The organism is Pseudomonas sp. GW821-FHT01E05, assembly GCF_059422425.1.
Genome location: NZ_JBWKWW010000006.1, coordinates 1 through 87,210, shown reverse-complemented (window position 1 = coordinate 87,210; position 87,210 = coordinate 1). Strand labels below are relative to the sequence as shown.

Below are 87,210 nucleotides of genomic sequence, written 5' to 3'. Positions count from 1 at the left end.
GACGCTCCGCGTCCGCTTTGGCAGTGACGCGGAGCGTCACGGACTGCATTCCCACGCGGGAGCGTGGGAACGATCAAATGCCCGGGATTGGACCCTGACCACTTGCGAAACGCTTTTGGATCGTTCCCACGCTCTGCGTGGGAATGCCTCACTGGACGCTCCGCGTCCGCTTTGGCAGTGACGCGGAGCGTCACGGGCTGCATTCCCACGCGGGAGCGTGGGAACGATCAAGGTCTAAGGCCAAGTGCTGCGTCCTACCCCGCCTCGTTCAAAATCAAACTCCGGTAATGCCCGGGATTGGACCCTGACCACTTGCGAAACGCTTTGTAGAACGAGCTGGCATCGGCAAATCCCAGCCGCGTGGCGATTTCGGCGAAGCTGATCTGCGGTTCGGCCAGCCAGAGTATCGCCAGCTCCTTGCGCACGCTGTCCTTGAGTCCTTGATAGGTCTGGCCCTCTTCGGCCAGACGGCGGCGCAAGGTTGAAGCCGACATGCACAGACGTTGCGCCAGGCTATCGGTTTCCGGCCAGTGTTCGGCGGGCAAGTGCCGCAGATCGTTCTTGATCCGGCTGGCCAGGCTTTCCGGGTCGCGATACTTGACCAGGATATTGGCTGGTGCATGGGCCAGAAAACGCTTGAGTTCATCGCTGCTGCGCTTGATTGGCAGATCGAGGCAATCCGCCGAAAAAATCATCCGGGTCCGCGGTCGGTCAAAACGCAGGTTCTCGGAAAACATCACCTTATAGTCGTCGCAAAAGTCTGGCTCCGGGCAACGCAGCTCAATGGCGAGAATCGGAATGCGCCGCCCGGCCAGCCAGCAGGCAACGCCGTGGACAATCATCCAGTAGGTGAAATAGGTAAATGCTCGCCGCGGTTCCTTATCGTCTTCGAGCAGGACGATTTCCGCCAGGCTCTGCTGATGAACAAGCTGTGCCGGCAAGCGTTCGAGCATCAAGGAAAGAAACTCCAGCCCCGACGCCAGGCTCGTCGCAAGCGTCGGTTGCGCCATGCTGGAACGACACAGAAACGCCAGGCTACCGGACCTCAGCTGGCGCGGATCCATACCAAAGAACTCATCGTCCAGGCGCCGGGCCAACAAGCGCCACAGCCGTGCATAGGCGGTGGCCGGTACGCGGGCGTCAGCGACCTCCAGCAGCATCGGATCGATCCCGACCTTGTGCAATACCTCATGCGTGGCGGTACCGGGCGCGCAACTCTGCAGCAGCGCTTCGCGCACGAGCTGGATGGAAATGGTGTCTTTTTCCGACATTGACGATTGCACTGCCCTGCGCAAATGAATGGGGCGGCCATCTTAACGTAGGCGCTGGCGCAGCCTGCGATCTTTTCGGCGCACCACAGAACCTTCTTTCGTTCAGCATCCGTTCAGGTAAATACCAATCAACCACATTTAGCAATGAGTATCATTATGTTACAAATTAGCCCCCATTAATCATTCTCAACACGGTGCTGAATGCTGGTTCCTTTTTTGATCATGCTGCGCGAAGGCATTGAAGCGGCGTTAATCGTTGGCATCATCGCCAGTTACCTCAAGCAAACCGGTCGTGATCAGTGGATGCCCGCCATGTGGATCGGTGTGTTCCTCGCCGCAGCACTGGCTTTTCTGGTCGGTGGCGGGCTGGAACTGGTCAGTGCCGAATTCCCGCAAAAACAGCAGGAACTCTTCGAAGGCGTGGTCGGCCTGATGGCCGTGGCCATTCTGAGTTCCATGGTCTTCTGGATGCGTAAGGTCGCACGCTCGATCAAGCATTCCCTTCACGCCTCCCTCGATCAGGCGCTGACCGGTTCCAGGCATCAGATCACGGCGCTGATCGTCATGGTGTTTTTCGCCGTCGCCCGGGAAGGCCTGGAAACGGTGTTTTTCCTGCTTGCAGTGTTCCAGCAAAGCGAAGGTCCGGCCGCACCGATCGGCGCCCTGCTCGGCTTGATCCTGTCGATTGTCGTGGGCTTTTTGATCTACACCGGCAGCATGCGACTGAACCTCGGGGCGTTCTTCCGATGGACCGGACTGTTCATACTGGTGGTCGCCGCCGGGATCCTCGCCAGTTCGGTGCGTGCCCTGCATGAAGCGGGCCTGTGGAATCACCTGCAAACCGTGCTCTTCGATTTCAGCGCAACCTTGCCAATGGATGGCCCGCTGGGCTCGGTGCTGGCCGGCATGTTCGGTTACCAGGACGCACCAACCATCAGCACCTTGGGTGTCTACCTGATTTATCTGGTGGTGACACTGGTGCTGTTCTTCGTTCCGGCGGCGCCCCGACCTGCGCCAGGCCAACCCTCTTCCGTTTCCGCTCAGTAAGGGCCTCCATGTCAAACCAAGCCTCTGCACAGGCCTCGCCACCCCGCGCCTTGCGCTGGGCAGTGGCCGGTTCAGTGATCGTGATGATCGCCGCCGGTGGGCTGTTCTATTACGCGTCGAAAATGGCCGCCGCCAAGCGCCAGTCCAGCCACGACGAAATCACCGTCACCATCGCTCCCCACAGCTGCGAGCCGAATGTCCTGACCCTGCCTGCCGGACACGCCAGTTTTCGTATTCTCAATCGCTCGGATCGTGCCGTGGAATGGGAAATCCTCGACGGCGTGCTGGTGGTCGAAGAACGCGAAAACATCGCCCCGGGTCTGAGCCAGGTGATCAACGCCAATTTGCGGCCAGGCGATTACGCGATCACCTGTGGCCTGCTGAGCAACCCGCGCGGCACGCTGCACGTGACCCCGACCGCCGAGTCCGAAGCCAGCGCCAAGGCGCGTCCATCGATGGTGGCGTTTATCGGCCCGCTGTCGGAGTTCCGGGTTTACTTGAGCCGCCAAAGCAGCGCATTGATCACCGCCGTCACAGCCCTTGAACAAGCGATAGCAGCCGGTGACCTGAGTCAGGCTCAAGCGCTGTATGTGCCGGCCAGCGCCGCTTACCAGCGCATTGCACCGGCCGCTCAGCGCCTGGCCGAGCTCGATCGGGCGATCAACGCTCGCGCTGACTACTTCGAGAAACGCGAGCAAGACACCGGCTTCGTCGGCTTGCACCGCATCGAATACGCACTGTTCCAACAACGCTCTGTCGATAACCTCATGCCCGTTGCCCAGCGCTTGCTCAGCGATGTCACCCGGCTCAAGCAACAGCTGATGGCGCAATCGCTGCCACCTGAGCAACTGGTGAATATCGTTACCCGGAGCATGCGCAGCATTGCCGAGGTGCGCGGCAGCAGCGGTGAAGAAGAACGCTACAGCCATAGCGACCTCAACGGTTTCGCCGCCAACCTGGAAGCGACGCGCAAAGTCGTCGACCTGTTGCGGCCGTTGCTGGCCAAGTCCGCCGCCGGGCTGCTGACACAGATCGACAGCGCCACCACCGCACTCGATGCCCAGTTCAATGATTTGCGCATGACAAACGGTTACAGCACCTACGACAGCGTCGGTGCCGATCAGCGCGTGCGACTTGCCAACAAGGCCAAGGCTCTGGCCGATGTACTCGATGGAATCGATCCCGCCCTTGGCCTTTCCGGCCTGTAGTAGAAGACCAACACACATGAACGACTCAAATCATTTCTCCGCCCAGCGTCGCCGCGTTTTGCTCGGCATGGGCGCCGCTGGCGTGGCGTTGGCCGGCAGCACGTTGAGCTGCCCGGCCATGGCCGCCAGCCCGGCGCAAGTCACCGAAGCACCGAGCAGTGAGAAAACTCACGATCGGCACGATTTTCATGGCAAACATCAGACCGGCATCGTCACCCCGCGCCCATCTTGCGGCATGCTGGTGTCCTTCGATGTGCTCGCCAGCGACCGCAAGGACCTGGAGCGCTTGTTCCGCACCCTCAACGAACGCATTGCATTCCTGATGAGCGGCGGTCCGGTGTCGCAGGTCGACCCGAAGCTGCCGCCAGTAGACTCCGGAATCCTCGGGCCAGTGGTCACCCCGGACAACCTGACCATCACCGTGTCGGTCGGCGAATCGCTGTTCGACGAGCGTTTCGGCCTGAGCGGGGCCAAACCCAAGCGCCTGATCCGCATGGTCGGTTTCCCCAACGACGCCCTTGATCCCGATAGCTGCCACGGCGACTTGAGCCTGCAGTTCTGCGCCAACACTGCCGACACTAATATCCACGCCCTGCGCGACATCGTGAAAAACCTCCCGGACCTGCTGCTGGTGCGCTGGAAACAGGAAGGCAGCGTGCCGCCACAAGCCCCTGTACGCCCCGGTGAACCTGCGCAAAGTGCGCGCAACTTCCTCGGTTTCCGTGACGGCTCGGCCAACCCCGATTCCAACGACAGCAAGAGCATGGACCAGATCGTCTGGGTCCAGCCCGGCAGCGATGAACCGGCCTGGGCGGCCAACGGTAGCTATCAGGCGGTGCGGATCATCCGCAACTTCGTCGAGCGTTGGGACCGCACGCCGCTGCAAGAGCAGGAAAGCATCATCGGCCGGGTCAAAACCAGCGGTGCACCGATGGATGGCCAGAAGGAAACCCAGGTCCCGGATTACGCCAAAGACCCCCACGGCAAACTGACCAAAATGGATGCGCACATCCGCCTGGCCAACCCGCGCACCGCAGCGACTCAGGCCAGCCTGATCCTGCGCCGGCCCTTCAACTACTCCAACGGCGTGAGCAAGAACGGTCAGTTGAACATGGGTTTGTTGTTCATCTGCTACCAGGCCGACCTGGAGAAAGGCTTTATCACCGTGCAGACCCGGCTCAATGGCGAGCCCCTGGAGGAATACCTCAAGCCGGTGGGCGGCGGTTATTTCTTCACGCTGCCTGGCGTGACCGGCGACAAAGACTTCATCGGTCGTTCGCTGCTTGACGCAACACACCCCAAAACCACGGCTTAACCCCTAAACACAATAACCTTCTCGGAAAAGTCCCATGAAAAAGACGCCTCTTGCTTTGTTGCTGACCCTTGGCCTGCTCCACACTCCTCTCTCGGCTTTCGCTGCAACCGCGCCGCTGGAGCTGGTAGGACCGATCTCGGATTACAAAATCTATGTCACTGAACAGCTCGACGAAATGGCCAGCCACACCCAGCAGTTCACCGACGCGCTGAAAAAAGGCGACCTGGCCACCGCCAAAAAGCTCTACGCGCCGACCCGGGTTTACTACGAGTCGATCGAGCCGATTGCCGCACTGTTCAATGACCTCGATGCGTCCATCGATTCGCGTGTCAACGACCACGAAAAAGGCGTCAAGGCCGAGGACTTCACCGGTTTTCACCGTATTGAATACTCGCTGTTCTCCGAGAACAGCACCCAAGGTCTCGGTGAACTGGCCGACGGCCTGAACAAAGACGTCAAAGAACTGCAGACCCGCGTGGCCGGCCTGACCTTCCCGCCAGAGAAAGTGGTGGGTGGTGCCGCCTCGCTGCTCGAAGAAGTCGCTGCGACCAAGATCGCCGGCGAAGAGGACCGTTACAGCCACACCGACCTGTATGACTTCCAGGGCAACATCGATGGTGCGAAGAAAATCGTCGAGCTGTTCCGTCCGCAGCTGGAGAAACAGGACAAAGCCTTCATCGCCAAAGTCGACAAAAACTTCGCCAGCGTGAACACGATTCTGGCCAAGTACAAAACGGCTGATGGTGGTTTCGAGACTTACGACAAGGTCAAGGAAAACGACCGCAAAGCGCTGGTCGGGCCGGTTAACACCCTGGCAGAAGATCTGTCGACGTTGCGTGGCAAGCTGGGGCTCAATTAAGAGCAATTGCTTCAGCGTCGCCTGAACCGACGCCTCGCGGGCAAGCCTCGCTCCTACAGGTGTTGTGCGTTTCCTGTTCATGGATCGTTCCCACGCTCCCGCGTGGGAATGCAGCCCGTGACGCTGCGCGTCACATCCAGAGCGATTGCTACGCGGCCACGGAGGAGTTCCCACGCATAGCGTGGGAACGATCAGTTGCCCCCCCTGCGTATATCTCCCTATTCATGCGCTAATAATGTTGATCGCCTGTTGGCCTGCCGCCAGACAAAGGGTTCCCGGCCAAGCCTTACAGAATGCGGTAGAGCAAGCGCTCGATCCGCACCCGACTGACCCGACGCAAAAACTTTCCGACCGCTGGCGGGTAGTCCGGCAGGGTATCAAGCTGCTGAAAGTGTTCGATGCGACTGGTGTTGCGAAAAATCTCCGCCAGTTCAGTCTGACGCGGCTCCATCAGCTCGTTTTTCGGGTCATCGATCAGCAAGGCGTTTTCCAGATCCAGGCGGAACGCTCGCGGGTTGAGATTGTTGCCGGTCAGCAAGGTGTAACGCTGATCGATCCACATGCCCTTGAGGTGGTAGGTGTTGTCGCCGTCGCGCCATAGATGCAGGTTCAACTGACCGCTGTCGATCACCGGCTGATGGCGTTTGGCGAAACGTCGCAGGCTGATTTCGTAGAGATACGGCAGCGCCGCAATCACCTTGAACGGCTCACTCGGCGGAATGTAGAAGTCGTTGGCGGTCTTGTCGCCAACGATGATGTCGATTTTCACCCCGCGTGCCAGCGCCCGGTTGATTTCTCGGGTCACGGCCAGCGGCAGGTTGAAATACGGCGTACAGATCGTCAGTTGCCGGTGAGCGTTGGCGATCAACTCACAGATCACCCGGCTCAAGGGGTTGTTCTTGCCGACCCCGAGCAGCGGGCTGACCGACAAACCGCCCTTGTTGACGCTACCGAAAGTGGTGTCGTAAGCGGCGTGCTTCAGACGGCTGCGCAGATCACCAATGTCATTGCGCAGGCTGCGGGTACTCGGCAGATTCGGCAGGTCCAGGCGGTGAACCGCTCTGGAGGCGATCAGGCCGTGCTCGATCAGGTGCTGCATGGAGTTGGCCAACGCGCCACACTGCAGCAAGTGGTAACGATCAAAACGGTACTTGTCGAACTTGTGCAGGTAGACGTTATTCAGACTGGCGCCACTGTAGATCACACAGTCATCGATCACGAAGCCCTTGAGGTGCAACACACCGAACAGCTCGCGGGTCTGCACAGGCACACCGTACACCGGCACTTGGCTGGCATGAGCGCGGGTCTGGGCCTGATACCAGGCCGAATTGCCCGGCTGCTTGCCAGCACCGATCAAACCGCGCTGAGCGCGTAACCAGTCGACCACAACCACCACCTCAAGCGTGGGCCGAGCGGTTTTGGCAGCGTGCAAGGCATCGAGGATTTCCTGGCCGGCTTCATCCTGCTGCAGGTACAGCGCCACGATATAAATGCGCTGCGTAGCCTGGGCGATTTTCTCCAGCAGACAGCGGCGAAACTCTGCGGCGCCAGAGAGGATGGTGACGGCATCTGCAGTCAGCGGAAAACTGCGCAGTTTTGGCAGCAGGGAGCGTTTGAAAAGCGACGGCATAAGGCTCGCAAGAGGTCGAATCCAAAGAGCGGATGAGCTTACACCATTTGATCGTTCCCACGCTCTGCGTGGGAATGCCTCATTGGACGCTCCGCGTCCGCCGTTAATGTGACGCAGAGCGTCAAAGGCTGCATTCCCACGCGGGAGCGTGGGAACGATCATCGCTGATAAAATAACCTATTGACCAAGAAGAACGATCGCTCTTCTACTTTGATCGTTCCCACGCTCTGCGTGGGAATGCCTCATTGGACGCTCCGCGTCCGCCGTTAATGTGACGCAGAGCGTCAAAGGCTGCATTCCCGCGCGGGAGCGTGGGAACGATCATCGCTGATAAAATAACCTATTGACCAAGAAGAACGATCGTTCTACTGTTGGCCGCATGAACGAAATCACTAGTAACGAAACGCGCGACATCATTCTGGATGTCACCGAAAAGCTGATCTACAAAAGTGGCATTGCTGCCACCGGCATGGATCTTCTGGTGAAAACCGCCGGTGTCTCCAGAAAGAGCATTTATCGCTACTTTGCGAACAAGGACGAGCTCACCGTCGCCGCCTTGCAGCGCCGTGATGAACGCTGGATGCACTGGTTCCGGACCGAGGTCGACAAGGCCCCGACCCCGGAGGCGCGCCTGCTCAATGTGTTCACCGTACTCAAGGGCTGGTTTGCCAGCGAAGGCTTTCGCGGCTGCGCGTTCATCAACACCAGCGGCGAAACCGGCGACCCGCAGAACCCGGTGCGCCTGGTGGCCAGAGAACATAAACAGAAGCTGCTCGACTACCTGTGCAAGCTCTGTAGAGAACATGGCGTGCAAGACCCGCAGGAGCAGGCCAGACAGCTGCTTATCCTGATCGATGGCGCCATTACCGTTGCTCTTGTCATGGGCGATCAGAGTGCCGCCGATAATGCGCAATGCATGGCGCGAAAGTTATTGGACCTGTGATTGTTTTAAACAAGACAGCACCTGCTTGAACTTTATCTTTCTCTGGAGACTTTAAATGTCATCTAACGCTGAAGTTCGTCCGCCACTTCCACCTTTCACTCGTGAGTCGGCCATCGAAAAGATTCGCCTGGCCGAAGACGGCTGGAACTCCCGAGATCCACAACGGGTGTCCCTGGCGTATACCCTGGACACTAAATGGCGTAACCGCGCCGAGTTCGCCAGCAACCGTGAAGAAGCCAAAGGCTTCCTGACCCGCAAATGGGCCAGGGAGCTCGACTACAGGCTGATCAAGGAGCTCTGGGCCTTTACCGATAACCGCATTGCCGTGCGTTACGCCTATGAATGGCACGACGACTCCGGCAACTGGTATCGCTCCTATGGCAATGAAAACTGGGAGTTCGACGAACACGGGCTGATGTCCAACCGGCACGCCTGCATCAACGACATGCCGATCAAGGAAAGCGACCGCAAGTTCCACTGGCCACTGGGGCGTCGCCCGGATGAGCATCCGGGGTTGTCTGATTTGGGGCTGTAAGCAGCCACTTCCTGTGGCTTACCTGCCCCCTTGTAGGAGCGAGCTTGCTCGCGATGGACGTTAACGATAACGCGTGCTTTCTGAATGAACGCGTCGCCCTTGAGTCCATCGCGAGCAATCGAGCGTCGACCGGCTGCTCCTACATGGTCCGCGCACGACCTGTGAGTGCGGACTTTGCCCGCGAATGCTCTACGACGGTCGCTGGAAGTGAAACATAGGGGTAAGATACCGGCCTTTCGCGCAGCCTCTTCTGCGCCCCGCCGAATAAGTCGATCCCATGCCTTTCGAACTCAGCGTAGACCTCGTCACCCTCGCCATCCTTGTCCTTGTTGCCTTCATCGCCGGTTTTATCGATGCCATCGCCGGCGGTGGCGGCTTGCTCACCACCCCGGCTTTGCTCACTGCCGGTTTGCCGCCGCACCTGGTGCTGGGCACCAACAAGCTCAGTTCCACCTTCGGCTCGGCCACCGCCAGTTTCACGTTCTACCGGCGCAAACTGTTCCACCCGCGCCAGTGGATGCACGCGGTTGTCGGAACGTTGGTGGGGGCCTTGACTGGCGCAATTGTTGCGCACTACATGCCGGCCGAGTGGCTGAACAAGATGCTGCCGGTGATCGTCTTCGCCTGTGGTGTGTACCTGCTGTTTGGCGGCACGCCGAAAGCGCCGCTGGACGGCGACGCGCCGATCAAAAAGAAGTGGCAGTCGACCCAAGGCTTCGGCCTGGGTTTCTACGACGGCGTGGCCGGCCCCGGCACTGGTGCGTTCTGGACTGTCAGCAGCCTGCTGCTGTACCCCATCGACCTGGTCAAAGCCAGTGGCGTGGCGCGCAGCATGAACTTCGTCAGCAACATCGCGGCGCTGTCAGTTTTCCTGTTTTCCGGTCAGGTGGACTGGATCATCGGCCTGAGCATGGGCATCTCGGTAATGGTTGGGGCGTTCTTCGGCGCGCGCACCGCCATCAGCGGCGGTGCGAAGTTCATTCGCCCGGTGTTCATCACCGTGGTGCTGGGCTTGACCGTGCGCCTAGCCTGGCAACACTGGTTCAGCATGGCCTAAACGGCGCGCCACGTAGAGATCGATAAGGTAGCGGGCAATCGAGCGTGACGCCGGCAACGGCGGCAGCGCGTGAATGTTGAACCACTGCGCATCTTCGATCTCGTCTTCCTGCGGCACGATTTCACCGCCGGCGTACTCGGCATGGAAACCGAGCATCATCGAGTGCGGGAACGGCCAGCACTGGCTACCGACGTACTGGATGTTCTTGACCTCGATCTGCACCTCTTCGCGCACTTCACGAATCAGGCAATCCTCGGCCGACTCCCCAGGCTCGGCGAACCCGGCCAGAGTGCTGTAGACCCCGGGGACAAAGCGTGGCGAGCGGGCCAGCAACACCTCATCGCCGCGGGTGATCAGCACGATCATGCTCGGTGAAATCCGCGGGTAATGCCGCAGGTCGCATGGCTCGCAGTACATCGCCCGCTCGCGTGGAAGTTGCTGCATCGCCTGACCGCAGTTGCCACAAAAGCGATGTTCGCGTGCCCAGGTGCCAATTTGCGCGGCATAACCCAGCACTTTGTAGACGGTGTGATCCCCCTCGAGCATGAACGCCCGCAGACCTTGCCAGCGGCAACCCGGCACCTCGGAGGCGCTTTTGAGCTCCAGCAGGTAAACCGGTTCGCCGTCCAGATGGCCAATGCCATGTTCTGCCAGAATCGACAGCTCCTGACGTTTCAGCCATTCGCGCGGGAACAGCGCGCCGTTGTCATCGAACAAAAACCCGTCGCTGCTGCGGGCCACGGCCCAGCCGCCGGGAACGTCGGTATCGAGTACTGCGGTGGTCCAGCGTAAAGTCATTTTTTATCAATCCAGAAATTCGGGTTTCTGCTTGCTCATTTGCGCGGCCATGGCCAAGCGTAGATCAGCGGATTGCAGCATGGCGGCGTTCCAGGTCGCGATGTACTCCAGTCCGTCGTTGATGCTGTGATCGCGCATGTAACTGATCATCTCTTTGGTCCCGGCAATCGCAATCGGCGACTTGGCGGCAATTTCCCGGGCGATGCCCATCACGCCGTCGAGCAGGCTGACCGCATCAGGGTAGCTGCGGTTGACCAGGCCAATGCTACGCGCTTCTTCGGCACCGATGGTACGTCCCGTGTAAGCCAGCTCACGAAGCATGCCGTCACCAATGATTCGCGGCAACCGTTGCAAAGTGCCAACATCGGCAGCCATGCCCATGTCGATTTCCTTGATCGAGAACTGCGCGTCTTCGGCAGCGTAACGCATATCGCAAGCCGCGATCAGATCGATGGCACCGCCCAGGCAATAGCCCTGAATCGCTGCCAGCACCGGTTTGCGGCAGTTGTCGACGGCATTGAAAGAGGCTTGCAGTTGCAGGATCTTGCGCCGCAGCAGTCGCGCGTTACGGCCGACGTCCTTGCCCAGTTCGTTGGCCACCGAAGCCAGCATCATCAGGTCGATACCGGACGAAAAGTGCTTGCCCGCGCCGCTGAGCACCACCACCCGGACTTCATCAGTGTCATCGATCCACTGGAAAATCTCGATGATCTCGGTCCAGAACAGCGCATTCATCGAGTTGATCTTTTCCGGACGATTTATCTGCACATGGGCGATGTTGTCCGCCAGTTCGACGCGAAAGGCTTGGTATTCGGACATGACAGTAATCCTTACCGGGGCTGGAAAATGAGGGCCAGACTATAACAAGCCATCGCGGTTGGCAGTAAGGCAGCGCATCGGCCAAATGCGGGACTCTCGGGCCTGTATGGCCCCCTGTAGCAGCAGGCTTCGCCAGCTGCTACGGGGATATGCACCGATATTCAGGCAGGCATGAATAATTAACCACCGTCAGGTGTTCTCTCTGTAGGTTCTTCAATACCTGTATCCCACCGATCGGAGCATCGCTGATGAACACCCGCCCCGCTATTTTCACCACCCCGCTGCTGCTCGCCGGTTGTCTGGCAGCGGCGTTATCCAGCTCCCTGGTAATGGCCCATGGCGATGAATCCGCCCCGGCCAAACCCAACTGCCCGAAAGGCAAGGTCTGGGACACTCGCAGCAAAGGTTGTGTGGACCAGCAAAGTAGCCTGACCCCGGATGCAGACCGCACCGATTATGCGTTCCGTCTGGCCAGGGACGGTCGCTATGAAGAAGCCCTCGCCCTGCTCGACACCCTCAAACAGCCGAACACCGCCAAAGCCCTGAACTACCGCGGCTACGCCACGCGCAAACTGGGGCGTACCGACGAAGGCATTGGCTACTATTTGCAATCGGTCAAACTCGATCCGCACTATGCGCAAGTGCGTGAATACCTCGGCGAGGCCTATGTGATCAAAGGCCGGCTGGATCTGGCGCAAGAGCAGTTGCAGAGCATCAAGTCGATTTGCAGCACCACCTGCGAGGAATACAAGGACCTGGCCGAAGCCATCGCCGACTCGTCGAAAACCTGAAAAACCTTCCAACAACAATAACGGAGGCCGCTATCGCCGGCGATCAGACAATACGAGCAGAGCTGGGCCAGCATCTGGCGCGTTTATGGCGTTATGGCCTGGTGTTGTCTCGGCAACGGCACGTGGCTGAAGACCTGGTGCAGGCCACCTGTTTGCGGGCGCTGGAACGTGCCGGGCAGTTTGTGCCGGGCACGCGCATGGATCGTTGGTTGCTGAGCATCCTGCATTCGATCTGGCTCAACGAGGTCCGCGCGCTGCGGGTGCGCCAGGGTCTGGGGTTCGTCGAAGCGGACAGCGTCTTGTCGTTCGATGGTGAACACGCAGCGCAGACCCACGTGCTGGCCGCACAAGTGATCAAACGCGTCGATGCCTTGCCTGAGGCGCAGCGCGAAACGGTGTTTCTGGCCTATGTCGAGGGTCTGTCTTACCGGGAAGTCGCCGAGGTCCTCGCGGTCCCCATCGGCACCGTCATGAGCCGTCTGGCTGCCGCTCGTTTGAAGCTGGCCGAGCATCCGCCCCTGCACTCAGTGCCCACCACCTCGACAGGAGAACGGCGATGACTGACCAGCGCTCGCAACAAGGACCATCGGATGAACTGCTGGTGGCCTACCTCGACGGTCAGCTGAGTGCCGAGGACCGGGACCGGGTCGATTTTGCACTGTCTAATGACGAAACCCTGGAACAGCGTCTTGAGTGGCTGTCGCGCAGTGATCTGCCCTTCCAGAGCGTCTATGCGGATTTACTCGATCAGGCGCCCCGGGACCGGCTGGCCGCAATACTCAACATCTTGCCGTCGCCGGCGACCAGCGCTGCGTTGAGCCGACGCCATTTCATCGCGGTTGCGGCAGGTTTTCTGGTTGCAGGCATCGCGGCCGATCGGCTGTTTCTCGGATCCACGCCCAAGGTTGAAACCAACTGGCGTGGATTGGTGGCTGACTACATGGCTCTCTACACCCCGCAAACCCTGGACAACCTCCCCGACGACGAAGCGTCTCAACGCGCACAGTTAAAAACCATCGACCAGCGCCTGGGACTGGCACTGGAACCGGCACAACTGGTGCTACCGCGACCTGTACTCAAACGCGCGCAGTTACTCCAATACGATGGTGTGCCGATTGCCCAGATCACATACCTGGACCCGATCCACGGTCCGTTGGCGCTGTGCATCACCCGCTCAAAAAACGCCACTCGCCCTCCCGCGCAAGAGCAACGGCGCGGGATGAATATCGTCTACTGGTCCGAAACCGATCACGCCTACATGGTCATCGGCCATAACCCGACAGCGGAGCTTGAGGCCATGGCGCAGCTATTTAGAAGCCGATTCAGCGCTTGATCACAGTTGGCACTATGCTTGGCATCTTACTTCCAGGGAGGATCCCGGCATGACAACCACCACGGTTCAATGGAAATCACTCGGTACACCCCGCAATCGCAGCGTGCTGTTGGTCATCGACGTGCAGAACGACTTTATTCCCGGCGGCCAACTGGCGGTGCCCGAAGGGGATGTGATTGTTGCGCTGATCAATCGCATTGCCAGCCACTTCAAACAAGTGGTCATCGCTCAGGACTGGCACCCGGCCGGACATGCCTCGTTCGCCTCCAGCCACCCGGGGTGCAAGCCTTACGACAGTGTTCAGCTGCCTTACGGTGCGCAAACGCTCTGGCCTGATCACTGCCTGCAAGCCAGCCACGGTGCAGAGCTTCACGCCGACTTGAATCTGCCCCACGCGCAACTGATCATCCGCAAAGGCTGCAACCCTGACATCGACAGCTATTCGGCCTTTGTCGAAGCCGATCGCACAACCACCACCGGACTGGCCGGTTATCTGAAAGCGCGCGGGATCGACACGGTCTATATGGTCGGACTGGCGCTGGATTTTTGTGTGATGTATTCGGCACTCGATGCGCGAGCGGCCGGGTTCAACGCCTTTGTAGTGGTGGATGCCTGCAGAGCGATTGACAGGGACGGCTCACTGGCCGCTGCCACGCAACGGATGCAAACGGCGGGCGTGCGGTTGATCACCGCAAACGATGTGGAGAGTGCGACGGCGTTTTTGTGAGAGATCCTGGGGTCAAGGTTTTGATCGTTCCCACGCGCAGCAAAGGAATGCCGCCCTGGACGCAGAGCGTCCCTGGATGCGTTACCACGCGGAGCGTGGGAACGATCAGTAACCCGGCACTGGATTAAGGTTGTTCACTCCAGCACCGGCAACCACAACCTGAATCGCGCCCCGCCCAGCGGTGAAGTCTCGGCCGTTAGGGTGCCGCCCTGGGCTTCCAGCGCCCGGCGGCTGATGGCCAGGCCCAGGCCAAAGCCTCCGGTGGCGCGGTCGCGGCTGCGGTCCAGTCGATAGAAGGGTTCAAAGATCCGTTCGCGCTCGCCGTCGGGAATGCCGATGCCGTCGTCGTCGACCCAGATTTTGCAGCCTTTGGGGCACACCTCAACCCCCACCTGAATTCGCCGCTCGCAATAGCGCATGGCATTGCGCAACAAATTCTGGATCGCCCGAGCGGTCAACCGCGGGTCGAGGGTAAAGCGCTCAAGCATGCCATGCAGCAGGACATCGATCACGATGTCCGGGGACTCCTGCTCCTCATCGACGCTACCCAGAATGCTGTCGATGAATTCATCGAGGGACACCTCCACCTGTTCAGGCACCTGCGCCGGATTTTGCAGGCGGCTGTAGGACAGCAGCTCCAGCACCAGCTCATCCAGCTCGCGGATATGCGCTACCAACCCCTGCAAGCGCTCGCGGCTGGCCGCCGGTAAGTCGTCGGAAAGCGCCAGCGCCAGGCCAAAGTCGAGCCGGGTCAGCGGCGTGCGCAGTTCATGGGACACAGCGTTGAGCAGATCGCGTTGCTGGTTGAGCAGGTTTTCAATATCACCGGCCATGGTGTCGAACACATTGGCCAGGCTACCGATATTGGAGCTGGCCAGGATTTGCGTGCGCTCGCTCAAATGGCCCTTGCCGAAGCGCTCGGCGGTGCCACTCAAACGTTCCAGATCACGCCAGTGCGCACGTAGCCAGAACAGCAGGCAGGCCAGCAACGCTGCGACGATCAGCACGTTCATGCTCCAGTACAGCAAGTTGACGTCCAATGGGTCCGGCGGAACGATCAGCTTGACCACCCTCTGCTCATCCAGTGGCGCTACGGTCAACGTGCGCCAGCCCCAATCGCCCAGACGGACCACTTTCTCGCCACGCTGCAAACGCTCGGTTTCGTAGGCGCTGAAGTCCGGGTCGTCGTTGCGCACCAACGCCACCTGCAACGGCCGGAACTGCTGATCCATTTCGGTTGCCAACGCCTGCCATTGCTCGGCCGGCACTGCGTGAAACTGTTTGACGATCAGGTTTTGCAGACCGCGGGACTGGTCCAGGTTGTAGTTCACAAAGCGCTCATGGAAAACCTTGATCACCAGGTCCGGGATCAGGTAAATCGCCGCGCTGAAGGTGACGATGGTGATCAGGTACAACCGAATCAGCGTTCTCAGCATCGGCTCAGCATTCCCACTCGGAACGACTGAACAAGTAACCCTTGCCCCACACCGTTTTGATTTTGCGTGCTTCACCGGCGTGATCGTCGAACTTGCGCCGCAGCTTGGAGATGGCCACGTCCACCGAGCGGTCGGTGCCGTTGAACTCGATGCCACGCAGGCGTTGCAGGATCTGATCGCGGCTCAGGACTTCACCGGCATGCCGGGCCAGCACCACCAGCAGGTTGTACTCGCCGCTGGACAGCTCCACCAATTGCTCACGCCAGGTCACGCTGCGTTCCGACAAATCGATGCACAGGTTGCCCATCAAAATACGGTCGCTGGCCGTTTGCGGCTCGCTGAGACTGCTGCGCCGCAGCAAGGTCCGCACCCGCGCCAGCAGCACACGCGGCTCGCAGGGCTTGGTGACGTAATCGTCGGCACCCATTTCCAGGCCCAGCACCTGATCGTGGCTGTCGTCGCGGGCGGTCAGCATCAGAATCGGTAACGTCGTCGAATCGGCCCGCAGCAAGCGGCAGACTTGCAGCCCGTCGAGCCCCGGCAGCATCAGGTCGAGGATCACCAGATCCGGTGGATTGACTCGCGCACGCTCACGCACCTGATCGCCGCGGCTGATCACACTGACCTGATAGCCATTGCGTTCCAGGTAGCTGGCGATCAGTTCGCAGAGCGTGGTGTCGTCTTCGACCAGGAGGATGTTGGGCATGGGTGTTTCCAGAAAGTGCTGTGGTGACTGTTAGTCCGTCTTCGCGGGCAAGCCTCGCTCCTACAGGAACGGTGCAAAACCGTAGGAGCGAGGCTTGCCCGCGATCGACCGCGAAGCGGTCGCAAAGGATATACGCCCTGGCGCACCCGCGAGCAAAACCTTCACACAATTTCACAGAGCACCTACAAAGCTTCACCGCTACCCCCGACGACTCCCCGTAGCATGCCTGAGTCATTATTGGGGTATTCACATGTCAAAGAACCTGTTTGCAAAGCTTGGCCTGATTGCATTGGCATTGACGCTGAGCGCTTGTGACAAGTCCTCCACCGCCGAAGAACAGCCACCGCTGGCCACGGTCCGGATCGAAACCCTCCAGGCGCAGCCACTGTCTATCAGCAGCGAACTGAGCGGACGGATCGCCGCGCCGCGGATTGCCGAAGTGCGGGCACGGGTGGCCGGCGTCGTGCTGCAACGCACGTTCCGTGAAGGTTCCGACGTCAAGCAAGGCGACGTGCTGTTTCGCATCGACCCGGCGCCGTTCAAGGCCGACCTCGACAGCGCCCTGGCCAGCCTGCGCAAGGCCGAGGCCAATGCGTTCCAGGCACGCTTGCAGGAGCAGCGTTACAGCCAGCTGGTCGAAGGCAACGCCATCAGCGGCCAGGATTATGACAACGCCCGAGCCAGCGTCCGGCAGACGGCTGCCGATGTAGCGGCCAATCAGGCCGCGGTACAACGGGCCAGACTGAACCTGGGCTACGCCACGGTCACCGCGCCGATTTCCGGGCGCATTGGCCGGGCACTGGTCACTGAGGGCGCACTGGTCGGGCAGAACGAAACCACACCACTGGCGCTGATCCAGCAACTGGACCCGATCCACGCCGATCTGACCCAGTCGACCCGTGAGCTGAACGACCTGCGCCGCGCCTTCCGCGCCGGGCAGTTGCAACAGGTCGGGCAGGATCAGGCCCGCGCCACCTTGATTCAGGACGACGGCAGCCTTTACCCGCTGCCGGGCAAATTGCTGTTTGCCGACATCAGCGTCAACCCGGGCACCGGCCAGATCATCCTGCGCAGCGAGTTCCCCAATCCGGACCTCGATCTGCTGCCGGGCAGCTTCATCCGCGTACGTCTGGAGCAAGCGGTCAACCCACAAGGCATCAGCGTGCCGCAACGGGCCATCCTGCGTGACAGCGCCGGTATCGCTCAGGTGCTGCTGGTGGACGCCGAGCAGCGGGTCAGTCAGCAACCGGTGCAGCTTGGTCAGGAGCAGAAGGATCGCTGGATTGTCACCAACGGCCTGAAACCGGGCGACCGCATTGTCATCGAAGGCCTGCAACATGCTCGCCCCGGCGAGAAAGTGCAGATCGACGACACCCCGCTTCCACTCGCCCAGGTTTCTGGCCAGTAGCTAGCAACAGCCCCCAGGACGCACCTCCCATGCCGCAATTCTTTATCGACCGCCCGATATTCGCCTGGGTGGTCGCGTTGTTTATCCTGCTGGCCGGCGCCCTGGCCATTCCGCAATTGCCAGTGGCGCAGTACCCCAACGTCGCGCCGCCGAAAGTCGAAATCCACGCCACCTACCCCGGCGCATCGGCGCAAACGGTGGACGAAAGCGTGGTCAGCCTGATCGAGCAGGAGCTCAACGGCGCTGACCACTTGCTGTACTTCGAGTCCCAGAGCAGCCTCGGCAGCGCCACCATCACCGCGACTTTTCAGCCCGGCACCAACCCGGAGATGGCCCAGGTCGACGTGCAAAACCGCCTTAAAGCGGTGGAGCCGCGCCTGCCACAATCGGTCACCCAGCAGGGCTTGCAGGTCGAAAAAGTTTCGGCCGGCTTCCTGCTGTTGATCACCCTGACCTCCAGTGACGGCAAGCTCGACAATGTGGCGCTCAGCGACTATCTGGCGCGCAACGTGATGAACGAGATCCGCCGCCTGGATGGCGTCGGTAAAGCGCAGCTGTATGGTGCCGAGCGGGCCATGCGAATCTGGATCAATCCACAGCAGCTGATTGGCTTCAACCTGACCCCGGCCGATGTCAGCGCCGCGATTGCCGCGCAGAACGCCCAGGTCTCGGCCGGAAGCATCGGTGACTTGCCGACCCGTTCGACTCAGGAAATCACCGCGACGGTGCTGGTCAAAGGCCAGTTGTCGACGCCCGAAGAGTTCGCCGACATCGTGCTGCGGGCCAATCCCGACGGTTCGACCGTGCGTATCGGCGACGTTGCCCGGGTCGAGGTCGGCAGCCAGGAATACCAATTCTCCACCCGCCTGAACGGCAAGCCGTCGACCGCTGTCAGCGTGCAGCTGTCGCCGGGTGTCAACGCCTTGAGCACCGCGACGCTGGTGCGGGCGAAGATGGACGAACTGGCACGGTATTTCCCGCTCGGTGTGGAGTACAAGATCCCCTATGACACGTCCCCGTTCGTCAAAGTCTCGATCACCAAAGTGATCTACACCTTGGGCGAAGCGATGTTGCTGGTATTTGCGGTGATGTTTGTGTTCCTGCAAAACATCCGCTACACGTTGATCCCGACGCTGGTGGTGCCGGTGGCGCTGATGGGTACCTTTGCGACCATGCTGGCGCTGGGTTTCTCGATCAACGTGCTGACCATGTTCGGCATGGTACTGGCCATCGGCATCCTGGTGGACGACGCCATCGTGGTGGTAGAGAACGTCGAGCGAATCATGGCCACCGAGGGCCTGTCGCCCAAAGAGGCAACGCGCAAGGCGATGAAGCAGATCACCGGCGCAATCATCGGCATCACCCTGGTGTTGGTGGCGGTATTTATCCCAATGGCGTTCATGCAGGGCTCGGTAGGGGTGATCTACCAACAGTTCTCACTGTCGATGGCCACCTCGATTCTGTTCTCGGCGTTCCTCGCCCTGACCTTGACCCCGGCGTTGTGCGCCACGTTGCTCAAGCCGATCGCCAAGGGTGAACATCACGCCAGGGGCGGGTTCTTCGGTGGGTTCAACCGACGCTTCGAGCAACTGAGCGACGGCTATCAACGCACGGTGGTCTACGCGCTCAAACGTAGCGGTCGTTATCTGTTGATCTACGGCGTGCTGTTGATCGGCCTGGGGCTGTGTTTCAGTCGCCTGCCCTCCTCGTTCCTGCCGGTGGAAGACCAGGGTTACACCATCACCGACATCCAGTTGCCACCCGGAGCGAGCAAGAACCGCACGGTGCAGGTGGTGGAGCAGATCGAAGCGCACAACGCCACCGAGCCCGGAGTGGGCGACAGCACGGTGATCCTCGGTTTCAGCTTCTCCGGCAGCGGGCAGAACGCAGCGCTGGCCTTCACCACGCTCAAAGACTGGTCAGAGCGTGGCAGCGACGACTCGGCCGCCTCAATCGCTGACCGGGCCAACATCGCCCTCAGCCAGGTCAAGGACGCGGTGGCTTACGCGGTGCTGCCGCCGCCCGTGGACGGTCTCGGTACCTCCAGCGGTTTCGAGTTCCGTCTGCAAGACCGTGGTGGCGTCGGCCATGCCGCGCTGATGCAAGCGCGTACCGAACTGCTGGCTGCGGCCGAGAAAAGCCCGATTTTGGCCAACGTCCGGGAAAGCGCCTTGGCTGAAGCGCCGCAAGTGCAACTGGAAGTCGACCGCAAGCAGGCCAACGCCTTGGGTATCTCCTTTGCCGATATTGGCAATGTGCTGTCCACCGCAGTGGGCTCGGCTTACATCAATGACTTCCCCAATCAGGGCCGGATGCAACGAGTGGTGGTGCAAGCTGAAGGTGATCAACGCAGTCAGGTGGCGGACTTGCTGAACATCCACGTGCGTAACAACGCCGAAAAAATGGTGCCGTTGTCGGCCTTCGTCCAGGCCAACTGGACTCAGGGCCCGGCGCAGTTGACGCGCTACAACGGTTATCCGGCCATCAGCATTTCCGGGGAGCCGGCACCGGGTCACAGCACCGGTGAGGCCATGGCAGAAATCCAGCGGCTGGTGGCGCAACTGCCCGCGGGCCTGGGCCAGGAATGGACCGGATTGTCGTTGCAGGAGCGCCTTTCCGGCGCCCAGGCACCGATCCTGCTCGGACTGTCGTTGCTGATTGTGTTCCTGTGCCTGGCGGCGCTGTACGAGAGTTGGTCGATTCCCACCTCGGTGTTGCTGGTGGTGCCTTTGGGAGTGCTCGGTGCGGTGCTGGCGGTGACTGTGCGTGGAATGCCCAACGACGTGTTCTTCAAAGTCGGGCTGATCACCATCATCGGTCTGTCGGCGAAGAACGCGATCCTGATCATCGAGTTCGCCAAGAGCCTGTATGACGAAGGCCACGACCTGATCGATGCCACGGTACAAGCCGCACGCCTGCGTCTGCGCCCCATCGTCATGACTTCGCTGGCGTTCATCCTTGGCGTGGTGCCGCTGGCTATTGCTACAGGCGCAAGTTCCGCCAGCCAGCAAGCCATCGGCACCGGAGTCATCGGCGGGATGATCACCGCGACCCTGGCGGTGGTGTTCGTGCCAGTGTTTTTTGTGGTGGTGATGAAGCTTGTGAAGAAGCGGCATAAGGCGGATTGAGCCGCTTTTTGTAGCAGCTGGCGAAGCCTGCGTTCGAGCGCGCAGCGGTCGCAAATCGGTGATCGGGGTCTTTCAGGAGGATCTCGGTCGCACCTTTTACGACTGCTTCGCCCGAGCGCGGACCGAGCCGAACGCAGCCTTCGGCAGCTGCTACAGGGTTCTCTATTCAGCCACATGCTAAGGTTCGTCAAAGCCCCGCCGCAGAGAACAACCATGCCGCACCTGGTCCGCACCCATCCTCGTTTGACCGCCGCTGCCCTGCTGGGTGTGGTGGTCAGCATTCTGGCTCCCGCCGATTCGGTTATCAGCAAAACCCTCTTTGGCTGGAACGCCGGGGTCTGGACTTACCTGGCGCTGATGTTCTGGCTCACCGTGCGTTCACGGGCCGATGACGTGAAACGGATCGCCGAGGTCGAAGACGAAAATGCCGGGCTGGTGCTGTTGCTGGTGTGCATCGCAGCGATTGCCAGCCTCGCGGCTATTACCTTCGAACTGGCCGGCAGCAAAGACCTGGACACCACCCACAAACTCTTGCGCTACGGCTTCACCGGGTTGACGGTGATCGGCTCATGGCTGCTGATCGGGGTCATTTTCAGCGTGCATTACGCCCGGCTTTATTACACCTGGGGCGGCAAGGAACCGGCCCTGCGCTTTGCCGAGGGCCTGGTGAACCCCAACTACTGGGACTTCCTGTATTTCTCCTTCACCATCGGCGTCGCGGTGCAAACCTCGGACGTCGGGATCGCTACGCGGGGGCTGCGCAAGATTGTCCTGGCGCAGTCGCTGATCGGCTTTTTGTTCAACACCGCGATATTGGGTTTCTCGATCAATATTGCGGCGGGGTTGTTTGGGTGAAAGAGCGCCTGCAGTTCTTCGATCACGGAACTGCAGGAAGACGCCCCCGGAAAGTCAGCTTTTGATTTCAACGACTATTGAAGCCGGCTCGGAAGTATTCCCGAAAGCATCCAAAGCACAGACCTCAAATGAGTATGAACCGGGGAACAAATCGACGGCGGTGTAGTGGGCAAGCGGTGTGCTGTCGAAATATTCGTGATTATTGTAGATGACATAGCCACACATACGGACGTCGTCCGTTGACTGCTCCCAGGCCAGTGTCACTGAACTGGATGTTGAGGCAGTTTTACGCAAGTTTTCCGGGACACTGGGCGGCGTGACGTCCTTGGGCTCATAGACAAGAGTGGCCGGTTCGGACAACTGCCCATAGATGTCAAAAGCCCGCACTGCGATTGAGTATTCAACGTCGGGGATCAGATTATCCAACACTAGATTACGGCCAAATAAAATAATCACATCTTTATAGTACTCGTCATTGATCATGATTCTTGCGCCCGTCGCGATGGACTCTTCCTCCACAAATGACCATTGCAGTTCGGCATCAGTAGATGTCAGGGCAGTGATACTTGCGCTTGGAGTCGAGGGTGGAGGCTTAGGCGCCTGCCCTGTGGTTTTGAACACAGCCCTTTCGCTGAAAGCAGAGACGTTTCCATCCTTGTCCCGTGCGCGCACATGGACATAGTAGTAGGCACCGCTTTGCAACCCATTGATAGTGTAATGAGTATTCGGGTAAAAAAATAAACCAGGAAGACTATTCAAGAAAACTTTATAACCAGTCACCCCTACATTATCGCTCGACGGCTCCCAGGTCAGTCTCGCCGAAGTGTCTGTGATATCGCTGACAATGGGGGCGCCGGGTTTACTCGGAGGTACATCGTCAGTCAGCGTCCTCTCCAGTTCGGTCGTTTTTGAGATGGAATCATCAAGTCGAGCATAAACCGCAAAATTGAAGCGATGTGGGGCAGGACCAGGCGATAGATCGGCCAGCTTGAAGTTGTAACCTACACGGCCTCGGCCAGTGGTGAACACTTTGCCATTGATGGATACCACATGAGTCGGATACTTCCCGAAACTCGGATCCCAGGCCAGCCTGCAGAACCCGTTGAGATGGCTGAACCTCAGGTTTGTCGGCGCACGCAACAAGGTGTTGAACCTGAGAGAGGCGGCGCTCGACATGATGCCAGAGGTATTAACTGCACGAACTTTAACGTGAAAGTCAGTATGATCTTGCAGGTGCCCAAAATTGAAATGGAGTTGGTCGACCTCCCCGACGAGGGATCCATTGAGATAAACTCTGTAACGGACGCCGTTGCTGGTTGATGCAGTCCAACTCAGCGATGCACTATCGGGCGTCAGCGTTGTGAGCCTGAGCGCTTTCGGTTTGGTCGGGGGGGTTAAATCGTGGGTTACGACAGTGATCGACTGCGAGAGCGCAGGAGGCATACCCGCAGTTCTGCGCGGCTGAACCTTAAACGGATATGCAACTTCAGGTATCAAGTTCCTGGCAATGTGTTCACGCGCAGTGGTTTGAACAGTTTCCCTACCCGGACAGGTGATTTCGTAATCACTCAGACCCGACGAATCGCTGGGAGCATCCCATGTTAGCCAGGCCTCGGAAGAACTTCTCCCCGGGTTGCGTAGATTGCGTGGTTGTGTCGAGTCTGGATCGAATGTAACCGTGGCCAGTAACGGTGCCGATTCACCATTCGCGTCAACTGCAGTCGAGTACTGAAGATAGAACTTCGCTTCGTCGTCCGGATTCATTTGCTACTCCACAGTGAATGGCGCTCCTGGCGAGGAGTCACGTACAGGGTAATTACAGGCCATTGATACTTTCGACGCCACTAACAGATCTGCTAGTTGCGTTCCGGGGTGTTCTATGCCGGTCTCCTGGTTCTAGACCGTGGGTTCCGTCCATCGGCTAACTGCACGGGTAATCAGTGTCGCCACAGTGCAAAATCCTGTCGCCGCAGAGCGCTTTGGCGCCTGACGTGCTGCGTAAGGTGATGGCACGGTGCATAAAGATGCCGAACCCACAATAAACGACCTGCCGAGCGAGACTTCTCACATGAAAAGACTGTTCAACCGTTGTCTGTTGATTCTCTCCGGCACCGCACTGCTCAGCGCCAGCGTCATGGCCAGCGAAGCGGCCTCTTGCAAAACCGTGCGCATGGGCGTGGTCAACTGGACGGACGTGATCGCCACCAGTGGGATGGCCGACGTACTGCTCACCGGTCTTGGCTACGACAGCAAGCAGACCAGCGCCGTGCAGCAAATCGTCTTCGCCGGTATTCGTGACAAGCGGCTGGACATCTTCCTCGGTTACTGGAAACCGGCGATGGATCAGAACATCGCACCCTTTGTCGCCGCCAATCAGCTCAAGGTCATGGACAAACCCAGCCTGGCCGATGCCCAAGCCACCTTGGCAGTGCCTGAGTACGTTGCGGCTGCGGGGCTTAAAACCTTCGCCGATATCGCCAAATTCAAAGATCAGCTAGGCGGCAAGATCTACGGCATCGAGCCCGGCAGTGGCGCCAATACCACCATCAAGACGATGATCGAAACCAATCACTTTGGCCTCGGTGGCTTCAAACTGATCGAGTCCGGTGAAGCCGGGATGCTTGCCGCCGTCCAGCGTGCAGTGAATCGCAAGGAATTCGTGGTGTTCGTCGGCTGGACTCCGCATCCGATGAACATCAACATGAAGATGACCTATCTGACCGGCAGCGAGGACGTCTATGGCCCCAACGAAGGCGCCGCGACGGTCTCCACCGTGACCGCACCGGACTACGCCCGGCGTTGCCCGAACGTCAACCGGCTGCTGGAAAACCTGACCTTTACCGCCGCGCAGGAAAGCCAGTTGATGGTGCCGATCATGGCCCGCAAGGCGCCTCAAGATGTGGCCAAGCAATGGCTGCGCGAGCACCCGGAGGATCTGCAACGCTGGCTGGCGGGTGTGACCAGTGTGGATGGCAAGGATGGCGTCGCTACCGTACAGGCCAGTCTGAAACCTTGATGCCCAACTGAGTGCCGTATGACCGATTACCCGCTCTCTCCCGAACTTCTTGAGTTCGTCGAGAAAACCTTGAGTTTCAATAGCCTGGATAGCAGTTTTAAAGGCCTACGTGAAGCTTATAGCCGCATGTGCCGGGCGTTCACCCCGCCCCGGCCGGCGGGGTTGGCCGTGACGGAATTGCGTTTGAATGACGTACCGGTGCGCGCTTACTGCCCGACCACTGCGATGCCGGCCGGCGGCTGGCCGTGCATCGTCTACGTGCACGGCGGCGGCTGGGTCGTCGGTGACCTGGACTCCCACGACTTCATCACTGCCGAACTGGCGGCCCGACTTCAGGTGCTGGTGCTGGCGGTGGATTATCGGCTGGCTCCAGAACATCCGTTCCCGGCAGCCTTTAACGATTGTCTGGCGGTGTGGCGAGCGCTGGACAGTGATGGTTGCCCGTTTCAACTGGACCTTGAACGGCGCGTTGTGGTTGGAGACAGCGCCGGTGGCAATCTCGTTGCCGCGTTGTGCCTGGCGTTACGAGACGCCCATGAGCCGTTACCTGCTGCGCAGGTGCTGATCTATCCAGGGCTGGGCGGCGATGCGAGTTTGCCGTCACGCAGTGAATGCGCCGATGCGCCGTTACTCAGCACCAACGATCTGGATTGCTATCACGCGCTGTATTTACCGAGTCCAACGCAGCGTTCGCCCTATGCCATGCCGTTACTGGCAAACGACTTCAGCCGTCTGCCACCAGCGTTTATCGCAGTGGCGCAGTTCGATCCATTACGCGATGACGGCGTATGTTTCAGTGATCGGCTGAACGCGGCCAACACGCCCGCCTTGCTTTATCAAGGTCAGGGGCTGGTCCATGGCTGCTTGCGGGCGCGTGGTCTTGCCGTTGAAGTTGATGAGCTTTACGAGGCACTGTTCGAGTATTTACGCGGGTTTCCTGGAACCCATTGTGGCGGGGAGGCTTTGTTGTAACAGCCGGTCGACGCTCGATTGGTCCGGGCGGCGTTCCGACGATGGACTCAAGGGCGGCGCGTTTATTCAGAAAACTCGCGTCATCGTTAACGTCCATATCGCGAGCAATCGAGCGTCGACCGGCTGCTCCTACAAAAAGCTGCGTTCGCTTAACGGAACAGCATTGTGCTCCTACAGGGCATTGGGGCTTGCCCCCTCGCCACCGCCACAATTTTTTCATTCCTTTCCTTCCCCCTCTTGACGACCGATCAGGTTCTGGTGTCTTCTGAAACCGGTTTCAGCGAAGTCTCATGACCGCTGCTTCCCAATAATTCCAATAAGAAGGTCGTCCACCGTGAACAGTTTTTCCGCCGCCCAACGCAGCCGCGTTACCATGCTCGATGTCGCCGAACGCGCCAGGGTCTCCAAGGCCAGCGTGTCGCGCTTTATCGGCGAAGACCGCGCCTTGCTCTCCGATGCCATTGCCTTGCGCATCGAACAGGCGATCAGCGAGCTGGGTTATCGCCCGAACCAGATGGCCCGAGGACTGAAACGCGGGCGCACCCGCCTGATCGGCATGCTGGTGGCCGATATCCGTAACCCTTATTCGATTGCCGTGATGCATGGCGTGGAAACCGCCTGCCGTCAGCACGGCTACAGCCTTGTGGTGTGCAACACCGACCGCGATGACGAGCAGGAACGTCAGCATTTGGCGGCGTTGCGCTCCTACAACATCGAAGGCCTGATCGTGAACACCCTCGGCCATCACCTGGATCAATTACGCGAACTGCACGATGAAATGCCCATGGTGCTGGTGGATCGCAAGGTCGACCAGTTGCACAGCGATCTGGTCGGCCTGAATAACCCCGCCGCGGTCCACACCGCCCTCACGCACCTTGAACAACAAGGTTATCGCGATGTGTTGATGGTCAGCGAACCCTATGACGGCACCAGCTCGCGGATCGAACGGGTCAGCAGCTTCACCGCCGAGATCGCACAGCGCCCGGCCCTGCTCGGCAGGGTTGTCGAGACCGGTGCCGAGCTGACCGCACGCCTGCAAGCCTTTCTCGCCACGCCCGGCCCCGGCCCGAAAGCCCTGTTCTGCGCCAACGGCATTGCCGCGCTGGCCAGTACCCGCGCGCTGCGTGAGCTGGGTTGCGGACTGTTCGAGGATGTGGGTTTGATCGCCCTGGATGATCTGGACTGGTACCCGCTGGTGGGCAGCGGAATCACCGCCCTCGCCCAGCCCACCGAAGCCATCGGCGCCAGTGCATTTGATTGTTTGCTCAAGCGATTGCGCGGGGATGACGGGCCCGTACGGACGCTGGATTATCCGGCGCAGTTGATTGTTCGGGGCTCGACGCGAGGGGTTTGCTGACTGACAGGCCTCTTCGCGAGCAATCGAGCGTCGACCGGCTGCTCCTACAGGTTCAGCGCTGTCCTTGTAGGAGCGAGCTTGCTCGCGAAGAGGCCCTCACAGACAACACAAATATCCGATCAGCATCATTCAAATTTTTTTGAACCTTTTTTTGCACAAAAAATGAAACCGGTTTCAGAGGTCAATAACCATGAATCAATCACCCGTTTCCATCAGCCTTTCCAGCTACGGCGCCGAGCTGGTTCGGCAACGCGGGCAACTGGCATTCGTCGAGTTGCTGGCCAGCGCCGGAGCCAGGCGCATCGAGTGGCGTGAAGAACTGCTCACCGCCGAAGACCCGCGCGAACTGACCCGAGCCATCGAACAACAGGGACTTGAGGCGGTGTTTTCTTCGCCGCTGGAACTCTGGGTGGCCGGGCAGTCGCAACCCAACCCACTACTGGCCGCGACCCTGAAACGGGCACAGTCCTTCGGCGCACGATGGCTGAAAGTGTCCTTGGGTTACTTCACCGACAACAACGACCTGCACAGCCTTGCGTCCTGCCTGGCACAGCATCCGGTCCAGTTGCTGGTGGAAAACGATCAGACCTTACAGGGCGGACGCATCGAGCCGTTCCAACGGTTCTTCGCCCAGGTCGAGCAACACAAACTGCCGGTGCAGATGACCTTCGACATCGGCAACTGGCAATGGCAGGACCAATCAGCCGCCACCGCCGCACGCTTGCTGGGCCGCCATGTGAGTTACGTACATTGCAAGGCTGTTACGCGCAGAGCCGACAGCAAGTTAGTGGCAATACCGCCCGGCCCCGGCGACCTGCATCTATGGGAGCAACTGCTGCAGCACATGACCCAAGGCGTAACCCGGGCGGCGGAATACCCGTTGCAAGCCGATGACTTGCTGCAATTGACCACCGAGCATGTCGCTGTCCTGGCCCGACTGGGTCAATCACGGCTGGAGAGCGCCCATGTCTGAGATCGATATTCTGTCGTTCGGCGAAACCATGGCCATGTTCGTCGCCGAGCAAACCGGTGATCTGGCGCAGGTCGGGCACTTTCACAAACGTATCGCCGGGGCTGACAGCAACGTCGCCATCGGCCTGTCGCGGCTGGGTTTCAACGTGGCCTGGCTGAGCCGGGTCGGCGCCGATTCCCTGGGGCGTTTTGTGGTCGATACCTTGCAATCTGAAGGCTTGGACTGCACCCATGTCGAAGTCGATCCGCTGCACCCGACCGGTTTTCAACTCAAATCCCGCGAAGACGACGGCCGTGATCCGCAAGTGGAGTACTTCCGCCGGGGCTCGGCCGCCAGTCATCTGTCGATCGAGGCGATCCGCCCGCAGCTGCTGCAAGCGCGTCACCTGCATGCGACCGGTATTCCGCCGGCGTTGTCGGCCACGGCCCGCGAACTGTCTCGCGAGCTGATGAGGCAAATGCGTGCGGCCGGGCGCAGCGTTTCCTTCGATCCCAACTTGCGGCCGGCCTTGTGGGCCAGCGAACAACAAATGATCACTGAAATAAACAAGCTGGCCGCCCTCGCCCATTGGGTATTGCCGGGTTTGAGTGAAGGCCGCTTGCTCACTGGCTTCGAAGACCCGGCCGACATTGCCGCGTTCTATCTGGACCACGGCGCCGAAGCGGTGGCGATAAAACTCGGCGCTCACGGCGCTTACTACCGTACCCATCAGGATCAGGGTTTTGTCGAGGCCGTGCCGGTTGAAAACGTCGTCGATACCGTCGGTGCCGGTGATGGTTTTGCAGTGGGCTTGATCAGTGCGCTGCTGGAGAACTACAGCGTCAGCAATGCGGTGCAACGCGCCAACTGGATTGGCAGTCGTGCGGTGCAGAGCCGCGGGGATATGGAGGGATTGCCGACACGTGCCGAGTTATCAATTGCCCTTGATCGTTCCCACGCTCTGCGTGGGAACGATCTCTGATTCACCGTTTACCCGTTACCTGCTGCGACAAAAACAACAAGCTCAGGAGCACCATCATGCAAACGTCCAAACTCGCCACCCGCCGCTGGTGGTACATCATGCCCATTGTGTTCATCACCTATAGCCTGGCGTATCTGGACCGGGCCAATTACGGCTTTGCCGCGGCCTCCGGGATGGCCGCCGACCTGATGATCACGCCGGGACTGTCGTCGTTGCTCGGCGCACTGTTTTTCCTCGGATACTTTTTCTTCCAGATACCGGGGGCGATCTACGCGCAAAAGCACAGTGTGAAGAAGCTGATTTTCGTCAGTCTGATTCTCTGGGGCGCCCTGGCGACACTGACCGGGATCGTCTCCAACGCTTACATGCTGATCGCCATCCGCTTCTTGCTCGGGGTGGTCGAAGCGGCGGTGATGCCCGCGATGCTGGTTTATCTCTGCCACTGGTTCACCCGCGCCGAACGCTCGCGAGCCAACACCTTTCTGATCCTCGGCAACCCGGTGACCATGCTCTGGATGTCAGTGGTGTCCGGCTATCTTGTACAGCACTTCAGCTGGCGCTGGATGTTCATCATCGAAGGCCTGCCGGCAGTGCTCTGGGCCTTTATCTGGTGGCGTCTGGCCGATGATCGTCCGGCCCAGGCCAAGTGGCTCAGCGATACCGAAAAGCAGGACCTGCACAGTGCGCTGGCCGCCGAACAGGTCGGGATCAAAGCGGTGAAAAACTACGCCGAGGCCTTCCGTTCGCCGAAGGTGATGATCCTCGCGCTGCAGTTTTTCTGCTGGAGCATTGGCGTCTATGGTTTCGTGCTGTGGCTGCCGTCGATTCTCAAGCACGCGGCACAGATGGACATGATCGAGGCCGGCTGGCTGTCGGCACTGCCTTATCTGGCCGCGGTGATTGCGATGCTCGTGGTGTCGTGGGGCTCGGACAAAATTCAACGGCGCAAGCGCTTCGTCTGGCCGCCGCTGCTGATCGCCTCCGTGGCGTTCTATGGCTCCTACGCCCTGGGCGCCGAACATTTCTGGTGGTCATACACCTTATTGGTAATCGCCGGGGCCTGCATGTACGCGCCTTATGGACCGTTTTTCGCCATCGTCCCGGAAATCCTCCCGGCCAACGTTGCCGGTGGCGCCATGGCCTTGATCAACAGCATGGGCGCCCTTGGTTCTTTCGGCGGCTCTTATCTGGTCGGTTACCTGAACAGCTCCACCGGTTCGCCCGGTGCTTCCTATCTGTTGATGAGCGGCGCGTTGCTGCTGTCGGTAGTGCTGACGATTTTCCTCAAACCGGGAGCCAGTGACCGGGCGCAGCCCAAGGTCTCGCCAAGACGTCCTCTGGCCGCACACTCCTGAATTGAACTGAAGGTGAACACGATGAAAAAGCACGTCGTCCTCTACAAGAAACTCTCGCCAGAACTGATGGCCCGTTTGCATGAACAGGCACAGGTAACCCTGATCGACAATCTGGACAGCGACGGTTTGATGCGTCTGCGCGATGCCTTGCCCAGTGCCCAGGGTTTACTCGGAGCCAGCCTGCGTCTCGATGCCGACTTGCTCGATCTGGCGCCACAGCTGGAAGCCGTCGCCAGCGTCTCGGTAGGCGTCGACAACTACGACATCGACTACCTGACACGGCGCAACATTCTGCTCAGCAACACCCCGGATGTGTTGACCGAAACCACCGCCGATACAGGCTTCGCCTTGATCCTGGCAACGGCCCGGCGAGTGGTCGAGCTGGCCAGTCTGGTCCGCTCCGGGCAATGGAATCAAAACATCGGGCCGATGCATTTTGGCAGCGACGTACATGGCAAAACCCTTGGCATCATCGGCATGGGGCGAATCGGCGAGGCGCTGGCTCAACGTGGGCATTTCGGCTTCGGCATGCCGGTCATTTATCACAGTCATTCACCGAAACCGGCAGTGGAGAAGCGCTTCAATGCGCAGTACCGCAGCCTTGCGCAGTTATTGCAGCAAGCTGATTTCATTTGCCTGACCTTGCCACTGACGGCCGAAACCGAAGGTCTGATCGGCGCTGAGCAGTTTGCGCTGATGCGCCCGGAAAGCATCTTCATCAACATTTCCCGGGGCAAGGTGGTCAATGAAGCCGCGCTGATCGAGGCGCTGCAACAGCGGCAGATCCGCGCGGCCGGGCTGGATGTGTTCGAACGCGAACCACTGGGACACGACTCACCGCTGTTACAGCTGAACAACGTGGTGGCGACGCCGCACATTGGCTCCGCCACCCATGAAACCCGCGAGGCCATGGCCCGTTGCGCGGTGGACAATCTGCTGGCGGCACTCGCCGGCGAGCGGCCGGCGAATCTGGTGAATGGATCGGTGTGGGAGAAGCGATTGAAGGTGGTCTGACCAATATGATCGTTCCCACGCTCCCGCGTGGGAATGCAGCCCGTGACGCTGCGCGTCACAAGAGCGGACGCGGAGCGTCCAGTGAGGCATTCCCACGCGGAGCGTGGGAACGATCTGAATCAAGCCGACGGCCGCTGTTCCAGTAAGTCCGCCGCACACCGCACGATCCACCGATACACCGTATCCCCCCAGCAGGCGCTCTGACATCAGGTGTTAAGCGATCCGTAGCAGCTGGCGAAGCCTGCGTTCGGCCGCGTAGCGGTCGTAAATCCTGCTTGCACGGTTAATCTGAAAAACCGCAGTGCCTGATCTTACGACTGCTGCGTCCGAACGCGGCCCGAGCCGAACGCAGCCTTCGGCAGCTGCTACGGGTGCCCGCACGATGATCATGCCGACGGCCGCTGTTCCTGCAAATCCGCCACACACCGCACGATCCGCCGACACGCCTCGGCCAGGCGCCGCTGATCCACCACCAGGCCAATCCGGATATGCCCCGCCGCGCTGGGGCCGAACGCCTCGCCGGCGAGCACCGAGACGCCATATCCCTCCAGCAGGCGCTCGGCAAATACCTGGGCGCCAAGCCCTGTTTCACGAACATCGACCATCACAAACATACCCCCGTCGGGCGTCACGGCAGTGATACCCGGGCAATCGGCCAGGCGTGCACAGACCAGATCCCGACGCCGGCGATACTCGTCACGCATCTGCGCAAGCTCCGGCAAATCGGCATCAAGGGCGACTTCAGCCGCCTTCTGAACGAAATCCGGCAGCCCGAACAGCATGCACAGCGACAGATGGATCAGGTGTTCCGTCAGAGGCTTTGGGCCGATCACCCAGCCGACCCGCCAGCCGCTCATGGCGTGGGATTTGGACAGACTGTTAAGGGTCGCCGTGCGCTCGGCCATGCCCGGCAGGCTCGCCGGGCTGATGTGCTCGCCTTCATACAACAGGTCGCTGTAGACCTCGTCGCTGATCAGCCACAAATCGTGCTCAATGCACAGCCGCGCCAGTGCCTGCCAGATTGGCAGCGACAGGCTTGCTCCCGATGGGTTGTTCGGACTGTTGAGCAACATCGCCCGGGTCCTGGGCGTGATCAGCGCCGCGACGTCCGCCGGATCAACGCGAAAGCCATTCTCCGGACGCACCGCCACCGGAACCACCTTGGCCCCGCAGGCGCCGAATACACCTTCGTAGGTCACATACATCGGTTCGGCGACGATTACCTCGTCGCCCGGATCCAGCAGGCATTGCGCGACCGAGTACACCGCACATTGCGCTCCCGGCAATACCACGACGTGATCGGCCTCAATCGCCTGGCCACTGCGCCGGACATGGCGCCGGGCGATGCTGTTGCGCAGCGAGCGGTTGCCACGCACCTCCGAGTAATGGGTATCGCCGGCCAACAGGCTGTCGATGGCGGCCTGGACTATCGGTTTGGGGGTGTCGAAGTCCGGGTCGCCGACCGATAACAGCAACACATCGGCGCCCTGCTCCAGCAATTCAAGTGCTCGGTAGTGAATCTGCCAGGCCGCTGCTCCGTCGCCGGCAATACGTTGGGTCAAGGCTGAATAGCGCATGTCTCTCTCCTGTTGCGCGAACTCCAGCCTAAACCCTAACTTAAATCACAAACCGCGCCACCATTGCATTCAAATCCACCGCCAGTCGCGACAGCTCATGGCTGGCGGCGCTGGTCTGGTTGGCACCGGCAGAGGACTGGCTGGCCAGGTCACGGATGTTTACCAGGTTGCGGTCCACTTCCCGCGAAACTTGCGCCTGTTCTTCCGAGGCGCTGGCGATCACCAGGTTGCGTTCGTTGATCAGGTGGATCGACTGGGTGATCTGCTCCAGGGCAACGCCGGCAGCGCGGGCCATCTCCAGGGTACTTTGAGTGCGTTGATTGCTTTGCTGCATGGACTCGACCGCCTGGCCAGTACCGTTCTGGATGCCAGCGACCATTTTTTCGATTTCCTGGGTCGATTGCGCCGTGCGATGGGCCAGCGCGCGAACTTCATCAGCCACCACCGCGAAACCACGACCGGCTTCACCGGCACGAGCGGCTTCAATAGCAGCGTTGAGCGCCAGCAAGTTGGTCTGCTCGGCAATCGCCCGGATCACGTCCAGTACCTTGCCGATGTCACGGCCCTGCACGGCCAGGCCTTCAATCATCGCCGAGGTGGTTTGCACATCCTGAGTCATGGTCTGGATCGCACCGACGGTTTCCACCACCCGGTCACGACCTTCGCGGGCTGCCTGGGTCGACTGGTTGGACGCCTCGGAGGTGGAGACCGCATTGCGCGCCACTTCCTCCACGGCGGCGGTCATTTCGTTGACGGCAGTCGCTGCTTGTTCGATTTCGTTATTTTGCTGTTGCAGGCCGTGGGACGCTTCCTCGGTGACCGCGCTGAGCTCTTCAGCGGCCGATCCGAGTTGCGTCGCCGAGCCGGCAATCTGCTCGATGGTCTTGCGCAGATTGGCCTGCATGGTGGACAAGGCACTGAGCAGGCGCGCCGGTTCGTCGTTACCATCGACGATGATCGGTTTGGTCAGGTTGCCGCCGGCAATGATTTCGGCGGCTTCGACCGCCTTGTTCAACGGCGTGACAATGCTGCGGGTGAGCAACCAGGCCAACAACACGGTAATCAGCGCCGCGACCACTGAAACACCGATGATCCCGTGCTTGGCAGTGTCATATTGGTCACCGGCCTCGGTATTGGCTCTTGTGGCATCGGCTCTGTTGATTGCAATGAGTTTGTTGAGCTGCTCGCCCATCTGGTCGGTGCCGTCCTTGATTCGGGTATTGATCAAGGTGCGCATCTCATCGACTTTGTTCTGGCGCGAGAACTCCATCATCTGGTTCTGCGCTTGCAGATAACTGTCCAGGGTCACTGTAAAGCTCTTATACAGCGCCGCTTCTTCGCCTCCCGCGGGCAATGCCGCGTAGCTCGATTGTGCCTGCCTGACCTTGTCCATCAGTATGACGATACGTGTTTCAGCTTCCTGCAGACCGGCCGCCTCACGGTTGACCAGCACCCGGAACGACAAAATGCGCAGACGCAATACGTTTTCCGTGATGCTCCCCAGGTAACTCACGCTGGGCAGCTGGTTGCTTTCCATGTCAACCGATGCCTGGCGGATGATCGTCATGCGACTCACCGCGAACACGCCCAAAACGACAACAAGCAACGCAATGAAGGCAAAACCGAGGAAGGCTCGAGGCGCGATATTCATATTTCGTAGGGACATAGGATGGCTCTCGGAAGATGTAGGGCTGCGAGCATCCTTGCGCTAGAGACTGCCAGGCACGGGACCGTGCTTCACCGGACAGTTGGGCGCCACTCTTGGGGTGTTTTGTGTGGACCTGTCACCGATATCGGCAGGGTTTGAGGTTTTATGCGGCCGGCCCTGAAATATTCCTCAAAAAGCGACGAGCGGTGCAGGCGAAGGAATCCTGACTCCGTAGCAGGCGCTTCGTCGCGCCTACGCGGTGAATATGCCTACTTGAATCAATGTCAGTGGATGACAGAAACGCCTTTGACCTCTGAATTAAAGTGCCGCACCTGTTAGTTCTTACAGGTTCCAAGGTCGTTGAATCCGTTTATAACTAGCCCGAGCCCACAGCACCGAAACAGGTGTCTGTAAGCCGGTCGCGCGAACCACGCCCGTTTGAAGTAGGAAGGATCCGTTGCGCCCACATCATAGATGGATAAATGGGAGAGTCTTTCATGCAGCGTTCGAACCCGATCACCGCCCGGTCCTCCGTTACCCAGTCCCCTCTTCACGCAGTGGGAACCGAGCACCTGGAAGGCATAACACTCACCAAAAGAGAAAAAGAAGTCCTGCAATGGAGTGCCAGAGGCAAATCTTCCTGGGAAATCGGCCAGATCTTCTGCTGCAGCGAAGCCGGCGTGAATTACCACTTCTGCAACATTCGCCGCAAATTCGGCGTGAATTCGCGTTGGACCGCAGTGGTCAAGGCGCTGGAACAAGGCTTGATCCATTTGCCTTGAACCCTGCCCACACCCCAGATGTCAATCCCTCGGCAATGCCGGCGACGATGCCCTCGTATCGCGCCGGCATTGCAACCCAAGGCCCCAGCGCATCATTCTCGCGTTCCCAAGGGGCTTGCATTAATGGGCTAATCTGAAACGTCATTTTGGCCATGTATCGCTGATCGCGATGACCATGTTGCGCAACCCTTCTCTTCTGCAAGCCTTGCTCAACAGTGGCCTGTGCCCAAACGCAGCCCGTTGAGCGAACTGAAACAGGCGGTACAGACCGTGGCCAAGGGGCGTCGCTATCTCAGCCCTTCTTTTGCAGAGATTCTCGAAGCCCAGACCTTGCCCCGCACAAGCACTGACGCGCCGCGAGTGAGTCTTTCCGAACGGGAAATGGAAGTGGTGCGCCTGTTCGTCCAGGGCCTGTCCGGCCGGCAGATCGCCGCGCAACTGAACCGCAGCGAAAAAACCATCAGCCGACAAAAACGCACTGCCATGGACAAGTTGGGACTTGGCCATGATAGTGCGTTGGTGGAGTTTGCGCGGGTGAGTGGGTTGAAATATTGAAGCCCTAAGGAAACTCTGAAAAAGACTTCCAGATTTGGTGAAATTTGACCGGTCGCCTGCGACGCAAGATTGAATACGCCAAGGCGCAGGTCAGGGCCAAGGCCGAACATCCTTTTCGGATGATCAAGCGTCAGTTTGGTTATACGAAAGTTAAAAAACATCGCTCAGCAAACCACACCATTTGCTCTGTCGAACCTGTGGATGATGCGAAAACAGCTGCTGGTTGCGGGTGAGGTACGCGTGGAATGCGGGCAAAACTCTTGAAATGCGCCATTCAAGGGGGAAACAACGAATTAAGAACAGGCAAGGTCTGACTTTCGGTCAGGCCAGCCTTTTTTGAACCTCAAACAAAGAGGACATCAAAAATCGCTGGCTTCTTCAGACCTTCCCTATGGGTAGCCAATTTCTGTGATCTTTTGCGTGGGCGAGAAGCCTTTCAATGACAGTCTTACTCGCAGCCACATTGTTGGCGTTGTTACACGCCTAATTTACCCCTTATCTTGCTAATCTCCTGTTCCAAACTAAGTATCTCATCCATATGTTCATATGCAAGTTTCCCCTTTGGCATACGGCTAAGTTCCCTCTCCTTTTTACCCAGCTGGCGCTTAAGAGCCTCTTCCATCTCCTGCGTGAGAGGTTGACGGGTGCTGGCCTTTTCTTGAGGTTGGTTATTTCGAGCTCGAGTTTCTGGATACGACTTTGTTCTCACTTCAACTTGTCTTGGATGTTTAACAACCGGTTTTTTTGTAGGCAATACCCCCCCCACAGAACCAGGGCGAGATTTCTCCGTGAACATATCATAATCTATATCACTCAGTGATCCGGTGGAACTTCGTTTATTGTGCGACGCAGAAAAGGAATAGATAGTTGCATTGACTTGTTCATTGGGCGCCGTGACTGGTGCGGCCAAATTTGCTGCTTTACTTGATGTCCTTAAGCCAAGAAATTTTCGGGTAGCTTTAAACATCCCCCAGATCGACCAATGCCCATTCGGATCGCTCCGATTCACCGGATCCCCCAGGCAATACGCATACGCATTCACCCCACCCTCCCCAAACGGGCTCCAACTGTCCGGGCTGTGAAACCGCATCAACACCGGATTGAACGCCCGATAGCCTTTACCCAGCAAATACCAACCGGTTTGCGCTTCGCTGGGTTCACCGTTGTAGCCCAATTGCGTGCTCACCGGTTCCGCGTTGCGATGGCCATACGCCGTGTAAGCGATGTCATTGGCCGAACCGTTGCTGACTTCACACAGCACGCTGTTCTTGTCATCACTGGCCAGCAACAGGGACTTTGGGCCAGCACCTGCCTGGTGCTCGGCGAGCACAACTTCGTCGCCCCGCATAAAGGTGCTGCTGTTGGCGCCCTTGATTTGGTTGGCCAATTTATCGCCCTGGTAAAAGCGCTGTTCCTGTCCGCTGCCGTCACTCATACCGGCCAGTGTGTCCAGCGGATCGTAGCTGTAGCTGCCCGGCGTCCCACCCGACGAGCCGCTGACGCCGGTCAACCGGCCAAGGGCGTCGTATTCGAGCGTGCGGCTTTCTTCGTCGCGGATCAGGTGGCCATCCTCGTTGTAGTCCAGCAGGATTTCTGCCGGGTAATCCGCATGGGTGTTGACCACCTTTCGCAGTTGCACCGGATCAACCGTGTCGTAGGTGTAGGTCGCACGGTTGGTGCCACCGGCAAACGTGGTGAGCACCAGGCGCAGGTTGTCCAGTTCGCTGAACGAGAACACCTGGCGGGTGATGGCTTTGTTGTAGGGATCAACGGGCGGCTGGGTGCCAGCGCAGTCGTAATTGGTCAACCGGCCGCGCGGGTCGTAACCATAGCTTTCGTCACGTAATACAACGCTGCCCTCCTTCAAGGTCCGCCGTGTCAGACCATCGACATCGTTGTACACCTGAGTCAGTTGTTGCCTGACCCCATTGAGGTCGAATTCGCGCAGGGTTTCCCGATCGAACTCATCGTATTGCAGCGTGATAGTCACCCTTTGTCCACCGGCACTGTCGCGGGTGTTGATGGTGGCCGTGCGGCCCAGGGAGTCGTAGGTGAATGTCGAGATGGTCGTGCCCAGTTGCGTCTGCTCCAGCCGCCCCTGAGGGTCATAGCGATAACTCTGCTCCTGGCGCAGCACATCGGTGTAACCCAGCAGACGACCCAGGCGACTGTAGCGATAGTCCATGGTGTATTCACCACCCTCGACCACTCGCCGCTCGCGTTTCTGTTCACCGGTGCTGTAGTACTCACGGGTGAGGTGTATGCCCTGTTCCTGACAAGAAAGCAGCCGTGCGTTTTTCTGGTCGTAATCGTAGGTGGCCTCGTCGAACTCCCCCTTGGCTTCAATGCGAGGCAGGCGCCGCCGTACAGGCTCGTTGCCCAGCTGTGGTTGATAGTCGTATTCGATGACCTCTGCGCCGGGCGTGGTCACCGTGTCGGGTTCGGTTTGTCCCGGTTTATAGGTGAACACCTGCTCGCGCCCGCCCGTGGTCGAGTGGGTCATACGGTCCAGGCCATCGAACATTTGCGTCCCAAGGACGATGTTGTTGACGCTGATCGAAACCGGAAGATCCTCACGACTGTGCGCGGCGTAGCTGCGTCGAACCACGGCGGTATCCGGCAGCGTGTTTGTGATCATCCGGTCGAAGGCGTCATAGCCATAGAGCGTCTCGCGCTTCACATCGCCGAAACCGACGATCTCTTTGACGGTACGTCCAAGCCCGTCATAAAAGTACTCATGCAGGCTGACGCGCTGTTCGCTCAGGTCAAGCCGTTCGGTACGGGTCGGCTTCTCGAACAGGTTGATCCAGGTCTCGGTGACGCCGGTGACCTTCGGAGTGGGCAGGACGCCTTCACGCCAACTGCGCTGGATCGGGCCTCGCGACGCGGTCGTTCCGATCGGGTCGGTTTCCTCGAACGTCTTGACGCCGTCCGGGCCGGTGACACAGCGTTGCACGCCCCAGTCGTCGTACTCGTATTGCGTGGTCAAGGCCAATGCTTGTTCTTCCAGCCAGTCGTACTCGACCTCTTTGCGCAGATGGCCAAATTCGTCGTAAGTCGCCTCGTAGGTCTGGCGCAGCTCATTGGCGCGCGCACGGTTATCGGCGTTTTCCCGCTCTTCGTAAACAGCCCGATTGAGCCCGTCGAACTTCGTGCAGGTTTTCACGTCCTTGACATCAAACAGCAACTGTTCGGCCTGTTCGTCAGTATTCGCGCAAAGAACATATTCATAGCGACGAGAGGCGGCGTAATCCGTGCCAGGCGCGACGGTTTCGCGAACCACCCGCCGCAGCGCGTCGTAGGTATATCGGATTTCCACATTGTTGTCGTCACGGTTGAGCAGTGGCTCGCCGTTGAGCAGCGAATGCTGAAGGGTGATGATTTTTTGTACGTTTTTCCCGTTTTGTTCGTGGTCAAAACCGGTCACAGTCTCGACCGTCTGCAGCACACTTTCCCGGAAGTCGGGGCTGTCGAGCTTGCTGTAGCGATAGTCGGTCGTCGTGGATTTTCCGCTCAGGGTCGCCGTCTGGCGCGTGACACGGCCATGCAGAAACGCATCACTCGGAGCATTGCTGTGTTCGAACAGCGTACGCTCCAGCTCGGTTGCGATGCTGGTTTGTACCTGCACCAGGGTTTGGCTCTCGACCGTGATCCAGTTTTCCAGCGGGCTGCCGGCCAGCGGCGGTAAGGCCTTGTAGCGATAGCGGGTACGCAATGTCGGGGCGTTGCCGGCAGGCGACGCCGGAGTCACGGTCTGCTCCTTGAGGTGGCGCACAAAGCCCTCGGGGTCGGCCGGACAGCCATCGGCGCCCGCGGCGGGATACCAGGCGCTGGTTTCGACCACGCCGTTGGCCTGAGTCTGCTCCAGCAGGTTGCCGTGGTTGTCGTAGGTGCTGCTGACGGCTTCACTGCGCCGCTGGGTCGGATTATCGAGCAACGACCAGGTGGTTTTGACTTCTTTGGGCAACTGGCAGTACCGGGGCTGCTGGTCGAACGCGACGTTCGGCGTCAGGTAATACGTAGTTTCGACCGTCTCGACCTTGTTGTTCCGGGTGGTCGTTTCGGTGGTCAACAGGTGGAACTGGTTGAACTTTCGCTCGATTTTGCGGGCCGGCTGTTCGCCGATGTACAGGGTTTCGACGCTTGCATATTCGTAAGCGCCAATATACTTGTAGAGGTTGTCGAGGCCGTCATCATCCCACGCCAGGGGAAGACCGAAGCCCAGGAAGTTTTTCTCCTGCGGGTAGGTGTACCGAACCTCGATCATCGGCTGGTCAAACCCCGGGTAAGTCAGATGCTTTGTCACCCGTGGCAGGGCCGAGCGACCGCTGCCGGCCGGGAACTGGTGACCGAGGTCTTGATAGAGCATTTCCTCACGTCCACCGGTGGGCGTTTCCACCCTGCTCATGCACAGCTGATCTTGGATAAGGGTGTAGCCAAAGCGCCAGGACGCCTGGTTTTCGGTGGGCAGGGTGATCCGGGTCACCTGCTTGTCAGAGCCCTCCAGGGTCATGACGAAGCGCGCCAACGGCCCGCCGTCTGGCCCGCCGAACGGCTGCAGCAACACCTCGACGGACGTACTCTGGCGGTTAACTGTCAGCAAGGTCTGGCCCGAATCATCCTTGATCCAGTCCAGTAGCTGGTGAGTGCCGCTGAACGCCTTATAGTCGAGGGTGACCTTGTGCCCCGTGGGCGAATGAATCTCGACGGGCAACGCCACCCGGTTCTGAGCGCTGCCGCGCACTTCAAGGATCTCGACCAGGCCGGACTTGTGTACGACCCGGTAACGGGTGCTGCCTTCCGGATAGAAATGAAAGCTGTCGAGTTTCTTTTCCTTCATGGTCAACTGGCCAGTGACGCTGTCGCTGCCGGTGACCTTGAAGGTTTCGCCGGTGCTCAGCGACAGGATCTGGTTGCCGGGCGTGTATTGCGACAGTTGCAGGTTCCAGCCATGGCCGTAGCCACTGTCCTGCTGATTAAGCGGGTTATAGGTCAAGGCCAGCGGAACACCCGGGCCTTGCAGGTCATTGGTTTTAACGTCGGGCAAGTTGATTGCTACCGTGTATTGCCCGGTGCGTGGGTCAACGCCGTTTTGCAGAAAACTCATGAAGTTGAAGGCGTTGGAGTGTACGGAAGTAGAAGCAGTCATGTTGATATAAACCTCGCACATTACATGGCAAGCAAGAAGCGATCACTTGCCACGCACAGTAGTTATTGAACTTAAACAATCATATACAGACCAACTTTCTTTAAGGCAAACTCGAGCGAGTAATCCTGACACAACTTAACTTCCCTTTGAACGGCACAGAAGTATTGGTTTTCTTTGCCTCAAGCCTCATCCCCTTAGTCACAATCGCACCCACCTCTTTAGCTGCAAGATCTGGTATGGACACCCACGCCGTTGTAGTAGGATGGATGATACTCCTCACTGTAAAACTCCACTCTTGCGTGCTCCCACTGCACTTTTCTGATTCCAGTTTAAATACAGTGGCCGACGGGACATTATCCAGGCGAAAATACGTCATCTGGTCATTCTTGCAGCCATGATAATTCATATTATAGAAATCCGTTTTGGCAGCGATCGAACACTGATCGCCTCCGGGCGCGCCGTTCTCATATTTCTCAGCGAACGCAATAACCCCGTCCGGCATAACCGCTGCAGCTTGCGTAGCGCCGTATGCCGCGGGAAGTCCGCAGACTGCAATCATCAAACCTACTGCAAACACTTTAAAAATTTTCATGACACCACTCCTTTACATTAATTAATTCATCTTTCCAGGCACTTCTGACGCCCATTAGTACCGGACGTCAGAATGGCTTATCAGCCAGACATGCCCCATTAGAGGGCGGGAGTAAACAGCGTATGTACCAACCTGTTGCGATCCCCCACTACACTGGAGGGCAGGAAAGAGATTCGCCGTTTATGCGCATTCCCACGTTTATCAATCAGCACGACTGCCAAATCCCGCGACAACTTTCTTCGCGAAGGATCCGTTGGCCTCACATATTTCACGCGATCGGAACGGTGCAAACTGATGACCAGCAGTCCTTTTTCAAACACCGACTGATTAACGTTCACATCGAGTGACTCTGACTTCACTACATCCTTGACGACCTGATCAAACTGCACTTTCTTCGTATCATCGGCCTTGTGCGGATCCTGAAAAACATACCCCGTCCAACTGAACATCGTTTCAGCCAGTTGCTCGCTCTCCCAACGAATAGTCGAGGTATTGATCTCGTTTCCGTTAATAGGCATCAACTCCATCGTCTCAAACGTCGTCCCAGGTGCCCCTGGGACACCCGTATATCGCAACTTCCAGTAATCGACCGTACGCAAATGGAAGTCAAAATCATCGTCTTCCGGATCACCCGGGCCGCCCGACCCTCCGTCAACTCTTACCCGCTCGAAGGTGTAGTCGGCTGGTTGGAAATCAGGAATGGCCAGCGGCGTGATATCGATCTTGTTGTTGATGTCGGTTATGTCAGTCGATTTCCACCATCTGTCGTCACTGTCCGCCTGGAACGTCACATGAAAGGTTGCCGCCGCGCCTGCTCTCTCCCGGGTATGGAGGTAAACATCCTGCAGACTGATGGCCAGGGCGGCAGTGATTGGGTTATCCGGTTCCGCAGCTCTGGGAACGGCCAGTTCGAAGCGATTGGAGATCAAACGGGTGCGCCACACTTGGTCATCTGCTTCTGGAATACCGTCAAGGGCGTCATCCACAAATTGAATTTCGGCTTTCGAGTATTCGTCCACCAGCCGCATGCTGGCCTTTTCAATCACGCTGAGCGGATAGGCAACACCGTCAACCTGGACTGTCTCGACGAGAATCTGAGCCCTGACTTGTTGATAGCCATTGGTATACAGCGAGCCAAGGCGCCCCTGATCAAGCCCACCCGGCACCTTGATGGTGAACTGCGAAAGCTGTCTCCAGCCGGGCTCGACTTCCAGTTCGGAAAAATCGACAACGCTGTAGCCACTGGAGAAAACCACGCCATTACGCACGATTTCGCATTGCACGACGCTGCTGGACGTCGTGCCCTGCGCGGGTGCCTTGAACAGCCCGGTAGCGTCGACAGTGCCTCCCCCGCTAATGACCTTCCAGCGTCTGGGGACGCCCGGCAACAACGTGGCATCCTGCGTCAGTTGTACCTCCGCGGATTTGCTGACCGCCGGAATATAAGCAGGATTGATCCGCAGCAGTTGCTGTGCATTCACCAGCAGCAACGATGAGTGCATGGTCTCGGCGCCCATGGCATCAACCTGCTGAACAGCCAGGCCTTTGGCTCTTGCGCGGGCATCGGGGGTGAACGCGCCCTGATTACCGTTCTGCACCAGCGCGCCATACTCGGGCGCACGCAATGCCCAGGTCACGCCAGCATCGTTCAGGGTCGATGCCGTCAATACAATGGGCTGCGATTGCACGCCAGTCGGGTAGGTACCCACTCGCGGCGCAACCACCATGCTGTCGTACGCCACCAATAGCAGAGCCGAAGCGGTGTAGGTAATACCCGCATTGATGTATTCGGCGGTCACCACCACATGCAGCGACTCATGCCCGATAAGGGCTTTCGAGGCAGCGGTGTACAGTCCATTGGCAATCGTGCCATGTCCCGCGGCGGTATGACTCTGCAAGCTGACCGCTCGCCAGCTGCTGGCCTGAATCACATTCCCCTTCCAGTCACGTAGCGTGAAGCGTTGTGTGTCTCCAGCCTTGAGGGTCTTGAAAGCGGGTTCCAGAGCGATGCGGGTCTGCTTCGCATTGATATTGCCGAACACCGCCAGGTCGCGAGGCTCATGTCGCTCACGCTCTTCGAAAACGTTACCGCCAGGAAAGAGCAAGTTATTGAGCACATCCAGCTGATTGTTCTCGACATAACGAATCATCGATTCGGAGAGAACCAATGAAGCCGAATAGCGATCGCTGCCATCTGACTCCTGATTATCCGGTATCAAGTACGGAAAGCTATTGTCTGGCGGAAAGCGACCTTCTGCCGTATTACCTCGCAGCCGGATGAAAATCACCACGCCACCGTCGCCATAGTTCAACGCGCCCCTGACCTTCGCACCTGGCGCCGCTTGGGTGAGAATACGAAACGAGGCAGGTGTCAGGTGGTTGTAGCCTTTGAGATCAAGCATCCCCAATTGAAAGACACTTCGATGCGCCGGCAAGTCCTTGAAGCTTTGTTTAAAGAATGCAGCCAACCGGCTATTCGCCTGCTCGTCATTACCCGCCAGATTGCACCGGACATTGGCCCCTTGGGACAAGTTCAACTTCACCTTGCCCTGCTTGTCGACTTCTCCGACCACCAGGGACAGGTCAATATCCATTTCCAGTTTAAAACCCTGCTGCTCGGTGACAGTGAACGCCGACAGCAGTTTTTTCGAAGCACCGGGACTTTGACGCCACGTGGTATAACCACCGGCCACGATGTTCATCGTCAACACCGCGGTGGGGTTAGTCAGTGAGGCGGTGTTGAACGACAACAACGGTTGGCCTAAGGCAATGTTTTTCAACTCAACGTAATCATTCCCCGCTTCACTTAAAACTATATGCCCCTTGACAGGAGGCAGGAAATTTTGACCGTTGAATTTCTCAATATATTGTTGTTCCAGCAAACGATTGAGCCGGCTGCGACTGAAGGTCGAAACAGCACCCCAGCCTTGGGTGACCGAGCCCTTTCTCATATGTTCAAGCAAATTTTTCAGCGAATTAACAGACATGATAGCGCCCTCGCCCTTGTTTAAAAAACAAAGCAAAAAAAATCCAGGTATTACTTCAGTTAAACCAAATCGTTATTTGGCCAGTGCACTCAGTACGGTGGGAAAATCAGTGAGCGGTAGTGGCAGTACGATATGACCTTCGAACTCGCCAAATCCACCACCGTCCACTAACACAGTAATCAGAACGAACCGCTCTTTGGCCGAGGGGTTATCGCTGTATATACCGGTAGAAGGATCGATCGATCCCGGTCCGTCGAGCCGGAGTGACCATTGGCCGTCGATAGGGTTACCGTTCACAAAGGCCTGCAACTGAATCTGGCCTTCTGGCAGATTTGAATTCTCGACAGGCTTTATCGTGGCTCCGGGTTCTCTCTGAAACACCAGAACATAGGCCGACCGGGTTACAGTGCCCGAGCTGTCTTTAACCTCTATTTCTTCAAGCACATAGGTTTTGCTGGCAACCTGTGGGCCGGCGATGTAAGTGCGACCACCACCAGGTTTGTCACTGACCACCAGTTCGCCACTTTCGCCCGGAACAGGGTTCTTGATCGACCAGCTCAGCGTGCTCCCATCCAGCTGACCCGCCGACAACTCGACCTGCTGGCTGTAGTAACACATCTGAATCAGCGGATTGATGGTAATCGGGTTCGCCTGGACCCTGATCAATGCTGCACTTTTCTCGCCTGTGAGCCCGTCGGTGGCAACGACCAATACCTGGCTGTAGGTATCGGTCATCGCATGGGCAGGTGGTGCTCGATACAAGCCTGTCTGCTCGTCAATTGTGCCCGGGTTGCCGCCCCCCGAAAGGTTTTCCACTGCCCAACGCAGATCAGTGCGCACAGGTGCCGTGGTCAATTGCAGAGACTTGCCGGCCGCTATCGGGCGTTGCGGCTGGACAATCGAGAATGACGAACCGGCCGACTGGAGCTGGCCGAACATTGCCAGGTCAAGGGGCAAGGCAACGTGGGACGGATGCAAGGTACTGCCGCCCACGATATCGACGCCCTTCACAAAGGTGTCGGACGCTGTTGTCGTCAGCGTATTGGAGAACGACTCAAGTAGTGCCCGCTTGACGGTGAACGCGACGAAGTCCTTGATCTGCTCCAGTTCGGCGGACCCAATCGTGCCAGGAAGCCCGGAGACGTGGCTCACCTCTTGACTATTGCCATACGGCACGAACAATTCACCTTCCATCGCCGAAACACCGGATTCATCCGCCGACAAGTGGAACTTGTGTTGCAGGTTGATGTTGAAGGTGGCTGTATAGGTGTTCCAGTTTGTGCCCCCTACGGGGCGATATCTGAACGGTAGTGTGAAGGTGCTGTGCCAGCGTTGAATCACTTCGCGCGGAGCAAACTCCACGGTTAGCGGCAATGCCCCTTCCGTGGCCGGAAGGCTGAAGGCCTCGGACTCGAACTGATAGTCAAGGCTCTGGTAAGTGCCTGCCGTTGCCTGCAGGACACCGCGCTTGGCCACCATTTTTGCCAATAAGCCCTCTTCGTCGAGGATGCGCTCGAATTCAGCATTATCGAGCAGCTGCAGGACGGCATGACCGAACGCAGCGCGGTGGATCAATCCTGAGGAAAACAGCGCCGTCGCCGAGTAAGTGTTTTGCGCATCATCATCGGGAATCAAGTACCTGAAACCCGAACCATCCCCGGGAAAATCACCCAAGCCGCCATCCACCATGCTCGCGAACAAGAGCACGGCACCGTTTTCGTTGAGGGCTTGCGGTGACAGCTCCTGCCCGTCGCGAGCCTGGGTTCGAACATCGATGCTGCGGGTGAGCATCAACGGATTGCCCTCACCCGGGAACGTACCCAAGGTGTAAACCCGCGAGTCGTTGTCCAGTGTCTCGAACCAGTCCTTGAAAAGCTTCCCTGCTTCACGTTGTTCATTTGGCGTGTTGAACAAAGTCAGCAACACGTCCTCGCTGTTCGCCAGGTCCAAGTGAACACTTCGCGAATCCGCCCCGATGGGCAGGTCCAGCGTCAGGTGCGAGCCGTCCAGTGGATCGAGGGCGCTGAGGCGGGTGATGTTTTTTTGGCCCTGGACGGTTTCCACCGTCATCTGGGTGCCCCCGACCACCGCCACGCTCAAGGCTGTCTTTGCACTCTGAAGGGAAGCGTGCTCAAAGGACAGCGCCGGTGCAGCCAGCCTGAAACCTGACAGGTAATGGGTAATATTGGTCCCTGGAATATCAAAGGAACCCGAGATATTCCCCAAATCAGTGCCCTGACTCAATCGAATGATATGGTCTTGCTGTAAACCAAGGTTAGTCTTGCGTCCTTCCAGCGCGACGATGAGGTCCCATCCCCTCATCTGGGAGTGGTCTTTCATCCACGCCAACAAACTTTCCAACGAATTACCGGCCATGACAGTCTCCAATTGACAGGTACATACACAATGAACACGAAGTTGTTTGCTCGATGTTCGCTATTCACTCACTCAACTTTTCAAGCAGTTGCGGCAGCTCGACCAGGGGCAGAGGCAAAATCAGATGGCCTTCGAACGTGCCAAATGCACCACCGTCCACCACTGCAAAAATCAGCGCGAATCGTTCGGTGGCCGTTGCGGCCGACTGATAGCAGCCTGTTTGATCAATCGAACCTGGGCCGCCCAAAGGAAGGCTCCATTCGGCGTCCATCGTCGAACCATTGACGATGGCTTGTAGTTGTACTCGCCCTTGCGCTACGTCAGTGCTGACTATTTTCACCGTGGCCCCGGATGCTTTCTGCAACGCCAGAACATGGACCGAGCGTGTTTCATTCGTCCCGGTTTTTTTAACTTCTATCTCATCGAGCACATAGGTTTTAGTGCTTACGACCGGCCCGTGGTGATAGGTATGATCGCCCTCGGGTTTGTCGCTGGGCCGCACCTCGCCGCTTTCACCCGACACCGGATTCTTGATCGACCAACTGAGCGTGCCCTCGCCCAGAAGGCCGGCCGCCAGTTCGACCGTGGTGCCGATTTCGCAGATCTGGATCAAGGGGTGGACGGACAGCTCGCCGACCACCACCGTTACCAGGGCCGAGCTGTGGTACCCGCGGTCCGGGGCCGTTGCGGTGACTCGAACCCGGGTGAAGCGCCCAGAGATCGAAGCGGCGGCTGGGGCCTGGTACATGCCACTGTTGTTGATGGTTCCTGGATTACCCGGCCCTTCAACCAGGTTTTCGACCTTCCATTGCAGGCCTGTCACGACAGGGTCAGTGGCGAATTGCAGCGTGCCACCCTGCTTGATCAACGGTTGCATCGGGCTGACCACGAAAGACGTCTGGGTGGGGTTGATGCGGCCGAAGAAACCGATGTCGTGAGGCGCATGGATTCTTTCGCCTTGTATGACTTGGCCGAACTTTAGTTTGACTATTTCTCTGACAGCCTCGGTGATCGTAAAGTCCGAATTAAGTGTAACCTTCAAGATTCCTCTGATGCGACCCAGCAGCAATGTGGCCATTAGGCCGGGGAGCCAAAGCGGAAGAAACAAGTGTATTATAAAAAATAACCAAAACTCAATTATCCCCTCCTTAAGCCCCTCATCCAGTTCAGGAATACTATACTTTAGGGGGCACTCAAATTTTGTTCGTTTTAACAACAGCCCCCCATCTACTTCAACCATTTCATACTCTACCTCCAAATCCATATCGACCTTCAGATTATAAGAATAGTCTATAACACTCATATCCACAGCACTAACGTCAACTTTAGTCGTCGCCGCGGACATCCACCTAATTGAAAGTAGCCCATCCAGGTTCTCAACAATCAACGGACTTGAAGAATCAGCCGGGAAGAGGAATTGCGAAATGTCCACGACTATCTCTTTACCGAGATAAGGGATATTATAGATTCCTCCATCCAGCGCTAATTCACCACCCGTTGAGGTCGCCCGCTTTAGCACTCCGTTTTGATAGGTATAGCCAAATTCAATATTCGGGATAAGCTTAGGAACTTCATCAAGTATTAGCCGAGCCGCCATTGAACCTCGATCGAGCAGCACCGTCGCTGAGTAATCCTTCCCCTGATCATCAGGAATCAAGTATTTGTAGTTCTCGCCTGGGAAATTTCCTCCTGCACTCCCCTCCATCCTTACCAAGGCCAGGATGGCGCCATCTCCGTACTCGGCAGACTTAGGGTCCCGAGCCGCCGCGCCGCTCGCCTGGGTCCGCAAGGCAAATGACTGCGGACGCATCAACTCATTCGTTCCGCGCTCAATCTTGCCCAGCGGATAAATACGTTCCTCATCCGGCAGTTGATTAAACAAGTCCTTGAAAAAATCGCCGCCCATCCGTTGCTCATGCTCCGTTTGGCCGAAGGTCAACCTGAAGTTATCGCTTTTGCTCAAATCCAGTATGACTCGGCCATCGACATCAACATCCCCTGGCACCTCATTGAGCAGCAGATCCAGATATAACTTCGGTCCTTGTAGAGGGTCGATCTCGTCAACTTTAACGGCTTTCCATCCAACGCTCTCTCTCTTAAGGGTTATTTGGCTGCCGTCCATGACTCCCATGGTCAACATAGCTTTGGAGTCATTGAGATCAGCATTTTCAAACGACAGCACCGGCACATCCATCACGAAATCATGGACAAATTCCAGCCACTGATTTTCGACAATCGGTACTTCACCCCGGATGGGCGGCAAGTAGCTGCCTGTGTCGAAACGGCTGATATATTCCTGGAGCAACAGTAAATTCGTCTTGCGTCGCTCCATGGCAACCACGAGCCCCCAACCCAACATGCGCGAGTTACCTTTCATCCACGACAACAAATCTTTCAACGAATTACCGGCCATGATAGTGGCTCCATTTGATAGGTACATAGATAATGAACGCGAACTGACTTTTTATGTTCGGCATCCCTTCGTTTCATGCATTAAGTCGTTGTAAAAGACCAACCACAGGCGTGATTCATCTTGCACCCACGTCAAAGACGACGGAGATGAACCACGCGGAATAATTTTTACCTCAGCACTTATGGATAACTGCCCGCCATGGGTTACGCGATCAGTTGCGGCGATATCATCGGAAACGCCTTATAACTGAAGCCCTCATCGAAACTGGTTTCAACGAATACATCGAATTGCACATTGAGTCGCAAACGCTGCACAAAGGCACGGGGTAGTTTCGAATACACTTCCCCTTCGGAATACTCGTCTTCGGTGATCACCTCGTCGCTGCCTTCGCGCAAGTTAATGGTCTCTTTTCCGCCGTCCGCCAGAACGCCACTCGCGTATATCTTCACCCGTTGGCCTTCTGCCATGAACGTCCATGACCCCAGGCGAAAGGTCACACCGTCAGAGGGGACAGTAGCCAAAGAAACTCTGTTGCCCGGCGAAACGGGAGTTTCAATCTGGAGGGTCGGCCAGCCGCTCGCCATATCCTTGATTTCCAGGTTGTAAACCTTCGAAAGAAAGGGCTCTTCCCCTGGCGGGGTGACTCGATAAAACACCCACAGGCGTTTACCCAGGTTCGCGGGTACATACTGTGGCGGAATATAGAAGCGTCTCGTGTTACCCGCCGTAGGGTCAGCGATGTAACTCCCCAAGTCACCGTAGCCTTCCCAGATCATCTGAACCCCATCGTCTGCACCAATCACCGCGTCGTCCGGAATTCTGATGTAGACGCCACTGGTAGTACTCCGGGCCAGCAAATAACCTTTGTACTCATCTGGATCGCCATCCGGTATCACCCCCTCGACAATGGGATGCGGCAAATACAGGGGCACGCGCAACATCAGCGACAACGGCATCGAGGTGCCTGCACTGCCGACCCGGGCATACTGATACATCAGGCTCACCAGTTTGCCGTTGTTGGCCGCTAACCATTCGTACTCAAGGTGGATTTCAAGTATTTCGCCATCAATCGTCGACGGATCAACCCGCAGTGCCTTTATAACGCGCGTGTCGCCCAAGGCGTACACCACCAGGTCATCGCCCACCGAGATACCTGGATACAGTTTGATGCTCAGCGTGATGCCATCGGGATGCGCCTCGGGGTCGAGCATGTCGCCACTAAAGCCCTTGATTTCAAGGGGCGGCAGCAATGAGGTCACCGGTGTAACGATGCGCAGTGTTTGTTCAGCTGAGGGAGTGGAGACCGTCGGGGTGGCATAGACGATGCCGTAGCTCAACTGCACGGAGCCCCCGTCAATGATTTCCAGCTCGTTACGTGGCACTGTCCATTGCAGCGGTTGCCCGATATCGAGTTTCGTCAAGGTCTTCGTGCGGATGAAGTCGTCCCAGGGAATACCGTCATCAAAAAACATCTTCATGGTAAACGTCACCACATCGCCTGCCGACATCGCCTGATAAGCCAACGTCACGATGGTCGCTCCCCCAGCCTCCACCAGCGACAGATCCACACACAGATCATGGGACTCCTTGAACTGAGGCGCCGGGAGTAACTCCGTCGTCATCGACGGTCGTTTGCCCACGTAGAAAAACCGGCGCAGCGATTCCTCTCCCCGATTATCCGGTTGAGACGGATCGTCCATCTGGTACGAGTAAAACACCCAGCCCTGATCCAGGGTTACAAGCAGATCGTTGGCGATGCTGATCGGCATGCCTTCGGGTCGCAAATCACCGGGGTTTATCGTCACCAGGTTTTCAAATTGGTCGACGACATCGCCGAGCGGTCCGCATCCACGCCAATTGGGCCAGAATTGATCGCCTTCTGCTATCTCGGGATAGTCAATGTAGGTTTCAAGGTCCGCACTGCCTAAATCATCCAGATCAATCGCGTTATCCGGTCCTAAGCCGGGAACCTTCGGCGGGGGTAGCGCAATAGCCATTACTTGGACTCCCTTATTTGCATGTCTTGGCGCCAGTTAATTCACTGGTACAGCAAAAAATTTGACTGTTATCGATGGCTACTTTTTACGCCTTAACTGACAACCTGCCTACTATCAGAACTGCTAGGTTACGCGGCATCGCACCGCTGTTATTGTCTGCATTGAATGCCTGTATTGATTCACTGGATGCAGGTCAACACCCGTTTTATCGGCTTCTTTATTATTACAGCCCGCTTGAATTCAGCGGTGGTAGACGCTGACGTTATTGATACCCACTTGCGTTCCGACTACCGGCTTTTCTTATTTAACCGTCAAAGAGGTTCATATCAATGACTGTCGCCAGCTCCGTACACTCCAACGCGCTTAACTTCATGAGTTCAATGAAGAATGGCGTTGACCCGCGCACCGGTTTATATACAGTAGCGATCAACTTTCCCGAGATTCAAACCAATGACTTGCGCGGCCCGGGCTTTGCTCTGGCACTGGCGTACAGCCCGCTCAATACTCTGGACAGTGGCTACGGCCATGGCTGGAACCTGCAACTGTCGCAATACACGCCCGGCAACCAGATCCTGTCGCTGAGCACCGGCGAAACCTTCAAGGTCACCGGCAGCGACAGCGTCACTGGCCAGTTGACCATGAAGGAAAAGAAACTCGACAGCTTTCATTTCTATCCGGAAGGCAGCACCCGTTACCGGGTCGTACACAAGTCCGGCCTGGTCGAGATCCTTGAGGTGCAGGGCAGCGCCCAGAACCGGGTGGCGTTGCCCGTCGAGATTCATTCGCCCACGGGGCACAAGGTCACCCTCGGCTATAAGCCGTTCAGCGGCACTCACCAGCTACTGGCCTGGATCAAGGATGATTCGGGCCAGACCCTGCTGACGGTCAAGCGCGAGAGCACCTTCGTCGAGGTACTGCTGCAGCCGTTCGGCGGCCCTGACGGCGGGCCGTTGGCGCGCTTCGTCATGACCTTGGGCGCGTCTGACAAGCGCGTGACCCAGATCACTCTGCCGACCGAGAACCAGGCGTCCTGGCGCTTTGGCTACACCCTTGTCCGCGATCAGCTGTGCATGACCTGGGTGGAGACGCCCACCGGTGGACGTGAGGAAATGTCCTATCAAGACCTCGGTCACCAGTTCCCGGCCGGCAGCGGTCGCTCGGCCCTGCCACGGGTGACAAAGCATCTGACGTATCCGGGATTCGACCAGCCGGCGGTCGATGTTCGGTACACCTACAAAAGCGAAGGGCCGGGAAAAAGCGAAACGAATTTCGTGGGTTTCGGCCTTTCCGTACCGTGGGATAATGACGGTCTCGACAACCTCTACAAACACATTGGCGCCTACGAGTATGTGTGCATCGAAACCCTGTGGGTAACAGATCCACCTACCGAATCGGTACCGGCGCCGCAACCGCAACCGGTCCGAAAAATCGAACGCAAATTCAACCAGTTCCACCTGCTGACCACCGAAACGACCACCCAGAACAACAAGGTCGAGACCGTCGAAACTACGTATTACCTGACGCCGAACGTCGCGTTCGACCAGCAGCCCCGGTACTGCCAGTTGCCCAAAGAAGTCAAAACCACCTGGTCGCTGCTCGATAATCCGACCCACCGGCGCAGTGAAACCCTCAGTAGCACCTACGACAACCACGGCAACCTGCTGGAGCAGACCCAGGCCAATGGCGTAGTCGAAATCTGCATCTGGTATCCCGCCGCGGGCGCCGATGGCTGTCCGGCCGACCCCGAGGGCTTTGTGCGGCACCTCAAGGAGCAGACCGTGACTCCGGCGTCGCCTGCCGGCAACGCCCCGACATTGCGTACCCGCTATCGCTACAAGGCCTTACCGCCGCTGGCCGGCAGCCCACTGGAAAACTGGATCACGGTCGAGAGCCAAACCCTGGTGCAGGTACAAACCAGCGGTGAAACCGAGCTGGAGCGTACGCTGTTCGAACACAGCAACGCTCCGAGTGATGCGTTCCTGCATGGCCGTGTCACGCGCCAGACGGCAACTCTGAACGAAAAATCCACCCGCGTTGATTATGACTTCCGCAAGTTCGTCAGCCGCCAATTGGGTGTGCCGGTGCAACAAACCACGGAAACCGTGAGTACTGATTTCGATGACGTCAGCAAAGCTGTCCTTCGCCAACACTCGTTGATCACCTCGCAAGAACTGTTAAGCCGCATTGACGATGTTGAAACCCACTACCAGTACGACGTCCTGGGTCAAGTGACGAGCGAAATTGTCGCCCCCGGTACTGACTTCACGGCCAGCCGCCGCTATGAATACATTCTCAGCACACAGTTCGGGCAGCAGGCCGAGCAGGTCAGCATCAACGCCAGACAGATCAGAACGCGCAGTGTTCTCGACGGGTTGGGCCGCTTGGTTTTCCAGGAGCGCGACCATGTCGATAGCAATGACCCGGGCCGAACCCGACAAACCTATGCGGCCATTTACAATGCCTGGGGCGATTTGGCTGAACAGACTGAATACGACTGGCTGGATGGAGCGCCCCTGGCGCTCAAGAGCACTTTCCACCATGACGACTGGGCGCAACAAGACTGCGTGATTGGCGCCGATGGCGTCGAGTCCCATCAAAGCATCGACCCGATCGGAACGCCTGCGTCGCAAGGACCGATCCTGCGTAGCTGGATCCAGAGCGCGGGCCCGAGCCCCACGATCATCGGCCTGAGCGAAACCTGGCTCAACCGGTTCGGCAAACCCACCCGGGTCCGTACCCTGGGTGCAGACCAGGAAGAAATCGCGACACAAACCTACCTCTACGACGGCCTGGGTCGTTGCACCCAGCACGAAGACACATCGAAATACATCACCCGATTCACGTATGACGCCTGGTCGCGCCTGGTCAGCAGCACCCTGCCCGACGACAGCATCGTCAGCCGCACCTATGCCCCACACAGCACCTCGGAATTAGCCGTCGCCCTCAGCGTCAACGGCAATGGAGTGACGACTGTCGTAGGTGAACAAGAGTTCGACGGCCTGGAACGCCTGACCCGAACCACGGCTGGCAACCGTACGGAGCGCTTTACCTACGACCCCGGCAAGATGCAGATCAAGGAAAGGATCACGCCGGCCAATCAGTCCATCGAATACGACTACAACCTGGTTCTCACTGACCAACCTATCAGCAGTCGTGCGCCAGACGAAACCGCAGGTTTTACGTATGACTCAACCAGCTCGCGGCTGACCCTCGCGCAAAATGAACAAGGTACACGCGAGTATGGCTACGACACCGCCAACCAATTGCGCGTCGAACGTTGGGTCGATAAACAAGGGGAAGCCTGGGAGACCCATTATTCAAGCTCCATGCAAGGCCGCCAGCTCAAACGAACCGACTTGAAGCAACGGGACAGCGACGGGCGGGACACCGTCTATGACTACGATGCTCTTGGACGGGTGGACAGTATCCAGCAGGGCCAGATTCTGGCAGGGTTCGAATACAACCACCTGGGCCAACTCTGGCGCACCACCACCAAGGACCTGACCGCAAACAGCACGCTGGTGACCGAACTGCAGTATGACGATCACGGCCGTGAAGTTCTGCGCACGCTGACCCTGAACCAGCAGCCGCCGCGCACCCAGGCGCAAACCTGGCAGCCTGATGGCCTGCTGGAAGGTCGACATCTTCAACAAGCCGGGATCAGCCTGCTCAAGGAGACGTTCGCCTATGACCGACGGGGCCGGCTGACCAACCACAATTGCGAGGGCACTACACTGCCCAGGGACAGTGAAGGCAGGGAGATCAGCAGCCAGATCTTCTCGTTCGATGCGCTGGACAATATCAAGCTAGTGCTGACGAGATTCCCCAACGGTACCTTCGAGCGGGCGATATTCACGTACGCGACCGATGACCCCTGCCAGCTCCAGGGTATTGCCTATACGCCGGCAAGAGCGACAGCCAACCCGACGTTCACTTACGACCTCAACGGTTGCCAACTCAACGATGAACGCGGCCAACGCCTGAGCTACGACAGTCAGAACCGTCTGCTGGGTGTGGAGAATGCCTTGGGCCAGTCCGTCAGCCAGTATCGTTATGACGGCCACGATCATCTGGTCACCTCACAACAAGGCAATGAAAGCCAGACCTTGCGTTTTTATCAGGACGAACAACTGAGCAATATCGTTCAGGATGATCGCCAAACCCAGTTTCTCTACCACGGCCAACCCCTCGGACAACAAGCCACAGACAACTCACAAACATTGTTATTACTGACCGACGCGAACCACAGCGTTATTGGTGAAAGCCAACAAAGCGACCTGCGCACGGTCGTCTACAGCGCCTATGGCGAACGCCACAGTGAAAACATGCTACAGAGCCTGCTGGCGTTCAACGGTGAAGTGCGCGACGAAGTCAGTGGCTGGTACCTGCTGGGCCGCGGTTATCGGGCTTACAACCCGGGCCTGATGCGCTTCCACAGCCCGGACTCGCGTAGCCCGTTTGGCAGCGGCGGTGTAAACCCCTATACCTATTGCCTGGGCAATCCGATTGCGCTGCGCGACCCGACAGGGCACGAAGCGATCGGATGGAGTGGCAGGCTGCGGCGGCCGGATGAGGACGTGCTGCCTGCGCTGAAACAGGGAGGCGGCTGGGAATCCTGGATCGGCGTGGCGGTGGGCGCCGTGTTTGTTGTCGTTGGGGTCGTTGCCACGATTGCCACATTTGGCGTTGCCACCCCACTCACGGCTCCCATCATCGCCAAGGGTACGCTACTGGCGGTGGGTACAGCCCTTACCGCTGGATCGACCGCCGCCAGTGCAGTCGCGGCCGCCAACGGTGATGAACAAGCCGCCAAGTGGGGGGGGTATTTGGGGTATGCGGCGCTGGCCGTAGCGGCGCCCACTATTGTCTATAGTGGTTACAACGGGGTGAGGAGCTTGCTCAGTGCCGTCACCAAGGAAACGGCCAAGAGGGCATCGGTCAGTAGTATGGCCAATATTGCCCACGCGTCTTCTTCGAATCTTGGGAACAGTAACTTTAAGACTTCAATGATGGCTCACTTGGGAGGTGGGACGCGGTTCAAAGTTCCAAATAAAATAGCGGGAATACCTTCCAACAATACGGCCGGATCTACGATTGGCAACCCGACTGTAGTGAACGTTTCATCACTTCCATCGATACCTAATGGTGCACCACTCAATTTAGAAATCGCGAGTCAGGCACCAAAGCTTATACCGCCTGTCCCCGGACCTACAATAAAGAGCGAATTGGATATGGCAACTCAGTACATTCTCGAGGCGCGTAATAGCAATGGACAATTAGCTGGTAATAACATAGTGAAAAAAGCAGTGAGCGCTTCACAAACGGGAACTCCTTCACAAGCAGTTTTAGACGCTAATAATCCTCGCTATTGAGCCCTCGCCTGTAGGGCGACAAGAGCCTATGTTCTTGTCGCCCAGAACCTCAATAAATACTTACTGTACTCGGCACTGGATAAAACATGGCAATCCAGTACTTTTTTCTGATCCTAAGAAAAACCCCACCATATAAGCATTCACAAAGTCCACAATCGAAAACTGTACACATCAACCTCAAGTTCTAAAGGCTTCAATAAAAACGCCTACCTCCTGCCTCCGATCACGATCAAAAAAAATAACGAATTATCCTACATCAAGCGCCCCCACCTCAGCGGTTTCGTAACCTATCTTAAAGCTAAAACCCCACCTAGAATACCGCCCCGTCATGACACCGCCACACAACTAACTGATATCACCAGCAACACTAAACCCGGCATCAAAACCGATGCGATGACGGGCATTCTCTCCAACTAAGGATTTATCATGAAACAACATTTACTTGCACTTTCCCTGGGCCTCGCAGCAACCCTGGCCGGCACTTCGGCATTCGCCAATACCGGCACCATTAACTTCGAAGGTAAGATCACCTCCAGCACCTGCCCGATTGAGGTTGTCAACCCGGAAGATGGCACCATTGGCAATCTGGTAAAAATGGGCAGCATCGAGTCCAGCCGTTTTACCGCTATCGGCCAGGAATACGCCGGCAAGAGCTTTGCCTTGCGCGTCTCAGGCGTTCCAGGCTGCGGCATCACTACTGGCAGCACCGCCAAGGTCACCTTCAACGGTACTGCCGATATCAGCGGCAATTACTTCGCGGTCACCCCGACTGCGGATGGCGCCAGAAATGTCGTTATCGTACTCAAGGACAAATCCGGCGCATCGATCGCCCCCGGCGCAGCATCTGCTGATTACGACCTCGAAGATACCGGCCCAACCGATATGCGTTTCAACGCCTATTACCGCTCGACAGCCGCTGCTGTGACGGCTGGCGTCGCCTCGGCCGACGTTCAGTTCGTTGTCGCGATCAACTGATACCCCCCACTCCTTGCCCCTTGATCGCACATCGTGATCAAGGGGCCTCTCAATGCTGTCCAGGCACAGGTTTCTGCCTGGATAGAAGGTACTGACCTATGTTCGGCTTGATCAAGCAGGCGGCCACTGTCCGCCCGACCCTTGGCGCCTGCATGACTGTATTCATGCTTGCATCTTATATTCCCGTCAGCCAGGCGGCCTTGACGCTCAATGGCACCCGCGTGGTCTTCGACAGCGACAAGCGCAGTACTTCGTTGATCGTCGCCAACCCCAGCAACCGACCTTTCGCGGCGCAAACCTGGGTCAATACGGCCAGCGACGACGACACCACTGCTGTGCCGTTCATCCCTTCGCCGCCGCTGTTTCGACTCAACCCAGGCAAAGAACAACAGGTACAGATCAACGGTTTGCCCAACACCCTGCCCGCCGATCGCGAGTCACTGTTCTATTTCAATCTGCAGGAAATTCCGCAGGCAGAAGCCAACGATGGCAATGCCCTGAATATTGCCCTACGTACCCGCGTCAAATTGTTTTATCGCCCCAGCCAGATCAAGGACAACCCCATGACGCGACTGAAAGACTTGCAGTGGTCGATCAAGGACGCCAGCGGCCAGACTCATCTGATCGTGAACAATCCGACCCCTTTCCACGTTTCTTTCGTGCGCCTTGAAGTGACCGACAAGGGCCAGAATCAGCCCGTGCAGAACGCAATCATGGTCGAGCCATTCAACACCCAGCGCTACGCCCTGAGCGGCATCAAGCCCCATCAGGGCATGCAGGTAGTGTTCTCGGCGATCAACGACTACGGCGGTTTTAGTGTGCCAATGACCGTGCCGATTCAACTGGCCCCTTGAGGCAGTGCCCACTGCATTAACTGCCAGGAAAATAACCATGACTACTTCACTCGAGCGCCGGTACGCGGCCAGACCCAAGCGCCTGCGTCTCGCTCAACTACTCTTCGTCGGCAGCAGCAGTGCCATTCTGTTTGAAATCAAGCCCGCGCTGGCGACCCAACCCGTCGAATTCCAATCCGGTTTCATGCGCCAAAGCCCGGCGCACGCCAGCGATGCCGGCGCCCTGACCCTTAGCGCTCTGGCCAATCGTAGCGAACTGGGGCCTGGACGTTACTGGGTGGATATTCAGATCAATCTGCGTTATTTCGGCCAGCGCGAGATTGCCTTCGAACTCGACCCGGACAGTGACCGCCTGCTGCCTTGCCTGTCCTCCGAGCTATTGGAACAGCTGGGTGTACGGCTCGACAGACTGGCCGACCCCTCGCTATTGCTGGCCTCTTGCGTCGATCTGTTTGTATTGATCCCTGGTGCCGAGATCGACTTCGACGCCAACAAACTACGGCTGGCGATCTCTATTCCACAGATCGCCATGCGGCGTGATGTCATTGGTCACGTAGACCCCGAACGCTGGGACTACGGCATCAACGCCGCTTTCGTCAACTACCAGGTCTCGGCGCAGCAAGGCTCCAGCCGCTATGGCGGCAAAAACAACAGTGACGACCTGTACCTGAACAGCGGCATCAATCTTGGCCCTTGGCGCTTGCGCAGCAACCAGTCGATGCGCCAGGACGAAGAGGGCAAGCGTGTATGGACCAGTGCCTATACCTATGCGCAGCGCGACCTCCCCGGCACCCATGCCAATCTGACCTTGGGCGAAACCTTTACCGGCAGCGATGTGTTCAGAAGCGTGCCGATCAAAGGTGCCTTGATCAATTCAGACATGGGCATGCTGCCCGATGCCGTGCAAGGTTATGCACCGATCATCCGCGGTGTGGCACAAACCCGCGCCAAACTGGAAGTTCTGCAAAACGGTTACCCGATCTATTCCACTTATGTCAGCCCTGGCCCGTATGAAATCGACGATCTGAGCACCATTGGCGGTGGCGGCGAGCTGGAAATCGTTCTGACCGAGGCCGATGGCCAGGTTCGACGCTTTACCCAGCCCTACGCTACCATCGGCAACTTGTTGCGTGAGGGCGTATGGCGTTACAGCGGTGCATTGGGGCGCTACCACTCGGCGAGCAATCAAGATGATCCGTTGTTCTGGCAGGGCACGCTGGCCATGGGCACGGCCTGGAACTCAACACTGTATGGCGGCCTGATGGCCAGTGATTTCTATCGTGCCGGCACTCTGGGCCTCGCCAAAGACCTGGGATCAATCGGCGCCGTGTCCCTGGACGTTACCCGCTCGAACACCGACATCGACACACTGGACACGCACAATGTCCAAGGCATGAGTTACGCCGTGAAATACGGCAAGTCTTTTGCGACCAGGACCAATCTGCGTTTCGCCGGTTATCGCTACTCCACCGAAGGCTATCGGGATTTCGACGAAGCGGTCAGCCAACGCAGCAACAGCTCGACGTTCTACGGTAGCCGGCGCAGTCGTCTGGAGGGGTCTATCTATCAGCATCTCGGCAGTCGCAGTGCAGTAAGCCTGACACTGTCACATCAGGACTACTGGGGGAGCAGTCACGAACAACGTCAATACCAGTTCAACTTCAACACCCAATACCAGGGTGTCAGCTACAACCTGTACACCTCGCAATCACTAAGCAATACCCACGGCACCGACCGACAGTTCGGTCTGAACGTGTCGATGCCCCTTGATTTCGGTCACTCAAGTACTGCGACCTTCGATGTTCAGAATAACGGTGAGCACTACAGCCAGCGCACCAGCCTGGGTGGCAGCGTCGATGAGAACCGGCTCAACTACCGGGTCAGCCTGAGCTCCGATGAGAAACGCCAACAGGCGGCAGCACTTTCAGTCGGCTATCAGGCGCCCTTTGGCAGTGTCGGTGCCGGGCTGACCCAAGGCCGGGATTACCGCAGCACGTCAATCAACGCCAGCGGCGCCGTGTTGCTACACGCAGATGGCATCAATGTCGGGCCCTCTCTGGGCGAAACCAGCGCACTGGTCCAGGTGCCAGACATCGCCGGGGTCGGCGTCGTGAATGCCACCGGCGTGGAGACGAACGAACGTGGCTACGCCCTCGTTCCGTATCTGCGCCCTTATCGGGTCAATCACGTCGTGTTACAGACCGACCAGCTAGGTCCCGAGGTGGAAATCGAAAATGGCAGCGCTCAGGTCGTGCCCAGACGCGGAGCCGTGGTCAAGGCTACGTTCCCGGCGCGCTCGGTCAATCGCCTGGTCATCACTGGCCGCACCGCCACAGGCCAGCCACTGCCTTTCGGCGCACAGGTCAGCGATGGCGCAGGCACCGTCATCGGCACCGTCGGCCAGGCCGGGCAAATGATGCTCTCCACCGGCGCCGAGCCACAGACACTCGACGTACGCTGGGGTGATCAGAGCGATCCGCAGTGCCGACTGAACGTCGACCCCGACAGCATGGAGCAAGTACAGGGCTACCGATTGCAGGAACTGACATGCCTCTGATCAAAGGAAAGACGGTGCGCGTCAACAGCTATCCATCAGGAAATTCAGCATGAAATCTTCGATACACCGACTGTTGCGTGGAACACTACTGCGTGGAGCACTTCTGATCGGTACTTGTCTGTCGCCCCTGGCGATGGCCGATTGCTGGTGGGCCCCCGCCGGGTCGACAGTGAAAAACTATCAACGCAACATCGGCACCTTGTACATTCCTCGGGACGCCCGCGTCGGATCCGTCATAGGCACCGTTGACATGCTCGCGAACACACCGGACAACCCGGCCATGACTGCGGAATGCCTGAATAATGGCACCCAGTACTTGATGTTCAATGCCCGAGCCACGGCCCCTGTGTTTCCCGGCCCGCTGGATCCGATCAATGGTGAAGATGTCACTGGCAAGATTCTGCAAACCAACATTCCGGGCGTTGGCGTACGCGTCAAACTGGGCATTCCGCTCGATGGCCGAGGGGATAACTCCTTCGTTCCCATCGGCGGCACCCCGACAGTTCCCTATGACGGGTACAACGACAAACAGTTGCTCACATACATTCGGCTCAATCCTCTGAGCAACCGGGTCACGCTGGTGAAAACCGGACCTTTGCCTGTCGGGGCGCACACACTCGATGGCAGCGAGCTGTTCAGCGGTCACTTCCCCGATTTGGGCAAGGTGTTCGGTTATGGGTTGAGCGGCACTATTATTCAGGCCCAATGCACCGTCGGCGCCAATCCCGTCAGCGCCGACCCCGTTCAGCTCGGCGACTGGGATGCCGCAGACTTCACCGGCCCGGGTTACACCACAACGCTCGTGCCTTTCAATATCACGTTAAGTTCCTGCGAAACCGATACAGGTGGTGGTTTCGTTGCAACCGCCAATATCCAGCTCGAAGGGGTCAGGGGATCAGTGCCCATCGGCCCCACGACCAGTGGAATCTTCAGCCTGACCTCCGATTCGGATGCCCAGGGCGTGGGTATTCAAATACTCAAAGGCGACGGCATCACCCCAATGGAATTGAACACAGAAGTGCCCTTGATCGCGATTTCCCCCGGCACCACGGTCCTGGATTTCACTGCCCGTTTCTACCAGACCGAGCCCACCAGCGCGGTTCGCCCTGGCCTGGCCAAAGGTGCGCTGAACTTCACCGTTACCTACAAATAAACCTCGAGTAACCCACGACAAAAAAGCGGGTTTGCCGTTACCGGCAAACCCGCTTCCGCTCCCCCGTAAACCTTAAGCGACCAGTGTCGGCGTCAACGATGGAAAGCGCTGCCAGGTCTCCTTACCGTCGAAGCTCACGCTAACCCGCACCTCGAAACCGACATTGAGTTTGAAACGTTGCAGATCAGCCTTTGAAATACGCCCGACAGCAATGGTTTGCGCCACTTCCGGGACAGGAAACTCCGTCAATACAGGAATCTCGAGCGCCTGGCTATTGCTGCCAACGCCTATCACCTTGATGGTGATGTACTGGTTCGTAGACATGAGGGTCCAGCGTGCGAGCGTGAAATTGGCGTACCCGCCGTCCGCAATGCTCCCCACACTCAACCTTGCGCCCGACACCTTGTCGCATTGAACAGTGGGCATTCCGCCCAACGCTTCGACCCGCAAGGTATACGTCTGCGATATATAGGGGGCCACGACGCCGGTCTCGAACACCTCGTAACGCACGGGCAGGGATTTCCCTACGTGAAAGGCAACCTTGTCGCTCGGGATTTTGTATTCCCGGGAACCCACAGGTGTCGGTATGTCCGTTCGATACCCCCCTGCACTGCCCTGCTCGGCCCATTGCACAAACACTGGCTCCCCGTCATAGATGACCGCCTCGGGAGGAATGACTACTGTTACACCACTAATGGCATTGCTCGGGCTCAGCACACCGCTCGACGGGCCTCCCGTAGCTTCCTTGACCTTTGACGGAGGAAGCGTGCGCGGGATCGGGGTGGCGGCAATGCTCAGTTGGACATGAGCCGAATACGTACTGGTGTTACCCGCACGATCTTGCACCCGATATTGCACGAAGCGCTGGCCGTCCCCTCGGGCGCGAATCAAGTCACCTGGAATCGTTACCACCACGGGATCAGCGTAATTTCGATCGTCCAGCACAATGACTCCGCCTGAATTGAAGTCACCGGCGCCTGTCCCCCAGAACCATTCGATGCGGTCCCAGGGTCTTGGGGTTGTATATGTTGGGAGATCCGGCAGCAGCTGATTCTCATGGGCCTTAAGGTATAGGTCGGTGACTGTGTTAGGCGGGAGAACGGCGGGAGGGAAAATCAATTGGCTGTCAGTAGCAAGAACAGGCGCAGCAGTATCGAGTGTAATCACCAACTCAGAGGAATCATCTGTCTCATCGTTATAAGCCGTCACCTTGTAACGCAACCGATGTTGCCCGTCATTGCCGCGCAGTAGTCGTTTGGGCAATGTAACAAACCGGTCTGACGCCTCGATAGGCGCGTCACTCCAATAACGGGTATCTACGGATACGTCGTCAAAGAACAGCTCAACTGACTCTTCACCCAGCGTCGGATCGGAGTGCTCCCATAGTTCAAACCAGACCTTCAGGTCATCGTGTGTCGCGGCTTCCGGGAGCAGATTGGGTTCACCGTTGGGAACATCGTCAAGTAATCCATCCACGCGGGGCTCAGGCAACAGTCTGAGGCTGCTGGAGGATTGAGTGTTTGTAGGCTTGCTCATGAACAAGACTCCTTAGAAAAGAGCGAGGAATAATGGCCGCAGCCTTCTTCCTCGCGTCACATAAAGAACATTGAACCCGCAGTGCAGCAGCCCTTCCCCACGCAGCCGCCTCAAATCATTGGGTTACCAGCTATAGCGCATACCCACGTTGGCACCCCACGGCTGTTCAATCTTGTCGCCGTTGCTGTAATCGAAATCAGCGTGTAGCGAAACCTTGTCGGTCAGCGTCATGGCCAAACCTGCGCCTAGCTCACCACGGGAACCCGACAGGTCATTGTTGAATACGTTGTTGTTGACCTTGACTTCGTTGTTCTTGGCGAACTCATGCACATACGCGGCGCGAAGATACGGCTGCACCACCTTGCCCTCACCCAGGTTGAAGTTGCGCCCGGCAGTCGCACCGGCTTTACCTAGCAGAGAGCGCGTGCGATTGCCTTCGGCGGACAGGCCGTTATCCAGGTCGTAATCCTTGCCCTGAATGATCACACCCGACAGTTGAGTGAACGGCTCGACAAAGTAGTCATCGGCCAGTTTGATATGACGACCGAACTCCAGGGACGCACCGACACCGTTGTTGTCGTAACTGCCCTTGGTCTGGTTGCCGTCACTGAGCTGCACTTTGGATTCGTTCTGGAAACGGTTGAACTTGAGCACGCCGTCGAAGTAGTAGCCGCTTTGGTCGTCCAGCCAGGTGGTGTAGGCACCCATGTAGTAGCTGTTGACTGTACCGCTGGTACCGCGACTCAGGTCCAGGTCGGATTTGCTGTAACCACCCAGCACGCCCACCAGCCACTGGCCGTCACCGACCGGCAAAGGCGCGTCGGCACCGAAAGACAGGCCTTGCTGGGTTTGCTGATACGCCAGGCCGGAACTGGCGCTAACATCGAACTTGTTGCCGTACGCGCGGATCCAGCCACCGGCCTTGCCCTCGTCCATGCGCACTTCGCCCATGCGGCTGCGCAAGGTGCTGAGCTCGCCATACCAGACCGTCGGCGCAGCATTGAACAGTGCCAGTACCGATTGGGTGCCCGGACTGATGACTTTCGAGGCAGTGTTCAGGTACCAGTCGTTGTTGCCCTGCTTGATCAGGTCGTAGGAGAAGGCCCCCAGATCCACCGGGCCGTCCTTCAGGGAAAACTGGGCATCGCCGGCAGCGATGTGGACCACCGGTATGGCACCGGCAGCCCCCGGTTCGGACCCGCTGGCATCGATCGATAACGTGTGATTGCCGCTGGCCGTCCCGGTAACGGTCAGCGTATCGACCTGACCGGTGGCGAAGTTCGTGTGCATGAAGAACGTGCCAGCACCCGAAAGGTTGCCCACCGACAGCTTGTAGAACTCGCCCGGATTGCCGAACTGGATGCCACCGCCGTTCATGGCAAGGTTCGCGACCTCGCCATCACCGACCATCACCCAACGGGCATCGTTGTTGACCGTCAGACCCTGAACGTTTTCAAGGCGACCGGTCAGCGTGGCGGAATGGTCGAGCACGACATCGGCACTGCTGCCTGCCGCCACCACAATATCGCCGATCAGATGGCTGTTATTGGCCTTGAAGCTCGCCGAAGAACCATTGATGACTTCCAGCAACGTACCGTTGCCACCCACCAAGGTGGAGCCGTTGTTGACTTCGATGTTCACGCGTTCGGTGTTGGTCTGGGTCTGGCCGTCGACGATGATCGCCGAACCACTCAGCCCTTCGACATGAGTTTTATTCAGGATCAACGCGTTGTCGGCAGACAGGTTGAGGTCGGCGAACAGGCTCACACCATTGAGCCCACCCACAATGCTGCTGTCAGTGGCCGAGATTTTGCCGCCGAAGCTGCGGATACCGATGCCATCGGCGTTGCTGCCGGTTACTTTGGAGCCTGCTTCGAGGGTCAGCTGACTTTTGGAACTGAGGGTTGCTCCAAACTGACCACCAATGATCTCACTGCCCTGAACCAGCGCCGTGGAGCCACCGTTGACCGTTTGCGCCAGACGTAACCCGGTGCGACTGCTAACAACTGTGCTTTTATTGGAAATAGTCGTTTCACTGGCGGACAGATCGACCCCGTTAGTGGTGCCTTTAGCGGTGACATGGGAACCGTTAAACACGACATTCGAACCCGTGGTTGCGCGGATCTGGTCGGTAGTGGCACCGTTGGCCGTCAGTTTGCTTGCGCTCTCTACCAGATAATCGTCAACCGTGGTGGCGGCATCGATGGTCTTGGAAGAGCCATTATCGATCAAGGTCTGCGCCAGTCCGTTCGGGCTGATCAACAACAACGGTGTGAGTATGGCGAGTTTGAGAAAACGTGCGAGAGGTGTGACAGCGAAGAATGAGTGGCTGACGGGCATGGATAGCTCCTTGGTAAACAGACTGTTTTGCAAACCGCTCAGCCCGGTGCCTTGCGGTCTGGCCTGAACGTTCAAAGGCGGCGATCCTAAGCACCCTCTTCCTTAAAATATGTAGGACTTATCCTAAGGCGCATGAGATTTTGCTCGATACAGTCATACGAAACATCGATGCCAACTGCATCCAGATAATGTCAGCATCAGTGTGAAAACACGGGCGACAAACGCCCGTGTGCCGGCCTTGATGGTTGAGCTAAGGCCTTGGGATCTCGCATGGATCATTCGGTCGATGGAATGCTGTGCGGGTCGTTAAAGACGTCGATGCAATCTCTTCCGTGCCGTCATCAAAGAAGTACTAGATTTTCGCGCGGCCTCTTCGACCGGGTGCGTTTTCGTTATAGAGAGGCAGGATATAAGTGGTGTAGGGTTCCACTAGAATAGTGAAGCCGGTGACAGCCCCATCAGTGCCTAGCACATAATCTTCAATGAATATTGCGTCTGTAATCGGATCTTCGGGTGCGTTTAGATCTTCCCCTTTCATTGGCGTGAATACGACCTTGATCGTGTCGCCATCCTTTAGCAGCCCGGTAAGGTCAGGTATGTCGACTTTGAGCGAGCCATCAGCCTCCAGGACCGAGCAGCCTGGGTAACCGGTCGGATCGGGAATGGTGGGAAAACTCGCAGGCGGCAGTTCAACAGCGATCGCGTTAACATCAACCTCGGTCGTCTCTGAAAGCAGATCATTTACCAGGCCTGCCGCGCTAACCTGATAGTGCACGGGTACTGTCGACCCGTTGCCACCGTCCTTGATGTACTGCCAGGGAATGTCAACGGTTTGCTCATTGCCAGGCACATGCTCCGGATTCGAATCATCAAAGGGAATCTGAGCCTCGAGGACACGGGCACCATTCCAGAAGAAGTCGACGATGTGACCGTTAACCGCCTCGTCGTACCAAGTGAACGTGAATTTCGCGTCCTTTTCCTTGTCGTCCCGTATCAACTTATTGGTCCGGGTGTCATCGTAGTTCTTGACTTCACCTTCCAACAGGCTTGGATGTACCGGATTCGGCCAATCGTCAGACGGCCAGGGCAACCACGGAATTGGAACCTCGAAGTTGACTTCGATATCGGTAGCTTTAGGACCAAATGGCCGCCCACTGCGAATGACTTCATAGCTGACGTTGGTTGTCTTGTCTCCGGTAGTGTTCTCTCCGTACTCCAGGATCAGCGTCTTGATAGGCAGCACCGGGACCTCAATCTTCTCCAGTGGATTGGGTCCAACAGGATAGTCAGCCAGAGGGGTGTTACCCCATTTCAATCGAATGTTGTCATTGGGCTTAGGGTTGTCATATCTGGGAATCCAGACGCTCACACCCGCCAGAGCATGTTCAACCGCCAACGGTCCCGGAACTGCCTGAGGAACTTCCGGCGGTTGCAGATTGGTCGGCAGCGGCCCGAAAGTGAGGCTCATTTTCTTGTGGATCGAGACCGCGCTAGGGTTCAATGCCTTGTCGATCAACGCATAGAGAAGAACGCATTCGGCATCTCCAAACGCTCGAACAAGGTCTGCGTCAATTTCCACATCGGTGTCAGTAACGCCTGGGGTGGGTACAGTATCGAAGAAAACCTGATCGGCGCTGGTCGGATCCACAGGGATATTGGCTGCGTCAACCAGGTAAATGGCGATTTTGTCAGTGTCTTGCCAGTCGGGATAACCAGGAATCGTTGCAGTCAGCTTGCCACCACTGGGCAACGTCGTATCGTCGAGGTAGTCCGTGGCAAATTTCAATGCCAGCGGCGGTCCGTGTTTATAAGGTGGCAGTTGATCGCAAATGACTGTCACGGCCGGAGAATCGATTTCATCACCTTGATAGGTGTGGTGGAGATATTTCAGATGACACGTAGCGTCTTGCGGAAGGTGGTTGGCGTCGATGAGCATCTCGTACGGGAAGGTTTCCGAAAAATCGGTCTGGCCAGCCGGTATTACAAACTCATGTTCCGCCACGACGTCAAAACGACCACTTCCACGATTGAATAAAACCTCGATTTTCTCCGGGACAGTTGGCGGCGGCAGGGTATCCCATTTCGGGATATACACCTTCAGCCCGTTCTTCAGGTTGGGGCCCTTGAGAAGTTTGGTCACCGGGTCGGCGAAATCCCCCGGGTTGATTTCTATCGGTTTATCGGCCAACCTTGCCCGATGTTCGGTGCGCATTTTATGATAAGCGCTGTGTGCCTCTCTCCGTTTGAGTTTGATATTCGAACTTGCCATGTTGTTGTTCTCCCATTAACACCGTTTTGGCCATTGAGATATCAATGACCATCAAGTCTGTCTGGCAGATCGATACAACCGGGTACGACAAAACACATCCCTTCGCTCTGCGCGGCCGCTGAGGCCTGAGCGAATTAAGCACGGTTTTTAATAACGCGATACTGTCAGAGTTGACAGGTGGCCGCCTATACAGTGGTTAGGTAAAGCACGCTGTACAGCACATGAAACAGCGCTCTAGGACAGGCAACGACTGCCCCCCGGGATGGCTTCAAGCCTTGCGGGCGATTAAAGATCGTTCCCACGCTCCCGCGTGGGAATACATCCAGTGACGCTCTGCCTCACACGAGCGGACGCGGAGCGTCCGGGGCGGCATTCCCACGCAGAGCGTGGGAACGATCGTTGAATTAAGACTTGCCAACCGCCAACCGCCAGACCCGCGCAATATCCCCTGCCCGTTCGCGCAACAATTGCGGCGCATTAGCGCAGGCCTGCGCAAGACTCATCGGCCCCGACGGCAAGGCAAACGCGGCATCGACGCCGTGTTCATACATCTGCGCATACCCCTCGCCCAGGGTGCCGGCGATCACAATCACCGGCACCCCTTGTTGACGAGCAATCCGCGCGACACCAAAGGGGGTTTTGCCACGCAAGGTCTGGGCATCAAAACGGCCCTCGCCGGTGATCACCAGGTCGGCGCCACGTACGGCTGCTGCCAGACCGACCAGTTCAGCCACCACTTCCACGCCGGGGCGGAACTGCGCATGCAGGAATGCCTTGGCGGCAAACCCCAAACCGCCGGCGGCGCCACTGCCGGGTTCGTCACGCACGTCCCTGGCCAGCACTTGAGCGCAGTGATCGGCGAAGTGCCCGAGGGCCTGGTCCAGCTGCTGCACCTGTTCAGGCGAGGCGCCTTTCTGCGGGCCGAATATCGCTGAGGCGCCGTGGGCACCACAGAGTGGATTGTTGACGTCCGCGGCGATTTCGAAACGGACCTGGGCCAGACGCGGGTCCATTGCGTCCAGTTCGATCCGGCTCAGCGCTTTGAGTGCCAGACCGCCCCGGCTCAATGCTTGTCCCTGACTGTCGAGCAAGCGCACGCCTAACGCCTGCATCGCACCGGCGCCGCCGTCGTTGGTGGCACTGCCGCCGATGGCCAGAATGATCCGTTGCGCGCCGGCATCGAGCGCCGCGCCAATCAACTGGCCAGTGCCATAAGTGCTGCTGGAACAGGCATCACGCTGGCCGATCGCAACCAGCTGCAAACCGCTGGCCTCGGCCATTTCGATGATTGCGGTGCGGCTCTGCGGCAACCAGCCCCAACAGGCCCGCACCGGTAGACCTGACGGACCTTGCACTTGAGTGCTGCGCAACTCGCCATCGCGCGCGGCGAGAATCGCTTCGACCGTGCCCTCACCTCCGTCCGCCATCGGGCACTTGAGCAGTTGCGCGTCCGGCCAGACCTCCGCCAGCCCGAGGGCGATGGCATCGGCCACACCGATGGCACTCAGGCTGTCCTTGAACGAATCGGGGGCGATGATGATTTTCATGTGAGTTCTCCAGTTCCAATGGAGCCATGCTGCCAGTTGGAATCAGGAATAACGCCGGTCCGCTGCACAAGTACCGGGTGGGTTTATTGTTCATTGTCACAAAGCCGTCGCCTCCATTGCTGTAGGAGCCGAGCTTGCTCGCGATGGCGACCTCAACGACGCCATCGCCGGCAAGCCGTGCTCCTACGGGATTTGCGTTGACCACTGTCAAGGGTATTGCGTTGACCATCGTCAAGGGTGAGCGTCGGTTTGAGGCAGCAGCTGCACCCCGAGATAAAGCGCCAGCATCCCATCGAGTCGCAACGGATCGACTCCGCTCAGTTCGGCGATGCGCTCCATCCGGTAGCGCAGGCTGTTGCGGTGTATCCCCAAAGCGTCAGCACAGGCCTGGCTCTGACCGTCGTGTTCACACCAGCTGCGCAGGGTCGCCAGCAACTGGCCGTTACTGTCCTTGGCGATGACCTTGCGCAACGGATTGAGCAGTTCATCGAGGGCATCATCGTTGCGATGGCGCCAGAGCATCACCGGCAGACGATAGCGGTTCAGTGTCAGCAAGCGACTCTGTGGCAGCACATCGCGCCCGTAGGCCAGCAGGTCACCAACTCGCCGGTAACAGCGGCGCAACCCTTGCAGACCATCGGCCTGACCACCGACGGCGATACGCAGTATGTTCCAGCCCTGGCCGTCGAGTTTTTCCAGCAGCCGTTCATTTTCAATCGACAGCGTCGCCGCGCGACACCACAGCAACGATGACTTGGCCGAACTCACACACCAGCTGTCGGGATATCGCGAAGCCAGCCAGGCACTCAATGCTTCAACGGTCTGCCCGGGGCCATGTTCCAGCCCCAGTTCAAATAGATAAGGAATGCGCGGCAGCTGCGGTTTGAGCCCCAGCTGTTGGGCCTCGTCAATCAAGCGTGGTGAATCTCCGGCCTCGCTGAGTAACAAGGCCAGCAGATCATCGCAACGCTGGCGCCGCCATTGTTGTTCGTCCTGCTGGTTACGTTGGCCCACAAGCATCTCGGCGGTCATGCGCACCAGCTGCGCGTAGGTTCGCAACTGGTCCGGATCACCAGTGATGCCCAACACGCCGATCAGTCGCTGGTCGAGGAACAACGGCAGATTGATCCCCGGTTGCACGCCTTTGAGGTGTTTGGCGGTCTGCTCATCGATTTCCACGACACGACCATTGGCCAGCACCAACTGCGCACCTTCATGGCGGGTGTTGACCCGCTCCGGCTCGCCACTGCCCAGAATCAGGCCCTGGCTGTCCATGACGTTGACGTTATAGGGCAGGATGGCCATCGCCCGGTCGACGATATCCTGCGCCAGGTCATGATCCAGTTCGAACATAGCAGCGTGATCCTTGAAGGCAGTTTCTTATTAGTGATTGTTCAGCAGCACAGGGCAAGCGTCCTAACCCTGTGCGCAGGCACAAAGACAGGAACCCTGGGGTGACCGAGACTCTTGGTGCGATCAACGTTACCCTCGCATCGCAAAAAATCATAATAAAGAGAGACCCGCCATGTCCCAGAGCGCCGCGGCCACACTGGTCACAGCTGACCACAAAAATGCCGTCTACAAGCGCATTACCCTGCGCCTGATCCCCTTCATTTTCATCTGCTACCTGTTCAACTACCTCGACCGGGTCAACGTTGGATTTGCCAAGCTGCAGATGCTCGACGCGCTGAAGTTCAGCGAAACCGTGTACGGCCTCGGTGCCGGGATCTTCTTTATCGGCTATGTGCTGTGTGGCGTACCGAGCAATCTGGCGTTAACGAAGTTCGGCCCACGGCGCTGGATCGCGCTGATGATGATCACCTGGGGCATGCTCTCGACCTGCCTGTTGTTCGTCACCACCCCGACCGAGTTCTACACTCTGCGGCTGTTCACCGGTGCGGCTGAAGCCGGGTTCTTCCCCGGCGTGGTGCTCTACCTCTCGCAGTGGTTCCCGACCTTCCGCCGTGGCCGCATCATGGCGTTGTTCATGTCGGCGATCCCGGTTTCCGGCTTGCTCGGCAGCCCGTTCTCCGGCTGGATCCTCAACCACTTCGCGGCGGGTCAAGGCGGTTTGGCCGGTTGGCAGTGGATGTTCCTGCTGCAAGGCATTCCGACGATGATTCTCGGCGCGCTGGCGTTCTTCCTGCTCAGCGACAACTTCGCCAACGCCAAATGGCTGACCCCGCAAGAGCGTGCGGTACTCGAAGCGGATCAGGCTGAAGATCGGGCAAACAAGCCAAAAAGCACCACCGACTCACTGCTGGCGGTGTTCAAGAATCCGGCCATCTGGGCCTTCGGCCTGATTTATTTCTGCATCCAGAGTGGCGTTTACGCGATCAACTTCTGGCTGCCATCGATCATCAAAAGCCTGGGGTTCAGCGACAATCTGGTGATCGGCTGGATCAGTGCGATTCCCTATCTGCTGGCTGCGGTGTTCATGCTGATGGTCGGTCGTTCAGCCGATCTGCACAAAGAGCGTCGCTGGCACTTGGTGGTGCCAATGCTGATGGGTGCGGTGGGCTTGCTGATCGCCGTCAACTTCGCGACGCATCCGGCCGTCGCCATTCTTGGCCTGAGCATCGCCACCATGGGCGCCCTCACCGGCTTGCCGATGTTCTGGCCGGTGCCCACCGCGATGCTCAGCGCCGGTGCTGCGGCGGGTGGCCTGGCGCTGATCAACTCCATGGGGCAGATGGCTGGTTTCCTCAGCCCATACCTGGTCGGCTGGGTCAAGGACAGCACCGGTTCGACCGATGCTGCGCTGTATCTGCTGGCCGGGGTAATCGTTGCCGGTAGCCTGCTGGCGCTGCGCATGACCCGTACGCTGCGCGCGTAGCCGAAGATCAAAAGATCGCAGCCTTCGGCAGCTCCTTGTATCTCGACTATTGATGGTTTGATCGTTCCCACGCTCCGCGTGGGAATGCATCCCGTGACGCTCCGCGTCACATCCAGAGCGGACGCAGAGCGTCCAGGGCGGCATTCCCACGCGGAGCGTGGGAACGATCAACGCAGAGCGTAGGAACGATCAATAGTCGAGATACAAGGAGCTGCCGCAGGCTGCGATCTTTTCCCACCGGCAACGCGGATCGCAAGCCAGGAGCATTGAGAGGGAACACAGAACGGTGTAATAAAGAACCTCGTTTTTGTGTATGCCCACACTCAACCCGAAAGAGGATTTCGAACATGAGCTACCGCACCCTCGGCCAATCCGGTCTGCAAGTGTCCGCCCTGACCCTGGGCACGATGATGTTCGGCGAACAGACCAGCACCGAGGACTCCCTGAGGATCATCGACAAGGCCTGGGATCAGGGCATCAACTTTATCGACACAGCAGATGTCTACACTGGCGGGCGCTCCGAGGAGATCGTCGGCGAAGCGATTGCCAGTCGCCGTCAGGAGTGGGTCGTCGCGTCCAAGGTCGGTTACGGCCCGGTGGACGGCGTACCGAATCGCACGGGTTTGAGCCGCAAGCATCTCTTCAACGCTATCGAGGCCAGCCTGACCCGGCTGGGCACCGATTACCTGGACATCTACTACCTGCACCGCGAAGACCACAACACGCCGCTGGAGGTCACCGTTTCCGCCATTGGCGACCTGCTGCGCCAGGGCAAGATCCGCTACTGGGGACTGTCCAATTACCGCGGCTGGCGCATTGCTGAAGTGATTCGCGTGGCGGATAAACTCGGGGTCGACCGGCCGGTGATCAGTCAGCCGCTGTACAACATCGTCAACCGTCAGGCCGAGACAGAGCAGATCACCGCCGCCAGTGCCTACGGTCTCGGCGTGGTGCCCTACAGCCCGTTGGCCCGTGGCGTGCTCAGCGGCAAATACGCGCCCGATGTCACGCCGGACGTCAACAGCCGCGCCGGGCGACAGGACAAACGCATCCTGGAAACCGAATGGCGGGTCGAATCCCTGCGCATTGCCCAACAGATCCAGCAATACACCCAGGGCCGTGGCGTCGGCATCGTCGAATTTGCCATCGCCTGGGTGCTGAACAATGCAGCAGTCAGCTCAGCCATCGTCGGACCGCGTACCGAAGAACAGTGGGACGCCTACACCAAGGCGTTGGCGGTGAAAATCACTGCCGAAGACGAAGCCTTTATCGACTCGCTGGTGACCCCGGGCCACTCCTCTACTCCGGGCTACAACGATGTCAGTCACTTCGTTTCCGGGCGGGTACCGCGTTCGCTCTAAGCGCACTGGGTAGTCGCTGAAAGTCCGAATCTTCAATAATGGAGATTCGGATTTTTTATTCCGCATTCACGTCACCTGGCTGAGCTGATGTGCAGAGCCAGAGCTGTTCCAGTTGATTGAGCTCAGCTCAAGGGCACACTCAAGCTCACCTTGACCCGGTCCATCACCACGATGCTGCGGAACCACTTGATATTGCGATTCTCGTAAAACAGCTCACGGGCCAGGGTTTCGTAAGCCTTCATCGTCTCCACCACGATCACCAGCATGAAATCGGCATCACCGGTGACGTAGTAGCACTGCTGAACCTGTGGGATCGACATCTGTGCCTTCAGTACATCAAGGTCTTCGATGTGCGTTCGTTCGGCGTGAACCTCGACGAGGATAGTGATGGGTTTACCGACAGATTCAGGATCGATCACGGCGGTGTTGGCGGTGATCACGCCGCTTTGCTCCATGCGTTTGATTCGCCGCTGCACGGCGGCGGTGGACAAACTGACCTGCTCACCAATCACCCGCAGCGCCATGGAGTTATCGCGCTGCAATCGCTGCAGAATGGCCAGATCAAAGGAATCGAGATCGGGATTCTTGTTCAAGGACATGAGCCGGGCCTGGGCGTGAGAAATTTTCCCATAATAGGCCATTAATCAGAGTAAACGTCTCACGATAAAAGCAATATATTCTCACCGCAAAACCCCCCCCCTTTCAAAAACGCTTAAACCCCAGGGTCTCGCGAGGACAGTGTGTCAAAAGGTATTGCTTTATCGGTTCTGGCATCGGTGCTGTTCGCCGTCATGTATTTCTACACATCGCTGCTCTCGCCCCTCAGCGGCGTAGAAATTTTTGGCTGGCGCATGCTCTTGACCGCGCCGTGCATGACCGTCTTCATGTTCGCCTCGGGCGAATGGAAACACGCCGTCGCACTGATCAAACGCCTGCTCGACAAACCTGTTTTGGCGCTGGGCCTGCTGCTTTCTTCGGCATTGCTCGGCGTGCAACTGTGGTTGTTCATGTGGGCGCCACTGAACGGGCATAGCCTGGATGTATCCCTTGGCTATTTTCTACTGCCACTGACCATGGTTCTGACCGGACGACTCGTTTACGGCGAGCGTCTTTCTCACCTGCAAAAGATCGCGGCATTCTTCGCGAGCCTCAGCGTGGTCAATGAGTTGTATCAGGTCGGCAGCTTCTCCTGGACGACCTTGCTGGTGGCCATCGGTTATCCGACCTATTTCGTGCTGCGCCGACGCCTGGCCGCAGACAACCTGGGTGGATTGTGGCTCGACATGACCTTGCTATTGCCGGTGGCGTTATGGTTCGTGCAAAGCGGTGAGCAAGGTTTCGGCGTGGTCGGGCAGCACCCGTGGCTGTACCTGCTGATCCCGCTGCTTGGGCTGATCAGCGCATCGGCGCTGGTGAGCTACATCATCGCCAGCCGGCTGTTGGCCTTCAGCCTGTTCGGGCTGCTCAGTTATGTCGAGCCGGTGCTGCTGCTCGGCGTCGCCCTGCTGCTGGGAGAAAGCATCGGTGCGGGGGAATGGCTGACCTATATCCCGATATGGCTGGCGGTGCTGGTGTTGATCTTCGAAGGGTTTAAACACCTGGCACGCCATCGCAAATCCTGACTCAAACGGCCCGTTTGAGTCAGGGCTTGATTTGTTTCAGCTCGTTGAGGAGTGCCAGCAGTGCCTGCATCTTTTCTTCGCCGAATTGCTGCTGGATCTTCTGGTAGTTGATCTCCATGTCACCACTCATGGAGACGAAACAGGCTTCGCCCTTCTCGGTCAGTTTGATGAACAAACGTCGCTGATCTTCAGAGGATTTGCGGCGGCTGACGTACTCATCGCGCTCAAGACGGGTTAACACCCCGGTCATGCTTGGCGGCAGGATGCAGGCCATTTTTGCCAACTGGTGACTTTCCAGTTCGCCGTTCTGGCGCAGGATGCGGATGACCCGCCACTGCTGCTCGGTCAGGTCGTGCTGATTGAGCGAAGGTCGGAAAAACGCCATGGCCGCTTCACGGGCCTGAAGCAGGGTCAATGTCAAAGAAGGTCTTGGATGGGTCATAAGAGGATCGGTCAAAAGGCTGGAAAGCAAAACATTAACACATTCACTATCGCCATCCGACACGCAAAAAAAAACCCGGCTGCAGAATGCTGCAGCCGGGCTCTTTTACTTCAGCAACTGATTACTCGGTTGCAAGCACACCGCGGCGAACCTGGTCACGTTCGATGGATTCGAACAGCGCCTTGAAGTTGCCCTCGCCGAAGCCATCATCGCCCTTGCGCTGGATGAATTCGAAGAACACCGGCCCCATCAGGGTTTCCGAGAAGATTTGCAACAGCAGGCGTTTGTCGCCCGGCTCGGACGAACCGTCCAGCAGAATCCCGCGCGATTGCAGTTCTTCGACCGGTTCACCGTGGTTCGGCAAACGACCTTCGAGCATCTCGTAGTAGGTTTCCGGTGGCGCGGTCATGAAGCGCATGCCGATTTTCTTCAGGTGATCCCAGGTCTTGAGCAGATCGTCGGTCAGGAAGGCAACGTGCTGAATGCCCTCGCCGTTGAACTGCATCAGGAACTCTTCGATTTGCCCTGCGCCCTTGGACGATTCTTCGTTCAGCGGAATGCGGATCATGCCGTCCGGGGCGGTCATGGCCTTGGAGGTCAGGCCGGTGTATTCGCCCTTGATGTCGAAGTACCGGATTTCACGGAAGTTGAACAGCTTCTCGTAGAAATTCGCCCAATACGCCATGCGACCGCGATACACGTTGTGGGTCAGGTGATCGATGATTTTCAGGCCAGCCCCGACCGGGTTGCGGTCAACACCTTCGATGAACACGAAATCGATGTCGTAGATCGAGCTACCTTCGCCGAAACGGTCGATCAGGTACAGCGGCGCGCCGCCGATCCCTTTGATCGCCGGCAGGTTCAGCTCCATCGGGCCGGTCTCGATGTGAATCGGCTGGGCACCAAGTTCGAGGGCACGGGCAAACGCCTGCTGGGCATTCTTGACACGAAACGCCATGCCGCAAACCGACGGGCCGTGCTCGGCCGCGAAGTACGAGGCGACACTGTGGGGTTCGTTGTTGAGGATCAGGTTGATGTGGCCCTGGCGATACAGGTGCACGTCTTTGGAGCGATGGGTTGCGACTTTGCTGAACCCCATGATCTCGAAGATCGGTTCGAGCGTGTTTGGGGTCGGCGATGCGAATTCGATGAACTCAAAGCCCATCAGGCCCATTGGGTTTTCGTATAAATCTGCCATGGTTGGCGCCTCATCATGCTTTTAGAATTAACAGCTGGAATTAACGGATCGTTAGTTGCTATCAATGCTGAAGCCGACGGGCGGCGCGCAGGAGATCCCCCGCACGCTGCGGGCGAGGAAATCACCGAAAATCAATTGGAACCCTAGTAGCTTCATGTCGACCCATTCTCGTACGGGCGAGGCTTCTGCTGCCAGAAGACTTATTCTTGTATGCGTAAACCGATTCTACACAGCGTAAAACAGTTTGTCCGCATTCTGTATCAAATCCCCTTTTTTGACGCCAGTGCAAGGGGTTTGTTGCACAGGTAGATGCCCCCCAGAATCAACCCGCCGCCCAGGTACATCGGCAGGGTCAGTTGCTCACCCAGCAGCAGTGCTCCGAGAATTACCGCAGTCAGCGGGTTGAGGGCGATGAAAGCGCCGGAACGGGTTGCGCCGATTTTTCGGATACCGTCGTAGTACCAGATATAGGCCAGCGCCGAACCCAGCACGCCCAAATAAAGCAGGCTGAAAAACTGCCTGGGGTTGAGGCTTGCCAGCACCTCGATACTCAGTTCACCGCGCGCTGCACTGGTCGCCCAGAGCATCACGGTGCCGATCAGGATCGAATAGGTCACGGTTTGCAGTGACCCCAGAGCCTGGTTCAGGCCTTTGGAATACAGCGAGAAGGTTCCCCAGCCCAGCACGCAGCCGAAAATCAGCAAGTCACCGACCCAGGCATTCGCAGCGCCGTTGAACAGTTGCTGATTTCGACTGACGATCACCAGGCCCGCCCCTGCGAGGCAAATCCCGATGCCGAAAACTCTCGCCCGACTCAAGCGCTCCCTGAACAACAGCCACGACGCGAGGGCGATGACTGCCGGGTTCAACGCCACGATCAGCGAAGCGCGCGAGGCGTTGATGTAATGCAATCCATAGAAAAAACACAGGTTATAGAAAAAGATCCCGAAGAACCCCAGCACGGCCAACTGCAGCCATTGCTTGAGGTTGGGGCGCGCCAAGGGGATACGTGCCAGCGCCATGAACAGCAGTAACGCCAGACTGGCCAGCAGAAAGCGCACGCTCGCCGCGAGCAACGGGTTGAGCGTGTCGGCCAGGAAACGTCCAGCGACAAAAGTCCCGCCCCAGATCATCGTGACCGCCGCCAGCTTCAGGTAAACCGGCACATCGGATTCAATCGGGACAGCGTTTACATCGGTTCTCATAACACTCTCGGGCGCGAAGGCAGGGGATAGCGTATTCTTCACCTAATACATGATCATCGTAAAATGAGTAAAAACTCATGACCCTGACCCAACTCGAGATCTTTTCGCTGGTTGCCGAGCTGCGCGGTTTTACCAGCGCCGCGACCCGCCTGGGAATTACCCAATCGGCGGTATCCCACGCCATCAAATCGCTGGAGCAAGAGCTTGGCGTCGAGCTGCTCAGAAGGCATCAGTCCCAGGTCGAACTGAGTGACATCGGCCAGCAATTGGTGTTGCGCGCCCGGGCCATGCTGGGCCTGGCCAACACCATGCAACAGGAAGCCGCCGATGCGCGCGGCATGAAACGCGGTACTTTGCGCATTGGCTCCTTTGGGCCGACGTCATCGATGAGACTTCTGCCGATGATTCTGCAGCCCTATCGTGCAGCCCATCCAGGGATTGAGGTGCACATCGACGAAGGCCCGGACCATCAGGTCGTCCAGTGGCTCGAAGAGCGGCGGATCGATATCGGATTTGTGGTATTGCCTGAAGAGCGCTTCGATACGTATGCATTGGTCGAAGACCAGATGGTCGCGCTGATCCCGGTCGATCATGCGCTGGCCGCGAAGAAAGGCGTGACCTTGAAAGACCTGTGCGACGACCCGTTCATTCTCACGCAGGCGGGCTCATCGGAGCTGGTTTCAAGGCTGTTCACCGCATCCGGATTGACGCCCGACATTCGTTATCGAAGCTCGCAGTTGCTCAGCACACTGGAGACCGTCAGCCGCGGTGACGCCTTGACGATCGTCGCCGAGTTGTCGCTACCGAACTGCGCAGACGACCGGTATGTAAAAAGAGCGCTGTGTCCTCAGGTCAAGCGTCAGGTGGGTCTGGCAGTACTGGATCAACGGCAGGCATCGCCGGCGACACTGGCCTTCATCAAGTTGGCCTTGAGCCTCGATTACCGATGAAAAAGCGTAAAGTGCGTGCACCAACTATCATGGCCGGTGCATGAACTCTTTTTGGGAGGAAAGTCATTGCCCTACCCGTATTTGAGAGCCCTACCGCTCTTACTTCGCTATAGGTTTCGCAAATGCCATTGACTGTTAAAAGTCGTCAGCAACGGACCCGCCGTATTGCAATAACCGTTTTGACTGCAGCGATGCCCGTAGTGCTTGGGTTCGCCATCCTGTATACGCAAGCGCAGCGCACACTGGAGCAGGCCACCGCACAAACCGCCGAAGAGGCGGTGCGCCAATTTGACTTGATGCTCGATAACACCGCGATGGCGGCGCGGGAGATTCTCCCCCTCGCGGGACCGTCTTGTGATGACGACAAACAGTTGGCACTTCGCGAGCAAGTCACCCGTCGCCCTTTCGTGCGCTCTACCAACCTGATCTGGAATAACAGTAACTATTGCAGTTCTCTGTATGGCAACAGCGCTGTTGCAGTGCTTGACCCTGAAGATTATGTCGAAGGGAAACTGTGGCTGATGAGTGGCAACCCCGTCACGCCAAATACTGCCGTGCTTGTCTATCGATTGAGCGAGGGCAGTCAGGGAGCTCTTGCAACCATCGATGGTTACCATCTGACCAATGCACTGCGTTTGATAAGCCGCTATACAGACCTCGTGCTCCAGGTAGGTTCCAACTGGTTATCCGCCGATGGCCAGGTTCACGACTCGCGTTTACCGGTCTTCCCCGTGGCCCCCAACCATCTAAAATCATCGCGCTATGCCTATAGTGTCGAAGCAGGTATGCCTGAGGGCGAAGTCTGGCGCTATATGAAGGCCAGGTACCCGGCTCTTTTCAGCCTGCTGATCTTCTTCGGTGTAATTTCCGGAACCATTGGCCATCGGCTGCAGAAGCACTCATCCTCGCCAAGCCATGAGTTACAACGTGCATTGAAGGCAGCTGAGTTCATTCCCTATTTCCAGCCCGTGGTACGCGGCGATAACAAGCAATGGGCCGGTATGGAAGTGTTGATGCGCTGGCAACACCCCAAAGAAGGCCTGGTGCGTGCGGACCTGTTTATCCCGTTTGCCGAGCACTGCGGATTGATCGTCCCGATGACCCGCTCATTGATGCGGCAAACCGCTGCATTGCTGGCCCCAAATGCCCAGTCATTCAATGACGGCTTCCATATCGGTATCAACATCACCGCCAGCCACTGCCATGACCTGGAGCTGGTTGAAGACTGCCGGGAGTTTCTCGGCGCATTCCCACCCGGCAAAGTCACGCTCGTTCTGGAGTTGACTGAGCGCGAGCTGATCGAGCCAACAGACATCACCCGGGAGCTCTTCAAACAACTCCATGAGCTGGGTGTCATGATCGCCATCGACGATTTCGGCACAGGCCACTCGAGCCTGGGCTATTTGCGCCAATTCAATGTGGACTTCTTGAAAATAGACCAGAGCTTTGTAGCGATGATCGGAGTCGACGCCCTGTCCCGTCATATACTCGACAGCATCATTGAACTGTCAGGCAAACTCGACCTGGGTATCGTTGCAGAAGGTGTCGAAACACCCGAACAACGCGACTATCTCGCGGCACAAGGTGTGGATTTTCTGCAAGGCTATCTATTCGCTCGGCCCATGCCCGGAGATGAATTCCTCCTGACATTAAATCACCATTAAATAGAGAGGCTTACCGGACAAAAATCCCCATGTTGCAATTGAATCATGCAGCACATTGCATCGGGCGACTCTTATCCACCCGATGAACAAAAAGACATGATTTACTCTTGATGCATTAACTACTACAATTTTTGCTGCCTGTGCAAGATTGCAGGTGAGCCATTATCACCGACTCGTCCTAAGGCTCTTGGCTTATAGCTTTGTTTGCGGTTGGTATCAGCCAAATACACTATTGGAGTGAAGATATTGTCCAGACTCGCTGAATTTCGTGCCGCTGAAAAGGCCCTTCAAGAACAGCTTGCGCAGCTGGAATCGCTGAAGAATGACGCCGGGCTCAAGAAAGAAATCGAATTCGAAGAAAAGCTCCAGGGCCTGATGAAAACCTACAGCAAGAGCCTGCGCGACATCATCGCCATCCTCGATCCGAAGCTGGGTAAATCCAGCCCGCTTGTGGCTGCTCCGAAGACGCGTCGGGCCCGCGTGGTCAAGGTTTATCACAACCCGCATACCGGTGAACTGATTGAAACCAAGGGCGGTAATCACCGCGGCTTGAAAGCCTGGAAGGAACAGTACGGTGCCGCCACCGTTGAGTCCTGGCTGCGAGCTTAAGCGATTGCGCCACATCAAGGCCCTGCACATGCAGGGCCTTTTCGTTCAGGGCGGCAGTCAATCTAACGATGGTTGTCGAGCCCGTTAGAAATACCCGGCCCACACCACAACTTTGTACTTGCCCCCTCGACTAGCTAACAGCAAATCCCGGCGCAAAATCCGTAACGATTGAACAAACAATTAAAGTTTCAGGCTGTTTCGTGCAACGAGTATCTCATCCTGGCTCGCCGCATAAGCCTCTGCTTGCCCTGCATAGGAAAGAACATAAGCTTTATCGCCATCAACCGCAGCGACTAATGTTTGAGACAGTACGTGCCGCCCGTTTTGCGTGATGGTGCAAGTGGTTTCAAGCGCCGACAGCCGACTCAATGTGGCTGAGTGGATTTTGTTGCAAACGCTTTGATATCCCCCCGAAACGAAATCCTTTTGCACGGACTTGCGCATTTCCAGCAACACCCCCTGCAGATTGACCTGATGCCCGGCGTCAATCTGAGTCATGGTCAACTCCATGACCATGACCGGAGTTGCGCTTTGATCATTCTTGACCGCTCGCTGCCTGGACACTTTGGGCGAGGACTCAAGCGTTGAGCCTTCTTGCGGCAACACCTCCACTTCCCAGCCGTTGGGCCAGGTGATAACCGGGTCGGCAGCCTGAATGCCAGCACTGCCAAGCAACAGGCCTGTCAAAACGAATAGGGTTTTATAGGGTCGGATCATTGCAATGAGCACTCGCGGGTCGAACGATAAAGTTTGAGGCCCGCAACGTCACCAGGCAATAGGCCAGGGTCTGTTGACGTATGGTTTGGCGCTGCCAGCAACGCTTGCGTATCATTGGTCCACCCAATCAACCGCAAGCCAGGGGACCGCTCGTGACCTGGAGCGCCGTTTGCCCCACTTATTTTCTGGAGGGCCCATGAGCCTGCACGAACTGAACACTTTCCCGGGTGTGACCGCCCAGACCGACACTGCCACTCAGAAATTCGTCTTCAACCACACCATGCTGCGGGTGAAGGACATTACCAGGTCGCTGGACTTCTACACCCGCATCCTGGGTTTCTCCCTGGTGGAAAAACGCGACTTTCCGGAAGCCGAATTCAGTCTGTACTTCCTGGCCCTGGTTGATAAAGCGCAGATCCCGGCTGACGCTGGCGCGCGTACCGAGTGGATGAAGTCGATTCCCGGCATTCTCGAACTGACCCACAACCACGGCACCGAAAACGACGCGGATTTTGCCTACCATAACGGCAATACCGACCCACGAGGCTTCGGCCATATCTGCATCTCGGTGCCGGATATCCGCGCCGCGTGCGAGCGCTTTGAAGCACTGGGTGTGGACTTCCAGAAACGCCTGAGCGACGGCCGCATGAAGAGCCTGGCCTTCATCAAGGACCCGGACGCCTACTGGGTTGAAATCATTCAGCCGACACCACTGTAAACCACCTATAAGTGATCCAGAACATGATCGTTCCCACGCTCTGCGTGGGAATGCCTCAACGGACGCTCCGCGTCCGCTTTGGATGTGACGCAGAGCGTCACGGGCTGCATTCCCACGCGGAGCGTGGGAACGATCACACAGGGGTTTTGTTTCTGCATCGAGGATTTATGCAGGTGCGGACGTGCGAATCAAATGATCGAACGCGCTGAGCGATGCCTTGGCACCCTCGCCCACTGCAATGACAATCTGCTTATACGGCACCGTGGTCACGTCACCGGCGGCGAACACCCCCGGCAGTGAAGTCTCGCCGCGTGCATCGACAATAATCTCACCACGAGGCGACAGCTCGATCGTACCCTTCAGCCAATCGGTGTTGGGCAGCAAACCGATCTGCACAAAGATCCCTTCCAGCTCGACATTCAACACTTCGCCTGACTGCCGATCCTTGTAGAGCAAGCCGTTGACCTTCTGCCCATCGCCGGTCACTTCAGTAGTTTGCGCATGGGTGATCACCGTAACGTTCGGCAGACTGTGCAGCTTGCGCTGCAATACCGCATCGGCGCGTAGCTGCACATCGAACTCCAGGAGCGTGACGTGCGCCACGATACCGGCCAGGTCGATGGCCGCCTCGACACCCGAGTTGCCGCCACCGATCACCGCCACGCGCTTGCCCTTGAACAGCGGGCCGTCACAGTGCGGGCAGTAAGCTACGCCACGGTTACGGTATTGCTGCTCGCCCGGGACGTTCATTTCACGCCAGCGGGCGCCGGTCGCGAGGATGACCGTCCTGGCTTTGAGCGATGCGCCGCTGGCGAATTTGACTTCGTGAAGCGCCCCGCTCTTGCCGGGAATCAGCGCATCGGCGCGCTGCAGATTCATGATGTCGACGTCGTATTGCTTGACGTGTTCTTCCAGGGCCACGGCCAGTTTCGGCCCTTCGGTTTCCTGGACCGAAATGAAGTTTTCGATGGCCATGGTGTCCAGCACCTGCCCACCAAAACGCTCGGCAGCGACACCGGTACGAATGCCTTTGCGGGCGGCGTAGATCGCAGCCGAAGCACCGGCCGGGCCACCGCCCACCACCAACACATCAAAGGCCTCTTTGGCGCTGATCTTTTCAGCCTGGCGCTCGATGCCGCTGGTGTCGATCTTGCCGAGGATTTCTTCCAGGCCCATACGGCCCTGGCCGAAGTTGACCCCGTTCAGGTAAACGCTTGGCACCGCCATGATCTGACGATCATTGACTTCGTCCTGGAACAGCGCGCCGTCAATGGCAACGTGACGAATGTTCGGGTTAAGCACCGCCATCAGGTTCAGCGCCTGGACCACGTCCGGGCAGTTCTGGCAAGACAGCGAGAAATAAGTCTCGAAGTTGAACTCGCCTTTGAGCGAGCGGATCTGTTCGATCACCTCACTACTGGCCTTCGAAGGGTGGCCTCCGACTTGCAGCAAGGCGAGCACCAACGAAGTGAATTCGTGGCCCATAGGGATGCCGGCGAAGCGCAGGCTGATATCGCTTCCCGGGCGGTTCAACGAGAACGATGGCTTGCGCGCATCGGTACCGTTGTCGAGCAAGGTAATGAGACTGGAAAGGCTGGCAACGTCCTTGAGTAACGCGAGCATTTCCTGGGATTTCGCACCGTCGTCGAGGGAGGCGACGATCTCGATCGGCTGGGTGACCCGTTCCAGGTATGACTTCAACTGAGCTTTTAGATTGGCGTCCAACATACGGGCGATTTCCATGTTTTTGGTAGAGAGGCAGGACGGTAGAAAAAACAACGCCCGGGCAGATTCGCCCAGGCGTTTTTTTGGGGCGATGCGGTTTACAGGCTCAAGAGCTCATCGCCCTCAATCGACTCACGGACTTAGATCTTGCCGACCAGGTCCAGAGACGGCGCCAGAGTGGCCTCGCCTTCTTTCCACTTGGCTGGGCAAACTTCGCCTGGGTGAGCAGCGACATACTGAGCGGCTTTGATCTTGCGCAGCAGCTCGGAAGCGTCGCGGCCTACACCGCCGTCGTTCAGTTCGACGATTTTGATCTGGCCTTCAGGGTTGATCACGAAGGTGCCACGGTCAGCCAGGCCGACTTCTTCGATCAGCACGTCGAAGTTGCGGGAGATCACGTGGGTCGGGTCACCAATCATTGTGTAGCGGATTTTTTCGATAGCAGGCGAAGTGTTGTGCCAGGCAGCGTGAGCAAAGTGGGTGTCGGTCGACACGCTGTAGATTTCTACGCCCAGCTTCTGGAACTCGGCGTAGTTATCAGCCAGGTCTTCCAGCTCGGTCGGGCATACGAAGGTGAAGTCGGCCGGGTAGAAGAACACGACAGACCATTTGCCTTTCAGATCGGCGTCCGACACTTCGACGAATGCGCCGTTTTTGAATGCGGTTGCTTTGAACGGTTTAACGTGGCTGTTGATGATAGGCATCGGTGACTCTCCGTCAGGGTTGAAAAGTTGATGAGGTGAATCCTACCCACTCAACTTCCTGATGGCTCATTGGCAAAGATGATGCCGCCGATTGGTTTTGGCTATTAGCACGCTGTGTTAATAGAAGAAAATGTTAGCTACTCGCCAATGCGTTTCTCGGCGAGTTGAGTCATCCCGAGAAACGGACTGGCTTCGACATAGCGCATGGCCGATTTCATGTCCTTCCAGCCGACATAACTCATCAACGACTTCAAATCCCAACCGCTGCGGTGAGCCCAGGTGGCGAAACCCCGGCGCAATGAGTGACTGGTGTATTGCTCGGCGGGAATCCCCGCGCGTTGCAATGCCTGACGCAACAACGGAATCACGCTATTGGCGTGCAAGCCCTCTTCGCTCAGGTTGCCCCAGCGATCGATCCTGCGAAACACCGGGCCGCGTACCAACCCGGCGGCATTGATCCATTCGATGTAAGCCTGCACCGGACACAAGCGCTGCAGCGCCGGGGTTTGATAGGTCTTGCCCAGGTTGTCGCGATCACTTTTGCTGCGCGGCAAATACAGCGTGATGCCCGAGCCGGCGGTTGCCTGCACGTGTTCGATTTGCACGCGGCACAACTCATCGCTACGAAAGCCCCGCCAGAAGCCCAACAAGATCAGTGCAGCATCACGCCTGGCCCGCAACAGCGTGGGTTGATCGCCGTCCGCCATGGCTTGCAACGCTTCTTGCTCGAGACAGGTAATGACTCGCTCCAGATGCTCGAGCTGCAACGGTTCGGCCTGCTTTTCCTGCACCGGGTGTAAAGCGCGGATGCCCTTGAAGACCTTGCGCACCACGGGTGCCTTGGTCGGATCGGCAAAGCCCTGACTGTTATGCCACTGCGCCAGCGCAGACAGCCGCAGCTTCAAGGTGTTGATCGACAACACGCCGGCATGAGCAACGAGGTAACGCGCCACGCTACCGCCGGTCGCCGGCAGAAACCCGCCCCAACTGACTTCGAAGTGCTCAATGGCTGCCCGGTAACTGCGCCGTGTGTTCTCGCGGGTTGCCGCGTGCAGATAACGATCCAGATCGCTCATGGGAATGACCTTGTGGTGACCCGTGTAGGAGCAGCCGGTCGACGCTCGATTGCTCGCGATGGTCGTTAACGCTAACGCGGGAAGCCAGATGCACCTCAGCGCTCTCAAGTTTTTCGCGAGCAATCGAGCGTCGACCGGCTGCTCCTACACGGGTCACCACAAGGTCATTCCCATGAGCGATCTGGATCGT

At 57.9% G+C, this 87,210-nt stretch carries 63 protein-coding genes and 2 pseudogenes; 36 read left to right on the top strand and 29 right to left on the bottom strand.

Features of this window, described 5'->3' with window-relative positions; all coding sequences use genetic code 11:
• Positions 1-254 precede the first annotated feature (254 nt).
• Positions 255-1,271 (bottom strand): AraC family transcriptional regulator, encoded by a 1,017-nt coding sequence (locus AC07W5_RS14675; protein ID WP_494991358.1) that lies wholly within the window; start codon positions 1,269-1,271, stop codon positions 255-257.
• A gap of 201 nt (positions 1,272-1,472) precedes the next feature.
• Here AC07W5_RS14675 and efeU point away from each other — a divergent pair, with 201 nt between their 5' ends.
• The 4 genes from efeU to efeO (AC07W5_RS14655) are packed head-to-tail and all read left to right on the top strand — an operon-like array spanning position 1,473 to position 5,700.
• Complete coding sequence (gene efeU / locus AC07W5_RS14670) at positions 1,473-2,318, top strand: iron uptake transporter permease EfeU (RefSeq protein WP_495023678.1); 846 nt, start codon at positions 1,473-1,475, stop codon at positions 2,316-2,318.
• A gap of 8 nt (positions 2,319-2,326) precedes the next feature.
• Complete coding sequence (gene efeO / locus AC07W5_RS14665) at positions 2,327-3,526, top strand: iron uptake system protein EfeO (protein WP_495023677.1); 1,200 nt, start codon at positions 2,327-2,329, stop codon at positions 3,524-3,526.
• 16 nt (positions 3,527-3,542) lie between these two features.
• Positions 3,543-4,841: an iron uptake transporter deferrochelatase/peroxidase subunit gene (gene efeB, locus AC07W5_RS14660; protein WP_494991355.1), complete on the top strand. Its 1,299-nt coding sequence runs from the start codon at positions 3,543-3,545 to the stop codon at positions 4,839-4,841.
• A gap of 34 nt (positions 4,842-4,875) precedes the next feature.
• Positions 4,876-5,700, top strand: coding sequence for an iron uptake system protein EfeO (gene efeO, locus AC07W5_RS14655; RefSeq protein WP_495023676.1), 825 nt, complete (start codon positions 4,876-4,878; stop codon positions 5,698-5,700).
• Positions 5,701-5,986: 286 nt separating this feature from the next.
• Here the strand turns inward: efeO (AC07W5_RS14655) and pssA are convergent, their stop codons facing one another.
• Entirely contained in the window at positions 5,987-7,330 is a 1,344-nt protein-coding gene (gene pssA / locus AC07W5_RS14650; RefSeq protein WP_494991353.1) for a CDP-diacylglycerol--serine O-phosphatidyltransferase, read from the bottom strand.
• Between the two features lie 379 nt (positions 7,331-7,709).
• On the opposite strand from pssA, the gene AC07W5_RS14645 reads away from it, so the two are divergent.
• The 3 genes from AC07W5_RS14645 (at position 7,710) to AC07W5_RS14635 (ending at position 9,865) form a co-directional block, all read left to right on the top strand.
• Positions 7,710-8,273, top strand: a complete 564-nt coding sequence (locus AC07W5_RS14645; RefSeq protein ID WP_495023675.1) for a TetR/AcrR family transcriptional regulator — start codon at positions 7,710-7,712, stop codon at positions 8,271-8,273.
• A gap of 55 nt (positions 8,274-8,328) precedes the next feature.
• Positions 8,329-8,808 (top strand): nuclear transport factor 2 family protein, encoded by a 480-nt coding sequence (locus AC07W5_RS14640; RefSeq protein ID WP_495023674.1) that lies wholly within the window; start codon positions 8,329-8,331, stop codon positions 8,806-8,808.
• 277 nt (positions 8,809-9,085) lie between these two features.
• On the top strand, positions 9,086-9,865 hold the full coding sequence (locus AC07W5_RS14635; RefSeq protein WP_495023673.1) for a TSUP family transporter: 780 nt from the start codon (positions 9,086-9,088) through the stop codon (positions 9,863-9,865).
• Here the strand turns inward: AC07W5_RS14635 and nudC are convergent.
• Together nudC and AC07W5_RS14625 are read right to left on the bottom strand one after the other, a co-directional pair.
• A complete protein-coding gene (nudC, locus tag AC07W5_RS14630; RefSeq protein ID WP_494991349.1) occupies positions 9,833-10,663 on the bottom strand; it encodes an NAD(+) diphosphatase in 831 nt (276 codons plus the stop codon). The two genes, AC07W5_RS14635 and nudC, sit on opposite strands and share 33 nt — an antisense overlap.
• A 6-nt stretch (positions 10,664-10,669) precedes the next feature.
• The gene (locus AC07W5_RS14625) at positions 10,670-11,482 is read right to left on the bottom strand and encodes a crotonase/enoyl-CoA hydratase family protein (protein ID WP_495013135.1); all 813 of its coding nucleotides are present in this window, start codon (positions 11,480-11,482) and stop codon (positions 10,670-10,672) included.
• Between the two features lie 248 nt (positions 11,483-11,730).
• On the opposite strand from AC07W5_RS14625, the gene AC07W5_RS14620 reads away from it, so the two are divergent.
• The 4 genes from AC07W5_RS14620 to pncA all read left to right on the top strand — a co-directional run bounded on the left by AC07W5_RS14620 (position 11,731) and on the right by pncA (position 14,333).
• Positions 11,731-12,273 carry a tetratricopeptide repeat protein gene (locus AC07W5_RS14620; RefSeq protein ID WP_495023672.1) on the top strand — a complete coding sequence of 181 codons (543 nt, stop codon included), beginning with the start codon at positions 11,731-11,733 and terminating at the stop codon, positions 12,271-12,273.
• Between the two features lie 62 nt (positions 12,274-12,335).
• A complete protein-coding gene (locus tag AC07W5_RS14615; RefSeq protein WP_495023828.1) occupies positions 12,336-12,833 on the top strand; it encodes an RNA polymerase sigma factor in 498 nt (165 codons plus the stop codon).
• Positions 12,830-13,606: an anti-sigma factor family protein gene (locus AC07W5_RS14610; protein ID WP_495023671.1), complete on the top strand. Its 777-nt coding sequence runs from the start codon at positions 12,830-12,832 to the stop codon at positions 13,604-13,606. Before AC07W5_RS14615 ends, AC07W5_RS14610 begins: the two co-directional genes overlap by 4 nt.
• A 49-nt stretch (positions 13,607-13,655) precedes the next feature.
• Positions 13,656-14,333, top strand: coding sequence for a bifunctional nicotinamidase/pyrazinamidase (gene pncA, locus AC07W5_RS14605; protein ID WP_494991345.1), 678 nt, complete (start codon positions 13,656-13,658; stop codon positions 14,331-14,333).
• 134 nt (positions 14,334-14,467) lie between these two features.
• Here the strand turns inward: pncA and AC07W5_RS14600 are convergent, their stop codons facing one another.
• Complete coding sequence (locus tag AC07W5_RS14600) at positions 14,468-15,769, bottom strand: ATP-binding protein (protein WP_494991344.1); 1,302 nt, start codon at positions 15,767-15,769, stop codon at positions 14,468-14,470.
• Positions 15,770-15,773: 4 nt separating this feature from the next.
• Entirely contained in the window at positions 15,774-16,475 is a 702-nt protein-coding gene (locus tag AC07W5_RS14595) for a response regulator (RefSeq protein WP_495023670.1), read from the bottom strand.
• Between the two features lie 250 nt (positions 16,476-16,725).
• On the opposite strand from AC07W5_RS14595, the gene AC07W5_RS14590 reads away from it, so the two are divergent.
• From AC07W5_RS14590 to AC07W5_RS14580, 3 genes are all read left to right on the top strand, one after another.
• On the top strand, positions 16,726-17,883 hold the full coding sequence (locus tag AC07W5_RS14590; RefSeq protein WP_494991342.1) for an efflux RND transporter periplasmic adaptor subunit: 1,158 nt from the start codon (positions 16,726-16,728) through the stop codon (positions 17,881-17,883).
• A 29-nt stretch (positions 17,884-17,912) separates the two neighbouring features.
• Positions 17,913-21,011 (top strand): multidrug efflux RND transporter permease subunit, encoded by a 3,099-nt coding sequence (locus AC07W5_RS14585; protein WP_495023669.1) that lies wholly within the window; start codon positions 17,913-17,915, stop codon positions 21,009-21,011.
• 213 nt (positions 21,012-21,224) lie between these two features.
• Positions 21,225-21,866: a DUF1345 domain-containing protein gene (locus tag AC07W5_RS14580; protein ID WP_494991340.1), complete on the top strand. Its 642-nt coding sequence runs from the start codon at positions 21,225-21,227 to the stop codon at positions 21,864-21,866.
• Between the two features lie 54 nt (positions 21,867-21,920).
• Here AC07W5_RS14580 and AC07W5_RS14575 read toward each other — a convergent pair whose 3' ends face one another.
• A complete protein-coding gene (locus tag AC07W5_RS14575) occupies positions 21,921-23,630 on the bottom strand; it encodes a fibronectin type III domain-containing protein (protein ID WP_495023668.1) in 1,710 nt (569 codons plus the stop codon).
• A gap of 304 nt (positions 23,631-23,934) precedes the next feature.
• On the opposite strand from AC07W5_RS14575, the gene AC07W5_RS14570 reads away from it, so the two are divergent.
• The 7 genes from AC07W5_RS14570 to AC07W5_RS14540 all read left to right on the top strand — a co-directional run bounded on the left by AC07W5_RS14570 (position 23,935) and on the right by AC07W5_RS14540 (position 31,514).
• On the top strand, positions 23,935-24,882 hold the full coding sequence (locus AC07W5_RS14570) for a choline ABC transporter substrate-binding protein (protein ID WP_495023667.1): 948 nt from the start codon (positions 23,935-23,937) through the stop codon (positions 24,880-24,882).
• 18 nt (positions 24,883-24,900) lie between these two features.
• Positions 24,901-25,854 (top strand): alpha/beta hydrolase, encoded by a 954-nt coding sequence (locus AC07W5_RS14565; RefSeq protein WP_495023666.1) that lies wholly within the window; start codon positions 24,901-24,903, stop codon positions 25,852-25,854.
• Between the two features lie 334 nt (positions 25,855-26,188).
• Positions 26,189-27,211 carry a LacI family DNA-binding transcriptional regulator gene (locus AC07W5_RS14560; protein ID WP_494991336.1) on the top strand — a complete coding sequence of 341 codons (1,023 nt, stop codon included), beginning with the start codon at positions 26,189-26,191 and terminating at the stop codon, positions 27,209-27,211.
• Positions 27,212-27,401: 190 nt separating this feature from the next.
• Entirely contained in the window at positions 27,402-28,184 is a 783-nt protein-coding gene (locus tag AC07W5_RS14555) for a sugar phosphate isomerase/epimerase family protein (RefSeq protein ID WP_495023665.1), read from the top strand.
• On the top strand, positions 28,177-29,145 hold the full coding sequence (locus tag AC07W5_RS14550; protein WP_495023664.1) for a sugar kinase: 969 nt from the start codon (positions 28,177-28,179) through the stop codon (positions 29,143-29,145). Before AC07W5_RS14555 ends, AC07W5_RS14550 begins: the two co-directional genes overlap by 8 nt.
• Positions 29,146-29,201: 56 nt before the next feature.
• Positions 29,202-30,500 carry an MFS transporter gene (locus AC07W5_RS14545; protein ID WP_495023663.1) on the top strand — a complete coding sequence of 433 codons (1,299 nt, stop codon included), beginning with the start codon at positions 29,202-29,204 and terminating at the stop codon, positions 30,498-30,500.
• A 21-nt stretch (positions 30,501-30,521) separates the two neighbouring features.
• A complete protein-coding gene (locus AC07W5_RS14540) occupies positions 30,522-31,514 on the top strand; it encodes a 2-hydroxyacid dehydrogenase (protein WP_495023662.1) in 993 nt (330 codons plus the stop codon).
• Positions 31,515-31,900: 386 nt separating this feature from the next.
• Here the strand turns inward: AC07W5_RS14540 and AC07W5_RS14535 are convergent, their stop codons facing one another.
• The 3 genes and pseudogenes from AC07W5_RS14535 to AC07W5_RS14525 all read right to left on the bottom strand — a co-directional run.
• On the bottom strand, positions 31,901-33,091 hold the full coding sequence (locus AC07W5_RS14535; RefSeq protein ID WP_495013150.1) for a pyridoxal phosphate-dependent aminotransferase: 1,191 nt from the start codon (positions 33,089-33,091) through the stop codon (positions 31,901-31,903).
• A gap of 40 nt (positions 33,092-33,131) precedes the next feature.
• Complete coding sequence (locus AC07W5_RS14530; protein WP_494991719.1) at positions 33,132-33,995, bottom strand: methyl-accepting chemotaxis protein; 864 nt, start codon at positions 33,993-33,995, stop codon at positions 33,132-33,134.
• Positions 33,990-34,742 (bottom strand): annotated as a pseudogene (locus AC07W5_RS14525) (MCP four helix bundle domain-containing protein); the annotation flags it as partial. The gene AC07W5_RS14530 and the pseudogene AC07W5_RS14525, both read right to left, overlap by 6 nt.
• Before the next feature lie 494 nt (positions 34,743-35,236).
• On the opposite strand from AC07W5_RS14525, the gene AC07W5_RS14520 reads away from it, so the two are divergent.
• The 3 genes and pseudogenes from AC07W5_RS14520 to AC07W5_RS14510 form a co-directional block, all read left to right on the top strand.
• Positions 35,237-35,521 carry a helix-turn-helix transcriptional regulator gene (locus AC07W5_RS14520; RefSeq protein WP_495023661.1) on the top strand — a complete coding sequence of 95 codons (285 nt, stop codon included), beginning with the start codon at positions 35,237-35,239 and terminating at the stop codon, positions 35,519-35,521.
• 222 nt (positions 35,522-35,743) lie between these two features.
• On the top strand, positions 35,744-36,076 hold the full coding sequence (locus AC07W5_RS14515) for a LuxR C-terminal-related transcriptional regulator (protein WP_495023660.1): 333 nt from the start codon (positions 35,744-35,746) through the stop codon (positions 36,074-36,076).
• A gap of 53 nt (positions 36,077-36,129) precedes the next feature.
• A pseudogene (locus AC07W5_RS14510) lies at positions 36,130-36,340 on the top strand (IS5/IS1182 family transposase); the annotation flags it as partial.
• A gap of 211 nt (positions 36,341-36,551) precedes the next feature.
• Here the strand turns inward: AC07W5_RS14510 and AC07W5_RS14505 are convergent.
• From AC07W5_RS14505 to AC07W5_RS14480, 6 genes are all read right to left on the bottom strand, one after another.
• Positions 36,552-41,225, bottom strand: a complete 4,674-nt coding sequence (locus AC07W5_RS14505; RefSeq protein WP_495023659.1) for an RHS repeat-associated core domain-containing protein — start codon at positions 41,223-41,225, stop codon at positions 36,552-36,554.
• Between the two features lie 100 nt (positions 41,226-41,325).
• On the bottom strand, positions 41,326-41,817 hold the full coding sequence (locus AC07W5_RS14500) for a hypothetical protein (RefSeq protein WP_495023658.1): 492 nt from the start codon (positions 41,815-41,817) through the stop codon (positions 41,326-41,328).
• Positions 41,818-41,915: 98 nt separating this feature from the next.
• On the bottom strand, positions 41,916-44,804 hold the full coding sequence (locus tag AC07W5_RS14495) for a hypothetical protein (RefSeq protein ID WP_495023657.1): 2,889 nt from the start codon (positions 44,802-44,804) through the stop codon (positions 41,916-41,918).
• A 72-nt stretch (positions 44,805-44,876) separates the two neighbouring features.
• A complete protein-coding gene (locus AC07W5_RS14490) occupies positions 44,877-47,180 on the bottom strand; it encodes a hypothetical protein (RefSeq protein WP_495023656.1) in 2,304 nt (767 codons plus the stop codon).
• Positions 47,181-47,244: 64 nt separating this feature from the next.
• Positions 47,245-49,593, bottom strand: coding sequence for a hypothetical protein (locus AC07W5_RS14485; RefSeq protein WP_495023655.1), 2,349 nt, complete (start codon positions 49,591-49,593; stop codon positions 47,245-47,247).
• A gap of 203 nt (positions 49,594-49,796) precedes the next feature.
• Positions 49,797-51,590 (bottom strand): hypothetical protein, encoded by a 1,794-nt coding sequence (locus AC07W5_RS14480; RefSeq protein WP_495023654.1) that lies wholly within the window; start codon positions 51,588-51,590, stop codon positions 49,797-49,799.
• 329 nt (positions 51,591-51,919) lie between these two features.
• On the opposite strand from AC07W5_RS14480, the gene AC07W5_RS14475 reads away from it, so the two are divergent.
• From AC07W5_RS14475 to AC07W5_RS14455, 5 genes are all read left to right on the top strand, one after another.
• Complete coding sequence (locus AC07W5_RS14475) at positions 51,920-56,962, top strand: RHS repeat-associated core domain-containing protein (protein ID WP_495023653.1); 5,043 nt, start codon at positions 51,920-51,922, stop codon at positions 56,960-56,962.
• Between the two features lie 426 nt (positions 56,963-57,388).
• The gene (locus tag AC07W5_RS14470) at positions 57,389-57,937 is read left to right on the top strand and encodes a fimbrial protein (protein ID WP_495023652.1); all 549 of its coding nucleotides are present in this window, start codon (positions 57,389-57,391) and stop codon (positions 57,935-57,937) included.
• Between the two features lie 98 nt (positions 57,938-58,035).
• On the top strand, positions 58,036-58,791 hold the full coding sequence (locus AC07W5_RS14465) for a fimbrial biogenesis chaperone (protein ID WP_495023651.1): 756 nt from the start codon (positions 58,036-58,038) through the stop codon (positions 58,789-58,791).
• A gap of 37 nt (positions 58,792-58,828) precedes the next feature.
• A complete protein-coding gene (locus tag AC07W5_RS14460) occupies positions 58,829-61,348 on the top strand; it encodes a fimbria/pilus outer membrane usher protein (protein WP_495023650.1) in 2,520 nt (839 codons plus the stop codon).
• 49 nt (positions 61,349-61,397) lie between these two features.
• Positions 61,398-62,501: a fimbrial protein gene (locus AC07W5_RS14455; RefSeq protein WP_495023649.1), complete on the top strand. Its 1,104-nt coding sequence runs from the start codon at positions 61,398-61,400 to the stop codon at positions 62,499-62,501.
• A 72-nt stretch (positions 62,502-62,573) separates the two neighbouring features.
• Here the strand turns inward: AC07W5_RS14455 and AC07W5_RS14450 are convergent, their stop codons facing one another.
• The 5 genes from AC07W5_RS14450 to AC07W5_RS14430 form a co-directional block, all read right to left on the bottom strand.
• Entirely contained in the window at positions 62,574-64,037 is a 1,464-nt protein-coding gene (locus AC07W5_RS14450) for a hypothetical protein (protein WP_495023648.1), read from the bottom strand.
• Between the two features lie 123 nt (positions 64,038-64,160).
• The gene (locus AC07W5_RS14445) at positions 64,161-66,377 is read right to left on the bottom strand and encodes an autotransporter outer membrane beta-barrel domain-containing protein (protein ID WP_495023647.1); all 2,217 of its coding nucleotides are present in this window, start codon (positions 66,375-66,377) and stop codon (positions 64,161-64,163) included.
• A gap of 352 nt (positions 66,378-66,729) precedes the next feature.
• Positions 66,730-68,646, bottom strand: coding sequence for a hypothetical protein (locus AC07W5_RS14440; RefSeq protein WP_495023646.1), 1,917 nt, complete (start codon positions 68,644-68,646; stop codon positions 66,730-66,732).
• Between the two features lie 404 nt (positions 68,647-69,050).
• Entirely contained in the window at positions 69,051-70,193 is a 1,143-nt protein-coding gene (locus AC07W5_RS14435) for a glycerate kinase (protein ID WP_495023645.1), read from the bottom strand.
• Positions 70,194-70,424: 231 nt separating this feature from the next.
• On the bottom strand, positions 70,425-71,546 hold the full coding sequence (locus AC07W5_RS14430) for a sugar diacid recognition domain-containing protein (protein ID WP_495023644.1): 1,122 nt from the start codon (positions 71,544-71,546) through the stop codon (positions 70,425-70,427).
• A gap of 172 nt (positions 71,547-71,718) precedes the next feature.
• Here AC07W5_RS14430 and AC07W5_RS14425 point away from each other — a divergent pair, with 172 nt between their 5' ends.
• Both AC07W5_RS14425 and AC07W5_RS14420 read left to right on the top strand, forming a co-directional pair.
• Positions 71,719-73,029 (top strand): MFS transporter, encoded by a 1,311-nt coding sequence (locus AC07W5_RS14425; RefSeq protein WP_494991312.1) that lies wholly within the window; start codon positions 71,719-71,721, stop codon positions 73,027-73,029.
• 347 nt (positions 73,030-73,376) lie between these two features.
• Positions 73,377-74,390 carry an aldo/keto reductase gene (locus tag AC07W5_RS14420; RefSeq protein WP_495013496.1) on the top strand — a complete coding sequence of 338 codons (1,014 nt, stop codon included), beginning with the start codon at positions 73,377-73,379 and terminating at the stop codon, positions 74,388-74,390.
• Between the two features lie 122 nt (positions 74,391-74,512).
• Here AC07W5_RS14420 and AC07W5_RS14415 read toward each other — a convergent pair whose 3' ends face one another.
• Positions 74,513-74,989 carry an Lrp/AsnC family transcriptional regulator gene (locus AC07W5_RS14415; protein WP_495013497.1) on the bottom strand — a complete coding sequence of 159 codons (477 nt, stop codon included), beginning with the start codon at positions 74,987-74,989 and terminating at the stop codon, positions 74,513-74,515.
• A gap of 141 nt (positions 74,990-75,130) precedes the next feature.
• On the opposite strand from AC07W5_RS14415, the gene rarD reads away from it, so the two are divergent.
• On the top strand, positions 75,131-76,012 hold the full coding sequence (gene rarD / locus AC07W5_RS14410) for an EamA family transporter RarD (RefSeq protein ID WP_495013498.1): 882 nt from the start codon (positions 75,131-75,133) through the stop codon (positions 76,010-76,012).
• Positions 76,013-76,031: 19 nt separating this feature from the next.
• Here the strand turns inward: rarD and hpaR are convergent, their stop codons facing one another.
• From hpaR to AC07W5_RS14395, 3 genes are all read right to left on the bottom strand, one after another.
• A complete protein-coding gene (gene hpaR / locus AC07W5_RS14405) occupies positions 76,032-76,454 on the bottom strand; it encodes a homoprotocatechuate degradation operon regulator HpaR (RefSeq protein WP_494991309.1) in 423 nt (140 codons plus the stop codon).
• Between the two features lie 121 nt (positions 76,455-76,575).
• Positions 76,576-77,652, bottom strand: a complete 1,077-nt coding sequence (gene hppD / locus AC07W5_RS14400) for a 4-hydroxyphenylpyruvate dioxygenase (RefSeq protein ID WP_494991308.1) — start codon at positions 77,650-77,652, stop codon at positions 76,576-76,578.
• A 260-nt stretch (positions 77,653-77,912) separates the two neighbouring features.
• Positions 77,913-78,857, bottom strand: a complete 945-nt coding sequence (locus tag AC07W5_RS14395; protein WP_495023643.1) for a DMT family transporter — start codon at positions 78,855-78,857, stop codon at positions 77,913-77,915.
• Positions 78,858-78,934: 77 nt separating this feature from the next.
• Here AC07W5_RS14395 and AC07W5_RS14390 point away from each other — a divergent pair, with 77 nt between their 5' ends.
• The 3 genes from AC07W5_RS14390 (at position 78,935) to AC07W5_RS14380 (ending at position 82,080) form a co-directional block, all read left to right on the top strand.
• Entirely contained in the window at positions 78,935-79,807 is an 873-nt protein-coding gene (locus AC07W5_RS14390; RefSeq protein WP_494991306.1) for a LysR family transcriptional regulator, read from the top strand.
• 122 nt (positions 79,808-79,929) lie between these two features.
• Positions 79,930-81,471 (top strand): EAL domain-containing protein, encoded by a 1,542-nt coding sequence (locus tag AC07W5_RS14385; RefSeq protein WP_495023642.1) that lies wholly within the window; start codon positions 79,930-79,932, stop codon positions 81,469-81,471.
• Between the two features lie 246 nt (positions 81,472-81,717).
• Positions 81,718-82,080, top strand: a complete 363-nt coding sequence (locus AC07W5_RS14380; RefSeq protein WP_494991304.1) for a histone-like nucleoid-structuring protein, MvaT/MvaU family — start codon at positions 81,718-81,720, stop codon at positions 82,078-82,080.
• 180 nt (positions 82,081-82,260) lie between these two features.
• Here the strand turns inward: AC07W5_RS14380 and AC07W5_RS14375 are convergent, their stop codons facing one another.
• A complete protein-coding gene (locus tag AC07W5_RS14375) occupies positions 82,261-82,797 on the bottom strand; it encodes a DUF4946 domain-containing protein (RefSeq protein WP_494991718.1) in 537 nt (178 codons plus the stop codon).
• 196 nt (positions 82,798-82,993) lie between these two features.
• On the opposite strand from AC07W5_RS14375, the gene gloA reads away from it, so the two are divergent.
• Positions 82,994-83,515, top strand: a complete 522-nt coding sequence (gene gloA, locus AC07W5_RS14370) for a lactoylglutathione lyase (protein ID WP_495023641.1) — start codon at positions 82,994-82,996, stop codon at positions 83,513-83,515.
• Positions 83,516-83,680: 165 nt separating this feature from the next.
• Here gloA and ahpF read toward each other — a convergent pair whose 3' ends face one another.
• The 3 genes from ahpF to AC07W5_RS14355 form a co-directional block, all read right to left on the bottom strand.
• Positions 83,681-85,243, bottom strand: coding sequence for an alkyl hydroperoxide reductase subunit F (ahpF, locus tag AC07W5_RS14365; RefSeq protein ID WP_494991302.1), 1,563 nt, complete (start codon positions 85,241-85,243; stop codon positions 83,681-83,683).
• A gap of 137 nt (positions 85,244-85,380) precedes the next feature.
• On the bottom strand, positions 85,381-85,944 hold the full coding sequence (ahpC, locus tag AC07W5_RS14360) for an alkyl hydroperoxide reductase subunit C (RefSeq protein WP_419119408.1): 564 nt from the start codon (positions 85,942-85,944) through the stop codon (positions 85,381-85,383).
• A 137-nt stretch (positions 85,945-86,081) separates the two neighbouring features.
• The gene (locus AC07W5_RS14355) at positions 86,082-87,020 is read right to left on the bottom strand and encodes a site-specific integrase (RefSeq protein WP_495023640.1); all 939 of its coding nucleotides are present in this window, start codon (positions 87,018-87,020) and stop codon (positions 86,082-86,084) included.
• Between the last annotated feature and the right edge of the window lie 190 nt (positions 87,021-87,210).

Bases quoted from the DNA above. Each gene is read 5' to 3' on its own strand.
- pssA (WP_494991353.1), bottom strand. From the start codon at position 7,330: ATGCCGTCGCTTTTCAAACGCTCCCTGCTGCCAAAACTGCGCAGTTTT.
- AC07W5_RS14390 (WP_494991306.1), top strand. From the start codon at position 78,935: ATGACCCTGACCCAACTCGAGATCTTTTCGCTGGTTGCCGAGCTGCGC.
- nudC (WP_494991349.1), bottom strand. From the start codon at position 10,663: ATGACTTTACGCTGGACCACCGCAGTACTCGATACCGACGTTCCCGGC.
- AC07W5_RS14580 (WP_494991340.1), top strand. From the start codon at position 21,225: ATGCCGCACCTGGTCCGCACCCATCCTCGTTTGACCGCCGCTGCCCTG.
- AC07W5_RS14625 (WP_495013135.1), bottom strand. From the start codon at position 11,482: ATGTCCGAATACCAAGCCTTTCGCGTCGAACTGGCGGACAACATCGCC.
- efeU (WP_495023678.1), top strand. From the start codon at position 1,473: ATGCTGGTTCCTTTTTTGATCATGCTGCGCGAAGGCATTGAAGCGGCG.
- AC07W5_RS14440 (WP_495023646.1), bottom strand. From the start codon at position 68,646: ATGGCAAGTTCGAATATCAAACTCAAACGGAGAGAGGCACACAGCGCT.
- AC07W5_RS14445 (WP_495023647.1), bottom strand. From the start codon at position 66,377: ATGCCCGTCAGCCACTCATTCTTCGCTGTCACACCTCTCGCACGTTTT.
- AC07W5_RS14555 (WP_495023665.1), top strand. From the start codon at position 27,402: ATGAATCAATCACCCGTTTCCATCAGCCTTTCCAGCTACGGCGCCGAG.
- AC07W5_RS14600 (WP_494991344.1), bottom strand. From the start codon at position 15,769: ATGCTGAGAACGCTGATTCGGTTGTACCTGATCACCATCGTCACCTTC.
- AC07W5_RS14385 (WP_495023642.1), top strand. From the start codon at position 79,930: ATGCCATTGACTGTTAAAAGTCGTCAGCAACGGACCCGCCGTATTGCA.
- AC07W5_RS14635 (WP_495023673.1), top strand. From the start codon at position 9,086: ATGCCTTTCGAACTCAGCGTAGACCTCGTCACCCTCGCCATCCTTGTC.
- AC07W5_RS14430 (WP_495023644.1), bottom strand. From the start codon at position 71,546: ATGTTCGAACTGGATCATGACCTGGCGCAGGATATCGTCGACCGGGCG.
- AC07W5_RS14620 (WP_495023672.1), top strand. From the start codon at position 11,731: ATGAACACCCGCCCCGCTATTTTCACCACCCCGCTGCTGCTCGCCGGT.
- AC07W5_RS14465 (WP_495023651.1), top strand. From the start codon at position 58,036: ATGTTCGGCTTGATCAAGCAGGCGGCCACTGTCCGCCCGACCCTTGGC.
- AC07W5_RS14460 (WP_495023650.1), top strand. From the start codon at position 58,829: ATGACTACTTCACTCGAGCGCCGGTACGCGGCCAGACCCAAGCGCCTG.
- AC07W5_RS14395 (WP_495023643.1), bottom strand. From the start codon at position 78,857: ATGAGAACCGATGTAAACGCTGTCCCGATTGAATCCGATGTGCCGGTT.
- AC07W5_RS14645 (WP_495023675.1), top strand. From the start codon at position 7,710: ATGAACGAAATCACTAGTAACGAAACGCGCGACATCATTCTGGATGTC.
- AC07W5_RS14355 (WP_495023640.1), bottom strand. From the start codon at position 87,020: ATGAGCGATCTGGATCGTTATCTGCACGCGGCAACCCGCGAGAACACA.
- AC07W5_RS14545 (WP_495023663.1), top strand. From the start codon at position 29,202: ATGCAAACGTCCAAACTCGCCACCCGCCGCTGGTGGTACATCATGCCC.
- AC07W5_RS14500 (WP_495023658.1), bottom strand. From the start codon at position 41,817: ATGAAAATTTTTAAAGTGTTTGCAGTAGGTTTGATGATTGCAGTCTGC.
- AC07W5_RS14470 (WP_495023652.1), top strand. From the start codon at position 57,389: ATGAAACAACATTTACTTGCACTTTCCCTGGGCCTCGCAGCAACCCTG.
- ahpF (WP_494991302.1), bottom strand. From the start codon at position 85,243: ATGTTGGACGCCAATCTAAAAGCTCAGTTGAAGTCATACCTGGAACGG.
- pncA (WP_494991345.1), top strand. From the start codon at position 13,656: ATGACAACCACCACGGTTCAATGGAAATCACTCGGTACACCCCGCAAT.
- AC07W5_RS14520 (WP_495023661.1), top strand. From the start codon at position 35,237: ATGCAGCGTTCGAACCCGATCACCGCCCGGTCCTCCGTTACCCAGTCC.
- ahpC (WP_419119408.1), bottom strand. From the start codon at position 85,944: ATGCCTATCATCAACAGCCACGTTAAACCGTTCAAAGCAACCGCATTC.
- AC07W5_RS14490 (WP_495023656.1), bottom strand. From the start codon at position 47,180: ATGGCCGGTAATTCGTTGGAAAGTTTGTTGGCGTGGATGAAAGACCAC.
- efeO (WP_495023677.1), top strand. From the start codon at position 2,327: ATGTCAAACCAAGCCTCTGCACAGGCCTCGCCACCCCGCGCCTTGCGC.
- AC07W5_RS14420 (WP_495013496.1), top strand. From the start codon at position 73,377: ATGAGCTACCGCACCCTCGGCCAATCCGGTCTGCAAGTGTCCGCCCTG.
- AC07W5_RS14530 (WP_494991719.1), bottom strand. From the start codon at position 33,995: ATGCAGGCCAATCTGCGCAAGACCATCGAGCAGATTGCCGGCTCGGCG.
- AC07W5_RS14455 (WP_495023649.1), top strand. From the start codon at position 61,398: ATGAAATCTTCGATACACCGACTGTTGCGTGGAACACTACTGCGTGGA.
- AC07W5_RS14595 (WP_495023670.1), bottom strand. From the start codon at position 16,475: ATGCCCAACATCCTCCTGGTCGAAGACGACACCACGCTCTGCGAACTG.
- AC07W5_RS14610 (WP_495023671.1), top strand. From the start codon at position 12,830: ATGACTGACCAGCGCTCGCAACAAGGACCATCGGATGAACTGCTGGTG.
- AC07W5_RS14480 (WP_495023654.1), bottom strand. From the start codon at position 51,590: ATGGCTATTGCGCTACCCCCGCCGAAGGTTCCCGGCTTAGGACCGGAT.
- AC07W5_RS14435 (WP_495023645.1), bottom strand. From the start codon at position 70,193: ATGAAAATCATCATCGCCCCCGATTCGTTCAAGGACAGCCTGAGTGCC.
- AC07W5_RS14535 (WP_495013150.1), bottom strand. From the start codon at position 33,091: ATGCGCTATTCAGCCTTGACCCAACGTATTGCCGGCGACGGAGCAGCG.
- AC07W5_RS14450 (WP_495023648.1), bottom strand. From the start codon at position 64,037: ATGAGCAAGCCTACAAACACTCAATCCTCCAGCAGCCTCAGACTGTTG.
- efeB (WP_494991355.1), top strand. From the start codon at position 3,543: ATGAACGACTCAAATCATTTCTCCGCCCAGCGTCGCCGCGTTTTGCTC.
- hpaR (WP_494991309.1), bottom strand. From the start codon at position 76,454: ATGACCCATCCAAGACCTTCTTTGACATTGACCCTGCTTCAGGCCCGT.
- AC07W5_RS14590 (WP_494991342.1), top strand. From the start codon at position 16,726: ATGTCAAAGAACCTGTTTGCAAAGCTTGGCCTGATTGCATTGGCATTG.
- AC07W5_RS14375 (WP_494991718.1), bottom strand. From the start codon at position 82,797: ATGATCCGACCCTATAAAACCCTATTCGTTTTGACAGGCCTGTTGCTT.
- AC07W5_RS14485 (WP_495023655.1), bottom strand. From the start codon at position 49,593: ATGGCCGGTAATTCGTTGAAAGATTTGTTGTCGTGGATGAAAGGTAAC.
- hppD (WP_494991308.1), bottom strand. From the start codon at position 77,652: ATGGCAGATTTATACGAAAACCCAATGGGCCTGATGGGCTTTGAGTTC.
- AC07W5_RS14585 (WP_495023669.1), top strand. From the start codon at position 17,913: ATGCCGCAATTCTTTATCGACCGCCCGATATTCGCCTGGGTGGTCGCG.
- AC07W5_RS14570 (WP_495023667.1), top strand. From the start codon at position 23,935: ATGAAAAGACTGTTCAACCGTTGTCTGTTGATTCTCTCCGGCACCGCA.
- AC07W5_RS14425 (WP_494991312.1), top strand. From the start codon at position 71,719: ATGTCCCAGAGCGCCGCGGCCACACTGGTCACAGCTGACCACAAAAAT.
- AC07W5_RS14505 (WP_495023659.1), bottom strand. From the start codon at position 41,225: ATGACTGCTTCTACTTCCGTACACTCCAACGCCTTCAACTTCATGAGT.
- AC07W5_RS14415 (WP_495013497.1), bottom strand. From the start codon at position 74,989: ATGTCCTTGAACAAGAATCCCGATCTCGATTCCTTTGATCTGGCCATT.
- AC07W5_RS14675 (WP_494991358.1), bottom strand. From the start codon at position 1,271: ATGTCGGAAAAAGACACCATTTCCATCCAGCTCGTGCGCGAAGCGCTG.
- efeO (WP_495023676.1), top strand. From the start codon at position 4,876: ATGAAAAAGACGCCTCTTGCTTTGTTGCTGACCCTTGGCCTGCTCCAC.
- AC07W5_RS14475 (WP_495023653.1), top strand. From the start codon at position 51,920: ATGACTGTCGCCAGCTCCGTACACTCCAACGCGCTTAACTTCATGAGT.
- AC07W5_RS14495 (WP_495023657.1), bottom strand. From the start codon at position 44,804: ATGTCTGTTAATTCGCTGAAAAATTTGCTTGAACATATGAGAAAGGGC.
- AC07W5_RS14575 (WP_495023668.1), bottom strand. From the start codon at position 23,630: ATGAATCCGGACGACGAAGCGAAGTTCTATCTTCAGTACTCGACTGCA.
- AC07W5_RS14565 (WP_495023666.1), top strand. From the start codon at position 24,901: ATGACCGATTACCCGCTCTCTCCCGAACTTCTTGAGTTCGTCGAGAAA.
- gloA (WP_495023641.1), top strand. From the start codon at position 82,994: ATGAGCCTGCACGAACTGAACACTTTCCCGGGTGTGACCGCCCAGACC.
- AC07W5_RS14550 (WP_495023664.1), top strand. From the start codon at position 28,177: ATGTCTGAGATCGATATTCTGTCGTTCGGCGAAACCATGGCCATGTTC.
- AC07W5_RS14540 (WP_495023662.1), top strand. From the start codon at position 30,522: ATGAAAAAGCACGTCGTCCTCTACAAGAAACTCTCGCCAGAACTGATG.
- AC07W5_RS14640 (WP_495023674.1), top strand. From the start codon at position 8,329: ATGTCATCTAACGCTGAAGTTCGTCCGCCACTTCCACCTTTCACTCGT.